We start from the raw sequence: 115343 nt of genomic DNA on the forward strand, positions 1-115343 counted from the left end.
CGGCAACATCCTCGTCCTGGCTCTGCTGATCACCCCGGCCGCAGCGGCACGGCTGCTCACCGACCGGCTCGGGCTGATGATGCTCCTCGCCCCGATCATCGGCGGGTCCTCCGCCCTCGTCGGCCTCTACGTCTCGTGGAGCTTCGATCTCCCCGTCGGCGGCATGATCGTGCTCATCGCCACAGCCGTCTTCCTTCTCGCCTGGTTCTTCGCACCCCGGCACGGACTGCTGATGAACTACCTCCGCCGCCGCGCACAACCGGTCGAGACCGCCTCACCGTCGCCGACACCGGGACCCCGCCGGGAGGCCGCAGATTCCTCTGCACCGCACGTTGAAGAGAGTGTTCTCCGATGACCATCCTGCATCCGGCCCCACGACACCGCACCCGGGCGACCGGCGTAGCCGCATTGCTCGCACTGGCACTGACCGCGCTGACTCCGCTGAGCGCCAGCGCCGCAGCAGAACTGCCCGCTGCCGGCGCGACCCTCGCCCAGATCGCCCCTGGCGCCGACGGATCGCTCGAACTGGGCATTGCCGATACCAACGGGCAACCGGTGCTCTCAGACACGATGATCACCGTCGACGGCACGGCACGGTTCACCGCCCACTTGGACACCTCCGCCATGGATGCCACCGCGGGCACCGTGCAGCTCCGGTGGAGCGAGATCGTCCTCCCGGGCGGAGTAGCCGCCGACAACTCGGGCTCGACGACGCCGCAGGCCGTGGTCACCTCGGAGGACGGCAGCGCGTGGTTGTTGGGCACGGCGACGGACGCGCCTGAGCACGCGCCACTCGATGCGGGCGCCACCACTCCTACATCGTGGTATTTCACGGCACCGGGCGACTACTCTCTGACGGCCACGGCAACGCTGGTCGATACCGAGGGGACGGTCGTGGGCGAGAGCGCGCCGACCACGATGCTGTTCCGAGTCACCGACCCGCTCCCACACGCGCCAGCACCGGCCCCCGAGCCGGAACCGCAGACGAATACCGATCCAGAAGCCGGAGCCGAGGCCGAGGTCACCCCCGACGCCGACGGCGCGGGGGAGCAGGACACCCCCGCGCTGGGAGACGCCGATGTCAAAGATGACGCGGAGGACATCCCCGAACCCGAGGGCCAGTCCGACCAACCTGCGCCGCCGAGCCAGGAGAAGACCATCGTCGGCGCCGTCCACACCGACGCGGTCTCCGCATATGTCGACAACGGCACCCTCGTGCTGCAGTCCAAGGCGGACATGGACGTCGACGGAGACGGTCAGATCGATCTCGGCAGCCGCCTCGAGACCCGGCGTCTGCTCTTCCACGTCAACGACAAGGCGAAGCAGACATTTCCCGGTGGGCCAGGATATGAGTTCCTCGGCGCACCGGGGAGCACCATTTGGATGGCGCCGCAGACGCAGGACCACGACATCATCTGGCCCGGCTTCAGCACGGAAGATCCCAGCCTGCGCGCCGCCGTCGACCCTAACGCACGCCTTACCGTGACGCTCGACACGGTCACCGGCCCCGGCGACGTCGAAGTGTTCCAGAACGGGCCATCCCGGGTGTTCAGTTCCAAGGACCAGCTGACGCCCTGGACCCTCGGTGTTCCCCAGCACACCCACATGAACTGGGTGTTCACCAAGGCCGGCACCTACACGCTGACCTTCTCGATGACCGGGAAGGTCGATGGCCGTCAGCAGACGGCGACGAACGACTACGTCTTCGTCGTCGGGGATCTCGATGCGCACACGCAGTCCTCCTCGGTCACGCTGCGCAGCTCGACGAAGGACCTCGACGCCGGCGAGGCGATCCTGCTGACCAGCGAGGTCAGCCCCGCAGATGCTGTCGGCGCCGTGCAGTTCCGAGACGAGAAGAGCAACTCGATTCTCGGGCACACCCCCGTGAAAGACGGGAAAGCAGAATTCCGGACCGATTCTCTCACCCCCGGCGGGCACAGGATCGTTGCCGAGTTCATCCCCACCTGGAAGGACGACGTCACTGCCTCGCAGTCCACACCTGTCACCCTCACCGTCGCCGGCGAGGACACGCCCAAACCGGAGCACGACGACACCATCCCCGTCGACGATACGGAACTGGCCGGGGTGAAGCCCGCGACGAGCGTGAAGGTCACCAACGCCAAGAAGGAGGTCGCGCCCGCACCCGACGGCTCCCTCGCCGTGGCAGTGGACGAGCCGCACTTCGGAGAATGGGTCTCGGCGTGGAGCCATGACCCAAAGCCGGTCTGGCTCGGGTGGGTGCAAGCCGACCTCAAAGGCGCATTCTCGATCGACGTCCCCCAACAGATCGCCCCCGGCACGCATCGGCTCGTCCTCAAGAGCGTCGATGACGAACTGATCGGCTGGGACAACTTCACCGTCGTCGCCCCCGACAGCGGCGGCAACCCCGGTGGAGGCGGCAACCCCGGAGGCGGGGGGAGCAACCCCGGGGGTGGAAGCAGCAACCCCGGCAGCGGTGGGAGCACTCCGGGCGGGGGCGGCAGCAAGCCGCCGCCCAAAGCACCGGGCCAGCAATGCGCCCCGGGCGTCACACTCGACCACGGGCACATCGACGCGTTCTACGTGTCCGCCGCCAACGGCAAGGCCGTCCTGCAACTTCTCGAGGACGTCACCGGCCACCGGGTGATCCGCGAAGCCGAGACCGTCCTACTCAAGGTCAAGGAATCCGCCTATCGCGGCAACATCCCCGGCGGGACGCCCGGGGCGCCATCGGGATACGTGCTCCCGCTGACCCAGGATCCCGCCCTCATCTGGCCCGGCTGGGAGACATTCAGCACGGCCGGAAGCGGATACACCGACGTGTCGATCAACATCACCGGCGTCAACGGCCCCGGGCGCGCGTACATGTACACGCAGGGATCGTTCGGTGACTTCAGACCGCTCCTCACCCATGGCGGATACAGCTTCCCCGGCACCATCCGAGAAGCCGAACCTGCGCACACGCACGCACAGTGGGTGTTCTCGCAAAAAGGCGTCTACAAGCTGACCGTGCACGCCGTGGCAACCAACCCGAAGACGGGCTCATCCATCCGCACGGCGGCGCACACGTACGTGTTCCAGGTCGGCGACGTGCCGCTCGGCGATGCCTTCTGCGGCCTGCGGTCCGCGGATGCCAGCACGGCGGCCGCCGTCAACGCGGCCGTGCACCAGTCGACGGCCGACGCCGTCGCCGCAGCCCAGGCCGACGCCGCAGCGCAGGCCGCTGCCGCAGAGGCTGAGGAGAAGGAAAAGCAGAAGCAGAATCAGACGCTGAGGACTAAACACACGGAGGGCGAGGACGAAGACAACGGCGTGCTCGACGCGATCTTCGGCGAGGACGTGAATCCCGCCGTCGTGGGAGGCATCGTGGGCGGAGGTGTGCTGATCATCGCAGGAATCATCGGCGTCACCCTGTGGTACGTACGTCGGCTTCGGACACAAGCAGCGCCCGTCGACACGACCGGTTCGTCATGATCTCGAGGTGCGCATGACCCCGACCTCTGCTCGCTCAGAAGGTCCGCCCGTGGAAGCGGACCCTCTGAGCGAGTTCGACGCGCTCCTGGCGAGCGCGGACGTGGATGACACCGAAGAAAATGACCTTGTGCAGACGCTGGCGTCCTCGAGAACCGGTCGGGGATGGGTCATCGGCTCGGTGCTGAGCGCGGCACTGGGTGTGGTCCTGGTCGCCGGGGCGCTGGTCGCGGCATCCCTGTCACCGCGACCGGATCCGGATCCGACGTCGTATGTCGCGGCTGAGCTGTCGGGAACCACACCGCGGCCGGATCCGAGGCAGACACCGTATGCGGCACCTTCGCAGCAGCACGAGCGTCCGCTCACAGACCTTGTCGACGAGAACTGGGTAGCTGAGCTGTCAGACAACACCAGTATCCCCGTCCGTGCCCTGATCGCGTACGCCGGCGCTTCCCTCGTCGCGGCGTCCGAGTATCCGGCGTGCGGTCTGGGCTGGAACACCCTTGCCGGCATCGGCCACGTCGAATCCGAGCACGGCACCATTCACGGTTCGCATCTCGGTGCCGACGGCGTCGCTCGCCCGGCAATCATCGGCATCCCGTTGACCGGGGAGACCACCGAGGCGATTCGCGACACCGACGCGGGCATGCTGGACGGCGACGCCGTCTGGGACCGCGCGGTCGGTCCGATGCAGTTCATCCCGACAACCTGGGCGCAATGGGGCGCCGACGGCAACGGCGACGGCATCCGCGACCCGCAGAACATCGACGACAGCGCACTCGCCGCAGCACGATACCTCTGCGACGTGGGCGGGGACCTCACGGTCGCCGACAACTGGATTGCCGCCATCCACGCATACAACCCGACGATCGAGTACAACAACCGCGTCGCCGACGCCGCTGCCTATTATGCAGAGCGGGGTTGACGGGGCGAGGTTCAGACACAGGTGCAGGGAGGGACTTCCCAGCGGTTCGTCACCGCACGATGGGCATGTTCGGCCAGGAAAGGTTGCGACGTCACCAGTGCGAACCGCTACTGCTCAGATGTGCAGATCCTGCACCGTCGATTACGTGGGTTCTGCCTGGCTGGGGGCGGGTGGTGCGGTGGCTTTCGCTCCTCATCATGGTCGGCGTCGCGCGGGTCATCGGCCCCCTGCTCCACGGCCGATTGAGTCCTGAGTTGACGCCTGCCCGGTTCTCCTTCATCCCCCGGCAGCCCGGCTCGGCCTTCGCCTACTAGCTACACGGGCGCGGCCTGGCATATATCGGTATCCGTTCCTTCCCGCGGCGTGCTACGCAGCAGCGCAGTCCGCGCAACGTCCAAAGACCTCGAGGATGTGGCGGGTCACGGTGAATCCGTGACGTGCGGCGGTGTCGCGGATCCACTCCTCGTCGGATGGTTCGATCTCCACAGCCGTTCCGCATTCCTCGCAGACCAGGTGGTGGTGATGCGCACCAGGCTCGCAGGCTCGGAACAGTTGTCCGCTGGGCACGGGGATTGTGTCGGCGTGCCCCGACTCGGCCAGCGCATTCAATTGCCGATACACGGTCGCCAGCCCGATGGGAGTGCCTTCGGTATTGATGCGCTGGTGCAGCTGAGTGGCGGAGATGAAGCCGGTTGCCTCCTCAAGGGCTTGGCGCACGGCTTCCTTCTGGACGGTCTGACGGCGTTCACGGATCGCGGCGTTCATGGTCGCCTCCTCTCTGCGGGGTGAGAAGCACTCTCAGTAGTATAGTCACATTGCAATCTGTTTATGTGTGTGATGGGATGAAAATCATGGGCGTGGAGACGGGGCTTGCCGATGCGGCGCAGCTATTCAAAGTCCTCGGTAGTGAGTCGAGGCTCGGGTTGCTGCATCTGATCGGGCAGGAGCCGCGCACAGTGAGCGCCCTCGCGGAGGCGAGTGGGCTGTCGCAGCCGCTGGTGTCGCAGCATCTGCGGACGCTGCGACAGGCGGGCCTGGCGGCCTCGACGCGCCACGGCAAGGAGATCACGTACCGCATGGCCGACTTGCATGTCAGCCATGTGATCGCCGACGCGCTCGCCCACGTCCGAGAGCCTGCCGCGACCGAAGAGGTCGCGGACGAGGAACCCACCCATCCAGAACAGGAGTCAGCATGACCATCACAGACATCCACGCGGAGCACACGACGTCCGAGCATCAGCACGGCACCGGCTGCGGGCATGAGCCGGTGCGGCACGGCGACCACGTCGACTACGTGCACGGCACTCACCGCCACGCCCTGCATGGCGACCATTACGACGAGCACGAGTCCATCGCCGAGCACACTCCGGCCGACCACGCTCACGGCGCCGACTGCGGACACGAAACCGTCGCGCATGATGGGCACGTCGACTACGTCCACGACGGCCACAGGCACGCGGTCCACGAGGACCACTATGACGAGCATTGACACCGCACCGGCGCCAGGGTGAGGGGATGCGCGACACAGCTCGCGCATCCGCTCACCCATGTCCGGCTCCCTCAGATCCTCGCCTCGAGGCGGGCGAACGAGCCCGCCGCACTGCGAAGGACCCGGGCTGTACCGGCCTCGATGACACGCCCGCGGTCGATCACGAAGACGGCGGCATCGTCGGGAACGAGGTCGGCGCGGTGCGTGATCTCGATGACCGTCAGGCCCCTGCGGGTGCGCGCGAGGCGCTTGCGGACGGTGTGCGCTGTTGCGGCGTCGAGCTGGCTGAGGGCCTCGTCGAGCACGAGCACTTCGGGACAGTGGACTAACGCTCGGGCGAGGGCGAGCCGCTGCAACTGCCCGCCGGACACGGTCACTCCGCGTTCACGCAGGCGAGTGTCCAGCCCTTTCGGGAGTAACGCGAGCCAGTCATCGAGCGCCGCGATCGTGATCGCCTCGACGATGGTTGCCTCGTTTGCGTCAGGGGCGGTCAGGTGCAGGTTGTCGGCGATGGTGCCCGACAGCAGGGTCGGGTGCTGGGAGACGAGGGCGACCCGGCGGCGCAGGTCGTCGATCCGCAGCTCGCGCACGTCTGCGCCACCCAGGTGCACTGTCCTGCTCTCGGGGTCCAGACCGCGGGCGAGGAGAGCGGCCAGCGTGGACTTCCCGCTACCGGATACTCCGGTGACGAAGGCCCAACGGCCGGGGGCGAATCGCGCGGAAAGCTCGCGGAGGGTCGGCTGATCGCTGCCCGGGTGACGGGCGGTGACGCCTCGGAGTTCGACGCCACCGTGCTGGGGTACGGGACCGGGATAGTCGCTGTCGCGTATGGTCGGTTCGGCGTCGATGATCTGCCGGATGCGGTCGGTCGCGGCGAAGGCCGTGTCGAGGCCGGAGGCGAAGCCTTCGACGCCGCGTACCGGCCCCCACAATCCCACCGCCACCGCCAGCGCCACGGCAGTCTCGGTCGGTGGAAGGCCAGCCATTGTGCCGATGGCGAGCGGCACGATGAGCGAGAACATCTGCAGCAGCACGATCGTCATGGTGCGCTGCGCCTGGATGCCAGCGGCGTGCTCGCGGGCGGAGGTCAGCGCACGGCCGGTGTCGTCGAGGTCTCGCAGCCGGGCGTGTTGGGCGCCGAAGGCGAGCACCTCGCGGGTGCCCTGGATATCGTCCCCGACCCGCGCGGCGAGAGCCCCGCGCACCGTAGCGACGTGGCGGGCAGCCCGCCACGTCGCCGGGCTTGACCAGGCGGGTAGGAGCAGCGCTATTGCGACGAACGGTGCCGTCACAGCGGCGAGGAGTCCGTCCACCGCCACCCCGAGCCAGGTGAGCGTGACAGCTGGTACGACCAGCGCGGAGGCGGCGGGCGGGAGGGCGTGGGCGAAGAACACCTCGATACGGTCGATGTCCCGGGTGGCCCGCTCAGTCAACTCGGCTCCCGCGCGTCCTGTGGTCGCCGCGGGTGCTTGCGGGACGAGACGGGTGAAGAACAGCTCCCGCAGCCGCTGGAGAGCGGTGAAGGCGACCCAGTGCCCAGCATAGTGCTCCAGATATCGCAGACCGGCTTTCGCGATGGCGAGGCCCGCGAGCCAACCGATCACGCTCGGCACGGACACCGCCCATCCGGTCGCGGCCTGGCCGAGTGCGGCTGCCGTGACGGTCAGCAGGGCGACTGCGAGGAGCTGGTTCGCGATTCTCGCCAGCACGGAGACGACCAGAGGGGGAAGCAACTGCCGGGTGTGGCCGATGAGCCAGGCGGTCAGGCGGAGCCGGGTCATGCGCTCGCTCCCTCTGTGCCGGGATGGATCAAGGTGCTGAGGTCGATCACACGGTCGGCGGCGAGGACCGCTCCGGGCCGGTGGGCGATCATGAGCACGGTGCGACCCGCCGCGAGCCGATCAAGTGCGGCGAGGATCGCGGCCTCGCCGGCCAGGTCGACCTGGGAGGTCGGCTCGTCCAGCAACAGGATCGGGGCGTCGCGCAGCCAGGCGCGGGCGATCTGCAGCCGCTGCGCCTGCCCGCCGGATAGCAGCCGGCCATGCTCTCCGACCTGAGTGTGGAGCCCGGCGGGCATGGTTTCGATCTCTCCGCGCAGTCCGGCGAGGTCCAGCGCTTCCCACAGTCTCCGGTCATCGGCGCGCGGAGCGGCCAGGCGCAGGTTGTCGGCGATGGTGCCGAGGAACAGGAAGGTGCGCTGCTCGACCACGGCCAGCCGCGATCGCACCTCATCCGCATCCGCGATCCGGGTGTCGAGAGCGTCCACGAGGACGCGGCCGGCGCGCGGGAGCAGATGGGTTTGCAGAAGTGCGGCGACGGTGGACTTGCCGATCCCGCTCGGGCCCACCAGTGCTACTTTCTCACCGGCCTCGACGCGCAGCGAGACTCCTTCGATGACCGGGGCGCCTCCGGGCCACCCCGCGGTGACCTGCTCGAGGACCACCGTTCCGGGGCCGTCGGGGTCCCGGAGGCGAGTACCGGCGGGGGCGGGCGTGGACGATGCAGCGGCGGTGAGGTGGTCGCCGATCCTGCGCTGAGCGGCACGTCCGGCGATGCCGATGTAGAAGAACTGGCCGATGACATCGACCGGGCCGATCACGAGTGTCGTCATGAGCACGATCGCCACGCCGCCGCCCAGGGTCAGTGTCTCCTCCAGAATGCGGGTGGTTGCGATACCAGCGGCGGCGACCACGATCGTGAGGGAGAATGCGGCGTCGACGACGAGGATGAGCAGCTGGTTGCCCGCCAGTAGCCGCATCAGGTGTTGGCGATGCTGCTCGCCACGACGCGCCAGCTCCGCTCCGGCGCGCTCGGCGGCGCGGGCGTAGACGAGGGTGCCCAGGGCCTGGATCGCCTCCAGGAAGGCTACGGTCAGCCGGGCCTGGGAGCGGCGGTACGCGGTGCCGATCGGTCGGACGATCCGCTGGAACCCGCCGATCAGCGGCGGGACGAGCAGCACCAGCAGCGCGAGCCATCCTGCTGTCGCTGCATCGACCGTGAGAGCCATAATCGCCAGCACGAGGGACGGAATGGTCAGCGCGCCGAAGATCGGGCCGAGGAACCCTGCACGATAGTGTGCGGTCTTCTCGGTGGCGTCGGTCGCGACCGACAGCAACTCTCCCGAGCGGCCGGTCGCGGTCATGACACCGTCGGTGAAGATACGACTGATCACGAGGTGCCGAAGATGCCGCTCTGTCTCCGAACACGCCCATTCAGAGAAAGCGGGGCCCGCTGCGGCGCACCCGGCGGCCGTCAACGCGAGGGTGACGAGTAGCAGGATCCGTCCCGTCGTCAGCGGCTCCCCGTCTAGGACGGCACCGACCCGGACGAACAGCAACGCGATAGCCGCAGCCCCCGCCCAGGCGATGCCGACCGAGATCCACAACACCCACCGCGGCGTCGCCGATCGCACATCCGCATGCACGGACGTGCGGTCGGCGGGATGCCCACTGGGATGGCCGGAACGGCTTGGGGCCCGCATGCTCATCCGACCGGCTGCCGATCATCCAGGACGGGGGCCGATGATCGAGAGGCCACCATCGCCGTCACTCCGTCCGATCCGCTACGACCGGCCAGGAGGGGAACGGGTCGGGGAATCGCACCCACGCCCGGGCGCCGGCGGCGAGCTCAGTGTCGGTGAGCGCGGCCGCATCCAACGCCTTCTTGAGCGCGTCAGTGTCGAGATCGATTCCGATGAACGCCAGATCCTGGCCCAGCGCGAGCAGATCGTCCTCATCGCCAAGGTCGTCGTCGCGTCCGAGCGAATCGAAGGAGATCACCTGGCCGACGTGATCCCACCGAGCGATGATCTGCGGGCGGGTGGCGAACCGGCAGAACCCGGCAGAGCGGATCACCGCGCCGAACTCGCCCGCTTCGATCCTCTCGTCCAGCAGATGCTTGAGACGGCCGGGATGCAGCGGGCGCACGTTCTCGTAGTGAAAAGCGCTGACGCGGAGGTCGGTCATGTGGGGGTCGTAGTCGCCGTTCAACATCCCGACCCAGCCCGGGCGCTCCTGCCCGACTGTGTATACGGTGTCGCACTCCCACCGATCGATTGCGTTCCGATGCAGGCGCAGCCGGGCTCGGGGGCTCAGGTGGCTGACCAGCGCCATCACCGTCGACAGATCCACGGTGGGCAGCGTCGCCCAGTTCACCAGGACGATCACCGAGGCATACTCGATCTGGTTCACGGCGAGCAGTGCGTGCGCGGCATGCCGGCCCATTGAGGGGTGCTCGCCCGGAGGCGCCGGGTGGCGTGTGTAGCTGTCCTGGTGAAGATCGTCCCGCAGATGCGCCGCGTCGACCAGACACACGACACCCGTCAGTCGGGTGGGAGCGTCCGGGGCGGCGAGCGTGCCGATCAGCTCGGTCACTTCGGTGTATTCGGGGAACTCGATCACCGCCCCCGCGGGAGCGTCTGACCACGGTGCAACCGCCAACGCCTCATCGATCGGATCCGGGGCAAGCGCGAGCCGGCGGGCGGGCACGAAGGTCCGCCGAGTCATCGCGGCGAGCCGCTTCGCGTAGCGCCGCCGTTCAGGGGCACAGGTGCCGATCACCGCCAGCACGTCGACCTGCTCCACACGAACCTCCATCTCTGAGACACCACTCCGACACCTACAGTCTAATGATAACGTTTCTCAATAGGAGGTGAAGGATGAAGGTTCGAGCATCGATCAAGTCGTTGAAGAATCAGCCCGGGGCGCAGGTCGTGCGTCGTCGTGGCAGGGTCTACGTGATCAACAAGCTCAACCCGCGGTTCAAGGGCCGCCAGGGGTGACTGGTGGCGGGGTGCGGGGTTCGGCTTCGCGCCCCGCCAGAACGGGACAGTTCACCGCGCGGAACAACGTGCTCGCATGTGCGCCCCCGATCGCACGCCGCAATGACGTCGTGACCGGGTTCGGCCGGATCGACCTGAGCGCCTCAGCGCGTTCACGGGCGGTTCAGGAGCCAGAAGGGGGTGTCGCCGATCTGGTCGAATGTGAACCCTGCGCGGGTGGCCTCGTCGGCGAGTATCGCCGGTGCAGGATGGCGGTACTCGTGTTCAGTGGTGTCTTCCACGAGCACGCGCTCACCGTCCAGGGTCAGATAGGTCATACGCCAGCGCATCCGTTCGGTGTCCAGCGGCCAGCCCTCGGCGATACCCCGATAGGTCAACTCGCCTACCTGTGCGGCGGTGAAATCGTACGCCTCGACGCGGCGAGGCCGTTGCGGCTGCTGCAGGTCGATAAGCGCCGCACCGGCGTCAGGGAGGCGCGCGGCGAGTTCGGCGAGGACGGCCGCTCGTTCGCCGGCGTCGAAGTGACCGATCACGCCGAGCAGAACTGCGCCGCCGACGCGTTCAGGCAGGGGAGCGGAGAAGAAATCCTCCGGTCGCACGGTGACCCGGCCGAACCATTCCGGGTGCGCGGCGATCTTCGTCAGAGCGAGTGCTCGCATCGCCGGGCTGGGCTCCAGCGCGCACACCTGCGCCTCTGGTAGCCGGTCGAGGATGGCGGCCGAGTTGAGCCCGGATCCGGCTCCGACGTCGAGGATCGGCCCCCAGTCGGGTCGCACCCAGGGCAGCAGCACCTCGAGCGCGGCGAGCTGCCCCGGCCGCGCGGAGGCGTTGAAAAGGTCGTAGCAGCCGGCTGTCGGCGCGTACGGGTCACGCGTGTTCACAGGTACAACCGCCGGTTCCGCTCGTACGTGCGCTCACGGTGATCGCGATTCTGCTCGTTGCGATAGATCCGGGCCAGCTCATCGCGGTCGGATCCCGAGGAGAGGGTGTGGTCTCCTCGGGTCCTCTCCCAGGGCCGGCGGAGGCGAGCGACCGTCAGCAGGAGTGACGCGCTCATCGCGAGTGTGCGGTCTCTCATCCGTGTTCCTTCCGGAGCGGCTGTAGTTCGGGTTTCCCCTGCTCATACCGTAGCCTATTGAGAATGATTCTCAAATGACGTGTACGCGTCTAGAAAGCGAAAGCACTCGTGACTTCCTCTCCCCCTGTCCTCGACGCACTCGTCATCGGCGCAGGCCCTGCGGGCATTGGGTCTGCCCTGGCTCTGGCTGCCGTGGATGGGCTGACCTTCGGCGTTCTGGAGCGCGGTCGGATCGGGCAGACGTTCCTGGACTGGCCGGCGCGGCAGAGCTTCCTCACTCCGTCTTTCACCGGCAACGGGTTCGGTGCGACCGATCTGAACGCGATCCACCCGGAGACCTCGCCCGCGTTCAGCCTCGGAACCGACTACCCGACGGGCTCGCAGTACGCGAAGTACCTGCGCAGCGTCGTGAAACACTTCCGTATCCCCGTGATGGATGAGGCCGAGGTCGAGGTGGTGCAGCAGCACGTCGACGGGTTCGAGGTGTTCTCCGCCCGAGGCCCGGTGCTCGCACGTTCTCTCGTGTGGGCAGGCGGCGAGTTCGCGCATCCGCTTTCCCCCCGCATCCCGGGCGCCGCGCTCACGGTCCATTCCAGCAGCACGGAGGCCTGGGAGGAGCGACCCGGTGAGCTGGTGGTCATCGGTGGGTACGAGTCCGGAATCGACATCGCCTGTCACCACGTCGCCGCCGGCGCGACCGTGACCGTCGTCGACGACGACCATCCCTGGGATGCGCAGACCGGGTCTGACCCATCGTTTCGCCTCGCCCCTCGATCCCGGATGCGCCTCAGCGACGCCATGGCAACCGGGCGGCTGCGGCTCGTGGATGCCCGGGCTGTCCGCGTCAAACCGGCCGGAGAGGGCTTCACCGTCCGGCTCAGTGATGGCCTGTCGCTGCCGAGCACCGCCCCGCCGATCGCCGCGACCGGATTCGGCCCCGGCCTCGGCCCGGTCGGGCACCTGTTCGCTGCGCGTCCCGACGGGTGGCCGGAGTTGGACGAGGACGACCAGTCCACCGTCGTGCCCGGGGTGTTCCTGTCGGGGCCGGCGATCCGGCACGGCGGGCTGAAATTCTGTTTCGTGTACAAGTTCCGCCAGCGTTTCGCCCACATCGCCGGTGTCATCGGCGAACGGGCGGGAAAAGACACCGGGGCGCTGGAGGCGTGGCGGGATGCCGGCATGCTCACCGACGACCTGTCCTGCTGCGGGGTGGAGTGCGCATGCTGACCGCCCTGCAGCGCACCGGGTTCACCGCGGTCCTGTTCCTCACCGCGATCCTCACCGGCAGCCTGCTCGGCCTGTTCGCCCCCGCGGCAGGCAGCGCGGTCGGCGGGCTTGCCGACCTGCTGATCCTGCTGCTGGTCGCCGCGTCGTTCTTCACGCTCCGTCTGGACGGCGTGCACGCCCTGCGTCGGGTGCCGCGCACAGTGCTACTGGCGGTCGGAATGAACTTCCTCGCCATCCCGCTGATCGCGCTCGTCCTCACCGCGCTGCTGCCCGGCGACGCACTGCGGCTCGGAGTGCTCGTCTACTGCCTGGCACCGTGCACCGACTGGTTCCTTGGGTTCACCCGCCTCGCTGGAGGCGACACGACCACCGGCGCCGCCCTCATCCCCGTGCAGATGATCCTGCAGCTCGCGCTGTACCCGGTGTGGCTGGCGCTTTTTGCCGGTCGCCATATCGATGCGATGTTCGGTGCCGCCGGCCCGGCCCTGCTGACCTGGTTCGTCCTGCCTGCGGCGGCGGGCCTGGGCTTGCGCTTCCTGGTAGGACTGACCGTGCCGCGGGCCAGACGCCACCGGCTCGTGGCAGCGGTGGACCAAGCGATGCCATTCGTGATCACAGCCGTCATCCTGGCGATCTTCGCCGGGAACATTGGAACGATCCTCACCGATCCCCGCTCGTTCGCCTGGGTGCTGCTAGTGGTGTTCCTGTTCTTTGCCGTGACGTTCCTCGTCGGCGAAGCCGTGGCTCGGGCGTTTCGGCTCGAGGACCCGGAGCACGCCGTGCTGACGATGACGACCTCCGCGCGCAACGCCCCGCTCATGCTCGCTGTCACCGTGGTCGCCCTCCCGGACCAGCCCGTGATCTACGCGGCGATCATCCTCGGCATGCTCATCGAGTTCCCCCACCTCACCGCCCTGACCCACCTCCTCCGCAGCCGTCAACCAACTGAGGAGCCGAGAACCGACGCTCAATCGCTCAGCCTGCGATAGCGGTGCAGCCGCCGCAGTCCGGATGCATCAGGTCGCTCGGCGGGCGCGGCGGCGATGGCGCCGAGCCACCGCTGTGCGGCATCCTGGTCGAGGTTGACGCCGATCACGACGAGCTCGCCGACAGGCGGCGGGTCCGGCAACGGGGCGATGCGAATCATGTGGCCGACGAGGTTGACGAGGTACCCGCGATCCGCCCGCGGACCGAGGACGCTCACCCGCCCCTTGACCCGGTAGGTGCCGGGCGGCGGGTCCTCGAGCAGATCGATCAGCGCCGACGGGCACACCGGTCCAGGCAAAGCCACAGACACAGCCCGAGCGTGCTCATGATCGTCGTGTCCGTGCGCGTCCTCACGGAGGAGCCGCGCCAATGGCAGCTCGTCGACCGGGTCATCGTCGACGGCGGTGTCGAACACGAGCGCGGGATCGATAGCCGCGAGGGTTCGCCGTGCCGCCGACCGTGTCGGACCGGGGCCGACCCACGGCCGGGCAGTGGGGTTCCCCAGAGTTCCGGACTGTTGTCTGTTCAGCCATCGGCTGCTGCCCGGGCGAGGTCGAAGTCCTCTTCGACGAGCGCGCCGTTGACCGCTCCACCGGCGAAGGCTCCCGCGCCGATCGCCATCGGGACGTTCGCGGCCGGGTTCACGACGTTTCCGATCGCCCAGACTCGATCGTGGCTGGTCTTCCCAGCCTGATCGACGCTGAGGAAGGACCCGAGGCCGAAGGGCGAGTCAGTGCGGGAGAGGCCGAGACCTGTGAGGAACCCGTCGTTCGGGCGCGGCGCACCCGTGGTGAACACCGCATCCACCTCGACCATCCGTCCGTCACCCGTGCGCACACCAGTGATGCGGTCGTCCTCGCCGAGAATCTCGACCACCGGCGACGCCACCACCTCCACGCCTCGAGCGCGCATCCGCTGCTCGGCGACGGGATCGAGCGTTCCGAGCCCGGCCGCGAAGACGACGACTCGATCGCTCCACTGGCGCACGAGCTGCGTCTGATGCAGCCCCATCGGCGAAGTCGCCAGCACTCCCAGGCGCTGGTCGCGGACCTCCCAGCCATGGCAATAGGGGCAGTGCAGCACAGATGTGCCCCACCGCGGCGCCAGGCCTGGGACATCGGGAAGCTCGTCGACGATCCCGCTCGCCACGACGAGCGCCCGCGCCCGCTGGGCCCGCCCGGTTGAGAGCACGATCGCAAGACCCGAGTCTGCCGCCTCCACATTCTGCACGGTGCCGTCGAGGAACTCGATGCCGTACGCGGCGACCTCGGCACGCCCCTTCCGCAACAGCTCCGCAGGCGGTGTGCCCTCGTTGCCGAGGACGCCGTGCATGTGGGCGGCGAACCGGTTGCGAGGACTGCCCGCATCGATCACCTACCCGCCCGTGCGTACCCTCCCGGAACTGCGTATACACGACGGCTACGAATGGGTCTACGTCCTCAGCGGTCGCCTTCGGCTCCGGCTCGGCGAGCAGGACCTTGTTCTCACCCGCGGCGAGGCGGCCGAGTTCGACACCCGTACGCCGCACGCCATGACCGCGGCCGGCGGGAAGCCCGCTCAGGTGCTCAGCATCTTCAACGACGCCGGTGCCCGCATCCACACCCGCATCGGCGCAGCCACCAACTGAACACCACCGGCTGATCGGCAGCCGGACGGGCTTCGGAGCCAATCGCACCGAGGGAGACTCGTTCACAATTCGGAGCGGAGTCGGGGGCGTAGCGCTCGCCTGGGCGGTTCCGGTCGTCAGATGTCTCGCCGTCGGAACGTGATGAATGCAGCGAGGGTGGTTACGAGCACGGTGAGGTAGAAGACGATGAATCCCGTGAGCGGCGGAAGCATGGCCGGGTCGGGCACGACTGTCATGATCCGGCTGCCGGCGATGCTCGGCCAGAACCTTGCGATGAAGTCCGCGAGGGTCGCCGGCAGATTCTGGGACAGGGCCGGGAACACGAGCATCGTCGCGACGATGATCCCGAGCGCACCAGCGCTGGATCGCGTCAGGATGCCGACCGCCAGGCCGAGAACGGCCGTGACCGCGAGATAGACTCCCATGCCGACGACGGCCCGGATCACGGCGGGCTCGGCGAGGCTCGCCGTCGGCGCCCCGTGGCTCGCGAGGACGGCTTGCCCGAGGAGGAAGGAGCTCAGGGCGGTGGCGACTCCGGCGACCAGGGACACGACGTAGATGACGAGCGTCTTGGCGAGGAAGAGGATCCCGCGCCGAGGGACGACGATCGCCGTGCTGGCGATCATGCCGGTGCTGTACTCCGAGGTGACGGCGAGGACGCCGAGGATTCCGACGACCATCTGCGCCATGAGGTGGCTCTGGAGACTGATCGCGGTGGGGTCGAAGGCCGCCTGCTCGGCGGCGGTGAGGGTGCCGTACGTTCGTCCGCCGCCGTCGCTGAACATCCACGAGAACAGCAGCGCAACGATCGGAAGCATCGTCAACGTCGCAGCGGTCGCTCGAACGGACCAGAACTTGCGCCACTCGTTGGCAATGGCGCGGAACAGCTGACGGAGGTCCGAAAGGCGACCTCGAACGAAGGTGGGGGTCATGCGGCGTCCTCCTGCTGCGCAGCGTGTCCGGCGGTCATCGCCATGAACACGTCTTCGAGTGATGTGCTGTGCGAGGTCAGCTGCGACAGCGTGATGCCTGCCCGAGCGGCGCAACGGCCGACGACGTCGGCATCGGCGTTCCGGATCGTCAGCTCGCTGCCGGCCTGCTCGATGCCGATCTGTCCAGAGGCGTGTCGGAGGGCGGCGACGAGGGTGCGGCGTTCCGCGTCGTCGCGGACACGGGCGACGACGTGTCGCTCCGCGTGATCGGCCATCAACTGCGCGAGCGTGGCATCGGCGAGCTTCCTTCCGCGTTCGAGGATGATGAGGTGGTCGGCGACGAGCGCCATCTCGCTCATGAGGTGGCTGGAGAAGAAGACGGTGCATCCATCGGCGGCGAGTTCTCTCATCAGCCGCCGTATCCAGAGAACGCCGTCGGGATCGAGGCCGTTGAGCGGCTCGTCGAGCATGACGATGGGCGGCTTCCCGAGAAGCGCCGCCGCAATCCCCAGCCGCTGCCCCATGCCGAGCGAGAACCCTCCGACGCGTCGGTCGGCGACGTCGGCGATCGCCGCGAGTTCCAGCACCTCGTCGACGCGCGAGCCGGGGATGTCGTTGGAATCGGCGAGTCCGCGCAGGTAGGCCCGTGCGGTGATCCCCGGGTGCACGGCCTTCGCATCGAGGAGCACACCGATCCGCGTCATGGGGCGCGCGAGCGTGCGGTAGGAGGCCCCGTCGACCCAGACCCCGCCCGACGTGGGCTCGTGCAAGCCGACGATCATCCGCATCGTGGTCGACTTTCCCGCGCCGTTGCGTCCGAGGAACCCCGTGACGACACCGGGCCGGACGGTGAAGGTCACGTCGTCGACAGCAGTCACACGACCGTATCGCTTGGTGAGCCTGGTCGCTTGAATCATGACCCCTCTTTCTGCACTCACTGCTGTTTCGCAGTCACTGCAGCATAACACCGAGTGCGGTATGCTCGGACACATGGAGGAAAGGACCACCCTGCGCGAGCGCAAGCGCCGCCAGACCCGTGCGCTGCTCATCGAAACCGGCCGGCGACTGTTCGAGGCCAACGGGTACGACCAGACGACCGTTGCCGACATCGCAGCGGCGGCTGAGATCGGAACTCGCACGTTCTTCGCCTACTTCGAGTCGAAAGAGCAGCTGCTCTTCGATGAGATAGACCCGCGAGTGATCTCGGCCATCGAGGCGATCCGAACCCGAGCCGTCGACGAGACTCCCGCCCAAACGCTTCTCCGAGGCCTGAATAGCGACGCGATCGAGGCAGAGGCGCACAATCCGGTCGCGCAGCTCCGCCTCCGACTGCTCCCTGATGTTCCCGCGATCCAGGCGCGGGCGTTACGTCTTCAACTCGATGCTCAGGATGAGATTCAGCGTGAGCTTCGGTCTGCCTACCCGGAACTGACCGCGGTCGAAGCCGCCGCTCTCGTAGGTGCGATCACCGGCGCGGTTGCGGCGGCCTACCGCGCCCTCGGAGAAGAAGGCGCCATCGACGAGCGCCAGCACGAAGTCCACGCAGTGGTGGAACGTGTCCTCCATCCCCGCTGAGCAGGTGACTTCGAGGCTCGGTTGTCGGCGCTGGGGCAGGCTGTCGCGGCCCTGATGCACGAGCGATGATTCCGGTATGGCTGTCGAGGATGCTCGGTCTGCCCGGCGCAGTGTCCTTCCGTCGCGCTGGCCGGTCAGCAGCCGACTGACGAGTTCCATCGCATCGCCCTGCGCGAGTTCCACGGCTTCTTCGACGCCGTCTATCGCGACACCGCCGATTTCGTCGAAACCCTCAGCCCGGACGACATCGGCCGCGACCCCGAAGACCTGGGCCTGCGCCGACCGTCCGCGACCTGGACCTACATGGCTACGGACAATCCCTTCGGTAGTGCCGGCAGCCGCTTCATGGGCAGGGTCGTCAAGCTCATCCGTCGCGCAGGGTGAAGGTTGCGCTCGCGGCGATGCCTGCCGCAGCGATCCATGCGAGGAGGATGAGTGTGCCGGTTCCGGCGGTGAGTACGGGGTCGGTGTCGGTGAGGTAGAGGAGGCTGCCGGCCTTGTCCGGGAGCCAGCGTGCGTGTTCGGTGAGGCTGCCGGCGAGGGGGGAGACGATGAGGACGAGGCTGAGCATCGTCACCAGGGGCGGGATGAGCGAGCGGAGCAGGACGGTCAGGGCGAACGCGAGCGCCCCGATCAGGACGAGGTAGACCGCTGCCCCGGCAGTCGGCCACATGTCCACGTCGCTCGTGGCGGCGAGCCGGCGAACGGACAGGGTGATCGCGGCCGTGACCCAGCCTGCGCCGATCGCGATGCCGCTGGCGACGATCGCGGTGACGAGGAAGGCGAGGCTCTTGCCCGCAAGGAGGCTCAGTCGACGGGGTGTCGCGGTGAGCGTGGTGCGGATCTGGCTGCCCTGGTACTCGGTGGCGACAGCGAGCACACCGAGCAGGATGACCCCGATCTGGAGGAACGGGACCGTCGCGAGAGTCACCTGCACGGCGCTGATCGGAACGGTGGAGGATGCCGCGATCGCCGCCGCGAGCACGATCGCGGCAGCGATGGTTCCCAGCACGCTGGCCGTGACGACGGGGAGGGTGCGGAGCTTGACCGCTTCCGCTGAGGTGATGCGTGCGAGCGTCATGGTGATCTCATGCGTCCCTGCGTCGGAAAACGACGCCCGCGACGATCAGCAGAGCGAGGGTCCAGCAGCCCATGACGATCGCACCGGGGATGGGTTCGAGGCCGCCGGGGACGACGGAGTCCTCGGGGAAGCCGAAGAGGTTGCGGCCGGCCATATCGGGAAGCCAATGGGCGAGCGGTGTGAGGTTGGTCAGCAGCAGTGAGAACGACACGACCGAGCTGTTGGCGATGAGGATGATGAGCGGGATGATGCCGCTCCGGGCGAGCACGGTGATCGCGAACGCGATGAGGCCCATGAGCGTCCAGTAGAGAGCACCGCCGGCCCAGCGCCGGACCGCGTGATCGATCGACACGATCTCTGTTCCGGCGTCACCGATGATCACGTTCGCGACGACGACGCTGAGCGGCACCGCGACGATCGCGATCGCCGTGACGAGCACGATCACGGACAGCGCCTTGGCGGTCAGCAGTCGCAGCCGGCCGGGGATGGCGGTGAGGGTGGTGGTGATCTGCCTGCCGCCGTCGGCATCGGTGCGGGCGGCGGTGTATTCGCTGCTCATCGCGACGACGCCGATCACGACAGCGCCGACGGTTCCCAGCGGCATCATCGCGAATGCGGTTTCGAACGGCGAGGTGTCCGCGACCCGTTCCGACTGCCCCGAGGTGACGGCGCCACGGACGGTGACCGCGTTGAGGATCGTGAGCGCAACTGACCCGAGCACCGCCACGGCCATCCCGGCCCATGCGCCGGGGAGGGTCGCGGTCTTGCGCAGCTCGGTGAGGATCGTGCGGAGGAGGCTCATCGGTCTTGCCCTGCCGCGCCGCCGGTGAGTCCGAAGAACGCGTCTTCCAGAGTCGCGTATCCGGCGGTGACCTCTGCGACCGGACCGGCTTTCACGATCCGGCCGCCGGTGATGACGACGAGGTCGTCGGCGATCTCGGCGACCTCGCTCATCAGATGGCTCGACAGCAGGACCGTACCGCCGGCATCCGCGTGGCCGCGGAGCAGTCCGCGTATCCAACGGATGCCCTCGGGGTCCAGTCCGTTGACCGGCTCGTCCAGCACCAGGGCTCTGGGTTCGCCCAGCAGTGCGGTGGCGATGCCGAGGCGTTGGCCCATGCCGAGTGAGAACTTGCCGACGCGGGTGCGTCCGGCGTCTTCGAGGCTGACCTGTTCGAGCACGGCGTTCACGCGATGCGGGGGGATGCCGTTGCTGCGCGCGACCCAGGCCAGGTGGTTGCGGGCGGTGCGGGAGGGGTGCGCGCCGGAGCCGTCGAGCATCGACCCGACCGTGCGCAGCGGGTCGCGCAGGTTCCGGTACAACTGCCCGTCGACCAGGGCGGAACCTGCGGCGGGACGGTCCAAGCCGAGCAGGACGCGCAGCGTCGAGGACTTGCCCGCCCCGTTCGGGCCGAGGAAACCGGTCACCCGGCCAGGCAGTGCTTGGAAGGTCACGTCGGAGATCACGGTACGTGAGCCGTGGCGTTTGGTGAGGCAGTCGATCGTCAGCATCCCTCCATGCCAACAGGTCCTCTCCGCATCGTCATCGGACCATGGCAGCGTCGTGCTCGGTCCCAGGTCTCTCAGACCCAGGACCGATGTCCGCGTGAGCGCCGGAATCTAGACTCGAACGATGGACACCGACCGGCCGACGTGGCGCTCCCGCGCCTGGCTCGTCGCCGTCGGGCTCCTTGCAGTGCTTGCTGCTCTCCTCTCGTTCGTGGGGGTCGATCGTCCGGCGTCGGCGTGGGCGGCGGTAGCGGTCGCCGCCGCGGTGGCTGTGTCGGTGATCGGTTGGGCGTTCGATCGCACCCGACGTCAGCGCCGACGCTATGAGGAGGATCTGGCGGCATGGGCAGGGGAGCGGGCAACGCAGGCCGAGCGACTGAGGATCGCCGCCGACCTGCACGATCTGGTCTCGCACGGCCTCGGGCTCATAACTGTCCGGGCCGCCGTCGCCCGCACCCTCGCCGGCCCGGACGGGGCGAGCGAACGCGCCGAGGCGCTCACCGACATCGAACGGGTCAGTCGCGAGACCACGACCGAGCTGCGCCGCATGCTCGCCGTGCTCCGCGACCCGGAGACAGCGCCCTTTCGCCCCGCCGACACCCTCGACGACCTCCCCTCGATCGTCGAGGAAGCCACCGCCGCCGGCATCACCAGCAGCCTCGACGTCGAGGAACTGGGTGACGTGTCACCGGGCGTGCAGCTCACGATCTGCGCCGTCGTCCGCGAGACTCTGCACAACACGATCCGGCATGCAGGCCCCACCCGCGTCCGCGTCACGGTCCGGCGCGACGGGGAAACCATCGTCGTGGACGTGCAGGATGCCGGGCCGCGCGGATCATGGCAGCCGCAGCCCGGCGCAGGGCATGGCCTCGACGGACTGCGCGAGCGCGTCACCATTCTCGGCGGGGACCTCCAAACCCAGCCCAACGAGCACGGGTACCGCGTCACCGCCCGCATCCCCGACGTGGCGCGACCATGACCTCACAGTCGGCCCCGCCCGTCGTTCGTGTGCTGATCGCGGACGACCAGGCCCTGCTCCGGCACAGCCTCGTCATCCTCATCGATGGCACCGCCGACCTGGCCGTCGTCGGCGAAGCCGGCACCGGTGAGGACGCCTCCCGCCTGGCCCGTGAACTCGTCCCCGATGTGATCCTGATGGACATTCGCATGCCCGGCGGCGATGGCATCGAGGCGACCCGTACCATCACCGCCGACCCCACTCTTTCTGGGTGCCGGGTGCTCGTGCTCAGCATGTTCGAGCTGGACGAGTACGTCTACGGTGCATTGCGTGCCGGGGCGAGCGGCTTCCTCCTGAAGGACGCCCACCCCGATCAACTCCTCGACGCGATCCGCCGCACCCACAGCGGCGAGTCGCTGTTCGCCCCGGCGATCCTGACCAGGCTCATCGAGCACTACACCAGCATCCCCGCCACGCCAGCGCGACGACTGAACGGGCTGACCGAACGGGAGACCGAGGTACTCGCCCTCGTCGCCCACGGACTGTCCAACGACGAGATCGCCACCTCGCTCACCATCTCGATCAAGACCGTCAAGACCCACATCGGCAACCTCCTCGCCAAACTCCACGCCCGCGACCGCACCCACCTCGTCATCACCGCCTACGAGACCGGACTCATCACCCCCGCCTGAACCACGAGATCATCGCCACTCTCCCGATGCGTGCAAGCGGCGGGCACGCTGGACGGATCATCTGCTGTGTCGGTGACCAACCCGCGATCACGGTGTGACACTCAGCACCGAGATCTACAGCACCACCGGGGGAATCGCCGTGCCGAAGACCCGAGGGAGCGCCGACGTCTCCAATACGCCGCGCTCACCCCGGGCCTTCGACGGTACTCAGCGTCGGATCGAACCGGCGACGACCTCTCGGCGGCGCTTGGCCGTACCGACAAGGGCCACAGCTCCCATCAGTAGCAGGATCACGGCCCCAGCAGTCAGAGGGAACACCAGGTCCCCGTCAACGCCAGTCGTGGCAAGCCACTCGCCATTCGGCCCCACCTGCGATGCGATGCCGATCTTGAGGTTGTCCCACCCGATCAGCGACCCGTTGAGATCCTGCACCGCGATCTTGTGATCGCCCAGCGCAGCATCCGCCGGGATCGTGACCCTGGTGTTGCCTCCCGCGTCGAGCGTGACGGTGCCGAGCAGCACCGGGTTCGAGTGCAACCACACCCGCACCTGCTCACCCGCATACGTGGCACCAACCCGGACAGTGATCAGCGAACCACGGCTCGCGGCCTCGGGCACCTCCACCCCGCCACGGGTTACATCCGTCAACTCCGAGTCCGGCACCGGCGACACTTGATCGTCAGGCTCCTCTCCCGGCCCGCTGCTGCCAGACCGCTGCACGGTCACCTCGTTCGACGTTGGTGACGCCTGCGAGGTGCCCTTCGCATTCACCGCCATGACCGTCGCGGTGTACGTCCCGGCAGGAGCCCGCGCGAATGTCGCCGTCGTCGTCTCGGCGCCGAGCTCCTGCACGATCGGGGCGCCCGTCGTGCCGGTCAGGGCGACCGTGTATCCGGTGATCGGAGAACCCCCATCAGCAGGTGCCATCCACGACACGGTCACGGTCGACCCATCCACGGTCGCAATTGGCGTTGCCGGGGTCTCCGGCGCTGTCGCTTCTGGACGCGGATCCGGCACCGAGGCCACGCGAACCCTGTTCGACGAGGCCGACTTCTCAGACTCACCCACTTGGTTGATCGCGACCAGAGTCGCCGTGTAGGTGCCAGGGGAGAGGTTCCCGAACCCGACCGACGTCGCCTCCGCGACAACCTCACGCACCACGGGCACGTCACCACCGGTCAGCTCAACCCGATATCCCGTGATCGGAGCGCCACCATCTTCAGGAGCGGCCCATTCGATCGTCACCGCGGTGCCATCGACGGTCGCAGTGGGCGCTGCTGGGGCATTGGGCGCGGTCGCATCAGGAACCGTGGTGTCCGTCACCGTGACCGCATCCGAGGCTATCGAGGCAGGTGACGTGCCGATCTCATTCACCGCGACCACGGTTGCCGTGTACGTGCCCGCGGGCACGCCCTCGAACTCGATCTTCGTCGCATCGGCCAGAGCCTCCTTCACGAGCGGCCGCTCGCCACCCAGTAACTGCACCGTGTATCCCGTGATCGCAGAGCCTCCATTGACGGGCGCCGTCCAGGACACGGTCACCGCATCGCCAGCGGCGCTGGCATCGGGCTTCGCGGGCGCGTCCGGCACCGTGGCCACCGGCTCGCTCGCCTCGCAGTTCGCCGGGTCTACAACGGTCGGGTCAACTTTGCCGACAGCGATTGCGAGGGTGAACGGATCGGACACTGCGGTGCCGTCCGCGAGGTTCGCGGTGCGTTCGAACGCGATGCAGTACACGCCCTCGGCGGTGAACGCCCAGTTCCCGTGTACATGGTTCCGAGCACCGATCGGTAAGACATCCTTCTCGTCGATACCGTCGGCGGTGTTGAACCACACGAGCTGCTCGCCGGTCATGCTCTCCGGGTCCGTGGTGTAGATGAAGAACTCGCCCGGGCCGTCCATCCCGGTCAGTCTCCAATCCACGCCATCCTCGAGGGTGCCGACCGGGATGTGCTCGGTCGACCATCCCGGCCACAGAATCGAGGGATCTTGCGTTTCGGGAGCCAGCCAGAACTGCTGCCCCGGCTCACCGAGGAACCCGTATGCCTCTCGAGCGGGTATCTGGCGCTCCGCTGTGGGAAGCAACTGAAATACGACATCCTCAGGCTCGTGCCACGACACCCAACCGTTCTCGCGGCCTGCTTCGGCGCCCTCTGTTGTCGTGTCCTTGATCGTCGTGTCGAGCTTGCCGTCCTCTACGAGGGAGGCGACATCGACGTGTCCGCGATTCAGGATCTTCGTGCCCGACTCGGTCTCCGACCAGTTCGGCACATCCCACGGCTCCTCGTTGTCACCAGGATCGGGCTCCGGTTCGCTGTCGCTATCACCAGGTTCGGTCGCATCCGCACCATCAGCGCACGTTTGTGTCAAGATGCCCGCTTCATGCTCGAAACCGTCGTCAACGGCCACGATCGTGATGCTCTGATCATGTGTCATTTCCCCGTGTTTCTTCGACTGCACTGTCCAGCTCATGTCGACGCAGTACCTGCCGGGTGCGGTGACCTCCCATTGCGTATCTTGCAGACCGCTCTGTGTCCACAGCATTGTTTCGGTGATGTCGGCACTCGTGTCGAAGATCACTCCTTGTCCAGACAGGTCGACGGAGAGGTCCCCTGGTCCCGCGAAATGGGCGATGCTCCAGGTGACATCCCCGTCGAAATCCTGCTGGGGCAGTCCGAAAGTGTTCCACCTTAGAATCGGTACCTCGTCTCGAGCCGAGTCCCAGTAGGAGGTCGCCCCGACGATGTAGTTTCCGTCGTGATATTGTCGGCCATTTCTCTCGATCTGCGCCCCCCGGAAGATCACGTCTTCAAGTCCGTGGCTCTCCGGGGTCTCATTGCGATAACTCGAGTTTTGGAGCAGGGTTGTGGTCAGGCCACCAGTGTCAGAGTTCAGCGAGAGGTTGCCGAAGCCCTGGTCGAAGACGTACGGGGTATCTCCCTCCGCTGGCACGCTGTCGGGCATGGAGATTTCGGGGTAGTCGGTGGATGCGCCGCACGGGGTCACGTCGGCGGGGTCGATTTGGCTGCCGATCACATGGGTCAGCAGGCCACGGTCGGTGTGCCGTGATCCGTCGTCGAGCACGGTGTCGACGGCGATGGCGACGCAGTACACTCCCGGCCGAGTGAAGTACCAGCCAAAGTGGCTGTGCTGTCCGACCTGGGCCATGAACCCGTTCGGGAGCGCCTCCCGAGTGCTGGCGAGGAGGGCAGCGCCATTGACCGTGACCTGGGGAGACCTGGTCAGGGCGAATTCGCCGGGAGCGTCACGACCGTCTGCACCGGTGACGCCTTCGATCCGGATTCCGACCAGACCGGTCGCGTGTTCGCGCATGCTCTCGTGCTCGGTGCTCAGCCCGACCCAGGGCAGTCCCTGCTCCTGACCGATCGGAGACTCCCACACAGTGGTGCCGGGCTCATTCGTGAGGAAGGACCAGTCGTTGTCACTCGTGAACTCTTCGGGCAGTGTGATCTGTGCTTTGTCGTCGGAGTACAGCACGAAATCGTCCCATTCCAACCAGCCGAAGTCATCGTGGTGGGCGCGCAGTGCGAGCGACAGATCGCCTGTCGCCTCGTCGGTGTCGACCTGCGTTCCGATCGCATCGATGTGCCCGTCATCGACCACTCGGACCGGTTCGCCCACTGTGACGCCCGCGGACCAGCTGGAGGCCTCGGAGCCGCCATTCGCGTTCGTCGCGACGACACTTGCCCGGTAGTTCCCGGCAGGAACTTCCTCGAACACGGCGGTGAGGGTATTTCCATCGACTTCGGCAGTGAAGGTCTCACGGTTGGGGTCGCGAAGCGTGACGGTGTATCCGGTGATCGGGTCGCCGCCGTCGTCGCCAGGGGCCTCCCAGCTCACTGTCACCGTGCCGTTCTCTGCTGTCGCAACCGGTGTCGAAGGGGCGTCCGGGATGATCTTTGCCGTGGGTAGCTCCGGTACTTCTCCTGTGGCCATGCCGCATTCGGCGTCGGCAGGAACCTGGTCGCCGACCGCGATGCGAACGGTGCTGGTGTCGGATACGTCCGTTCCGTCGGCAAGAGATGCGGCAGCCGTCATATCGAAGCAATACATGCCCGAAGCGCCGAACGCTGCCTCAGTCGGTGTCTGTTGTTTGGGCAGCTCAAAGGTGGTGTCGATCTCTTGCGGTGTGCCATCGCGCTGCTGGCCGGTGCCCCAGCGGAAGAGGTCCCCCGGCGCTTCGGGACCGGGTTCGCCTTCGGCGCGGGCAGGCACGTCGTAGAGCATGAAGGTTCCGGGCGCGACGACGTTCGAGAGCGTGAACTTGATCGCGGGGTCTCCCGGATCGAGCGTGGTGTCACCAAAGGACGGATCTGTGTCTATGACGAACAGCGCTTCGTCAGGCTGGGATGAGTAGCCGTTGCCCGACGTGTTCCAGCGGATCTCGCCGCTTGCCCCGAGCCATGAGAACTCTTCGGCTTCGGGTACGTTCCGTGTTGCGGCTGTGGGCACTCGGAGCTGCACGTCGTTGAGGCCCAAGACCGGCGCCGGAACAGGGTTGGCCCACCACTTGCCGTCGAGCATGCTGACCCCGGCGACCAGATAGACCTGATTGGACTCCTCTGGTGTCGCAGCGAATGCTGAAGGTGCGATCAGGCTGCTCGCGAGCACGGCCGCAAGGAAGCCAGCTCCGATTCGAAGGGCTTTCCAACTCCGACGGTTCGTACCGGGTGTTGTGCGGGCTATCGTGTCATTCTTGGTCATGCTTCCTCATCGATTGAGACATGAAGCATCGTGTGGGGTTACCCGTCTGGTGACCCCACACGATGCGGAGATGGTCGTTTAGCTGATCGTGAAGGTGAACGCCTGAGTGCCTGCGCTTCCTGCGCCTGGGATCAGGAAGTTGAGCCCGAACGAGTCGCCGCCGCAGTCCCCATCGTCAGCCGTCAGAGTCCACGTGCCGTGGACATGGGTGTTGCTCGGCAACGTTTCAAGGCCGCCCGAGGCGATGCTGAATGACGTGCTGGCGAACGAGACCGTGCCCCCTGTGGTCACCAACGCAACGCTGTAGTTGGTGCCAGTGGAATTGTCGAAGCCGACATCAGGGGAAGTGCTCGAGTTGACGTTGCTGATCGTGTACACCCCGCCCGAGCAACTGACGCCGGCATTCGCCGTGCTGAACTGGTAGACGTAATCGTCGGCCAGCGGCCAGCTATGGAACGAACCATCTGATCGTTCTGATCCAGGTACGTTACTTCCGCTGATTGTCTCGATCTTCAGGATGTCATTGTGGCCATTTGTGATGTTGATCGTCGCTGCTTGTGCGGCCGAAGCCCCGCCGATCGCGAGAGCAGCTGACGCGAAAAGCGCGCCGACGGTGAGCGCGGCGCGGCGGACGAAATTACCGACCTTGGGTGAGGGCTGCTTGACGGGAGAGTCAAGGGTGTGATGGGACATGATGCTCCTAATTGAGGATTGAAGTGTGATTTGCCAGTGCAACGATCTGTCGTGCACATGAATCGGGCTGTCAGCCCGGTGAGGTGTCAGGCGGAGGCTTCCGCAGGCGGGCCGCGTTCTCGGAGGATGGCAGCCAGGAACCGAGAGGCCAGTAATACGCGAACCCACGTCCGCTCCCCGATGATGAGGCGCTCCGACTCTTGATCGTGGCACCCGCAGGAGCATGCGATGCCCGTGGCGCAGAGGTGATCCTCCGTAGGCGAGTGTCGGCGTTTGTCGGCGACTCGGCAGACTGTGCAGAGTCTTGACGTGGACGCACTCTGCGGCACCGTGGTGCTGCTGGTGCGGTTCGCCATGTTCGCGCCCTGCCAAGGTAGAAGGATTCAATCCTTATTGAGAAGCGTTATCAAATACAAACATAGGTGAATGCTGAGAGTTCCGTCAATACGCATCCCCTCCGGGTTCTATCTGGACCAACAAGCGTGCTCGCTGTGCGGGGCCTCACAAGATGCGGACGACCGGGTAGGAGGGCCGAACCTGTTCGCGCGCCACTTACGAGGCGTTGTGTGACATGGATGTGCTCACGATGTCGCTGGCTGTCCGCAAAGATGTGCGGAGTCGCCGCAACGATGACTGCTCTGTCGGGGCGCGCCCCACCGGCTCGCCGACTTAGCGGGCGGGAGGCCCCGACTGCCGCCTGCACCAAGATGGTCCATATGATTGCTGGTGGTGGGCGCGCATCGCCGGCGCAGCCTGCTGAAGGCGGATGGATCACCGCGCACGCCGTGTCGGCGTGACCGGCAGCGCGATCGTCCAGACCGATCGCGACGGCGGCACCGATCCAGAAGAGGACCGGCGTAGCGCGCGCCCTCGCTTCGATGATGGACATGCCCGGAAGACAGCCGCTCCCTCAGCCGCGGATGGTAGCGATGTTTGAGATTCGTCGGTTAGTGATGCGCGAAGGCGGGCGGACGGCTTTCGCCACCCACCCGCCAACTTCGGTCGAGCTGCTACTGGTCGAGCAGTTCCTCGAGCGTCACGATCTCATCTTCACCGTCCTCCTCTCTCACGAATCCGGCGGCCTCGCGTCGCTTGGCAAGGCGGCGGCCGAACAGGAGCGTTCCGCCACTGGCCAGAAGGGCGAGCGCTCCGTACGCGCCAAGGCCGATCAGCCATCCGTTCGCGCCGGTCTGGGCAAGTTCGCTGGGCGGAGCTTCCGTGTCTGGATAGTTCGGCGTTATCTGGACTTCGGAAACCGTGGTGGTCTCCCCGGGGGCACCGCAGATGCCTCGGTGGATGCTCTCACCCTCCGCGTTCAGGAGTGTCTCGATCCAGTAGTAGGTGCCGATCTTTTCGAACACCACCTCCGCTGAACGGTATTCGCCTGGCCTTGTCACGGCGATCGGGTTCTCGAGGGTGTCGAAGACGCGATTCTCGGCATCGCAGACCGGTTCGTCACCGTCCTGCTGGTATGCCTCGAACACCAGGCTGGTGCCCTCGGGAATAGGGCCGGTGACGATAGCGATGTCGTGTGCCGGGTTTCCGAGTACAACGTTCGGGACTGCCTTGGTAGTCACCTTCAGCTCCTCGCCATTGGTCACGACAGTAGCCTCACCTGGCGCGCCACATTTCCCTTCTGACAGCACCTCACCGTCGACGTCGTAGAGAGTCTCCACCCAATACACGTTTCCTGCCGACTGCGCTGCAGTGTTGCCCGAGTAGTAGACGCCGGTCTGGGGAACTGGAATCTGCTGGCTGGTGAAGAACGGTTCCACATCACATACCGGGGTCTCGCCTTCGGGCTGGGGACCGTAGGCGCGGAACACGAGAGACGCTCCTTCTGGGACGGTGCCTTGGACGAGGGCGGTGTCTTGGAAGGGTTCGCCGACGAGCGCGGCAGGGGCCGCCTGCGTGATTACCGTCACCGGAAGTTCGGCTGCGGGGGTCTCGGGGACGTAGAAGCGTTCGCGAACGTCAGCGGGGGAGGACTGGAACGGCTGGACGCGGTCGTCGCCTTCGAACGTGCTGACGATCACGTAGTAACCCGGCTTCGTCGGCGTGATCCGGTCCTCATCGGTGTACCCGATCTGGTAGACGCCGTTGCGGGCTGGGGTGATGATGCTGGTCAACTCAGGCTGGTCTGTGAGGTCGAGGTCGTCGGTCAGGACGGTGTCTGTGGCGAACGGCCCGTAGACGGTGTGGGTGACCTCTTTCGCATCGGGGCCCCAGTATCCGTCGCCGGTGAAGTCGGGGTGGTTGGCGGGGAACCCCGAGGTGACGATCGTGTCGAACGCGCGGCCGCCGTCGTGGACGTTGTACTCGCGCAGCTGACTGGTGATCTCGACCGGATGGCGGACACTGGTCGACTCGACCGGGATGCCGTACTCGTCGGCCCAGTCGGAGGCGATGTAGTCGCGCACACCGTCAGGCTGGGAGGCGAGACGCATCTGCCACACCCAGGTCACGAACCCGGCGTTCGGTAACACGACCTCGGGAGAGGTATACGTGCCGGGGCCGGTTGCGGTGACCGTCACTGTCCCCACTGGTACGGCTGCAGGGTCGATGGCGGGCGCCTGCATCGGCGGCAGCGTGCCGGGCACCTGATAGGCGGTGCCTTCGAACACGACCGGCACGTACTCGCCGTCTATCTTCAACCAGACCCCGTTGCTGGAGGATACGGTGATCGTGTCGGTGACCGCGTCGCCGGGTACGACGAGACGTTGGTTCGCTTTGGAGACCGCGATGGGCTGGAAGGGAACGATGCTGGTCTCGGCGACTTGCCCGAACCGGTCGGTGAACGAGTCCGTGAGGTACTTCGCGACGTCCCCTTGTGCGCGCTTGTCGATCTGCCATACCCACGTGTAGAACCCGGACTCGGTCGCGGTGATCGTCTCCGGCGCCGCATAGCTTCCGGTGCCGGTCAACTCCAGTTCCACGACGCCGGCGATGGGTGCTCCGGTCGGCGCGGTGTCGGCTTCAGTGGGCTGCTCATCGAACGGACCATACAAGGTTCCAGTCGTTACGACTGCGATCCGCTTCCCGTCCAGGTGGATCCAGGTTCCCTTGGAGACGCCCACCGTGACCTGGTCGCGGAATGTGTCACCTTCTGCGACGAACCGGGAGGACACCTGGGTGGTGATGGTGGGCTGGAAGTCGAGCTCGATCACAGGGGACTGGGCGTGCGCGTCGAGTCCCATCGGTGACGCACCGCCCAGCAGCCGCTGCGAACCTGGCGTGTCGTACAGGTTCACACGTGCGCCCAGGCCACTGCTGGGAACGCTCGCTGCTGCCTCGATCCGGTAGGCGGGGACTCCGTCGGCGGGGGTGCCGGTGATCGGGAAACTGCCCGGACCAAGCGTCCGGCTGCTCTGCCCGTCGGCGAACACGGCGTTCGTCAGCGTGACCGTTCCCGACAGGCTCGCCGGGGAAGCAGACACCGTGAGAGTTCCCGCGTACTGATCGGTCATCGTGATCGACAGCGCAACCTGTGGGTTCACCGCATGGTTCGCGTTGGCTTCTGCTCGCATCTGAGCGAGGTTCGCGAGGATCTGGGGCCGGTTCGCTGCGGGGGCGCGGGTGATGTAGTGGTCGTCCCCGGACATGCCGTGCTGGTTGTAGTGGACAGGATCGGCAACCGACCAGACGAACAGTTGGATTGCGGCGGTCACATGCGGGTCACCAGACTGCCCCCATTTCGCCATCACATAGTTCAGCTTCGCCAGATCCGTTTCGGTGAGGCGGGAGCCGCTCTGCGACTCCAAGTCGGAAACGGTGACCGGACCGGTCGTGTTACCCCACGGGCCGGGGGCACCCAGATCCATGCAGTACACCTGTGTGCCATCGGGGCCGATGTACGAGCCCAAGATGCCCACATCGTCAACGGATCCGAACCCGGGCCCGATGGTGGCTGCGTGTGCGGCGGGGGCAGTGCCGATCCCGATCGTGAGGGCAAGGAGCAGCCCGGAGATCAGCATCGCGACCCACCGGGCGAGACCACCGAATCCGGGCGGGCTTTCACGTGGACTATTGCGTAAGGTCGCGTCTTCGAGCCGTGTGGTGCTCATCCGTTCCTCCTGTGTCTGCGCGAGACGACCTGCCCCGCATCCGTGACGGCGCAACAGCCATCAGATGGAGGTACCCCGCCTCGTCCACCGCGCGGACTCGGGGCGAGGTGCGGTGCACCTTCTCTGCGTGGACGTGCAGTGCACCTTCTCTGTGTGACGGTGTCGATGCGGGTGATGTCTGCCGGGGACGGGTACCGGTATCTGCTCAAAAGTGTCGTCGCCGGCGACGGCAACCGGGACCTCGCAGAACCGCTGACCCGCTACTACCTCGAGAAAGGAAGCCCGCCCGGGTTCTGGACCGGCTCCGCCCTCCCCGGCCTGGAAGCGGAGTCGATCAGTACGGGCGCCGAGGTGACCGAGGAACAGCTCCGGCTCCTGCTCGGACAGGGACGCCACCCCACAACAGGGGAGCATCTGGGCTCCGCATACCGCACCTTCCTCAGCTACCGGGAACGCGTGTCCCGCCGCGTCGATGCACTGCCCTCCGAGCTGACCGACGAAACCCGACACCAGGAGGTCGCCCAGATCGAGGCCGAAGAGCAGGCCCGCCCGCAGCGCCGCCCGGTCGCCGGGTACGACTACACCTTCTCCGTACCAAAATCCGTCAGCGTGTGGTGGGCGGTCGCGGATGGCGGCACCCAGGCGATGATCGTGAACGCACACCACGAGGCGATGAAAGAAGTCCTCGCCCTGTTGGAACGCGACGTGGCCATGACACGGATCGGGCACGACGGGCTCGCGCAGGTTGAGGTGACCGGGATCCTCGCCACCGCGTTCGACCACTACGATTCCCGCGCCAACGAACCGCAACTGCACACCCATGTCGTGATCGCGAACCGGGTCCAGGGCGTCCACGACGGTAAGTGGCGGGCCATCGACGGGCGCCCCATGCATGCCGCGGTGGTCGCGTTGAGCGAGCACTACAACAACGCGCTCGCCGACCGGCTCACCCGCGACTTCGGTCTCGCCTGGGAAGAACGCGACCGGGGCCCGCGACGCACGGCCGCATGGGAGATCGCCGGTGTCCCCGAGAACCTGCTGGAAGAGTTCTCGTCCCGGTCCCGCGCGATCGACCAACGGACCGAGCAGCTCATCGACGAGTACCTACAACAGCACGGGCGATACCCGTCGAGTACGACGATCATCCGCCTTCGCGCCGCAGCGACCCTCACCACCCGGCCCGAGAAGACCGTGCACTCCCTCGCTGACCTCACCGAGCAATGGCGCACCCGCGCGAGCAGAATCCTCGGACAGGACGCGACTGGGTGGGCACGATCGGTCACCGCCGGAACCCAGAACCCGGTGCTGCTGCGTGCCGATGACATTCCGCTCGCCACGGTCGATGAGATGGCCGCGCAAGTCGTCGCCACCGTGGGGCAGTCCCGGTCGACCTGGCGAAGATGGAACCTCCACGCTGAGGCATCCCGCATGCTCAAAGGCACCCGGTTCGCCACGATCACCGACCGGGAAGCGGTCACCGGGCTCATCGCCGACCGCGCCGAGCATGCCTCCGTCCAGTTGACGCCCCCCGAACTCGCCCCCTCTCCCGCAGCGTTCCAGCACCCCGACGGCAGCAGCGTGTTCCGCATCAAACACGGCACGCTCTACACCTCCACGCAGCTTCTCGCCGCCGAGGACAGACTCCTGCGACTCGCACACAGCAGCACGGCCCCGATCGTGCCGCACGACATGGTCGGACGCGTCACCCGTCGCACCGACCGCAAAGGCCGGCGACTTTCTGCCGATCAAGCCGGAGCGATCACCCTGATCGCAACATCCGGCCGGATCGTCGACGTCCTCATCGGGCCAGCGGGGACCGGAAAGACCACGACCCTCGCATCATTGCGCAGAACGTGGGAACTCGCGCACGGCAGAGGCAGCGTGATCGGGCTGGCCAGCTCCGCGGACGCCGCGCAGGTCCTCGCCGCCGACCTCGGAATCCCGACCGAGAACACCGCGAAATGGCTCCATGAGCACCACCAGGGGCGGTGGAGGCTCCACCGCGGTCAACTGATGATCGTGGACGAGGCGTCGTTGTCGGGGACGATCGCGTTGGACCGGCTTGCCGCCCACGCCGAACGCGCAGGAGCCAAACTAGTCCTCGTCGGCGACTGGGCCCAACTCGGCGCGGTCGATGCCGGGGGAGCGCTGGGCATGCTCGCCCGCGACCTCGAGCAGACCCCAGAACTGCTCGACGTGCGACGGTTTCGCAACGCCTGGGAGAAGACCGCGTCCCTGCAACTGCGCCTCGGCGACCATGACGCCATCGCCCGCTACGACGCCCACGACCGGATCGTCGGAGGCGACTACGACGACGTCCTGGAACGCGCCTACCTCGCCTGGCGAACCGACACGATCGCGGGCAGGCGCAGCATCCTCGTCGCCGAGACCGTCGAGACCGTCACCACCCTGAACGTGCGCGCCCGGGTCGACCGGATCATGTCCGGCCAGACGGACCCCGACCGGGCCGTGCCCTTGAGCGATGGCACGCAGGCCAGCGCCGGTGACCTCGTCATCACCCGCAAGAACAACCGCCATCTCGGCACCGGCGGCACCCGATGGGTGCGCAACGGCGACCGCTGGACAGTCACGACCGTGCACACGGACGGGTCCGTGACCGTCCGCCGACAAGGAGCCCGCTTCGGCGGCGCGGTCCGCCTCCCCGCGGACTACGCCGCCCAACATCTCGACCTCGGCTACGCGATCACTGTGCACCGTGCGCAAGGTGCGACCGTGGACACCGCACACGCGATCGTGCACTCGCACCAGATGACCCGTGAGAGCCTCTACGTAGCCATGACCCGTGGCCGCGAGGCGAACACCGCCTACGTCGCCATCGACCAGTTCCCCCTCGAAGAACACCAGAAAGAGCCTGAGCCTGACGTCACCGCCCGCAGTGTCCTCGCCGGCGTCCTCGCCCACGAAACCGCCGAACGCTCCGCTCACGAGATGCTCCGCACCGAACACGAGCACTGGTCCTCAATCGCGCAACTCGCCGGAGAATACGACACCATCGCCGAACACGTGCAGCACGACCGCTGGATCACCCTCCTCGAACAGACCGCACTCACCCGGGAACAGGTCGACGACGTTATCGCGTCCGAAGCGTTCGGAGCGCTCGCGGGCGAGCTGCGTCGAGCGGACGCCGAACGCTACGATCTTCCTCGCCTGCTGCCGGACCTCATCGCTGCGCGGCCTCTCACCGGGGCGGAGGATCTCGCATCCGTGATCCAGCACCGCCTCCAGGCGGCGACAACATCGCGAACCGGGAGTACCCGCACCCGGGAACCAGTCCGCCTCATCGCCGGCATCGTCTACGAGGTCACCGACACCACCGACCCGGACAGCAGGCGCGCCCTCGATGAACGCCGCACCCTGATCGAGCAACGAGCCGACGCGCTCGCCCAACGCGCCCTCGACGAGCAGGTGCCATGGCTGCGCACCCTTGGGTCGGCCTCCGCGGATCCGCAAGCCCGCGCCGAATGGGAACGGCAACTGCGGACCGTGACCGCCTACCGTGACCGCTACGGCATCACCGACGCACAACGACCGCTCGGCGACTCACCGAAGTCCAGGAACCAGAGTCTGGACGCCGCGCGCGCACAAGCAGCCATAACCACCGCAGCCCGACTCGCGCAACCCGCACCCCGCCCCGGCCCCGCACACAGCTACGACGCTCACGGACACCGGCTCTGACGTACCGCTTGCACCGAGCGGGAAAAACTGATTGATCGCGGGCAACAGGTCTATCCTGACAGGCATGGCGACGATCCTCCTGACCGTGCAGACCTCGCCTCGTGATGTGGGCGCCGCAGTCAGCGCCGCAGCCGCCCTTGGCTACGAGGCGCGCCCCGTCGGAGGCCAGAGCAGCAACCTCATCCTGATCGAGGCGATGACCATCGACGAGGACGCTGACACTCAGGACGCAGCCACCACCGCGCTGCAGGAGCAGGTGCGTCGGGCTGTCACCACCGCGCTGACGGAACACGGCATACAACACCAGCTGATCGGCATCGGGGCTGACAGCTCGAGCATCACGAAGTCAACCTTCACGATCAAGCGCACCGGTGCTGTCGACGGTGCGAACGACCTGGAGATCCGGGCCGACGGCAGGAAAGAATTCGAGCAGCGCCTGGCCGCACTGCATCACCTCCTTGGTGCTGAAGACTGGCCGCCACAAGACCTCACCGGCTACGAGGTCATCGTCGAGGGCCTCGCCGCAGCTGACCCTGACGTACAAAAGCCACCCTTCAGACCCAAGCGTCCGTAGAGCAACGGAACACAGCCATCGGCTGAATCCTCCTGTTGGGATGTCGTCGTCCGCGGTAAAGTGGGTACTGGTAGCAATCGAACTCACGTCGATGCGGCACCCTGAATCAACCCAGGATCTGCACCGATAGCCCCCACCCCTCGGGTGGGAAATCACTCTCCTAGCCGCTACCGGCCACCATGTCCATGGTTTCCGAGAGGGTGCGTGCTTCCGATGATCCGATTGCTGTGGAATGCCAGCGTCTGCATTCACGGGCTGTTGCAGTACGCGCCGACGAACCTGCTGCTCGCCGCGATCCGTACACCGCGGGGCCTCAAGTGGGGTCCGCTGGTACTGCTGCTTGCGCCCGTGTACCTCTTCGCGGCCGGAGTCTGCTACACGCTGGTTGACCGAGGTGGACCCGGGTGGCTGGCGCTGCTGGGGTTCTTGTTCCTCTGGAACATGTTCAAGTGCGTCTGGGCGAGCGTTATCACGACGATCGTGCTTCTGCGCAATGCCGTCCGTCGCCTCATCAACCGGTCGGACACGCGACGCCATGCGCGCAAACCGACAGGAACGCGGGACGAACCAACATCGGTCCCGGTGGTGCGCACCCCGTAGATCTCGGCGGCACATGCGCCCAAGTCTGTGTGTGAGGGTCTCAGGGCGTGAGTCGGCAGCGACGTCGCCCGGCCACTCGTGGACGCCCTCATCAGATGGGGTGCTGGTCACCTCGATCCCGGCGATGGTGATATTCACTGCGGACCGGTAGTACTCCCAGCGAAGCTGCTCCGCCGCGTCTCCACCTTCGGCGAAGGGTTGGATGAGTTCCCGTCCCATGGCCTTCGCAGGTGCGGAGCCGGCCGTCATCTCGGCGAACTCAGTCATCATCGTGGCGTGATCCCGGGGGCCGTCACCCTCGTGCTGGAGCCGGTCGTCCCTCATCGAGATGGTCAGCATCGCGTTATTGAGGAGCACAGCGTACGTGAAGGCCGCTCGCTCTCCGAAGCCCGAGGCCCCCAGGATGGACATCCCCGCCTCCAGCACCGGGAGTGCGGCTGGCAGCGTTGGTCCGTGCATCAGCATCCACTTCGCCACGCCTGGATACTCGGCCACGACCGGCCCCGCCTGAAACAGCAGGGTGCGGAACCACTCCTGCCACGTCAGCTGCAGGTCGGGGACCTCAATCCGTGCAAGCACACGCTCGACCACCTCGCGACACAGCGAATCCTTGCCGCCGACATGGTGATAGACCCCGGACGCGGCGATGCCGAGGCGCCCGGCCAGGTCTCGGATGGACCAGGTCATCAGGTGCGTGTCACGGGTCAGCTCCTCTGCGGCATCGACGACACGTTCCGGAGTGATCCCGACGTGGAACGGGACCGGGTCAGTCGCAGTCACCTTTCATTCCTCCTCTCGCCGTAGCCCACGCACTCACGCCCGCCCTTGAGGTAAGGCGAACCTAAGCTGTAAGCTCTCCGATGTAATTAGAACACTGTTCATATTAGAAGGAACCCGCATGATACGACCTGCCGCCACACCGACCCACGCCGTGCCGGTGGCCCGCCCTCAGATTCCGCTGCTGCTGGGCGCTGTGCTGCTTATCTACCTGGCCCAGATGACCCTGAACCCCGTGATCGCGCCGCTGTCCCGCGAAGTTGGCCTGGCAGAGTGGCAGATCGGAGTCACCATCAGCGCGGCTGCGATCATGGTCGTTCTCACCAGCCAGCTCTGGGGTCGCCGCTCTCAGTCCTGGGGACGCAAACCCGTTCTGGTCGGTGCTTTCACTCTCGCTACGGTCACCATGGCGTTGTTCGCGCTGCTGGCCTGGCTTGGCATGACCGGTCTTGTCACCGGTGTCGCACTGTTCATCATGTTCGTCCTGCTGCGAGGCGTCGGGTTCGGGACCGCGATTGCCGCCCTGCCTCCGACCGCGCAAGCCTATATCGCCGATGTCACCGTCGATGAGAAGGCGCGTGTCAAAGGCATGGCCGGGGTCGGGGCCGTGCAGGGCATCGCCATGGTCGGCGGCTCCGTCATCGGTGGGCTCCTGTCCGCCTTTGGCCTGCTCACTCCACTCATCGTCGTCCCCGTGCTCCTGCTGGCCGCGCTGCTGTTGATCGGGTTCCGGCTGCGCCGCGAGCCCCGACACGAGCTCATCGAGACCCCAGCAAGAGTCAGTCCCTTCGATACACGGGTGTGGCCGTTCCTGCTCGCCGGGTTCGGGATGTTCACCGCGCTCGGCTTCATTCAGGTCATCACCGGTTTCATCGTCCAGGACCGCCTCGGCCTCGACTCCGCCACCACCGGGCTCGTCACCGGCGGGGCGCTCCTCGCCGCCGGCGCCGGGATGATCATCGCTCAAACCGTCATCGTGCCCCGCAGCGGCTGGGCACCCGCGACCCTCCTCCGTGTCGGTGGCATCGTCGCGACCATCGGCTTCGCCGCCCTCGTCGCAGATGCCGGTGCGGTGGTGCTGTTCGCCGCAATCCTGCTCATCGGGCTGGGCCTGGGCATCGCGATGCCCGGTTACACCGCCGGGCCCACCCTGCTCGTCTCCCGCGAAGAACAGGGCGGGCTCGCCGGTCTCATCGGCGCCACCAACGGACTCACCTTCGTGATCGCCCCCACCCTCAGCACCGCTCTCTATGGAATCTGGGCGCCACTGCCGGTCATCATCGGCGGCGCCGTCATGGCGATCGTCACCGTGTTCGTGCTCATCCACCCCCGATTCCATCGCACCCTGAGCCCCGTGGAACATCGCTGAGACCACCAGCCCCGAGCGGTCTCAGGACCGGCGCAATCACCGCAGTGTCCGAAGACCTCGATCACATGCCCGGTCGCGTCCGACCTTCCGGAGCTCGACCTCAGCGGCGTCGTCCGCGAGGCCGAGGAGGACGCGGGATCATGAGCCGTTACCTCGACGATGAGTTGCGTTCCTCCGTTCGGACGCGCCAGGGTATCGCCGAGGGCGGCGGTTAGGGGAGCTGGGCGCGGTCGAACTCCTGCTGCAGTCGGGGCCGGCGCCGGTGGGTATCGCGCAGCTCGGCAATGAATGCATCCACTGTGTCCGCCTGTTCTGTCCCTGTCGCGATTCTCCGCATTCGTGCCAGGCGGTGGGCGGCGTCACGATAGTGCGCCGCGCCCGCGTGGATCAGGGTGCTCTCCACCAGCTGCCGATGGACGGGGAGCGCCGCGAGCGGATCGACCCGCTCGTAGGCTTTCACCAGCTCGCTCCAGGCGTGTAGGCTGTCCAACCCCAGGTCGTGGGCGAGCCGCCACGCGCGGGCCGGGTCCTTCAGGGTTGTCAGTGTGAAGGTCACCGCATCCGACGGGCGGGGCGCGAGTGCGTCCAGGACCTCGTCCTCATACTCCGGCCATGCAGCACCCACAGCGGTGTGCAGGCGAGACGCGGTAAGCGCTGACGGCCACCGGCGGAACACGTACACCCGTGCGTCCAGCAGTTCACCGGGGCGGTGCGTCCCCAGCAGCTTGCACCAGTACTCGGAAGCGCGCAGAGACTGGTGACCGCGGTCGAAGTCCACAGCCTGCCTGGCCCAGTCCACCGCCAGGTCGGTCTCGCCGATCTCCTCGAGCGCCTCAGCGGTCTGGTGCAGCCACGCAGCGACCTTCCGGTCTCGCGCGTGGGTGCGGATCACCTCATCGACATCGCGGTCGAGCACCGCCAGGCGACGATCGTTCCACTCCAGCACCCACCGGGCATGCCGGTCGGGGTCATGAGAGACGAGTGATCCGGGTTCCGGGGAGAGCTGTCCGCGGATCTCGTCCAGCCGTGACCGGTATCCGGCGATGCCCGTGTCTCCGAGCGCGGCGGCGTAGGCGACGGGATCGAGCTCGAAGTAGTCGACGTCGCCGTCGAACTGAAACCGGATCATCCAGGGGAGCAGCTTCGACGCAGGAACCGACGCTGCTGCCGCCAGCCGCGGGTGCAGGGCGAGCAGACGCCGACACCCGTCCCCGATGATCCCGCTGGAGTCGTCGGCACGGGCGATCACAGTGATCGCGCTCGCGAGCGCCTTGTGCGCCACCTGATATGCCTCGCCCGGGTCCGTCTCCGGGAGAGCGGACTCGAGGGTGTCGATCGCGTCGTGCATCTGCTTTCCGTGCGCGTTCGCTGCACCCCACCGGTGCAGCTCCGCACGGGTGCGGATCAACGGCAGCACAGCATCGGCAAGCGAAGTCATCGCACCATTCTTCCGCAGCGGCTCCGTCGCGCCGGAATCATTTGGCTGATTGACCCCTGCGTCCGCGTTAGCTTGGAGTCGTGGCTTTGTGGAGCCTCATATGTAAGGAGTATCCACCTGCAACCGGGCGGGAGGAGTCGTGTGGGTGCTGACTACTGGGCTCCTGCCCTCGGCTGGGGCGGGGTCGCTGCGGCCGGCGTAGGCGGTGTGCTCATCGTCGTGCTTGTCGTTGCGCCGTTCGCGTTTCTCAGCGACTACCCGGAAGATATCCGACGGGCGGCCCACGCCCCGACGCCGGGGCAGCGACGGGCGGGCGTGACCGGCGGCATCGTGTTCATGATCGTCCTGCTCGCTTCGCTCGGCGCTGTCGTCTTCAGCTGGGGGATGACTCATCCCGGAGCCGGATTCTTTGAGCTTGCGTTGATGGCGATGGTCGCGATCATTCTGTTCGTTCTCGTCGACCTGCTCGTGGTCGACTGGTTGGTCATCTGCACCTGGCGGCCTCGAGCGATCCTCGTTCCCGGTACGGAGCACTGCGCTGGCTGGCGCGACCGATCCCATCACTTCCGTGAGCAGTTCCGGCCTCGAGGGCTGATCGTCTTGCTGGCAGGAAGCGGTCTGCTCGGGCTGGCTGCCCGGTGGCTGACGTGAGCTCATCTCGCTGCGGTTCAACAGCTCCTTGTCCGATCTCTCGGGGTGTTCGGATCGTCCGACGACCGGTAACGGACTCGCGCATCATCGCGACTCGCTCGCTGACTCTCGATGGCTCACTGTGACGCTCACCCCCGTAGGTCAACGCCCCGCTTGATGAGCTGGGTGCGGACCTTGCTCGGCGTCGTGCCATGCCTTCTGGCGATGGTCGTAAGTCCGATGCCTTGGTTATAAAGCCGCAGGTAATCGTCTCCGTTCGGGTCGTCCGGGACACGGTCGCGCGGAGCGATACCGGCTCGAGTGAGGTGGGTGCGGACCGTGGCCCGGTGGATGCCGTACTTCTTCACCAGCTCGGACACTGTCGCTCCGCGCTCATAATCACGAACGAGGCGGGTTACATCCTTGCCCAAAAGGTGTGTTCCACTCGTCTCAATCGACGTCGCGATAGACCCCCGAATGTCCTCGATCGGGGACTCCGGAGCACCTTCTGGGAGAATGAGGAGTCCGTCCTTACCGCGTCTGATCAGGGATTTCAGTATCCGACGAGAGTTCCAAAGCTGTCTCGTTCCGCCTACAGAACGTCAGATCAGCCCCGGCTTACGGTCGGGGCTTTTCGCTGCCCGGCTCCCGTAGTTCCCGGCGTGACCGCAGTACCCAGTATCGGCCAGAAGATGCGGATGGGGTCGGCCGTGTCGACCCCGGCCCGGGTGCCGCGCGGGCATAGCCGCGGAGCCTTGCCTCGTGAGGGGGCGCTGACGCGCTACGAGACTGGAGCGGCGGCCCTCTCCGTCGCCGGTTCCTCGGCGAGCTCCGCCTGGGCATCCGGGACCTCCTCCTGCCGGAAGATGATCTTGAACACCGGGAAGAAGACGGCGCACGAGATGAGCGCGTTGATGAGCATCGTGATGACGTCGGCGATCGTCTCGCCCGTCGCACCCATGCCCCAGGTCGTGATGAAGAGGTCGTAGATCGGCGCCTTGTAGAGGCTCTGCAGCGCGGCCGCGCCGAGGGTGATGACGATGTAGGCGACGGCGTACCATCCGGCGGCGCGCCATGGGTCGCTGTTCGATTTGAAGGTGATCGTGCGCTGCGCGAAGAAGTTCACCACCTGCGCGATCGCGAGCGTGATCTGCACGGAGAGGAAGTATGCCAGCCCGCCTCCGCCCTCAGGGAGCGCGCCTGCGGCGTAGTCGAACACGTAGCCGGTGCCGACCGGGACGGCCTGGAAGTCCGTGCCGACGAGCGAGGTCATGCCGAACAGCAGCTTGAACACCGGCATCAGGACGAGCTGCAGAACGGTCATGCCGACGTTCAGGATGCTGAACACGATGAGCTGAGCCAGCGTGGGGCGTGCGGCGGCGAACGCCGCCCAGAGAGTGCGCATGGGGTTGAGCCTTCCGCCACCGGCATCCGTCGCACGGTGGTCTCTGCAAGCAGAACAGCTCCGGATGGGACGGCTCGGCCGCGGAGCACGACACGTCGGTTCTGGGCGCTGAACGGTCGTCGCATGGGAGTCGGGGCCCTGGTGACGATCTCGCCGGGCTCGACGGCCGGTGCTTCTGCGCTGGCCTGGGCGCCCGCGGGCACCCAGCCGCCCTGCCGGACGGCGCAGTAGCCTTTTCCCATGCGTCGTGCTGCAACTGTGGTGGCCGTTCTTCTGTCTGCCGGGCTCCTCTTCGGCTGTGCTCCGGATGAGTCGGCCGAGACCGAGACACCGGTGCCTGACCCATCGAGTCCGGAAGAGACGACGAGCCCGACCCCCACGCCCACGTCGTCGCCGGCCGAACGGGCCGTTGCCGACATGTCGGTCGAGGACCGCGCCGCGAGCGTCGTGATGGGCACCGTGGCGACGACCGATGTGACCACGCTGAACGACTACATGGCGCACGGCTACGGCGGCTTCATCCTGATGTCCGAGAATGTGCCGGCCACGGCGGACGAGCTCCGCGAGGTGACCTCATCTCTCGTCGTCGACGAGGGCATGCCGCCGCTGATCGCGATCGATCAGGAGGGCGGTGTCGTCACCCGCCTGCCGTGGGACGATGCGGCCACCGCGCAGGCGCTGCAATCGCTCCCGGCATCTGAGACGCGCGCCGCGTTCGACCGCCGCGGCGAACTCGTCGCCGACGCCGGAGCCAACGTGAACTTCGGCGTGGTCGCGGATGTTCCGGCCGATGCAGGTTCGTTTATCGCGCCGCGGGCGCTCGGCACTGATCCGGCGTCGGCCGCCGAGCGCGTCACCGCCGCTGTCGAGGGCGAGGCGGCGCATGTGTTCTCGACGCTGAAGCATTTTCCGGGCCACGGGCCGGCGCCGGGCGACTCGCATCACAGCATCCCGTCGACAGGGATGAGTCTCGAAGATTGGCATGACGCGGATGCCGTGCCGTTCGAGGCGGGCATCGACGCGGGCGCCGAACTGCTCATGTTCGGGCATCTGGCCTACACCGCTGTGGACGAAGCACCCGCGTCGCTCTCGGCCCGGTGGCACGAGATCGCGCGCGACGATCTCGGCTTCGACGGCGTCATGATCACCGACGACCTCGGCATGCTGGCCTCATCCGGAGACGCCGCCTATGCAGATCCGGTCGCGAACGCCGTCGACGCAATCACCGCAGGCAACGATATGGTGCTGATGATCGCGACCTCCACGCCCGACACAGCGGGAGACATCGCCGACGGCATCGCGCAGGCGGTGGAGGCAGGGGAGCTGCCGGCCGACAGACTCCGCGACGCTGCCGAGCACGTCGCGGCGCTGCGCCTCGAGTCGGCGGAATAGCCCGCCGTTCGCTCTGCGAACTGCGCACGTTTCCGACATCCGGGCGCTGAAACCGGCGCATCTCGGCGAGAAGTGCGCATCTCGGCAACTGAGCATCTCGCCACAGGAGTCAAGGGGCTGCGGTGTAGCGTGAGCGGGTGACGCACGAGGACACCAGAACGCCCAGAAGATACGTCGCGCTCGTGGTGATCGGGCTGATCGCCGGGTTCATGTCCGGGCTGTTCGGTGTCGGCGGGGGCGTGCTCATCGTGCCGCTGCTTGTGATGTTCGTGGAGTTCGGCCAGAAGCGGGCAGCGGGGACATCCGGCGCGCTGATCGTCGTCACCGCGGCGGTCGGCGTCGTCTCATACGCGGCGCACGGGAACGTCGACTGGTTCGTGGCCGTGCTGCTCGCCGCAGGCGGGGTGGCGGGCGCTCCGATCGGCGCGCACCTGCTGCACCGGTTCAACGAAGCCGCCGTGCGCTGGGTCTTCGTCGCGTTCCTCGCCGCGGTCATGATCAGCCTCATCTTCATCGTGCCGGATCGCGGCGCAGAGGTGCCGATCGACATCTGGCTCGGCATCGCGCTGGTGGGGCTCGGGTTCGTCACCGGCATCCTCTCCGGCCTGATCGGCGTCGGCGGCGGCATCGTCGTCGTGCCCGTGCTGATCGTCGTCTTCGGCGCCAGCGACCTCGTCGCCAAGGGCACATCGCTGCTGATGATGATCCCGACCACGCTGGTCGCCGCGTGGCGCAACTTCCGAAACGGCAACGTCGACCTCGTCTCGGCAGTGACCGTCGCCCTCGCCACCGTCGTCACAACGCCGCTCGGAGCGATCGTCGCCGGTGTTCTCGATCCGCAGATCGCCAACTGGGTGTTCATCGCGTTCCTGGCTGTGATCGCCGCGCAGATGGCCATTCGCGCGATCCGCGCGGCCCGCTGACGCGCAACATGCTTATCGACTCGTGGCGGATAGGATCGAGGGGTGGCAGTCAATCCTGATCTGACGGAGCGCGAGTTCGCGCCGACGGCACCGTATCTCGTCGGCCGGGAGAAGGTGCGCGAGTTCGCCCGAGCCGTGTCCGCTGAGGCCGATGTGCACGATGACGTCGAAGCCGCTCGCCGGGCGGGGTACACCGACGTCGTCGCACCGCCGACGTTCGCGATGGTCATCCAGGACCTCACGCTGCAGCAGCTCCTCGGCGACCCGACAGCTGGCATCGTGCTCGAGCGCACCGTGCACGCCGAGCAGAAGTTCCGCGCCACCCGACCGATCGTGGCGGGCGACGAGCTGACGGCGACGCTGTCGGTCACCGGTATCCGCACCGTCGGCGGCAACGCCATGATCACCAGCGAGGCAGAGATCGTCGACGCCGACGGGCGCCACGTCGTCACCGCCGTATCCGTACTTCTTGTGGGGGCTGAGGAATGAGTTTCGAGGTCGGCCAGATCGTCGCCGAGCGCACCGTGCACCTGACGCGCGAGTCACTCGTGCGCTACGCAGGGGCATCAGGAGACTTCAACCCCATCCATTACCGCGACGACGTCGCCGCACGCGTCGGGCTTCCCGGCGTGCTCGCGCACGGCATGCTCACCATGGGCATCGGCGCCTCGGTCGTCACCGACGCCGTCGGCGACCCGGCCCGCATCATCGACTACGGGGTGCGCTTCACCAAGCCCGTCGTGGTCGATCCGGATGACGGGGCAGAGGTCCGCTACGAGGCCAGAGTCGCCAAGATCGACGACGGCATCGCGCGCATCGACCTGACGGTCACCTTCGACGAGACGAAGGTGCTCGCCAAGGCCCAGGCGAACGTGCGGATCGACGAGGTCGCGCAGGCGTGAGTGATCCGCTTCCGCTCTCGCAGCTGACGACGCTGCAGGTCGGCGCCGCCCCCGAGCGCATGATCGACGCACACACCCGTGAGGGGATCACGGACGCCCTGCACCAGGTGTGGGCCGATGGCGATGACTGGTTCGTGCTCGGCGGCGGCTCCAATCTGCTGGTCGGAGACGAGCCGTTCGACGGCACGGTCATCCGGATCCTCACGCACGGTTTTCAGGCGGTGCCCGGTGCGGAGGCAGGACGCCGCCGCATCCGGATCGAGGCCGGTCAGAACTGGGACGAGTTCGTCGCGTGGACGGTGGGCCAGGGGCTGGCCGGCGTCGAAGCGATGAGCGGCATCCCCGGCACGGCCGGTGCGGCGCCGATTCAGAACGTCGGTGCGTACGGCCAGGAGATCGACCAGACGCTGGTCGAGGTCGAGCTGATCGACGAGGCTACGGGCGAGACGCACGTGGTGCCTGCCGGAGACCTGGGTCTCGGCCCCCGCACGTCCGACCTGAAGCGCCACTACGGCTCCGAGCCGCGGCGCAGGGCCGTGATCCTGTCGATCACGCTGGAGCTCGACGACGTCGGCACCGGAGCATTCTCGATCCGGGACCAGCGCATCGCCAAGGCGATCGGTGCGGATGTCGGTGCCGAGGTCACGCTCGCCGGTGTGCGCGAATCGGTGCTGGCGATCCGGGCGTCGAAGGGCATGGTGCTCGACCCCGCTGACGACGACACTCGCAGCGCGGGGTCGTTCTTCAACAACCCGATCCTCTCGGAGAGCGAGGCGCGCGCACTTCCGGAGGCGTGCCCGCGCTGGCCGCTGGTGCCCGACATCGAGCCCGTGCGCGTGATCCCGCTCGAGAGCTTCGACGGCTACGTGCCGCCCGCACCGGTCGAGACCGCAGGCGTGAAAGTCAGCGCTGCGTGGCTGATCGAGAACGCCGGGCTGAGCAAGGGGTTCCGGCTCGGTCGCGCGCGCGCATCGCTGTCCACGAAGCACACGCTGGCGCTGACCAACCGCGGCGGCGCGACCGCCTGGGAGGTCACACAGCTCGCCCGATTCGTGCAGACTCGTGTGTCCAGCGAGTTCGGCATCGAGCTGCAGCCCGAGCCGGTCTTCGTCGGCGTCGAGCTGTAGTCAGCGGCACGTCGCGTTCAGAGATCAAGTGAAGAGGCGCTGGAGGCGCTGGATGCCCTCCAGGAGCTGGTCGTCGCCGAGGGCGTAGGACAGGCGCAGATAGCCGCTGGGGCCGAATGCCTCGCCAGGCACGACGGCCACCTCGACCTCGTCGAGGATCAGGTCGGCCAGCTCGAGCGTGGTGTCGATGCGGCGCCCGGCCCATTCGCGGCCGAGCAGGCCAGTGACGTCCGGGTACGCGTAGAACGCGCCGAGAGGGTTCGGCACGCTCACACCGTCGATCTTCGACAGCTCCTGCACGATGAGTCGGCGCCGGCGGTCGAACGCGAGGCGCATCTGCTCCGCCTCGTCCTGAGGGCCGCTGATCGCCGCGATCGCTGCGCGCTGTGCGATGTTGTTGACGTTGCTGGTCAGGTGCGACTGCAGGTTGCCTGCGACCTTGATCGCGTCGGCGGGCCCGATCATCCAGCCCACGCGCCACCCGGTCATCGCGTACGTCTTCGCGACGCCGTTGACGAGGATCGTCTGGCCGGCGACATCCGGAACCGCCTCGACGATCGACGTCGCGACGGCACCTTCGTACGTGAGGTTCTGGTAGATCTCGTCGGTGATCACCCAGATGCCGTGCTCGAGCGCCCACTCGCCGATCGCGCGGGTCTCCTCAGGCGAGTACACGGCGCCGGTCGGGTTCGACGGAGACACGAACACGAGCACGGTCGTCTTCTCGGTGCGGGCCGCCTCGAGCTGGTCGACCGTCACCTTGTAGCCCTGATCGGCGCCGGCGAACACCTCGACGGGCGTGCCGTCGGCGAGCTGAATGGCTTCGGGGTAGGTGGTCCAGTACGGCGCGGGGAGGAGGACCTCGTCGCCGGGGTTCACCACAGTCTGGAACGCCTGGTAGACGGCCTGTTTGCCGCCGTTGGTGACGATGACCTGGTTCAGCGCCACCTCGAGCGAGGAGTCGCGCAGCGTCTTCGCGGCGATCGCCTCTTTCAGTGCGGGCAGACCGGGGGCGGGGGAGTAGCGGTAGTTCGCCGGATCGCGCAGGGCCTCGGCTGCGGCGTCGACGACGAACTGCGGCGTCGAGAAATCGGGCTCGCCTGCGGCGTAGGAGATCACCTGGCGGCCCTCAGCCTTCAGTGCCTTCGCCTTGGCGTCGACCTTGAGCGTCGCCGATTCGGCGATGGCGGACAGCTTGCGGGAGAGAGGAGCTCGTTCGGTCACGCCTCCCACGGTACAGCGACGGCGCGCGACGCGCGTGGAATTCGCGGGGCTCATTGCGCATGCCGTACACTTGAGGAACCAGTGCTTCATTGCATGCTTTCACTCTGCCCGACGGGCTGTGAGAGGATCGAGAGGCACCTCGAGACCCGCAAGGTTCTCTAGGGCGGTAGCTCAATTGGCAGAGCAGCGGTCTCCAAAACCGCAGGTTGCAGGTTCGATTCCTGTCCGCCCTGCGCGTCAGCGCCAGCTGACTCACGAAAGGTATCGAATGGTCAGGGACGCTTCCGGCGGCGACGTCGTCGCAGCGAACGGCAATGCGGAGAAGAAGCCCAACTTCTTCATGCGGATAGTCATCTTCTTCCGCCAGGTCATCGCCGAGCTTCGCAAGGTCGTCACCCCGACTCGTTCTGAGTTGCTGAAGTTCACGTCCGTCGTGCTCGGCTTCGTGGTCGTCATGATGGCTCTCGTCTACGGGCTCGACAGTCTCTTCACGTGGGTCACGACCTGGGTGTTCGGCATCCCCCGCTGATCACCTCTGGCGCACCGCAATCGAAAGTGAGCTGACGTGACTACCCACAATCACCGCGACGACGTCGACCTGTCGACGGCGGCTGAGCAGTCCAGCGAAGAGGACGAGGCGCAGGACGGCAACGTTCTGGCCGAGCAGGAGCAGGCGGCGCAGGCCCCTGAGACCGGCGCGATCCACCTCGATGGCGGAGAGCCTGCTGACGAAGACATCGACATCACCGACCCGGAGGCCGACGCGATCGTGAACGACGCACTGAACATCGACGAGACCGCCGAGGTCGAGGCAGCCGCAGACGTGCTGAGCGACGGCGAAGCTCACAACGACGCCGGCGAGACGCAGAGCGACGCGACGACGGATGCTCAGGACGAGGCGGAAGAGCCGCAGGCCGAAGCAGCAGAGCCGCAGGGCGGTGCCGAGGCCGAGGCTGAGGACGACGACCCGTACGCCGAATTCCGTGCGGAGCTGCGCACCCTCGAGGGCAAGTGGTACGTGATCCACTCCTACGCCGGCTTCGAGCGCAAGGTGAAGGCCAACATCGAGCAGCGCAAGGCGACGCTCGAGGTCGAGGACGAGATCTATCAGATCGAGGTCCCGATGGAGGACGTCGTCGAGATCAAGAACGGCCAGCGCAAGATGGTCACTCGCGTGCGCATCCCGAGCTACGTTCTCGTGCGCATGGAGCTCAACGAGGACACTTGGTCGGTCGTGCGCCACACGCCGGGCGTGACCGGCTTCGTGGGCAACGCCCACAACCCGACGCCGTTGCGGTTCGAAGAGGCGTTCAACATGCTCAAGCCGCTCGCCGAGCTGAAGGAGGCCGAGAAGGCCGCCTCCGGCGAGAAGCCGAGCGCCGGTGAGAAGAAGGCCGCACCGCGCGTCATCCCCGCCGAGATCGACTTCGAGATCGGCGAGACGATCACGATCAAGGAGGGCTCCTTCGCAGGCCTCCCCGGTTCGATCAGCGAGATCAACCCGGCCAGTGGCAAGCTCACGGTGCTCGTTTCGCTGTTCGAGCGCGAGACTCCGGTCGAGCTGGCGTTCGACCAGGTCACCAAGATGGTCTGATCAGACACCCCGTACGACGAGAGCGGCCTCCCCGAATCGGGGAGGCCGCTCTCGTCGTACCTGCGGTCACTCGTGCTGCGCTGCCCAATGCGGGCTCTGGATCAGTCCGATCAGGTTGCCGAACGGGTCGCTGACCGAGGCTGACCACCAGTCGTCGCCGCGCTGGGTCACGGGGTCGAACTCCTGCGCGCCGAGCGCGATGAGCCGGTCGAACGAGGCCCGGATGTCGTCGACGTGCATGTGCACGAGGGCGCCGCCGGGGCGAGCGAGAACGGGGCGGAACCGCGCGTCCATGAGCGCGAACTCGTCGTCGTCGTCGCCGAAGCGCCACTCCGCGTACTGGGCGGGGCCGGTCTCGGGGCGGACGAAGTACGGAGCCGAGTCGAAGACGGCGGCGTACCACTCGACGGCGGCCGTCATGTCGTCGGCGACGAGGTTCAGATTGGCAAGGCCACGGAACATGGTGTTCTCCTCTTCTGTGTGGTTGTTCTCTATGCTTGTCGATGAAGTGATCACCAACTGATCACTTTCGAAGAAAGGGTGAGACAATTCGTGCCGATCGCCTGATCCAGGCTCTTCTGCTGCTCCAGGGGCGCCCGCAGATCACCGCAGCGGAGCTCGCCGCCGAGCTGGAGGTCTCCGTGCCGACCGCTCGACGCGACCTGGAGGCGCTGGCGATGTCGGGCGTTCCGATCTACCCGACCAGGGGTCGCGGCGGCGGATGGCGTCTGATCGGCGGTGCGCGCACCGATCTGACGGGGCTCACCCAGAGTGAGGTCACGTCGCTGCTCATCGGCCTGACTCAGAGCCTGGGCGCCGAACCGGAGCGTGTGGCGGCGGTGCGCAAACTCGTCCGCGCCATGCCTGCGCCGTTTCGTGAGGGGGCCCAGCGCGTGGCCGCGGCCACCGTGCGCGACGTGCCGTGGGGTGAGAGCGACCAGGAGGGGGTCTCGCAGACGGTGGCCGAACTGCAGTCGGCGATCGCCGATGAGCGTCGAGTGCGGGTGAGCTACGACGGCTCGCGAGGCGAGCGCCAGCTCGAGCTCGTTCCGCTCGTCGTGGGCAGCCGCGGGCCGCGTTGGTATCTGCTCGGCGCACCGGTCGCCATCGGCAGCGATTCCGCGGATGCGGATGGCCTGCGCACATATCGCGTCGACCGCATTCGGGAGCTCGAGGCGCTGCCGCAGCGCGGCGTCGCGCCGGAGGGCTTCGACGGCTCTCGTGAGTGGGCGCGGATGGTCGAGCGCGTCGAGGGCATGCGCGGCGATGTGCGAGCGACCGTGCGGGTCCAGCCGTGGGCGGTGCGGGCGCTACTGGACCGATTCGGCGCGCAGGCCCGGATGATCGAAGCCGCTGAGGAGGGGGCGCAGGTCGAGCATCCGGTCGTCGAGGTGCGAGCGCATCGAGTCGAGGCGCTCGCCGAGCAGCTGGCGGCGTGGTCCAGTGTCGCCGAGGTCATCGAACCCATCCAGGTGCGCGCTCAGCTGCGGAAGCTGGGGGAGCGCATCGTGGAACAGTACCGCGACGCGTGACGCGATCAGTCGTTCGGATCGGGTAGACTTGGATGGTTTGTGCGGCGCTTCGGCGCGCACGAACGTCACCGCGGTCCGGAAGTGCCGGATCCGCGGGAGAGGGATGCCTGAGGCATCCGCTCGAGGAAAGGAAAGGTAATGGCACCGAAGAAGAAGGTCTCGGGGCTGATCAAGCTCCAGATCCAGGCCGGCCAGGCCAACCCGGCGCCGCCGATCGGCCCCGCACTGGGTCAGCACGGCGTCAACATCATGGAGTTCTGCAAGGCGTACAACGCCGCGACTGAGCAGCAGCGCGGCAATGTCGTCCCGGTGGAGATCACCGTCTACGAGGACCGCAGCTTCACGTTCGTCCTCAAGACGCCCCCGGCGGCAGAGCTCATCAAGAAGGCCGCAGGTGTGAAGAGCGGCTCCGGCACGCCGCACACCGTCAAGGTCGGCAAGATCACGAAGGCTCAGGTCGAGGAGATCGCCAAGACCAAGCAGCCGGATCTGAACGCCAACGACATCGACGCCGCGTCGAAGATCATCGCAGGCACCGCCCGTTCCATGGGCATCACGGTCGAGGACTGAGGGGGAGAGAAATCATGGCGAAGTCCAAGGCTTACGCTGCCGCCGCCTCGAAGATCGAGGCCGGCAAGTTCTACACGCCGAGCGAGGCAGTTGCTCTCGCGAAGGAGACGGGTTCGACGAAGTTCGACTCGACCGTTGAGGTCGCGCTGAAGCTCTCGGTCGACCCCCGCAAGGCAGACCAGATGGTGCGCGGCACCGTCATGCTGCCGCACGGCACGGGCAAGACCGCGAAGGTCATCGTCTTTGCGAACGGCGACGCGGCAGAGGCTGCCGCAGCGGCAGGCGCCGACGAGGTCGGCAGCACCGAGCTCATCGCGAAGGTCGCCGCCGGCTGGACCGACTTCGATGCGGCCGTCGCCGTGCCGGAGCTGATGGGCCAGGTCGGTCGTCTCGGCAAGGTCCTCGGCCCGCGCGGTCTGATGCCGAACCCGAAGACCGGCACGGTCACCCCGAACCCGGCCAAGGCCGTCGAGGACATCAAGGGCGGAAAGATCGACTTCCGCGTCGACAAGCACGCCAACGTTCACTTCATCGTGGGCAAGGCGTCCTTCGGTGCAGAGCAGCTGAACGAGAACATCCAGGCTGCCCTGGATGAGATCGTTCGCCTCAAGCCGTCGAGCTCGAAGGGTCGCTACGTGCAGAAGGGCACGGTGTCGACCACGTTCGGCCCGGGCATCCCGATGGACGTCAACGGCCTCGCCGTCTGAGGAACATCCGCAGCGCCTGAAGAATCGGGGCCCCGCACCATATGGTGCGGGGCCCCGATTCTCGTCTCATCCCTTGACAGAACCAGCCAGCAGTCCCCGCACGAAGAACCGCTGCAGAGCGAAGAAGACGACCAGCGGAAGGATGATCGAGACGAACGCCCCCGCCGTGAGCAGGTGCCAGTCCTGACCCCTGTCTCCCGTCATCGCGGCCAGCGCGGCCGTGAGCGGCTGCACCGTCCGCGATCCGCCGGAGAAGGTCAGACCCACGAGCAGGTCGTTCCACACCCAGAGGAACTGGAAGATCGCGTAGCTCGCGATCGCGGGCAGCATCAGCGGCAGCATCACCCGCAGGAACACCGAGACGTGCCCCGCGCCGTCTATCCGAGCCGCCTCGATGAGATCCCGCGGCACTTCTGACATGAAGTTGTGCAGCAGGAAGATCGCCAGCGGCAACCCGAAGATCGTGTGCGCCACCCACAGTGACAGGAACGGGAACACATCGGCGATCGCCGTGCCAGAGAAGACGCGCAGCAGCGGGATCAGCGCCATCTGCAGGGGAACGATCTGCAGGGCGAAGACCACGACGAACACGATGTCGCGGCCCTTCCACTCCAGCACCGAGAACGCGTACGACGCCATGATCGCGAGGATCAGGGGTGCCAGTGTCGCCGGCACGGCGATGACGACGGAGTTCTGGAAGTACGCAGCCAGGTTCGTCGACGTGGCGCCCCCCAGAATCTGCTCGTAGTTGTCGAGGGTGAACTGCGGATCGGTGAAGATCGTCCACCACCCGCTGCTCTTGATCTCGGCTTCGGGTCGGAACGACGAGACGAACAGGCCGAAGGTCGGCACCGTCCAGAGCACCGCGATCACGAGCGCGACGGCGCTCCCGATCCGGTTGCTGACGAGTCGTCTGAACGACCCGGCCGCGCTGCCAGGACGCTTCGTGGGGTTCACCGACGTGAGAGTCTGCGTGCTCATCCGCGCACCGCCTTGTTCTTGTTCATCTGCCGCACGTTGTAGATCACCAGCGGGATCACGAGCACGAAGATCACCACGGCCATCGCGGATCCGATGCCGTTGTCACCGAATGTGAACGACCAGTCGTACATCTCGTTCGCCAGCACCTGAGTGTTGAACTCTGCGCCGGTCATGGTGAGCGTGATGTCGAAGACCTTCAGCGTCGCGATGCAGATGGTCGTGAGCACGACGATCAGCGAGGGACGGATGCTGGGCACCGTCACCCGACTGAACAGCTGCCACGCGTTCGCACCGTCGAGCTTGGCTGCCTCGATGATGTCGCTCGGCACGGCCTTGATCGCCGCCGAGAGCACCACCATCGCGAACCCCGCCTGGATCCACACCATCACCGCGATCAGGAAGATCGTGTTCAGCGGCGAATCCTGCAGGAAGCGCACGGGCTCGAAGCCGAGCCACGTGATCATCGCGTTCAGCAGTCCGATCTGCTCCTGAGCCGATCCGCGGTACTCGTAGACGAACTTCCAGATGATGCCGGCGCCGACGAACGAGATCGCCATCGGCAGGAACAGCATCGACTTCGCGACCTTCTCGAAGCGCGACTTGTCGATCAGCACCGCGTAGACGAGACCGATCAGCGTCGAGCCGAGCGGCACCATCACCACCCACAGCATCGTGTTCCCGAACGCCGTCAGGCCGTCCTGGAACAGGTAGCCGTAGTTGTCGAGGCCGACGAAGTTCTCGGTGCGCTTGTCCATCAGCGACATCCACATCGTGCGGATCGCCGGATAGACCTGTCCGAGCAGGAGCAGCAGCAATGCGGGGCCGCCGAATACGGCGACCATCACGAACGTCTGCTTCCTGCCCTTCACATTGTCGGCGGCCCGCGCGATGAGGAGCAGAAGCGCAAGGATCGCCAGGAAGACCAGGATCGCGAGGACCAACTGGCCGTTCTTCGAATAGAGAAAGAAACCCACGTGACACCTCCAGAATGGGCGAAAGCGGGTCGGGACGGCTCACACCATCCCGACCCGCACGAGCGTCACTCGGGCCAGCTGCTCTCGATCGCGGCGAGGGCGGCTTCGCCGTCCTTCTGGCCGTCGATCCACGCCGTCATCTCCGACCAGAACGTGCCTGCACCCACTTCGGAGGGCATCAGGTCGGAGCCGTCGAAGCGTGCGACCGCGTCTTCATCCTGCATCAGCTCGAGTGTGAGCCGCAGCACGTCGGACGAGGCATTCGCGGGGTCGACGCCCTGGTTCGGGCTCACGACGCCGCCGATCGACACGCGCTCGTTCGCCCACTCGGGTGAGGCCAGGTAGGCCTGCACGGCCTGCGTGGCCTCGTTGTCGTTGAACGCGGCGACGTTGTCGCCCGCGACGAGCAGCGGCTGCTCGTCAGCGGTGTCGGCCGGCAGGTAGAACGCGAAGATGTCGCCGTCGGGGCCGACATCCGTGCCCTCAGGCAGCTGCGCCTCGAAGAACGACGCGGCGCGGAACATGTAGCAGTTGTCCTCCAGAACCGGCAGCCCGGCGTCTGACCACGGCGTCGAGGCGATGGAGCGGGTGTCGCCGATGCCGCCGTTGACGTAGTCCTCGTTCTGGAGGATGTCGCCTGCGCGGTCGAGCGATGCGACGATCTGCGGGTCGTCGAATGGGATCTCGTGGTCGACCCACTGATCGTAGACGTCGGGGCCCGCTTCGCGGAGCACCATGTCCTCGACGAAGTCGGTTGCCGGCCATCCGGTGGCACCGCCCGACTCGATGCCGAAGCACCAGGGCTTCACTGTGTCGCTGCCGTGGTCGGCGACGATCTCATCCGTGAGGCTCATCATGTCGTCCCAGGTCTCGGGAACCTCGTAGCCGCTGTCTTCGAACGCACTCGGCGAATACCAGACGAAAGACTTCACCGACCCCATGACCGGCACGCCGTACTGTTCACCGTCGATCTGGCCATAGCGCAGCCAAGTTCTCGTTCGCTGTCGCGACCACATCGTCGCCGGCCGGCACCAGATGCCCGTCGCCGTGCATGCGCTGCATCAGGCCCGGCTGCGGGAAGATCGCGAGGTCGGGCGCGTTGCCGCCCTCGACCTGCACGAAGATCTGCGATTCGAACTCGTTCGTGCCGTTGTGCTCGATCGTGATGCCAGTGCATGCGACGAAGTCGGCCCATGACTCCTCGAGCTGGTCTGCCTCCTGGTCCGAGATCGTCGACGACATCGTGACCTGGTCGCCGTCGAACGACCCGTACTGTTCGAATGCGCTGCAATCCGCGTCGGTGTCTCCGCCGCCCGTGGTGCCGCCGCCGAGATCGTCGCCGGCGCAGCCCGCCAGTGCCAGCACGGCGACGAGTCCTCCGGCGATTCCGGCACCCCATTGCCGAATGTTGCGTGTCCTCATGCTCAACGTCCTCTCTGACTATTGATGTTCGGGCGCCCACACCCGCCTAAGCCATACAAGCGCGTCGGACGGTGAAACGGTGCGCTCGTCGATAACGTCTTCGTTGCGACTGTGGGAGCGCTCCCAGCTTACGGCACGCCGCCGGCCGAGCGCGAGCATTCCGCCGCACTCACGAAGGCGCTCGCGAGCGCTCCCCGGTGAGCCGACTGAAGGAGGCGGATTCCGGATGGTGCGACGAGGCTTCCGGCTGGTGCGACGGGGCGGTTCTGCGCCGGGTCAGTCGCGGCTGACGTCCTCTTCCTCATTGAGTGCGTGCAGCAGATCAGCCAATCGCCGGATGTCGGCGACGTGCCAGCGGTCGAGCTTGCGCTTCAGGTTGCGCTCCGACGGATCGTGATGGATCTCGTCGAGTCGCGCCTTCGCCTCCGGCGTCGCCTCGAGCAGCTGGGCGCGTCGGTCGTTCGGATCTGGTGTGCGCACCACGAGGTTCCGCTCCTCGAGGGCGGCGACCATCCGGCTCATCTGCCCCTTGTCGAGCAGCAGCTGCTCGCCGACCGCCGACGCGGTGAGCGGTCCATCGAGGGCGATCGTCGTGAACACCTTGAATCCGCCAGGCAGCAGGCCGGGGGAGAGTCGGTCGGCTCGCCGTGCGATCAGGCGTCGGAACCGGCCGGCCATGCTCATGAACTCGCCCTCGACCATCCGGATCGCCTCGTCGCGCTCGTCGGCGGAGGCGGCGAGGGGGTCAGCCGTCATCGTCGTCCTTCTCCTTCTTCGAGTGCGCAGGCAGCCGGATGGCTCCGGTCGACGCGAGCGCCACATCGCGGGCTTCGCTCAGGCCGGGGTGCTCGCGGTCGGCGTTGCTCCATGCGTCTTCATCGGATGCCGTCTGCTCGACCGCTCCGTTCGCCGCGCTGGTCGTCAGCTGCTCCTGCGTGTTCTTCTGGTTGAGCTCCCGGTTCGGCAGGAAGCAGATCGCGATGAGGCTCAGCACTGCGAGCGGGACACCCACGAGGAACGCGTGCGAGATCGCGACGGCGGAGACCTGCTCGATGATCACGGCGATCGGTTCCGGCAGGTCGCGCGTCGGGGGCAGGCTGCCGCCGGAGAGTTTGTCAGCGATCTCGGCGCCCTGCGGTCCGAGCTCCGTCATGGCGGACCTGACGTCCGCCGCGCGGTCTTCGAGTCGCTGTGTCATGCTCGCTGCGAGCACCGAGCCCATCACGGCCACCCCCGTGGTGCCGCCAACGGAACGGAAGAAGTTCACACCGGACGAGGCGACGCCGATCTCACGCGGATCTGAGGCGTTCTGCACGACCAGCACGAGGTTCTGCATCGTCATTCCCGTACCGGCGCCGAGCAGGAACATGAACACGCCTGCCATCCACAGCGGAGTGTCGTACTGCAGCGTCGAAAGCAGTGACGTGCCGGCGATCATCAGCGCACCGCCGAGCACGACGTAGCGCTTCCACTTGCCCGTGCGCGAGACGAGCTGGCCGATGACCACGGACGAGCCCATCATGCCGACGGCCATCGGGATGGTCATCAGCCCGGCCTCAGTCGGACCGAATCCGCGCGAGACCTGCATGTACTGCGCGAGATAGACGGAGGTGCCGAACATCGAGACACCGATCGAGATGGACGCGAGCACTGCCAGCGTGAACGTCCTGTTGCGGAACAGGTTCATCGGGATCAGCGGTTCGGCGACCCTCATCTCGACGATGATGAACGCGGTGGTGGCGACCACGGAGATGCCGACCATGTACAGCGTCTCCCAGCTGATCCAGCCGTAGGACTGCACATTCGAGATCCACACGAGCAGGAAACCGGCGGCGACGGACAGAAGCACGATGCCGATGTAGTCGATCCGGATCTTCGCAGGCCTCGCCTGCCGGATCTTGAGCGTCTTGGTCAGCACGATGAATGCGGCGACGCCGAGCGGGATGCCGACGTAGAAGTTCCAGTGCCAGCCGACCGAATCGGTCAGCACGCCGCCCAGGAGGGGGCCGCCTACGAGGCCGATCGACATCACGCCGGCGAACAGGCCCATGTACCTGCCGCGCTCGCGCGGGCTCAGGATGTCGGCCATCAGCACCTGGCTGAGCGACTGCAGACCGCCGCCGCCGATGCCCTGCAGCGCTCGGAAGAAGATGAGCATCTCGGCTGTCTGCGATGCGCCGGCGCCGGCCGAGGCGAGCACGAAGATGACGAGCGCGACGAGCATGAGGACCTTGCGATTGACGAGGTCGGCCAGCTTTCCCCAGATCGGGGTGGAGATCGCCGTCGTCAGCAGCGTCATGGTGATGACCCAGGTGTACTGCGTCTGCGTGCCGCCGAGATCGTCGACGATGATCGGCATCGATGAGCCGACGACCGTCATCGACAGCATCGAGCAGAACATGGCCAGCAGCAGGCCGGACAGGGCCTCGAGCTTGCGTCGAGTGGCCCTCTTCTCTTCAGTCGTGGACAACTGACTCCCTTCGGGAGAGACGGGCGGCGTGGTCGCGAGAATGGCGCCGCAAAAGGTTGTAGTACGTCAACTATATGCGAATGGTTGACGTAGCGCAACTAATTGGCGCGAGGATGGGTGCAGGATCGCAGAGGACGCGCAGAATCTCGGAGCGATTCGGCGTGACACTCCCAGATTCCGTGCGATGGCCTGCGGCAGGACCGCGCGGGACCTTCGGCGGGCGCCGAGGTTCAGTCGGTGAGGGCGAGCGCCTGGTAGGCCGAGCGCGAGGCGGCGCGGTGGAGCGCTTCTTCGCGAGGGGTGAGTGCACGGTTCGTCGGCACGTCGTTGCCGGTTGTGCGGCGGTACAGTTCGTCGATCAGTGAGGTCGCGAGCCGCACGAGGCGGGCGATCTCGTCATCGTCCCGGTCGATCCACATGCACGTGGGCTCGTCGTGCAGCGGCTGGAAGTCGCGGTGCTGCTCCCACGCGAACAGCGTGCGCTCTGCGCCCAGCACGTGCTGCTGCCACCAGACCTGTCGCAGATAGGTGCGGGGCACGCTGCGGAAGGGCTTGTTCGTCGTCTTGATCTCAGAGAGCAGAATGCGTCCGCTCGAATCCTCGGCGATGCCATCCGGTGTCGCCAGGTGGCGCCGCTCCGACTCCGCATGGAAGAGCGCGGACGAGGGCTGGATGCCGTGCGTCGCGGCAACCCACGCCGCGATCTCGGGCTCGCGCCTGCGGCCGTGCTCGGTGAACGCGTTGCCGGAGAAGCGCGGTCCGCCGCCGAGCTTGGAAACCGCGGCCCGCTGGATCGACGCGTCGGTCGACAGCTGTGCCACGTCCGTTGCGGTGATGCCGGCGGCTCTGGCCCTGAGCCACCCGACCCGGTCGCGGGAGTCCGCGACGATCCGGGCCTGCAGTTCTGGTGACACGCGCTTCAGCCTACGCCCGAGGCCGGGCGGCGCCGGGGTCGACGCACCGTCGTCGGCGCGGATCAGGCGACCATGAAGACGTCGACCTTCACGCGATCGGGGTGACGGGTTCCGGTGCCGACGAAGAGACGATCGCTCAACCATGTCCATCGTCCTGATCCGGTCAGCCTCGGAAGGCAGCGGAAGTAGATGCGCTCCGATGGGACCGTTCCGCCCGCCACGAGCGTGGCGATGTCGGCCTCGGAACCGTTGCGCACACCGATGTTCTCCACCGCGATCCGGTGGCCGTCGTCCGTCTCGATCGCGTATCTGGCGAGCAGCTGAGTCGTGGTCGAAGAGCGAAGAACCTGATGGTCCGCGCCGCCTGGCAGGATCGTGCCGTCGGCATCCGGGCCGGAGAGCGTGCCGCCGGTGATCGGAATGATGCGCTGTGCGCCTCCCGGCATCTCGCCCAGTTCGATCGGAACCGCGACGTGCGCGGTGATCGTTGCGAAGTACTCCAGGTGGGGCGCGTCCGGCGCCGCGGAATGTGCGTCATTGCTCATGACAGAGAGCCTAGGAGCGCTGCGCGGGGAGTTGTTGCACACGTTCCCGACATCGCATGGCGGAAGTCGAGCGTTGTGCGGGTGCCTGCGGAGGGGGCACTGTGCATAGGCAACCCGGCAACAACGAAGGTGAACCAATGACGATTCACGATCAGACCGACAAAGCGCCTGCACAGCGGCGCGTCCGCGACCTCGTCGCCGTGAACATCGGCAACGCGCTCGAATGGTTCGACTGGAACATCTACTCGATCTTCGCGGCGTACTTCGCCGCGCGCTTCTTCGTGAGTGACGACCCCATCTCATCGCTGCTGTCGACGCTGGCCGTGTTCGCGGTCGGGTTCGTGATGCGTCCGATCGGCGGGTGGCTGTTCGGTGTCATCGCTGACAGGAAGGGACGCCGCTTCTCGTTGACGTGCGCCATTCTGCTCGCAGCGGGAGGCAGTCTGCTGATCGCCGTCGCCCCGACCGCCGACACCGTCGGGTGGTTCGCCGGCGTGGTGCTCCTGGTGGCGCGCCTCGTGCAGGGTCTCGCCCATGGCGGTGAGACCGGCAGTGCGTTCACGTACCTCGCCGAGATCGCGCCGCGCCGTCATCGCGCACTGTGGGCGAGCACACCATGGCTCGGCGTCGGAATCGGCACGATGGGAGCGACGGGCCTCGGCGTGCTGATGACCGCGGTGTTCACCACAGAGCAGCTGGAGGCCTTCGGGTGGCGCATCCCGTTCGCCGCCGGCGCCCTCATCGGCGTGTACGCGATCTGGATCAGGCTCCGGATGGCCGAGTCCGATGTGCACGAGGAGAGTCAGCGACTCGAGGCGGACCGTCCGAAGCGCCGCCTGACTGACGTGTTCCGGGAGATGCGCGAGAACTCGCGCGCGCTTCTGACGATCGTCGGGCTCACCATCAGCGGCGTCGTCGCCTTCTACACGTGGTTCATCTTCGCCCCGGGGTACGCCGTGCGCGAGTTCGGAATGGACGCGAACGCGTCACTCGTGGCGGGTCTGCTCGGCCAAGCGGTCTTCCTCATCGCGGTGCCCGTCATGGGCGCGCTCGCCGACCGGTGGGGGAGGCGACCCGTTCTGCTCATCTTCTCGATCGGGTTCGCCGTGCTCGCCTTCCCGCTCGAGTTCCTGCTCAGCGACAGTCCGTTCCGGCTCTGGCTCGCGATGGCAGCCGCGTCCGTCCTGCTCGCCGCGAACTGCGCACCGCTCGGCGCGATCTTCGCCGAGCTGGTGCCGACGCGCGTGCGCGCCACGATCATCGGCATCGGATACGCGACGGCAGGCGCCTTCCTCGGCGGCACGGCGCCCTACCTGAACACCTGGGTCTCCTCGATCGGACAGCACTGGCTGTTCGTCGGATACATCATCGTGCTCTGCCTGATCAGTACGGTCGTCGCGATCGCCATGCGAGAGTCGAAGGGCAAGGAGCTCACGGCTGACGGCTGATGCGGCAGGGTGGTGGCATGAACATCACGCTGCGTCAGCTCGCGCACTTCCGTGCAGCCGCACGTGCCGGAAGCATCAGCGGCGCCGCAGAGCGAGAGCACGTGTCGAGGTCGTCGATCGCCGCGGCCATCGACGATCTCGAGCGCGTCCTGGGGCTCACCCTGTGCATCCGGACGAAGGCCGCGGGGATCGAGCTGACTCAGCAGGGAGAAGAGGTGCTCGCGCAGGCGGCAGATGTGCTGCAGCGCGCGGGCGCCATCGAGAGCCTCGGTCGCGGCGACGGGCCGAGCGGCACGGTGACCGTCGGGTGCTTCCCCTCGCTGGCACCGACGGTGATGGCAGCAGCCTGGGCGACGATGGCGAAGCGGCACCCGGACGTCACGCTGCACGTGGTCTCGCTCGGAAAGGATCAGATCGTCGACGGTGTGCGGACGGGGCAGCTGGACTGCGGCCTGGCGTACAACCTGCAGGTCCATCCGGAGCTGCGCACGACCGCGATCTACGACACCGAGATGCACGCGATCCTGTCACCGGACCATCCGCTCGCCGCGCACAGGGTCGTCGAGGCGGGTGACCTGATCGATCAGCCGCTGATCCTGATGGACGTCTCGCCGAGCGTCGAGGACACGATGGCGTACTTCGACGCGTGCGGGCTCGTGCCGCGGGTCCTCACCCGCACGCCGAACTTCGAGTTCATCCGGTCGCTCGTCGCGCGCGGTGTCGGGTACTCGCTGTTCATCCAACGCCCCCGCAACCGGATGAGCTACGAGGGAAGGCCCATCGTGACGCGCCGTCTGACGCCGCGTCCGCACCGGGAGACGGCGACCTTCGCGTGGCGAGCCGATCGTGAGCAGTCGTCAGCGGTGCGGGCCCTCCAGCAGGTGCTGCTCGACGCGGCGCCCGAGCTGGCGCCGTTCGACAGCGAAGACGGCTGACGGCGGCACCCGTCCGGACGACGGACATGCCGGCGGGACGGTTGCGTGCGTCGTCGACACAGAGGAGAATATATCGACGTGCCGATACTCCGGTGCGCTGGGAGCGGCGCTCCCGTTCACCACCCGAGTCTCAAGGGAGACACATGGTCAAGACAGCAGATCGACGCAAGGTACTGGCCGTACTCGCCGGGGGGCTCGTGCTCGGCGTCGGCACGGCGGTGACCCTGGCGGCGTGGAACGACTCGGAGTTCGCCACGGGCGACTTCGCGGCCGGGACCTTCGTGTTCCAGGGGTCCACCGACAATGAGACCTTCGAGGATCACACATCCCAAGAGGGCGCAGCGGCACTCACCTTCGAAACGGGCGCCGACAACCTCGCACCCGGCGACACCGTGTACGAGGCGTACGCGCTGCGGGTGACAGGTTCGTACGACGCCGAGCTCGAGGCGGTCGCCCCGATCGGCAGCGGCGACTTCGCCACCGCGGGGAAGCTGAGCTTCGACGCCGTCGCGACGACGGCGTTCGGCTGCGACGAGACCGCGTTCGCCGGTGGGAGCGCGGTGCCCGATGTGATGGAACAGGGCACGGACGTCTACCTGTGCCTCCAGGTGACGGCGGAGGACGCGCTCGAACAGGGGGATGCCGGAAGCGTGCTGTGGCAGTGGAACGCGGAGTCGGTTCAGTAGAGCGTCGGCCGGGCGATCCCGGCGACGACCTCGACGTGCGGGCGGGGCCTCCCGACGAGCGCGCCGCATCATCGGCGACGCGCCGCGAGCGACGCACAGCCTCAGGCCGCGGGCCGGAACCGGCTTCTCGGCCGCCGCGTCGAGGCGCGCGCGTCGGCGGGGCGGTCGGGGAGGCGCTGCTGTGGGTCGCTGCGGCGGCCGGCCTGGTCTGCATCCTCCTCGTGATCCTCGCGGTGGCCGCGAACATCACGCTGATCATGTTCCGCACGGGGTCGATGTCACCGACGATCCCCGCCGGTTCCGTCGCCGTGGTGCAGGAGGTCGCGGCTGCCGAGATCGACGTGGGAGATGTGGTCACAGTCGATCGTCCGGATGATCTGCCCGTCACCCACAGGGTCACGTCTGTCGACGACGGTGCGAGCGATGATGCCCGCGTGATCACGATGCGCGGCGACGCGAACGATGTCGATGATCCGTATCCGTATGAGGTGACCACGGTTCGCATCGTGCTGTTCGCGGTTCCGGGCATCGCCCCGGTGATCGCGGCGATGAGCAATCCACTCATACTGGGCGGCATCACCATCGCCGCGACGCTGCTCGTGGTCTGGGCGTTCTGGCCGCGCGACCGCGGACGGGGAGAAGCAGCGTGAGGTGCGGGATCGGCGCTGCGGCCGTGGGCGGGATTCTCAGCGTGCTCGCGCTCGGAGCCCCCGCGGCGGCGGCGCCGACCACCGAAGTGCGCCAAGGGCAGTACATACGCGTGGTCTCCGTGGCTGACTGGGACCAGGCGATCGGCATGCTGCCGGGGGAGCCGATGCGGTGGGACATCGAGATCAGCGCGGATGCACCGGAGCCAGGCACTCTCACCATCGGGATGAGCGCCTCGGGTGGGACGCCGCTGGTCGTCGACGCGGCCTCATGCGGCGTTCCATGGCGCGGAGGCGAATGCCCGAGCGGAGCGGTGCATCTGCGTACGGGGTGGGAGGTGCCGCGCGACGACGAGACGGTGGTGCTGGACGAGGTGGATTCCGCCGCGGTCACGCACCTGCGCCTGCAGGTCGGCGTCGCCTCGGGCGCCGCCGCGGATGCCACACGACTGCGGGTGAAGGTGGTCGGAGCGGGAGAGGAAGTCGACGCATGGTCGGATGATCCGCTGCCGCCTACCGGGCTGCCAGCCGGTCTCCCCTGGGTGCTGGCAGGGGGAGCGGTGCTGCTCGTCGGCGGCGCCGCACTGCTGATCGGGCGGGCTCGCCGCCGCGAAGACGGAGTCGGGACATGACGGCCGCGTCGCGCATGCGTCGGCGGATTCGTCGTGTCGACGAGCTGCCGCTGCGGCTGTCGGCGGGTGTCGTCGGAATCGCGCTCCTCGCCGTCGCCGTGCTTGTGCCTTCGGCGCAGGACACCGAGGCGGGGTGGGTGGACGCAGAGGTCGGAGGTGCGGAGTTCACCGCGGATACCGTGCCGACGCCGATCGCGTCGCGAGCACCCGGATGCGTCGCATCCGGAGGACTGCTGGGGCTGAGCCCGTCGGTGACGATCTACTGGCGAATCCCTCCCGACGGCGACGGGTACACATCCGAGGATGCAGAGTTCGGACAGCTCATCACGGGAGGGGTCCTCGAGCCGCTTCTCGGCGGACTGCTCGGAAACACGACGACCTCCGGCACGCCGGAGGGCTATACCACGGTGGTGAACAGCGGACTTCTGACGGGGCTGCTCGGGGGGAGCAAGTCATTCGGCATCCGGCTGACGGGGCGGGGAGACTGGGTGTCTGAGTGGCTCGTCGCCGACGCATCGATGGGGTTGGCCGGTGTCGATCCCCGTTGCACCGTGCGAACCGTTCCGCGTTGAGCGCGCTTCCCGGCTCGGCCCGGGGACCGCGATGCGCGAACGGATTTGGACGGAGCAGGGTCGTGCCGTAGGCTTGACGAAGCCAAAGACCGCCGGTCGTCGTGGCGCGAGAAATCGTGCAACGATCGAAGCACTGCTCAGCAGAGGCCCGCGCAGGTGTCACGAACGAATCTCCTGAGTTCTCAGGTTCCGCTCCGTGCGCTTGCGCCGGAGCTTTTTTCTGTGTATGCGGCGGTCCTGGTCGGCGCTCCGTTTCCTCGGGGCGTCTCGTACAGATCTAGGAGTGGCCATGGCGCACAAGGACGCAACGGTTGCCGAGCTTCAGAAGAACTTCGAAGACTCGACCGCCGTCGTGCTTACCGAGTACCGCGGGCTGACGGTTGCCGAGCTCAAGGAGCTTCGCGACAGCATTCGTCAGGACGCGGAATACGCCGTGGTGAAGAACACGCTGACCAAGATCGCCGCGAACAACGCGGGGATCTCGGAGCTGGACGCCGACCTCATCGGTCCGTCGGCCATCGCCTTCGTCCACGGTGACCCCGTCGCCGTGGCCAAGGGTCTGCGTGCATTCGCCAAGGCACACCCTCTTCTCGTCATCAAGGGCGGCTACTTCGACGGTGCCGCTCTCAGCTCGGACGAAGTCAACAAGCTCGCCGACCTGGAGAGCCGTGAGGTTCTCCTGTCGAAGGTCGCAGGCATGATGAAGGCTTCGATGTCGAAGGCTGCCGCGGTCTTCCAGGCGCTGCCGTCCAAGACGGTGCGCACGGTCGAGGCACTGCGCGAGAAGCAGGACACCGCCGCGTAAAGCGGTCGGACAAGCATCCACACAACCCCGGATATACAGGAGATACATCATGGCGAAGCTCAGCACCGAAGAGCTGCTCAGCGCGTTCGAGGAGCTCACGCTCATCGAGCTCAGCGAGTTCGTTAAGGCGTTCGAAGAGAAGTTCGACGTCACCGCCGCGGCTCCGGCCGCCGTTGCCGTTGCCGGCGCCCCGGCTGCCGGTGGCGACGCTGAGGCCGAAGAGGAGCAGACCGATTTCGACGTCATCCTCGAGAGTGCAGGCGACAAGAAGATCCAGGTCATCAAGGCTGTCCGCGAGCTGACCTCGCTCGGCCTGGGTGACGCGAAGGCGCTCGTCGACGGCGTTCCGAAGGCAGTTCTCGAGGCTGCGCCCAAGGAGGCCGCTGAGGCCGCCAAGGCGAAGCTCGAGGAGGCCGGCGCAACGGTGGGTCTCAAGTAAGACCCGTCACAGCGACACTCTGCAACGAACCCCCGAGGCTGCGGCCTCGGGGGTTCGTTCTGCATCGGGCGGTTCGATGAGTCACGGTGGCGCGTACGGCGAGGCGGCCGGACGACGCGAGGGCGGACCGGAACGTCGGTTGCGGTCGCGTTGTTCGGTGAAGCTGCCGGGGTTCCGTGGGTTTCTGTGCGGTCGGGCTGTCGTTTTTGTTCGTTCGCACATAAAGTGTGACGTATGTCTCCATCGGACCTCGCTCCCGACCGTCGCGAACGCGTCGTGCAGGAGGTTCGTGAGCGCGGGACGGTGCGTGTGCGCGACCTCTCAGACAAACTCGGCGTCTCGTTGATGACCGTGCGGCGGGACATCGAACAGCTCGCCCGCGAGGGGCTGATCGAGCGGGTGCACGGCGGCGCGCGCGTCAGGGGCGGTCGCGTCGCAGCTGAGCCGTCGCCTGAGGAGAAGCTGCTGCGAAATGCCGGGGCGAAGCGGGAGATCGCGGCGCTCGCCGCCTCGCAGATCGAACCGGGCGAGGTCGTCGGCATCGGCGCCGGGACGACGACCCTGGCATTCGCTCGTGCGCTGATCGGCGTGCCCGATCTCACAGTGATGACGAACTCAGTGCCGGTCGCGGAGGAGTTCTGGAGGGCGTCGGACGCCCGAGTGATCCTCTCGGGTGGTGAGAGCACGCGGTCGCGCGCGCTGGTCGGTCCGATCGCCCTGGGGTCGTTGGAGCGGCTGCACCTCGATGTCGTCGTGCTGGGCGCCCACGGGGTCGACATCGATGCCGGGTGCACATCTCCCAATCTGCTCGAGGCGCAGGTGAATCAGCAGCTGTTGGAACGCGCAAGTCGATCGATGGTTCTGGCGGACGCGGAGAAATGGGGCGTCGTCGGCCTGACGACGTTCGTCGACATGGGCTCCCTCGACGCTCTGGTGAGCGATGCGGCACTGCCGGAGAGGGCGCGCAGCGCGCTGGCAGAAAGCGGCGTCGATGTGCTCGTGAGCGAGCGCTGAGCCGAAGTCTCGCACGGGCGGCATTCGGCACTGTTCGTTTAGGTATGTGTGAAAGCGATCTTTTCCGTTTGAAAGTGATCGTTTATGGTACGGTCGGGTCACGTCACTCAGACAGTCCGCCACACACTCAACGGAGAGTAAAAATGCGAAAGCTGCGCACGATGAAGCCGATGGCCGGAGCCGCATTCGCGGCGATGGTCGTCTTCGCTCTCGCCGGATGCACGAATACCGGTGAGACAGCCACCACCGGCGACGAAGGGGAAGCGGCAGAAGCCGCGAACGAACAGCCGGCGGCCGAAGGCGAGGGCTGCACGATCGACGACTACGGCGTCGATCCGGTTGAGCTCGAGGGAGCGACCGTCGGGTTCTCCCAGTCGGAACCCGACTCCGCCGCGTTCCGCGCTGCCGAGACGCAGTCGATCCGGGATGCCGCCGCCGACGCCGGTGCGGAGGTCATCGTCACCAATGCCAACGCCGAGCTTCCCAAGCAGATCAGCGACATCCAGGAGATGATCAACCAGGGCGTGGACATCCTGGTGGTCGCGCCTGTCAACTCGGACGGTCTCACCCCCGCGCTCGATGCGGCGAGCGATGCAGGCGTCCCCGTCGTCACGATCGACCGCAAGGTGACAGATACGTCGTGCGAGGACTACCTCACGTTCCTCGGGTCGGATTTCTACGTGCAGGGCCAGCGCGCGGCGGATCAGCTGGCCGCGGTCACCGACGAGGAGGCGAACGTCGCAGTGCTGCTCGGTCCGTCGGGCAACAACGTCACAGACGGGCGCCGCGACGGCTTCGTCGAGCAGGTCGAGGAGAAGTACCCCGACATCAACATCGTCGCCGAGCAGACGGCGAACGCGTCCCGTGATGAGGGACAGACGGTCACGGCGCAGCTGCTCCAGACCAACCCGGAGATCGACGCGGTCTACGCGTTCAACGACGAGTCGGGGCTCGGTGCGATGGCTGCGGTGCAGGAGGCGGGAAAGCAGGCGGGCGAAGACATCAAGATCGTCTCCGTCGACGGCACCCGCAACGCGGTGCAGGCGATCGTCGACGGAAACTACAACGCGGTGATCGAGTCGAACCCGCGGTTCGGTCCGCTGGTGTTCGAAACGCTGCAGAAGTTCTACGACGGGGAGGCCATCTCCGAGGACGTCATCATCGCCGATGGGGAATACACCGCGGAAAACGCGGAGAAGGACCTCGGGCAGGCCTTCTGACGCAGGCGCGGCTCCGAGGCGGAGAGCCTCGGAGCCGCGCACCTTCTACGGCAACTGATCGGCCGCACGCACGGACAACCTTCCGCAGGCGGTCGCGGGAGACCAGTATGAGCAATTCCGATGCGACGAGACCTCCGGCGTTCGAAGCGCGCCGAGTGTCGAAGTCCTTCGCCGGTGTCCACGCACTCCGTGAAGTGGATCTCGCAGTGCATCCGGGCTCGATCCACGCGCTGGTGGGCGAGAACGGCGCAGGCAAGTCGACGCTGATCAAGGTGCTGACGGGCGTCTACCGACCCGACGGCGGATCGATCATCTATCAGGGCGACGAGGTGACGTTCAGCCAGCCGGCTGATGCGCAGAACATCGGTATCTCCACGGTGTATCAGGAGGTCAACCTGGTGCCGAAGCTGTCGATCGCGCGGAACATCTTCCTTGGGCGGGAGCCGCGCACATGGTACGGGCTGATCGACATGCGTTCGATGAACGTGAGGGCGAAGGACCTGCTCGACGATCTCGGCATCCACGTCGACGTCACGGCAGAGCTGGAGACGCTGGGGCTCGGAGTGCAGCAGATGGTCGCACTGGGGCGAGCCGTCACCATCGACGCGAAGGTCGTCATCATGGACGAACCGACCTCATCGCTGGAACAGCGCGAGGTCGAGACCCTGTTCCGGATCGCCCGCAGGCTGCGCGACGACGGCTGTGCGCTGATCTTCGTCTCGCATCGACTGGACGAGCTCTGGCAGCTCTGTGACCGTGTGACGATCCTGCGCGACGGCGAGCTGGTGCACACGGGTGAGATGCAGCACCTCAGCCGCCGCGATCTGATCGCGCACATGCTCGGACGGGACATCGGGGAGACGAGCGGAGCCGGCGACGGCAGCGTGCAGGGCGATGACGACGCCGACGACGCGCGAGCGGCGCTCAGCGTGCGCGACTTCGACGTTCCGGGAAAACTCTCAGGGGTCAGCCTGACGGTCCGCGCCGGAGAGGTGCTCGGTCTGGGCGGTCTGCTCGGAGCTGGACGCAGCGAGACCGTGAAAGCGATCTACGGCGCTCTTCCCGCATCGCGCGGCACCGCAGAAGTCGACGGCGCGAAGGTGCGGCGCAACTCCATCCGAGCTGCCATGAGGGCGGGAATCGCACTGCTGTCCGAGGACCGCAAGGCAGAGGGAATCATCCCGGACCTCTCGGTGAGGGAGAACATCGTCCTCGCCGTCACCAAGCGAGTTTCGCAGGGCGGTATCCTCTCGCGAGCGAAGACGAACGCACTGGTCGACGAGTACGTGCGTCGGCTGAAGATCAAGGTCTCCTCGCCCGAGCAGAAGGTCGGTGAGCTCTCCGGAGGGAACCAGCAGAAGGTGCTGATCGCACGCTGGCTGGCGACTCGACCCAAGGTCTTTCTGCTGGACGAGCCCACGCGCGGCATCGACGTCGGAGCCAAGCTCGAGGTGCGTGGCCTCATCGACGAACTAGCGGCTGAGGGCCTGGCTGTGGTCATGATCTCCTCCGAGACCGAGGAGCTGGTCGACACGGCGAACCGCGTCATCGTGCTTCGCGACGGCGCGGTCGACGCCGAGCTGTCGGGCGCGTCGCTGACCAACCAGGGTCTGCTTCGCTCCCTCGTGGGGACGGAGGGCGACGCATGAGCGTGAAGGAGAGCGTGACCGAAGCGATCGCCTCCAGTGCGAGCGCGCCGTCCAGGCCCCGCGGCGCGCGCGTGCGGGAGTGGATCTCCGCGTACGGCGTGTACGCGGCGCTGCTCGTCCTGCTCGTCCTCAACGCAGGGATCACCGAACACTTCCTCACGCTGTCGAACCTGCGGCTGCAGCTGATCCAAGCGGCTCCGACGCTCATCGTCGCGCTCGGCATGGCGATCGTGATCGGCACCAAGGGAATCGATCTCTCCGTCGGCGCCGTGATGGCGCTGTCCGCTGCTGTGATGCCGCTGTACATCGGGTACGGCACCGCACCGGCCATGCTCATCGCGCTGCTCGTCGGCGTCGCCTTCGGGCTCTTGGCGGGATTCCTGGTCGCCGTGGTCGGCCTGCAGCCGATCGTCGCGACGCTGGCGATCATGGTGGGCGGACGTGGGCTCGCCAACGTGATCGGCGGCTCCATCAAGTCGATCGACGACCCGGGAATCGTGGCGCTCGGGCGTGCGTCGCTTCTCGGCATTCCGTACACGGTGCTGATCGCGGCGGTCGCCGTTGTGATCGTGCTGTTCGTCGTCCGGCGGACGACGTTCGGGCTGTTCATCGAGTCGGTCGGCGGCAACAAACGAGCCGCCGAACTGGCCGGTGTGCCGATCAGGCGTGTCATCATCACGGCGTACGTCGTCTGCGCGCTGCTGGCGGCGGTGGCTGGTGTGCTGGCGGCCGCGCGCTCTCAGGCCAGCGACCCGAAGACGCTCGGCCTGCTGATGGAGCTGAACGCGATCGCCGCCGTCGTCATCGGTGGGACCTCGCTGAACGGTGGAACGGTCCGCGTCATGGGGACCGTCGCCGGAGCGCTGCTGATGCAGCTGATCTCGGCGACACTCATCTCCCACAACGTTCCCGATTCGATGACGCAGATGATCACGGCGATGGTGATCGTCGTCGCGGTGTTCGCCCAGGTGGGAAGGAAGCGACAGTGAACGGCACCTTGTCGAGAACCGGGTCCTCGCTGACATCCGGCGCCGCGATCGCACGGATCGCGCAGCGCAACGGTGCGCTGGTCGTGCTGGGCGTTCTGGTGGTGGTGATGTTCTTCGCCTTCCCGACGTTCGGCACTGCGGGCAATCTCTTCCAGATCGCCACGCAGGCGTCGTTCTACGCGCCCCTCGCGCTCGGTCTGACCTTCGTGATCTTCACCGGCGGCATCGACCTGTCGGTCGGCTCGGTGTACGCGCTGGGCGGCGTCCTGGCAGCGTGGGGCTCGCAGTACGGCTTCGTGACCGCTCTGCTGCTCCCGCTGGCAGTGTGCGGCGCGATCGGGCTCGTCCAGGGACTGATCGTCGCGCAGACGCTGGTGCCGGCGTTCATCGTGACGCTCGGGGGCCTGCTGTTCGCTCGCGGGCTGCTGCTGTTCCTCACACAGGAGGGCGCGGTCACCTTCGCCGTGGACCCTGGCAGCGGTTTCGGAGCGTTCGCCGGAGGACAGTTGTTCGGACTCGGCCACAACGTCTGGGTCGTGATCATCCTGTTCCTCGTCGGCGTCGTCATCGCCCGCAGGACGTCCTACGGGGCAACGCTGCTCGCAGCGGGCGGACAGCTCGACGCCGCCAGTCTGATGGGGCTCCCGGTGCGGCGTTCGCTGATCATCGCCTATTCGTCTAGCGGAGCGCTCGCCGGCCTGGCCGGAGCGATGACCGCCTCGTACACCGGTTCGGGAGTGACGACGCTGGGCGTCGGCCTCGAACTCACGGCGATCTCGGCCGTGGTGCTGGGCGGCACCGTCCTCACCGGCGGCGCCGGAACGGTCTTCGGCTCGCTCGCCGGCATCACCCTGCTCCAGGTGGTGGCGAATCTGATCAACAGATTGGGCCTGACCAACTCCAACTGGCAGACGGTGGTCAACGGTGCGCTGCTGGCAGCCGTCGCGGTCGCACAGGTATATCTCTCCCGCGTGCAGGCGAAGGGCGCGCGTGCGGAGACGGCAGCCGAGGCTGCGCAGGCCCGTTCCAGCAACGTGGCAACCGACAGAGAGGAATGACAGTGGACATGATCGCGAACCCACGACGGCGTGGGGCGCGCGGCGGCATAGCAGTCGCAGCAGCCTTCGCAATAGCGTTATCCGGGGTCGCCGTCGCGGCGCCGGCGCAGGCGGCGTCGGACCGGCCGGGCCTGAAGGCCGAGTACTTCACCACGGGAGAAGATTTTGCGCTCGGGGAGCTGCAGAGCACGGTGATCGACGCGGCCGTGGACTATCAGAACCTGGTGCCCGTCTACGAGCAGCGCACCGGTCGGACCGAGCAGGTCGGCGCCCGATGGAGCGGCGATCTGCACGTTCCGGATGATGGTGAGTACGTCTTCGACGCCATCGGCGACAACGGGTTCCGGCTCTGGGTCGACGACGAGCTCCTGATCGATCACTGGGTCGACGACTGGGACGTCCGCCAGACCGCCGATCCGGTCGACCTGACCGCCGGGGCCCACGACTTCCGCTTCGAACTGTTCCAGAACGCGGGAGGCGCGTACATCGATCTCGGGTGGACCGGGCCGGGCTTCGAGCGCACGACGATTCCGGCTGATGCGTTCACGCTGCCGGACTCATACGACGGCGTCACCGCAGACATCCGACTGGACGCGGGCGGCACCGTCGCTGTCGCGGACTTCGGCGGCGCACTTTCCGGCGCGATCGATGCGACGCAGTTCGCGCTCACCTCGGACGGCTACGAGATCCCCATTGCCGATGCCGCGCTGGCAGAGGGCTCGCTGCAGGTCACTGCGGACACTCCGGTGCAGAGCGGCTCGGTGACACGGCTGGCCTACGACGGCGATGGCTCCCTCGCCCTCGACGGCGAGTCGGTCGCGCCCTTCGACCTGCCTGTGGTGAACGGCTCCGAGTACACGATGCGGACCCCGTGGGCTGAGGACGTCGACCCCGAGGCGCCGCTTCCTGAGTACCCCCGCCCGCAGCTGCAGCGCGATGAATGGCAGAACCTCAACGGCACGTGGCAGTTCGAGGCGCTCGAGGGCGATGAAGCCGCGCCGACAGGCGAGGCCTACTCGGAAGAGGTCGTCGTGCCGTATCCCATCGAGTCCGAGCTCAGCGGCATCGCCCGCCACGAGGACGACTTCGCGTACCGTCGCACGTTCGAGGTGCCGGCCGATTGGAAGATCGGCGACGGCAACCGTCTCATGCTGCAGTTCGGCGCTGTCGACTACGACTCGCAGATCCTGGTCAACGGCACGCAGATCGCCACGCACACCGGCGGGTACGACGCGTTCAGCGCCGACGCGACGGATGCGCTTCACGAGGGCGTCAACGAGCTCGTTGTGCGTGTGCACGACGACACCACGAACGTGGTGCGCGGCAAACAGGAGGTCAACCCCTCCGGCATCTTCTACACGCCGTCGTCCGGCATCTGGCAGACGGCATGGATGGAGCCGGTGCCCGAGTCCTCTGTCACAGAATTGGACGTGACGCCCGATCTCGAAGAGTCAGCTTTCGTCGTGCAGACCGAGGGCAACGACGGTGTCGCGACCACGGTCACGGTGTCGGCTGACGGCGAGACTGTGGGGCAGGCGACGGGCGAGGGCGGCGAGCCCATCGACGTAACCGTGGACGACCCGCGTCTGTGGAGTCCCGACGACCCCTTCCTCTACGACATCGACATCTCGACGGGCGCCGACACGGTGCGCAGCTACGCCGGCATGCGCTCCATCGAGATCAGCGAATCGGGTGGAACGCAGCGCATCCTGCTGAACGGGGAGCAGACCTTCCTTCTCTCCACGCTCGATCAGGGGTACTGGCCGGACGGCGTCTCCACGGCACCGACCGACGAGGCGCTGCGCTGGGACATCGAGCAGACCAAGGAACTGGGCTTCAACACGATCCGCAAGCACATCAAGGTCGAGCCTGCGCGGTGGTACCACCACGCCGATCAGCTCGGCATGCTCGTCTGGCAGGACATGCCGAGCAACAACGGTGGCAACCAGGACGACGAGTCGCGCGCGGCATTCGAGAGTCAGCTGGCGACCATGGTCGATCAGATGGACTCGTACACGTCCGTGATCGGTTGGGTGCCGTTCAACGAGGGCTGGGGCGAATGGGATCAGCAGGCCACCGGTCGCATCGCCGATGAGGTCGGCGAACTCGATCCGACCAGGATCGTGAACGCGCACAGCGGTGTGAACTGCTGCAACTCGCACGGCGACTCCGGGCGAGGCGACATCATCGACTGGCACATGTACGTCGGCCCTGCGCTCCCTCAGCCCGATGAGAACCGCGCATCGATCGACGGTGAGCACGGCGGATTCTCGCTGTCGGTTCCGGGTCACGTGTGGCCTGGCGGCTCGGTCAACCCCTACGGTGAGGTGGACTCGGTCGAGGCTCTGACCGACAGCTACGTCGCCAATACGGCGAAGCTTCTCCGTCCGTCTCGTGACTTCCTCTCCGGATCGGTGTACACACAGCTCACCGACGTGGAGGGAGAGGTCAACGGCTTCTGGACCTACGACAGGCGCGTGCCGAAGATGGACTTCGACCGGGTCGCTGAGATCAACGCTCGCGTGATCGCATACGGATCGGGATCCCCCATTCCGGATGACCCCGACGCCGATGGCGAAGGCTTCGCGCACTGGTCGATGGACGAAGGAGAAGGGAGCACCAGCGCCGACCTCACCGAGAACGGCAGCACGCTGCAACTCGGCGACGGCGTGACGTGGACCGAACAGCGCGAGTCAGCCGGCGACGGCAGCGCGATCGCCTTCGACGGCGGCCAGCAGGCCACGGCGCAGGTCGACGGCGTCGACGGCACCGACAGCTATTCGATCTCGACATGGGTGCGGCTGGACGAGATTCCGGACTCCGGGTACGTCACCTTCGCCAGCGCGGACGGCCTGGACGAATCGAGCAGCTTCTTCCTGCAGTACGGCGCAGACATCGGGGGATTCGCGATGAGCTTCCCCGATGGCCCGCGGGCGGTTGCCGAAATCGTGCCGGAGCAGGGCGTCTGGTACCACCTGGTGGGCGTGCGCGATGCGCAGGATGAGAAGCTCGCGCTCTACGTGGACGGTGAGCAGGCGAGTGCCGTCGAGGCGAAGGGCGCGACGGGTGCCACGGGAGCGATCGCGCTCGGCCGCGCCGAGTGGGAGGGCGACGATGTCGACTTCCTCACCGGCGCGCTCGACGATGTGCACGTGTTCGGGTTGCCCTTGGATGACGCGCAGGTCGCGCGGCTGTACGAGGAGGAATCCAGCGCGGATGACGATCCGGATGAGATCGTGAGCACAGAGGCGGCCGCAACGGTGGCGAAGACACCGGGACCGACGAACGAGCTCACCATCGTTGTGACCGAGACCCATGCCGACGGATCCGAGACGACGCAGGAGGCGACGCACACGATCGGCAACAACGCCACGGGCACCTACGACGTGGGCGACTACCGGGTCTACGTCGAGACGAAGGGGAACACGAAGATCCGGGACATCCAAATCGTGGAGTGATCCATCCGGGCGCCGGTGGAGCGGGCAGCGGCCCGTCCCACCGGCGCCCGGCGCTCACTCGACGAGACACCCGTGCATCCTGTGTGCGGCGCGGCCTCAGTGCGTGACGACTGCGCGCACCGCCAGATGGTCGGACGGGAACGAGTTCCCCGCGTGACTCGGGATGTAGTCGTTCCGGCCGCCGTGTTCGGTGAACCCAGCACCCTGGTCGGGATCGATCGCCGAACCGTAGTGGTCAGCGGCGACGACCGTGAGACCGCGCACCGAAATGAAGTCGATGCGGTCGCGCGGCTCGTCCTCGAGCGTGTGGATCTGTGCCCAGGTCAGGCCGGGAGCGGCAGCAGGATCGGGATGCACGGCGCGGAACGCATCGGTGTAGCCGGCCTCGAGCAGCGCCCGTGTGGCCGGCCAATCGGTCGAAGGGCGGATCCGGCCGTCCCAGTCGAGCGTGGACGGCACGTTGAAGTCGCCTGCGATGATCACGGGCATATCGCCGACCTCGGAGAGGATTCGGTCGGTTGAGGAGAGCACGGCGCCGATCTGCTGCTCGCGCTCCTGCTCGCCGGGAATGTCACGTTCTGCCGCGAACACGGCATTCCTCTCGCCCGCACTGGCTCCGTGTCGGTACGGCCCGTAGTCCCACGGAGACAGATGCACCGACCAGGCGAGCACGTCGCCGATCGGGGTCCGGATGATCGCTGCGGTTGCATACGGATCGGTGTCGGTCGGAATCAGCCGGATCGCGTGCGGGCTCAGTACGGCGTTGTCGAATCCCTGCTGCGCAACGGCCATCCGGAGTTCCGCGGCCAATGGTGCCGCCGAATGCTGCCATGCCTCCTGGAGGAAGAGCACGTCGGACGCCTGGCCGTCCAGCACTTCGATCTGCTTCCTGCCTGCGTCGTCGACTTCGCGTCCGCCGCACCAGATGTTCCACGTCATCAGACGGAGTGACCCGGCGTCGGTGTGTGCGTCAAGGGGAGTCGTCATGGTGCTTTCGTCTCCAGATTCTCCCGCTCCGGGGTAGGAACGAGCTGTGCGTCGATGTCGGTGAGGGAGGTGAAGCGCGCATCGCAGTCGAGCGAGACGGCGGGGTCGGCGTTGACGCCGATCACCGTCATCCCCGCCGCACGCGCGGCACGGGACCCGGCGGGCGAGTCCTCGAAGGCGATGGTGCGACCGGGCTCGACGCCGAGCAGATGCGCGGCGTCGAGGTAGAGATCGGGGGCCGGCTTCCCCGAAGCGACGTCGCTGAGCGTGCGCACGACATGCACTGTATCGAGCAGTCCGATGCTGTCGAGCATCATCTCCACGTCGGCGCGCAGGCCGTTGCTCGCCACGGCGACCGGCACGGCCGCTGCCAGGCGCGTGACGAGTGCGATCGCTCCAGGCATCGGGGCCACCCCGGGGGCGAGCCGAGCCGAGTAGCGACGAACGAGGTCTGCGCGCATGGCGGAGGGCTCGGTGCCGGTGAGCGCGGCGATTCCGGTGGCCGCATCGTCCACGCTGGAGCCGTGGAACTGCTCGGGGTCGGCGTCCGCGACGTCGGCGAGCACCTCCGAGATCAGCTGCAGCCAGATCGATTCCGAGTCGACCAGGATGCCGTCGCAGTCGAACACGACCGCGCGGGCGGTCATCCGGATGCCCTCGGCGGCGATGGCGAGATCAGTCACGCGGCGACCTTCTCGCTCGTGCCATGGGGCACGCGCAGCGCAGGGGAGGAGAGCACGCGGACAGCCACGCGCGTTCCGGGGGCGACTGGGCCCGCTCCTGCGGCGGACACCGACGCGGTCACGCGCAGGCCGGCCTTCGTCTCGGCGCGGACGATGGTCCGGTCTCCGAGATAGGTCTGCTCCGTGACCGTCGCATCGCCGGAGTCGTCCGGAAGCAGCTCGACGTCCTCGGGGCGGACGAAGAGCGTGTCCAGCCCGGGTGCCGGCTGCGCCAGTGGCACGGTGCCGCCGTCGAAGGTGTCGGGGACGCCGATTTCTGAGACGGTGCCGACGAAGCGGGCGACGAATTCAGTGGCGGGGCGCTGGTACACATCCTGCGGCGCGGCGATCTGTTCGATGCGTCCGCCGTTGAGCACAGCGACGCGGTCGGCGATCGCCAGCGCTTCGCCCTGGTCGTGGGTGACGAACATGGTCGTGATGCCGAGCTGCTGCTGCAGGCGTCGGATCTCGTCGCGGATCTGCGAGCGCACGATTGCGTCGAGCGCGGAGAGCGGCTCGTCGAGCAGCAGCACGGAGGGGCGGACCGCGAGCGCTCTGGCGAGGGCGACGCGCTGCTGCTGTCCTCCGGACAGCTGATGCGGGAACCGTGCGGCCAGGTGCTCCAAGCCGCACATCTCGAGCAGCTCTTCTGCGCGCTTGTGCCGTGCTGGCGGCTTCACACGACGGATGCGCAGCCCGTACTCGACGTTCTGCCGCACCGAGAGGTTGGGGAACAGGCTGTACGCCTGGAACACCATGCCGATGTCGCGCCGGTTCGGTGCGAGGGTCGTGATGTCGCTCCCGCCGACGCGGATGCTGCCCGATGTCGGCTTCTCGAAGCCGGCCAGGATGCGCAGGGCGGTCGTCTTGCCGCATCCTGATGGCCCGAGCACGCTCAGCAGCTCACCCGGCGCGATCCGGACGTCCATGTCGCGCAGTACGGTCGTGTCGCCGAAGCGCTTGGTCACCTTCTCGAGAGTGACCTCGTTGTTGTCTGTGGCGGTCATGATGCGGTCACCTTCCGGGACGGAGTGCGCGGAGTCGGAACAGAGGCGTCGTCCTCGTCGACGTGCGGGGCCGGCGCGAGTCGGCCGGCGGCGAAGGTGGCGAGGAGCATGAGCGCCCAGGTGGTCAGGTTGAGGAGCACAGCCACGGCGATGGACGCCCGGAAGTCGGTGTTCGACACGGTGAACAGCCATACCGGCACCGTCTGCTGGCTGAGCGTCGCCGCGATCGAGAACTCGCCGAAGCACAGCGCGGTTCCGAAGAACACCGAGAACTGCACGGGCCCGCGGATGTTCGGCAGCACGACGCGCCAGATGGTGCCCCACGTGGACGATCCGAGGATCGTCGACCCCTCGACGATCGCCTTGAGGGGAATCGTGCGCAGGCCCGCATCGATCGATCGGAACGTGAACGGCAGGCAGAGCACGACGTAGGTCCCCACGAGGATCAGCGGCAGATCGGGGTTCTGCAACGTCTGGCTGATCTCGTTCGGGATGCTTCCGCGGCCCTGCGATGCGCCCCAGCGCAGCATCGACACCACGCCGGCCGCGAGCGCGATCGACGGTACGACGAGGGGCAGAGTGCACAGGATCTCGAGCACAGGGCGCAGCTTCGGTGCCCACAGGTGCACGGCGACGACGGCGGGCACGAGCACTGCCAGCAGCACGACGACCGTGAGCACCGCGATCGTGAGAGTGCGCGCAGCGGCGTCGAGCAGGCTGGCGTCGCTTCCGAGCACGCTGTACGACTCGAGCGAGAACGACCCGCCGGGGAAGACGGCGAAGGCGATCGAGCACAGGATCGGGATGGCCAGGTAGGCGCCGACGAGCACAATCGGGGTCCAGCGCAGAGCGCGGGCAGGGCGGTTCAGCTGATCCATCGCGCGGACATCCTCTGCAGTCGGTTGAACAGGAACAGCACGACGACCGCGATGACCACCATCGTCACGCCGAGCGCCATCGCCGCCTCCTCGCCGCCCGACGACACGCCGGACCGCAGCTCCGAGGCGATGGTGAGTGTGACCAGGGGGAAGCCACCGGTGCCGATCAGGACTGCCGCCGACGCATGCGTGGCATACGCGGAGCCGAACAGCAGCACCCAGCCGCCGAGGAGAGCGGGGGCGGCGACGGGAAGCCCGACGCGGCGCCAGAACGTCCAGGCGGAGCCGCCGAGGCTGAGGTTCGCCTCCTGCCACTCGCGCCTCAGACCGACGAAGGTGGGGAGCGTCACCATGATCATCGTCGGCACGAGGAAGTACTGGTACATCACGACCAGGCCCTGCCAGCTGTACAACGAGAAGCCGATGGCGTCCAGCCCGAGCAGCGCGAACAGGAATCCGGTGTTGCCGAGCGTCACGATGAAGCTGAACGCGAGGGGCGCACCGCCGTCGTTCGCGAGCACAGACGAGAGCACGGCCACGATGGCGTCGAGCTTCTTCGAGCGGATCTGAGCGATGCAGAAGGAGCTGACGGAGCCGATGGCGGCGCCGACGAGGGCGCCGATGGCGGAGACCTTCACGGAGTTCGCGATGGCCTGGCCGCGGTCGGCGAGGCTCGCGAAGTTCTCCAGGCCGAGGTGCGACCCGCCGGCCCCGTCCGACACAGTGAACGCGGTGAGCGCCATGCCGACGATGGGCAGGAGGAAGAAGCAGGCCAGGAGAAGTGCCATCGGCGCGAGGGCGGCGACGGCCGGCGTCCCTGACCCGCCGAGGCGTGCTCGACGAGCCGGGGAGGTGCGCGCGGCGCTCACTGGATGGCCGACGCCCACTCGGCGTCGATCACCTGCTGGTTCGCCTGGCGCTGCTCGAGTGACGGCATCTCGCCGAGCTCAGCGCTGGGGAGGGCGTCCAGCGCGTCCTCGTCCACGGTGCCGGCCTCGATCATCGCGTCGAGCCGCACGGGGGAGACCCCGCCGGCCAGCAGGAGGTTCTGCCCCTCGTCGGAGAAGAGGAACTCGTAGAACAGGCGCGCTGTCGCGGGGTGCGGGGCGTCGTCGTTGAGTGATGCCGTGTAGAAGGACGACACGATGCCGTCGGTCGGGATGTTCACCTCGACGTCGATGCCCGACTCGTCAGCCAACCGGTCGGCGATGGGCTGCAGAGTGTAGGTCCACTCCAGCAGGATCGGCGTCTCGCCCGTCTCGATCGTGCCGGCATTGCCCTGCACCGGAAGGAAGCTGCCGCTCTGCTGCAGGTCACGGAAGAACTCGACACCCGGTTCGATGTCGTCGAACGATCCGCCGTTCGCGAGAGACGCCGCGTGCACGATCATGAATGACGACTCGGAGGTCTCCGGACTGTTGGGCAGCGCCACCTGTCCCTGGTACTGCGGATCGAGCAGATCCTGGAACGACGTCGGGCACACCTCGATGCGCGAGGTGTCGCACGCGATCGCGATGGTGCCGCCGTACTGGTTGATCCAAGTGCTGTTCTCGCCGACGTACTGCTCGGGAACGTCGTCGATCGTCGCCGGCAGGTACTCGGCGAGCAGCCCGTCAGCGTCGGCCTGTACGGCGTAGCTGAGGCCGGTGTCGAGGTAGTCGAGGGAGGTGTCTTGGCCCTGGCGGTTGACGACGGCGTTGACGAGGTCCTGGCTGGAGCCGGTCGACGTGTCGTTGTTGATCTCGATGTCGTACTTGTCGCTGAACGCGTCGAGCACGCCGCCGTAGTTGGCCCAGTCCTCGTACAGGCCCATCGCGTTGAACGCGCCCTCGGCCTGTGCGTCTTCGATGAGCTTGTCCATTCCGCCGCCGTCTTCGGCGCTGGTCGCGGTGCGCCAGGTCTCGGAGGCTTCGGAGGAGCCGCCGCCGGAGCATCCGGCGAGGGCGAACGCGGTTGCGGCGATGACGCCGATCGCGGCGAGAACTCGTGTGCGCATGATCTTCTGGACGCTGCCTTTCCTGAAGGGGGAGAGAGTACTGAATGAGAACATCGCTAGTGATGCTGACGACTTCACCATAAAGATCACTAGTGAACATGTCGAATCGATGAGCGCGGATCGAACGCCGGATGAACGCGGAGAGGCGTCCGAATGACGGGCGTGGCGACGCATAGACTGAGGGCCCGAATCGGTCGACAGCGACCGGCGCGACGCACGAAGGGAGACGCGGGGTGCAGGCATTCGCGTTCAGGACCATCGCCGATGCGCTGCGCGCGGAGATCCGCGACGGCGCGTACGGCGTCGGCGACTCGCTTCCGCCGGAGCGGGTGCTCGCCGAGCGCTTCGGCGCCTCGCTCGGCACCGTGCGCGTCGCGCTCAAGGAGCTCGTCGCCGAGGGGATCGTCGACGGCACCAGGGGGCGACCGAAGTCTGTGGTGCGCGTACCGAACCCCCGGTCGTCTTTCGACGAGTTCCACAGCTTCGCGCAGTGGGCGCGCGGTCACGGACATGAGCCCGGCGGGCACGTGATCGAGAGCGCATGGAAGATCGCCGACGCGCTCGACGAGCAGCTGCTGCTGGCCCCGCACGGTGCGCGTGTGCTGTCTGTGGTGCGCGTGCGCTCGCTCGACGGCGACGTGGTGATGCTCGAGCGCACTCGCTACACGGAGTGGGTGGGCCAATTCGTGGCGGCGCTTGCGTCCGATGTGCCGTCGGTCACCGTCGCACTCGCCGAGCACGGCGTGCGCTTCACGCATGCGGAGCACAGCTTCAGTGCTGAGGGCGCGAAGGCGCGTGACGCGCAGCTGCTCGGAGTCGGCAGGGGATCCGCCCTGCTGGCGCACCGCCGCGTGTCGCGAGACCCGCACGGGCGCATCCTGGAGTGGTCGGTCGACCGCTATATCGCGGGCAAGATCGCTGTCTCGGTCGGCAACTCGTGGAACCAGAATCCGCTCACCTGGACCACGCCGGACGAGGCATAGGTCTGCCGCTACTCGCAGCCGATCCGATCCGCGATGGCGTTCATCGCGTCGATCTCGCGCTGCTGGGTCTCTCCCATGGCGCCGGCGACCTGGTGCACGCGCGGATCGGCGCCGAGTTCGCGCACGGCCTCGACCATCTCCAGGGCTCCCGTGTGGTGGGTCACCATGAGGTCGACGAAGAGGCAGTCGCCTGCCATGGTGCCGGCCTTCGCCCGCAGCTCGGCGAGCTGGTCGTCGGTCGCCATACCCATCGCGTCGCGCAGTTCGGCATCGGTGGCGGTCGGCGTGACGGCGCCGCCGTGATCGTGCTCGGTGCCCTGCATCCACGCCATCAGCGGGTCGGTGCCGTACTGCGGCGCACCCCATTCGACGAGCCACCCGTACATCTCGCCGCCCTGCGCCGCCTGACCGGTCGCGATGTCGTACGCGGTGAAGCGCAGCTCCTCGTCGGTCGTCGCCGCATACTCGATCAGGGCCATCTCGACGGCCTGGGAATGGTGCACCTGCATGTCGCGTGCGAATCCGACGTCGGCGTCATTCGGGCCGGTCACCGCGCCGAAGGTGGTGAAGCGGCCGATCGCGAACGCGGCTCCTGCGACGAGCACGATCGCCAACGCGATCAGCGGCCACCGGCGACGGCGCGCAGATCCGGATGATCCGGCCGCACGCTCCGATGATGCGTCGGCCTCCGGGTCATCCGGTTCGATGCGCTGGGCGTCTGGCATGGTGATCCGGGAGCGTCAGAGGCGACCAGGGCCGTCGATCGCACCGGTGCAGGATGCGCCGGGCTCCGGCACATCGGGGCTGCGCCAGTAGGCCTGGAAGAACTCTTCGATGCGGCTGTCGTCGACGGAATCGAGCTTCAGCTGGGCGTTCCACGCGCTCACGGCGATGGGCGTGTCCATGCCCTCGTACGGCGACATCAGGCCGTAGCCGCCTGGCACGTACTCGCGCAGGCGCTCGACCTCCGCGTCGGTGAGGGAATCGGCGTCATACGTGATCCAGACGGCGCCGTGCTCCAGGGAGTGCACGGCGTGCTCATCCTCCTGCACCTCGGTGTAGACGCCGCAGTTCAGCCACGCCTGGTTGTGCGGGCCGCCGGCCGGCGGGTTCTGCGGGTAGTCGACCTCTCCGGTGACGTGGTCGGTGCCGTTGTCGAAGGTCTCCACGCCCTCGATCGACGACGGGTCGACCGACGCGATGTCGTATTCGTTCCACGGTGTCGTGATGAACGACCAGGCGATGAGCGCAGCGACGGCCACAGCGGCGACGGAGCCGACGGCCCACCACGCGGCGATCCCGCGGCGGCGCTTGCGCACGTTCTCCTCGTACTCGGCCTTCGCGCTGACGGTCTCAGACTTCCGCTGCTTGGCGAGGCGCTCGGCCTCCGCTGCGCGGGCGGGGTTGCCGCTGCGTCCGCGAGGGGCGCTGGAGCTGGAGCCGGATCGTTTCGAAGCCACCAGAGGAGTCTATGCGCGCGCATGTGCGCGGGCGCTGGGAACCTGCCCCAGGCCCCAGGCCCCAGGCCCCAGGCCGCCGAGACGCGCAGGTAGCGACAGCCGGAGGTCGTGAAGGTGCGCATCTCGCGGGTGGGTGCTCAGCCCCTGAGGATGCCGGGGACGATGTCCTTGAGGCTCAGGACGACGGCCGATTGAGGGTCGTCCTGGAGCATGATCGTGACAGAGTCATCCGGCGACATCCAGCACTTCTTGTCCAGTTCGACGACGGCGACTCCCTGGTCATCGGCGATCTTAACGTCCTCGACGACGCTTGTGTCCGCGAACACCTCGCACAGGATGTTGGGCTCGAGGTCCAGTGCGAGGCCAATTGGATCGTTGTCCGTGTCCTCGACGGCGAAATGCACGTTCTCACCTGGCGTCGCTGTGGCGGCGAGCTTGAAAGTGGGGCTGTTGCCCATCCAGTTGCTGCTGTCCACGTCCTCGGAGAGCTCGACCTCATCGTCGTTGCCCGGATCCTCGTCGTCGTTACCGTCGCCGCCGGTGTCGTCGTTTCCGGTGTCTTCGTTCCCGGTGTCCTCGTTCCCGGTGTCCTCGTCGCCCGGCGGTTCCGGCGTCGGCTCGGTCGTCGGTTCAGGGGTCGGCGTCTCGTCACCGCTCGGCGTCGCCTCGGGGGAGTCATCCCGTGTCGGGGACGGAGCCGGTTCGGCGGGCGGTTCCGTCGCCTTCGGCGTGGGGCTCGGCTTCTTCGGCGCGGGCTTCGGCGTCTTCGAACTCGCCGACTCGTCCGACGCGTCGGCGAGATCTGAGTCCGGCTCGATCTCCGCGCCCGTGGGCGAGGTCGATTCCTGCAACGCCGACTGGGTGCCTTCCGTCGGAGGGCTCAGATAGCCAGGCAGAACGGCTGCCGCGGCGACGACGCCCGCGATGGCGAGCGAGGCGATTCCCGCCGTCGCCACACCGGCGACCGTCATCAGCCCGCCGCTGGACGACGACCCGGCGGATGCGCCGGATGAGCCGGCTCCCGCAAGGCCGGCGGCGCCGGCCGCCACCGCGCCGATGAGCGCAGCGCCCTGCTCGACGAGGTGGCCGAAGAGCGCCGCACCGTGACCGACGAGATCCGGAGCCACGCTCTCACCTGCGATCACGCTCGCACCCTCGACGACGCCCTGCGGCATCGCCATCAGCGCAACCGCTTCGCCGCCGCGCTGCAGAGACGCGAGGTAGCCGCCGGCGCCGGCGACGCCGACCGCGAGCGGCAGCAGCACCATGACGAGCCGGCTGCCGACATCCTGTGCCTCAGAGGCGACGATGGCGCAGCGCGGGCACGAGGCGATGTGCGCATCGGCCTTGGCGCTGTCGCGGGAGCCGAGATTGCCGCGGGTGTGCGCGCCGATGCGCTCGATCGTCCACGCGCAGTCGGAGTCTTCTGGAACCGACGCGATGTGGGCCTGGATCCAGGATTCGCGCAGGCCTTCGCGCGCCCGGAGCGCGAGCTGGGAGACCGCCCCCGGCTTCACGCCGAGCAGCGGCGCAACCTCTGCGGGCTTCATGCCCTCGACTTCGGTGTACCAGAGCACCTCCTGCCACCGGCTGGGCAGCGAACGGAACGCGGTGACCGTGAGGCTCTGATCGAGCGCCGCGTCGACAGCCTCTTCGCTGGAGCCCGGATCTTCGACGTCTTCGAGCTCGCCGGCGGCGGCGGATGCGCTGGCCCTGCCCCAGCTCGAGGCGATGTTCCGGATGGCGGTGAACAGGTAGGCACGGAACGAACCGGTCGGGCCGCCCCCGCGCCTGATCGCCTGGAAGACCTTCGCGTACGCCTCCTGCACTAGGTCGTCGGCGTCGAGATCGTGGGAGATGCTCCGTGCGGCGACGATGCCGGAGCGGTAGTGCCGCTGCCACAGCTCACCGAACGCGTCGGCGTCGCCGGAGCGAGAACGCAGCACGAGATCGGCGTCAGCCGTCATCTCGTTGTCGTCGGTCTCGCGGGCACGCATCCCCCTATTGTGCGTCGATTGTTATGCAATGCGCCAGTTCACCGTCGGATTCTGCGGGGATGTCCGGGGTTCTGCGGTGCGTGCGACTGGTCGGAAGAAATTTCTCGGAAGTCGCGTGATGAATCGGCCCGGTCGCCGTCTCATGTGTGAAGGGGTTGTGCGTTCGGGTCCTGAGGGGAGGGGTCCCCAGCGTTTCCGCGAGGAGCCGAACGCCGATCGCCGGATGTGCCGGAGCGTCTCGGGGGAGGGGCTCCGCGCCCCGGCGGGGTGCACGAATCCGGAAGGGGCCCGAGTCGGGGGACTCGGGCCCGCCGGCCCCTGCTCGGCTCGCGTCAGACCTCGCGGGCGCCGGATGACCAGACCGCGCTGACGCGCAGCGCGCCGTCGAGCAGGACCGCGTCGGCCGCGGAGCCCGGGGCGAGGGATCCGAGGTCGGGGCGACCGATCGCGTGTGCAGGGACCGCGGTGAGCGCGGCGACGGCCTCGTTCAGCGGTGCGCCGAACGCGACGGCACGGCGGAGCGCCTCGTCCTGTGTCAGGGTCGAGCCGGCGATCGCGCCCGTCTCGCGCACGCGCGCGACGCCGCGAGCGACGTCGACGCCGAGCGTGCCGAGCGTATATGCCCCATCCGGCATGCCCGTCGCCGCCATCGCGTCGGTCACGAGCGCGACCCGGCCGGGGGCGGCGAGGAACAGCATGCGCATGACATCCGGCTCGACGTGCACACCGTCGGCGATCAGCTCGAGGGTCACGCGCTCATCGGAGGCGGCTGCCGGCAGCGGGCCGGGGCGTCGATGGTGCACACCAGGCATGGCGTTGAACGCGTGCGTGAGGATCGTCGCGCCGCGGTCGATCGCCTCGCGGGTCGTCGAGGCATCGGCATCGGTGTGGCCGATCGCCGCCGCGGCGCCGGCCGCGACGATGCGCGCCACCGCGTCGAGCCCGCCGCTGATCTCAGGGGCCACCGTGATCTGCCGCACCGTGCCCGCGCCCGCCTCGAGCAGCGTGTCGACGTCGCGAGGCTCAGGCGCGCGCAGCAGAGCCGGATCGTGCGCGCCGTGATGACCGGGGTCGAGGAACGGGCCCTCGAGGTGGGCGCCCAGCACATCCGGGTGCGAACGTGCGAGCTGTGCGACCGTCGCGGCCCTGCGGGCGAGCGATGCGATGTCGGCAGTGACAAGAGAGATCAGCGCGCGTGTCGTGCCGTGCGCACGGTGCGCCGCCCTGGCCGCCAGGATCGCGTCGCCGCCGTCGTCGAAGGCGTGTCCGCCGCCGCCGTGGCAATGGATGTCGATGAAACCGGGCGTCAGCGTCGCGCCGGCGGCGATGGCCGAGGCGTCGATCACCTCGTCTCCGTGCGCGATCGCCTCCGGCACCAGGGCACCCGTGCCGGACGACGCGACCGTGCGGCCCTCGAACCGCACCCATCCGGTCTCTGCCGCATCGGGGCATCCGGGGCCGACGAGACGTGCGGAGTGGATCACGATTCCCATGCCGCTAGCGTGCCACGTGCGCGCCCCTTGAGGGCGACGGGTCACGGGCGGAAACGTGCGCGGGCGCTCCGGTAGACTTGCGGCGTCGCGACTGGCGCCGGAGGTGGGACACCACCGGGGAGCGACTTGGACGGCAGTCGGCCGCGCGCCTGGGCCGATGCGATCACCTCCCACCTTTCTCTGGAGTTCGCATGACTGATCCGCTTTTCAACGCCCCGCTCACCGAGGTCGACCCCGAGATCGCGCAGGTGCTGCAGCGAGAGCTAGACCGCCAGCGCGGCTTCCTCGAGATGATCGCCTCCGAGAACTTCGTTCCGCTGTCGGTGCTGCAGTCGCAGGGCTCCGTGCTCACGAACAAGTACGCGGAGGGCTACCCCGGCCGCCGCTACTACGGCGGGTGCGAGGAAGTCGACGTCGCCGAGAGCCTCGCGATCGAGCGCGCGAAGGAGCTGTTCGGTGCGGAGCACGCCAACGTGCAGGCCCACTCGGGCGCGTCAGCGAACGCAGCCGTGCTGCACGCGATCGCGCGTCCCGGCGACACGATCCTCGGCCTGTCGCTCGACCACGGCGGGCACCTGACGCACGGCATGAAGATCAACTTCTCCGGCCGCCTCTACGACATCGTGCCGTACGAGGTCGACGCGGAGACGTCGCGCGTCGACATGGACGAGGTGCGCCGGTTGGCGCATGAGCACAAGCCGAAGGTGATCATCGCCGGTTGGTCGGCCTACCCGCGCCAGCTCGACTTCGCGGCCTTCCGCGAGATCGCCGACGAGGTCGGCGCGTACCTGTGGGTCGACATGGCGCACTTCGCCGGGCTCGTGGCCGCAGGTCTGCACCCGAACCCCGTGCCGCACGCCCACGTCGTCTCCTCGACCGTGCACAAGACGATCGGCGGCCCGCGCTCGGGCTTCATCCTCTCCAACGACGCCGACGTGGCCAAGAAGATCAACTCCGCGGTCTTCCCCGGTCAGCAGGGCGGCCCGCTGATGCACGTGATCGCCGCGAAGGCCACGGCGTTCAAGCTCGCGGGGACCGACGCGTTCCGCGACCGTCAGGAGCGCACGCTGCGCGGCGCGAAGATCCTCGCCGAACGCCTCGCACAGCAGGACGTCACCGATGCCGGCATCTCGGTGCGCTCAGGCGGCACCGACGTGCACCTCGTGCTCGTCGATCTGCGCGATGCCGCGATCGACGGCAAGGCGGCGGAGGACCTGCTGCACGAGATCCGGATCACCGTGAACCGCAACTCCGTCCCGAACGACCCGCGTCCGCCGATGGTCACGTCCGGCCTGCGCATCGGCACGCCCGCGCTGGCGACCCGCGGCTTCGACGACGCGGAGTTCACCGAGGTCGCCGACGTCATCGCGCTTGCGCTGCAGCCGAGTCCCGACATCGCCGCGCTGCGCTCCCGCGTCGAGAAGCTCGCTGCCGCGTTCCCGCTGTATCCGGATGTCGAGCACGCATCGACGGGGTACGCGGGCGCCTGAGAACGCTGAGCGCCGACGCTGGTCCGTCTGCTGACCCCGGGCGGCTCGTCCGGTGCAGCAACTGCGTCTATCAATCGAACGATCAATTCCCTATGCTGATAGGTAACCAGTGTGCCCGGAAGCGGGCTGGTGCTCGACGAGGAGGCAACATATGACCGCGAAGGTGCTCGATGGCAAGGTCGCGTCGGCGGCGATCAAGACGGAACTGGCGGAGCGCGTTGCGGCGCTGCGGGACAAGGGGATCACCCCGGGGATCGCGACGGTGCTGGTGGGCGCGGATCCGGCGTCGCAGCTGTATGTGGGGATGAAGCATCGCCAGTCTGAGGCGATCGGGATGAACTCGATCCAGCGCGAGCTTCCCGCGGATGCGACGCAGGAGCAGGTGAACGCGCTGATCGATGAGCTGAACGCCGATCCGACCTGCCATGGCTACATCGTGCAGCTGCCGCTGCCGAAGCACATCGACACCGACGCGGTGCTGGAGCGCATCGACCCGGCCAAGGACGCGGACGGACTGCACCCGACCAACCTCGGCCGGCTCGTGCTCAACGTGAACTCGCGGATCGACACCCCGCTGCCGTGCACGCCGCGCGGCGTGATCGAACTGCTGCTGCGCAACGACTACGACCTCAAGGGCAAGCACGTCGTCGTGGTCGGTCGTGGCGTGACGATCGGCCGCTCGATCGGTCTGCTGCTGACCCGTCGCGAGATCAACGCGACCGTCACGCAGGTGCACACGGGCACGGTCGACATGGGGCAGTACCTGCGCCAGGCCGACGTGATCGTGGCGTCGGCGGGTGTGAAGCACCTGATCCGTCCGGAGGATGTGAAGCCGGGAGCCGCGGTGCTCGACGTGGGCGTGACCCGCGAGGACGACCCGGAGACGGGCAAGAGCAAGGTCTACGGCGACGTGCACCCGGATGCCGCCGAGGTCGCGGGCTTCGTGTCGCCGAACCCGGGCGGGGTGGGACCCATGACGGTGGCGCTGCTGATGACCAACGTCGTCGAGGCCGCGGAGCGCGCCGCGGCATAGCGGGCGCGGGGCCGCATGTCGCAGCCGCGCGGTCAGGTTGACCGAGAGCGGCGGCACGGCAAGGCTGAGACCATGACACACATCTCCCTCGGAATCGCGGGCGCGCTCGGCGCCGAGAAGGCGGCGGCGCTCGCCCCACGGCTCGAGGCAGCGGGGTTCCGTTCCCTCTGGATCAACGAGACGCCGGGCGTCAACGCGTTGGAGGTCGCCGCGGCCGCGGTGCGCGAGACCGATTCGCTTCGTGTCGGGACGGGGGTGATTCCTGTCGACCGCCGCCCGGCATCCGCCCTGCTCGACGACATCGCACGGCTCGAACTCCCCGAGGACCGCCTCACGCTGGGCATCGGCGCGGGACAGACCCGCCGCGGTGCGCTCGACCTCGTCTCCACGGCGCTGGAGGAGCTCCGCGCGGGCACTGGTGCTCGACTCGCGGTGGGGGCGCTCGGCCCCAAGATGCGTGAACTCGCCGCATCCCGCGCCGATGGCGCCGTGCTGAGCTGGCTCACCCCCGAGGCTGCGGCGACGCAGGCGCGCGAGCTCCACGACATCGATCCGGCTGCGTCTGCGGTGCTCTACGCGCGTGCCAACGTGCATCCGGATGCCCGAGGCCGACTCGAGGCGGAAGCCGACAGATATGCGTCGTTCCCCGCCTACGAGCGGCACTTCGCCCGCCTCGGCTTCGGCGCTCGCGACACGGTTCTTCCCGTCGTGGCCGACGGCGACATCGCCCCGCGTCTCGCCGAGTACGCCGCAGCGGTCGACGAGGTCGTGCTCCGCGCGATCACCTCGTCCGACGACCTCGACGAGTACGCGGCCTTCCTTTCCCTCGCGAGCGCCTAGGAATTCCGCGAGTGCCTACGCAACTGCATAGGCACTCGCGAGGAACGTAGGCACTCGGCGGGCTCGCGGGCTACGAGCGGGCGTGGTGGTCGAGGAACTCGAACACGGTGCTGTCGTCGACGCCGGGGAAGGTTCCGCGGGGGAGCGGGGTGAAGATGTGCGCGTGCACGCGCGCGCTCGGCCATGCCTTGCCGCGCCAGCGGTCGGACAGCTCGCCGGGGGCCCTGCGGCAGCACGATTCGTCAGGACAGGTCGACACGCGGCGGTTCTGCGTCTCGCGGCCGCGCCAGAATCGCGCGTCGTCGAACGGCACTCCGACCGTGATCGAGAACGCTCCGTCGTCGCGGGTGCCCGTCTGCGTCGAGCACCAGTACGTTCCTGCAGGAGTGTCGGTGTACTGGTAGTGCTCAGTCGTGCGATTGTGGCGCTCGAACGCGTCGCGCGCCGAGAAGTTCTTGCACACGATCTGCCCCTCGACCGAACCCGTCACATCCTCGGGGAGCGGCAGGTCGTCGTTCTCATACACCCGCTCGATCTGGCCGGCCGAACCGATGCGCATGAAGTGCAGTCGCATGTCGAGGTGCGTGGTCATCAGGTTCGTCATGCGCATGGCGGCGGACTCGTGCGTCACTCCGAACGCGTCCCGGAAGTCCTCGACGGCGAGGTTACGGTCCTTCTTCGCCTCGGTCAGGAACGCCACGGCCTTGGTCTCGGGAATCAGGCAGCACGCCGCGTAGTAGTTGATCTCGAGCCGCTGCTGCAGGAAGTCGGCGTAGTCGGTGGGCGGCCTGTGGCCGAGCAGGCGGTGCGCCATCGCCTGCAGCGCCATCGAGCGCAGGCCGTGCCCGCCGGGGATCGATGCGGGCGGCAGGTAGATGCGTCCGTTCTCCAGGTCGGTGATCGACCGGGTCGACTCCGGCAGGTCGTTCACATAGATGAGGCGGAAGCCGAGCTGCTCGGCCATGATGCTCACCGTGCGGTGCGTGAGCGCGCCCGTGGAGTGTCCCGCAGCGGCCAGCTGCTTCTCCGCGAGCTTCTCGATGTCTGGCAGGTAATTGTGCTTCGCCCGCATCCGCAGGCGCAGCTCGGTGTTGGCGCGCCTCGCCTCCTCGGGGGTGGCGATGGCCTCCGCCTCGCGACGCTGCAGCTCGCGATGCAGGCCGAGCACCGACTCGATCGTGTCATCCGACATCGACTTGGTGACCTTCACCGCCGGCACCCCCAGGCGACGGAACACGGTGCTGGACTGTGCGCGCTCCAGCTCGATCTCCAGCGCCGCGCGCCTGTTCGGCGGCTCGCCTGAGATCAGGTCGCTCACACTCGTCTCCGCCGCCTCGGCGATCGCCTGCAGCAGCGACAGCTTGGGTTCGCGCTTGCCGTTCTCGATCAGGCTGAGCTGACTGCCTGCGACGCCCACCTTGGCGCCGAGCTCGTCGAGTGTGAAGCCGGTGGCGAGGCGGTAGTGCCGGATGCGGTGACCGAGGGTCTTCAGCTCGAGCCCGGATCGCGTGTCCGTGAGGGGAGTCATTCCTTCACCTTATCTAAAGAACCGCCCTTCTTATCAAGTCGAATCGCCTGAAGAGTGGCCGGATGTCCTCCAGAGTGGGTGCAACCGCTCATTCATACGGAAGGGAGCATCATGACGATGACCCAGGCGCCGCCCGCTCCGACCACCAAGCCTGCGCCCGGCTATGCGGGTCCGGGAATGAGCGAGCTCCTCGCCTGGGTGAACGAGGTCGCCGAACTGACCCAGCCCGACCGCATCCACTGGGTGTCAGGCTCCCGAGACGAGCACGACGCGCTCATGGACGAGATGGTTCAGCAGGGCACGCTCATCCGGCTGGACGATGCCAAGCGCCCGAACTCGTTCCTCGCCCGCTCCGATGCCGGTGATGTCGCCCGCCTCGAGGGGCGCACCTTCATCTGCTCCGAGCGCCGTGACGACGCAGGACCGACCAACAACTGGGTCGCGCCCGACGAGATGCACGAGACGCTGCGGCCGAAGTTCGCCGGATCCATGCGCGGTCGCACGATGTACGTCGTGCCGTTCTCGATGGGCAAGGTCGGCGGTCCGATCTCGCAGATCGGCGTGCAGCTCACCGACAGCCCGTACGCGGTCGCGTCGATCGAACTGATGACCCGTGTCGGCGACGAGGTCACCGCACTGATCGCCGACGGGCAGGAGTGGGTGCGCACGGTGCACTCGGTCGGACGCCCGCTGCACCAGGATGAGCCGGATGTCGCGTGGCCGTCGAATGATGACAAGTACATCGCGCACTTCCCCGACACACTCGAGGTCTGGTCCTTCGGCTCCGGATACGGCGGCAATGCCATCCTCGCGAAGAAGTGCTTCGCGCTGCGGATCGCCTCGGTTCTCGGCCGTGATCAGGGCTGGCTCGCCGAGCACATGCTGCTCATCCGGGTGATCGACCCCGCTGGGCGCGCCTACCATGTGGCTGCGGCATTCCCCTCCGCGTGCGGCAAGACGAACCTCGCCATGATGCGTCCGACGCTGCCTGGCTGGCGCGTCGAGACGCTCGGCGATGACATCACCTGGATCCGCCCAGGCGACGACGGCCGCCTGTACGCGATCAATCCCGAGGCCGGCTTCTTCGGCGTGGCCCCCGGCACGGGCGAATCGACGAACGTCACGGCGGTCGAGACCCTGTGGGGCAATGTCATCTTCACGAACGTCGCGCTCACCGACGACGGGGACGTCTGGTGGGAGGGTCTGACCGACGACGTGCCTGAGCACCTCATCGACTGGCAGGGAAACGACTGGACTCCGGATTCCGGGCGCCCGGCAGCGCACCCGAACTCGCGTTTCACGGTCGCCGCGTCGCAGGCGCCGACGATCTCGCCGGATTGGGAGGAGGCCGTGCCGCTCGACGCCATCCTGTTCGGCGGGCGCCGCGCGACCAACGTCCCGCTCGTCGTCGAGGCCCGCGACTGGGAGCACGGCGTGTTCCTGGGAGCGACGATCTCGTCGGAGCGCACAGCCGCGGCCGAGGGCACTGTCGGTGAGCTGCGCCGCGACCCGTTCGCCATGATGCCGTTCTGCGGCTACAACATGGCCGACTACTTCGGGCACTGGGTCGACATGGCCTCGCGCGTCTCCCACCCGCCGACGATCTTCCAGGTGAACTGGTTCCGCAAGGGCGACGACGGCCGGTTCCTCTGGCCCGGGTTCGGCGAGAACTCCAGGGTCATCGCCTGGATCGCCGAGCGACTGCGCGGCGAAGCCGCTGCGGTCGAGTCGCCGATCGGGGGGCTGCCGGAGCCGGGCGCAATCGACCTGACGGGCATCGACGTTCCCGATGACGACCTTCGGGAGCTGTTCCGAGTCGACACCGACACCTGGTCGGCCGAGGCCGACCTCACCGAGGAGTTCTTCGATACCTTCGGCGATCGAGTTCCGGCAGCGCTGCGCGAGCAGCTGGCCGGTCTCAGGCGCCGTCTTGAAGCCGCGAGGACCTGACCGCACTCCGGTCCTCGCCCGCTCACCCGGACCGCACGCCGGGGTGAGTCACCAGCGGCCCGTTCCCCCTTCCGATCCGGGGAGCGGGCCGCTTCATGTCGTCGAGCGTGCTCTGTGCGTTCGAGTGCGTCACTGGTGTTCGCCTGCAATGGGCACACTCGGCACACAGGGACACGTTCGCGTGAGCAGGCGCATCATCCGGATCTGCGACAATAATGTGGGCAGATTTCGTAGACAATCCGGATGGGCGCGGTAGCGTCGAAGGGGGAAGTCGGCGCGACGAGGCACCGGCGCGACCCGCACGCAGGGGGAAAGGACGGCGCATGTCGACGGTCGAGACGAGCACGAGACCCGAGGGTGATGCGGGTGACCTCACGCAGGTCATCCGGAGCGCGATCCTCGACGGGAGCTTCGCCCCGAACCAGCGGCTGATCGAGGCGGACCTCAGCGAGAGCTTCGACGCATCGCGCGCGGCCGTGCGGTCGGCGCTGATGAACCTCTCGGCGGAGGGGATCGTCGAGCGACTGCCCAACCGAGGGGCGCGGGTGCGCGCGATCAGCGTGGGCGAGGCGATCGAGATCGTCGAGGCCAGGATCGGGCTCGAGACGCTCGTGGCGCGCAAGGCGGCAGCGAGGATCACCGACGAGCAGGCGGACGACCTGCGGGGGCTGAGTGAGGAGATCGCCGCTGCGGTAGGGGCGGGAGACCTCGTCGGGTACGCCAGGCTGAATCAGGACCTCGACCGCAGGGTGCGCGACATCGCGGGCCATGCCACCGCTGCGCACCTGCTCGAGCGGCTGAGCGCGCAGTCGGCCAGGCATCAGTTCCGGCTCGCATACGAGCCGGGGCGGGCCGCGAGGTCGGCGCCCGAGCACATCGCGATCATCGACGCCGTGGTGGCCGGCGACGCCGACGCCGCCGAGCAGGCGACGCGCGTGCACCTCGACGGCATCATCGAGATGCTGCGCCAGCGCTCCTAGACGACTCAGCGTCGATCACCTGCCGCGAGGAACGCGCCCCGCCGCGCGGGTGCGAGAAACTGCCGCTATCAGGGCCGTTCGGGGCCTTTCACGCACCTGAGCTGCATGGCCCGGGCTCAGCTTCGGCGGCTAAAATCTTGGGTATGCGTGCCGCCGGGTCCTCACCGCACAAGCGATCGACTCTCTCCATTGCGATCGTCGAGGACGACGACCGCGATCGCGAGCGGCTGCGGACGATGCTGCGCACCTACGAGACCGACAACGAACTGACCATCCGGCTGAGCGAGTTCGAGGACGGCGCCGCGATCATCGAGGGGTACCAGCCCCAGTACGACATCATCTTCCTCGACATCCAGATGGCCGGCATCGACGGCATGCGGGCGGCGGCCGAGATCCGCAAGGTCGACACGTCGGTCATTCTGATCTTCGTCACCAAAACGGCGCAGTACGCCGTGAACGGCTACGCAGTGCAGGCGCTGAGTTACCTGCTCAAGCCGGTGTCGATGTTCGCGGTCACCAGCGAGATGGACCGCAGCATCGCCCAGCTGGGCCGGGTCGAGCAGACCTCGATCCTCGTCGGGCCGCGCTCGGCGCCGCGCCGCGTCGACATCAGCGACATCGTCTACATCGAGAGCAGTCGTCACCAGATCTGGGTGCACACGGTGAACGGCCCGCAGACGTTCAGCGCGACGCTTCAGGAATTCGACGACCTGCTCTCGCCGCGCAGCTTCTACCGCTCGCACTCGAGCTACCTGGTCAACCTGAAGCACGTCGTGCAGGTCGACGGCGACGACTGCGTGATGTCGAACGGTGATTCCATCCGGATCAGCCGATCGCGCAAGAAGGGGCTGCTCGAGGGGCTGACGAACTACATCGGCGGCCAGCTCGTATGACCGACCTGCTGCCGGACATCCCCCGGTGGTACACGGGCCTCGCCGAGTGGGGAGCGGCGCTGTGCTACATCCTGATGATGCGGCGGCGCTTCCGCCTGTGGGCGTGGATCTCTCTGATCGTGGCAGCGCTGCCGGCGCTGATCGGCGTCCAGCTGCTCGCCGACAGGCTTCCGATCGGGCTGTGGACCCTCGGCATGGTCGCCTCGATGCTGGTGATGTACGGCTTCGTGCGGTTCGCCACAGATCTGCAGGGGCGGGATGCAGGCTACCTCACGGCCCGGGCGTTCGTGCTGGCCGAGCTCGTCGCATCGCTGGAGTGGCAGCTGTGGGTGCACTGGATGCCCGAGGTGCCGAGCCCCGAGCTCGGCACGGGTCCGTTCTTCGGATCCCTGGGGCTGCTGGTGGCCTGCTACGGCGCGTGCTTCGCTCTGGCGCACATCATCGAGCGACGCAACATCCAGCCGCGCGAGCGCCTGGGCGTCAGCTACAGGGCTCTGATCTCGTCGATCGCCATCACCGGTACGACCTTCCTGGTCAGCAACCTCAGCTTCGTGCTGACGACCACCCCGTTCAGCGGCAACAGCCCTACCGACATCTTCTACATCCGCACGCTCGTCGATCTTGCGGGCTTCGTGGCGCTGTACACCCAGCAGGGGCACCGCAACGAGACGCACAAGGCGATGGCGCTGGCGGAGACCGAGCTCGTGATGCAGCTGCAGCACGAGCAGTACCTGCAGTCGAAGCGCAACATCCAAGAGCTGAACCGGATGCACCACGACCTGCGCTACTACGTCGAAGCCATCCGCGCCGAGGAGTCACCGGAGCGACGCAGCGAATACCTCACCGACCTGGAATCGAGCATCACTGGCTACGAGACCGAGATCAAGACCGGCAACCGCGTGCTCGACGTCATCCTCAGTTCGAAGATGGAGAAGTGCCTGCAGGAGCGCATCTCGATGACGAACGTCGTCGACGGCAAGGCGGTCGACTTCGTCGAGCTGCCGAAGCTCAGCGCGCTGTTCGGCAATGCGATCGACAATGCGATCGAGGCGTGTCGGCAGATCGATGACATCGACAAGCGGCTGCTGAAGGTGTCCGTGTTCACCCAGGGCGGGCTCGTGATGATCCGGATCGAGAACTACTGGGATCACGAGGTGGAGTTCGTGAGAGGGCTGCCGCGCACCACCAAGCCCGACCGCTCCCGCCACGGCTTCGGCACGCAGAGCATGCGCCGCATCGTCGAAGACCTCGACGGCTCGATCTCGTTCCGGCACGAGAACGACTGGTTCACGGTGCGAATCCTGCTGCCGCGTCCCGCCTGAGACGAACAACGGCGGGTTCCAGGCGCCGAAGCGCCGAGAACCCGCCGTGAAGCGGAGGGGGAGAGTTACTCCGCCTCGGCCATGTCGCCGTTCTGGTCCATGTTCCACTCCGTGCCGGACTCGGCCGAGGTGGCTGTGATCTGGAAGTCGGTGCCGTTCTCGATCTGAACGGTGGAGATGTACTCCTCGACGGCATCCGACGGGTAGTAGGGCATGACCCACATGCCGTACTTCTGCGTCGGGTCCTCGACGTCGGAGGCGAGCATGATCTGCTCCATCGCCCCGTCGACGGCCTCGATCTGCCCGTTGACGATGTCGACGCCCTCCTGCAGGTCGGCGACGAACGCTTCGCTCTCTTCACCGGAGCCCGCGTCCGACGACCCGCCGTCCGCCGATTCGCCGCCTGAGCCGCAGCCGGCGAGACCGACGACGCCGACCGCCGCGAGGGAGATGACCAGGCCGAAGCGCGTGAGAGTGTCCTTCATGATTTCCTACCTTTTGTGATGACGCATGAAAGGGTGCCGCGCGACGAATCGGCGGCACCCCATCACACTGTGGGGTTATTCGATGGGCTGCCCGTCGGCGCCGAGGCCGAAGCCGAACTCGTACGAGTTGCCTTCAGAGTCGACGTACGGGGTGGTGTCTGCGACGTCCTCGAGGCTCGCCTCGACGGAGTCCATGTCCTTCGGCAGCGCGATCGGCAGGCGGCCTGTCGGCTCGTTCAGTCCGAGCGCGACGTCGAGGAACGCCGCGTCGCTGACGCCGGAGCCCCAGACGATGGCGTCGGAGTCCGCTTCGAACTCCGTGGGGATGACGGCGCCGTTGGAGATCGACAGCAGCGTGACGACGGGGATGTCCTCGCCGCTGGCCTCGACGGCGTCGACCGCGCGCTCGAAGGCGTCGAGATCGGCCTCGTTCGAGATGCGGGATGTGCTGCCGTAGTAGGAGCGGTTCTCCTTGCTGCCGTCTTCGAGGGTGTCGCCGCTGATCGAGGTCTTGCGCACGCTGTCGCCGTCCGCCGTGTACGGGCGGTACTGCAGGGACAGCGGGTAGAACTCGCCCGTCTCCTGGTCGAGGCCCGCACTGTCGAAGTTGGTGCCGTTGTTCGGGTTGCTCATCCCGACGAGCACGAGGTCGACGTCTGAGAGGTCAGGGGCCGTGTACGAGACGACCTCCTCGTCATCGTTCAGCTCCGCCTCGTCGGTGACGACCGTGCCGAAGTAGTGCTCAGCGGTCTCGAGGTCGATCGACTCGCCCTCGGTGTACGTCGCCGGCCCGAACAGTCCGTCGTGGCCGGTGTCGAACGAGCGCGGGATGTACACGGTGAGGTCCTCGAGGTCCTCGGCCGTGGTGCCATCGGCGATGGTCCCGTCGTTGTTCTTCAGAACGACGAGCGAGTCGTGCTGTGCGTCGAGGCCTGCCTGCTTGAAGTCGTCGTTGCCGACGACCTCCTCCGAGACGGCGAGGTCCTGGTAGGCGCTGTCGTACACACCGACCCGGAACAGGTTGGTCAGAATGCGACGGCCGCTGTCGGCCCAGCGGTCCTCGGCGCTCTGCCCGAGGTCGCCGGCCTCGTGTGCCGCCTCCCACATCGTGTACGCCTCCTGGATCGGGGCGATGTCGTTGTTGCCGCCGAACTGGTCGACGCCGGCCTTGAGCACCTCGAAGTGGCGCTCTTCGACGGTGAGGTCGTCCGCACCCCAGCTCGTGCCGATGAGAGCATCCGGATCGGTCTCGCCGCCGGCGGTCACGCCCCAGTCGGTGACGATCACGCCGTCGTAGCCGTTCTCTTCGCGCAGGATGTCGACGCGCTCGGAGTCGTAGGCGCTTCCCATGTCGTTGCCGTAGGCGGGGTCGCCCTCGCCGTCGAGCAGGATCGAGTACGACGTCATCACGCCGCCTGCATCGATTGCGGCGAGGAACGGTGCGACGTGCTCATCCAGATTGTCGCCGGGCAGGACGCCGTACTTGCCGGCGTTCGTGTGCGCCTCGCGTCCGCCCTCGCCGACGCCGTCGCCGGGGAAGTGCTTGATCACGGTCGACACGGAATCCGTGCCCCAGCCGAGGTTCTCTCCGTCTTCGTCGAACGTGCCCTGGAATCCGTCGACGTACGCCGAAGCCATCTCGCTGGCCAGGTCGACCTCTTCGCCGAAGGTGCCGTTGACGCGCAGCCAGCGCGGCTCCGTCGCGAGATCGATCTGCGGGCTGAGTGCGTTCGCCAGCCCCATCGCGCGGTACTCGGCCGAGGCGACGCTGCCGAACTGCTCGACGACATCCGGATCGAACGTCGCGGCCATGCCGAGCGACGACGGCCACTGCGACACGCCGCCCGACGCGCCAGCGTAGCTGTCGGCCGCGTCGTTGCGCGGGTCGGAGCTGAAGTTCACGGGGATGTACGGCTCGTCGTCGGAGACGAGGGTTTCGACGTACGCCTGCATCTCGTTCGTCCACTCGACGACCGGCTCGATGTCGTTGCCGCCCGCGTACAGCACGTTGCGCAGGTAGGAATCCGAGAGGTACTCCTGCTGGGCGTCGGTGAGCCCATCGCCCGGAGCGCGCTCGTGGCTCGAGAACAGCATCAGGCCGGAGACCTGATCAGCGCTGAGCTGGGGTGCGAGGGCGGCCGCGCGCTCTTCGGGGTCGAGGCGCCAGTCCTCCCAGGCGTCGAGCTCGCCGTTGCCGTTCATGTCCTTGAACGCCAGGGTGCTGCCGCCGTCGGTCTCTTCGATCAGCTCGAAGGAGTCCTTCGCCATGGTGAGGGTCTTTCCGTCACCGGGGTTCGTCACGACGACGATGTCGGTGGTTCCGTCTGTCACCTCCTCCGTCGAGTAGGAGCCCCCGTCGGTGCTCGCGCAGCTGGTGAGCACCACTGCGAGCCCGGTCGTGAGCACAAGCCCGGATGTGACTGCTGACTTCCTCATCAATATCCCCGTATCGTCTTTGGCGCGTCGCCGTCGTCGGCGACGCTAGGGAACCAAACGCGCTCCGCCGCCGTCGCTGCCGCCTCGTCGACGAGGCGGCCCGTGTCCGCATTGCTGTGTGAACCGGCGGGCGTTGCGCACCTTCGACGCTATGAGCCGGCTGGGCGTTCCGGTCCGCCCCGTGCACGATCGGCCGTTCTGCGCGCATGATCCGTACGCAGCGGATCAGGATGCGCCTCCCGCACACAGAATCGGCGCCAGGCGGCAGAAGAGCCACCGGGCGCCGATTCCGCATCAGCCGGTCATTCCGCGAGGCGCACCTCGTCGTCGCCCGCGCGGTGCCTGCGCACGCGGCGGATCACGAGGTACACGCCGAGCAGCACCAGAACGCCGACCAGGATGGTCGCTGCGAGCTGGATCCAGCGCCACATCGGCGGCTCGTAGCTGACCGTCGAGCCGGGTGCGAAGCCGTTCATCGCGTTCGAGTTCGCGACCGCGTACAGCACGTGGTGCGTCGCCTTCCGGATATCCTGCTGCGCCGTCGCCGAGCTCGTGTCGTCGAACGACTTCGACGGGGCGAATGTGAGGGTGAGGTCCGTTCCCGCCGCGATGCTCTGGTTCGGGTTCATGTAGCGGTACAGGTTGAAGTCGCTGATGGCGAAGCCGTCGAAGCCCCACTCGCCGCGCAGCACGTCCGTCATCAGCGCCTCGGAGCCGCCGGCCCACGTGGCGCCGATGCGGTTGAACGAGCTCATCACCGCGGTCGTCCCGACTGTCGTCTCCTCGACCGTGCCGTTCTCGTCCGCGATGTACTCCACGGGCATCTCGGCGTCCTTGACGATCATCTCGAACGGCTTCAGGTACACCTCGCGGATCGTCTGCTCATTGGCCCAGACCGCGATGCCGTTGTTCACGCGATTGGCCTCCATATCGTTCAGCGCGAAGTGCTTCAGAGCCGTGTACACGCCCTTCGAGGCGGCTCCTTCCGTGGACGCGAGCCCCATGGCGCCCGACAGGAACGGGTCCTCCGAGTAGTACTCGAAGTTGCGACCGGCGAACGGGGAGCGGTGCAGGTTCACGGCCGGCGCGTACCAGCCCGACACATCCTTGAACAGCGCCTCGTTGCCCACCATGGTGCCCATGGCCCTGCTCAGCTCGACGTTCCACGTCTGTGCGATGAGGAACTCGGTCGGGTACGCCGTGCCGTTCACCGACGCGTTGATGAACGACGAGAACCCGGCAGGGCCGTCGAGGTCGGTGGTGATCGGCTTTGCGATGCTGGGCAGGGCGCCCGTCTGATACGCGCCGTTGAGCAGCATCTCGGTCATCTCGTCGATCGTCAGCGAGTCGAGCAGCTCGTCCCACTGCGGGTCGTCGATCGGCAGGCCGCGCAGGTTCACCAGTGTCAGGTCGGTGTCCTGACCGGTGGTCGGTGCTTCGGCATCCGGGTCCTGGGCCGCCTCGGCGTCGTACGGTGCGAAGCCTTCCGCGATCTCGTCGGTCGCCTGCATCAGGTCATCGCTCGGCGCCGTCGGGAAGGTGCCGGCGAAGTCGGCGCGCGACATGTTCAGGATCCTGCCCTCTTCTGGCTCATCCGTGAACATCTCCGACACGTCGTCGAACTGGTTGGTCACGCCAGCCTCGTCGGACGAGCGCTGGTTGTCCTCGCCGTAGACGACCGTCTCGTCGACCGCGTAGGGGATGGCGTCGACGCCGTCGGCCGGCGTGTGCGAATCGGTGCGCAGCGAGAGGTCGTAGTCGCCGGCCTCCAGCACGTACGCCGCCGCGTCCTCGTAGTCGTACGAAGCCATGTCCTCGACGTTCAGTGAGACGGTGACGGTCTCGCTCTCGCCTGGTGCGATCTCACCGGTCTTGGCGAACGCGCCCAGCACGACCTCGGGCTTCTCGATGCCGCCAGGGGTGTACGGCGCCGAGTAGTAGAGCTCGACGACGTCCTTGCCGGCGGTCGTGCCGTCGTTGGTCACCTCGACGTCGAGCGAGATCTCGCCGTCGACGTCGCCGAGGGATCGGTCGGTGACCTGCCAGGAGAAGTCGGTGTAGCTCAGGCCGTAGCCGAACGGGTACACGACGGCGTCGTCGTAGTCGATGAAGCCCTCGGCAGCGGCCGTCTCGTAGTAGCGGTAGCCGACGTAGATGCCCTCCTGGTAGTTGATGAACGGGGCATCGGAGGTGACGTCGGCGTTGGAGGCAGCGGCCTCCAGCACCGATGCCGGGTACTCGACGTCGAGGTTCTCGTAGACGAATTCGCCGAAGTTCGCGAAGCTCGGATCCTTGGTGAAGTCGGATGCCCAGGTGTCGACCGTGTGGCCCGACGGGTTGACGGCGCCGGAGAGCACCTCGCCGACCGCGTTGAACCCGGTGGCTCCCGGGGAGCCGATCAGCAGCACACCGTCGACATCTGCATTGTTCTGGACCGGGCCCATCTCCATCGTCGTCGAAGCGTTCACAGCCACGATCACGGTGTCGAAGCTGGCGGTGGCGAGATCGATCAGGTCCAGTTCGTCCTTGTTCAGCTCGAGCTGGTGCTGGCCGTCCTCATAGTTCTCGTCCCAACCGGACATGTCGGTGGTGAGGTCGCCGCCCTCGCCGCCGGGGCGACCGACGAAGATCACGGCGGCATCGCCGTACTCGCCGAAGGAATCGGCGACGGCGTCGTAGCCGGAGACGGGCATCTCGCCGATCGTGTAGGTCGACACATCCGGCTTGTCCATCTCGATGAAGCCGCGAGGGTTCTCCTCGGTGAAGGCCGTCAGCTCGTCGATCACGGGCTGGTTCACCGTGAAGCCGGCGTTCTCGAGGCCCTGCTGGGGCGTGACGGCGGTCGATGTGTCGACGGAGCCGGAGCCGGCGCCGCCGTAGACCGGGTTGACGGCCGCGGCGCCGAGCATCGTGACGGCGGCGCCCTCATCGATCGGCAATGCCTGCGACGAGTTCTTCGCCAGCACGATGCCCTCGCCGGCGATGTCCTGCACCACCTCGCGCGAGGCGGCGTCGACGTCCTCGATCGTGTCGAAGTCAGCCTGGTAGTAGTCGGTGTCCCAATCGGCGGCTTCCTCCGACTGGTTGACGGTGTAGGTGCCGCCTCCGAGCTGTGAGGCGACCCAGTTGAAGCCCACGTTCAGCGCGACATTGAGGACGACGGTGATCAGCGCCACGAAGGCGAGCACCGGTATCCAGATGGACAGGAACTTCTTGTTCGACATGGGGCGTCGTTTCGACTTCGCCGTCGCGTCACTCACTCTGGGACTCCTCCTGGTCATAGGCGGCTGCTTCGTCTCGCCCTTGTGTCGAACGCAGGGCATCTCTGCTGCTGCTGTGCGCTTTTCGGCGCGCCCGTGCGTCCAACGTCAACACGCTAGGCGGCGCCGACCGGACGAACGGTGACAGCGGCACGATCGGTCAAAACTCGCGCACCGCTGGTCGTCTGCTCAGCGGGAACTCAGTCGGGTGCGTGAAACTATACCGACCGGACGGTACAGCGAAACGAGGAATCATGACATCCGCACGGCGCTACCTCAGCCTCGGTGTTCTCACGGGGGCGGTGCTGCTGCTCGCGATCGACGCAACGGTGCTGCACCTCGCCGTGCCGTCGCTCGCGAGAGATCTCGACGCGAGCGCGACTGCCGTGCTGTGGATCGGCGATGTGTACTCGCTGGCGATCGCCGGCCTGCTGATCACCATGGGCAACATCGCCGATCGCGTCGGGCGCAAGCGGCTGCTGCTGATCGGCGCCACCGCGTTCGGCATCGCCTCCGTGGCGGCGGCGTTCGCGCCGAGCCCCGAGATGCTCATCGTCGCGCGAGTGCTGCTGGGGGTGGCGGGCTCGACGCTGATGCCGTCGACGCTCTCGCTCATCCGGAACATCTTCACCGATCCGGCCGAGCGCACGCGCGCGATCGCGATCTGGTCGGCGGCCGCCGCGAGCGGCATCGCACTCGGTCCCGTCGTCGGCGGCGCGCTGCTCGAGCACTTCTGGTGGGGGAGCGTGTTCCTGATCAACGTGCCGGTGATGCTCGTCATCGTCGGCCTGGGCGCGTGGGTGCTGCCGGAGTCGAAGAACCCGCACCCCGGCAGGCTCGATCTCCTCTCGAGCGCGTGGTCGATGCTGGCGATCGTGCCCTTCGTGTACGCGATCAAGCACCTCACCACGGGCGCGGTCGATGTCGCACTGGCCGTCTCGCTCGTCGCATCCGCGGCGGGGTCCATCCTGTTCGTGCGGCGCCAGCGCCGCTCGGCCGCACCGATGATCGACGTCGACCTGTTCCGCAACGGCTCGTTCTCCGGTGCCGTCGCCGTGAACTTCATCTCGGTCTTCGCGATGAGCGGTGTGCTGTTCTTCTTCTCGCAGTACCTGCAGCTCGCCCGAGGGCTGGAGCCGCTCAGCGCCGGTCTGGCGCAGCTGCCCGTCGCCGTGGCGTCGATCTTCGCCGTCGCGTGCGTCGGTTTCCTCGTCGCTCGTCTCGGTCGGGGCAGGGCGATCGCGTTCGCCCTGGCGCTCGGAGCCGCCGGCTTGGTGGCCGTTGCGGTCATGGAGGGCAGCACGCACCTGTCATGGCTGCTCGTCGCTCTGGTGCCGCTCGGGCTCGGCATCGGCATCTCCGAGACCCTCAGCGTCGACGCGGTCGTCTCGTCAGTGCCGCAGGAGAAGTCGGGGGCGGCCTCGTCGATCTCCGAGACCGCGTACGAGCTGGGCACGGCGATGGGCATCGCCGTGCTGGGCTCCGTGCTCACCGTGATGTACCGGTTCGCGCTCCCGGCCGACGTTCCGGATGCCGCGCAGGACTCGCTCGCGAGCGCCGCGGCCGAGCTGCGCGAAGGGGCTGCGCTCGATGCCGCACGGGAAGCCTTCGTGCACTCGATGCAGGTGACGACGCTCATCGCCGCCGGCGTGATGGTCGCAGGGGCCGTTGTGGCACTCCGCCTGATTCCGAACGCGCGGCCGGCAGTCGCCGTTAACGTGGGCTGACATGGGACGCACAGCGGGGCGCGATGCCGACGGAACGCGAAGGATCATCCTCGACGCGGCGACCCCCATGGTGGCCCGCCATGGGCAGGAGGTGTCGCTGGCCAGGATCGCCGCTGCCGCCGGGGTGTCGAAGGGCGGTCTGCTGTACCACTTCCCGACCAAAGAGCACCTGCTGCGCGCGAGCGCGGCCGACCTGTTCGCGCGCTTCCGCGAGGCCGTGTACGCCGAGACCGAGAGAGAGCGCGGCGACGCGCACGGACGTCTGGCCAGAGGCTATATCCGTGCGACCTTCGCCGAAGTGTCGAACGACTCCGCACGCGATCAGATCGCCGTGGCCGCCCACCTGATGGGCGAGCCGGGCATCCAGGAGATCGCGTCGGCCGACGGGCGGCGCTGGCGGGAGGAGCTGATGGCGGACGGGCTGGGGGAGCAGGCCGTCCGGATCATCGTGGCCGCGTCCGACGGCGTCGGCAGCGCCCCGCTGTGGGGCGCGATCCTGGACCCCGACGACTGCGCCGCGCTGGAGGAACAGCTGCTCGACATGACGCGGGTCGGGAAGCCGGGGGAGAGCTGATGAGGCGCCCGCCCCGAAGGACGGACGCCTCGTCACCCGACGGGTCGGATCATCCGAGCGAATCGACTGTCTCGTAGCCGTTGCCGTTGTACTCCTGCACGACCAGGCTCGACACGGCCGGCTGGCCGTCCTCCGTGGTGTCCACCGCTGTGCCGTCCAGCATCAGTGGTGCCTGCAGGTCGGAGACGCTGCGCAGCGCCTCCATGAACGACTCGCGCGTGGGCTCCTCCATGTTCTGGAACGCCTGGTCGAGGGTGGCGCCGACCATGTAGCTCCACATGCAGTGCGGGAAGTCGGGCGTCGTGGTGTAGTCGCCCGAGTAGGTCTCGAGGGATTCGAGGAAGGTGGTCACGTCCTCATCGTCCGCGTACGCGGGGGACTGCGGCGCCTTGGCGAACGACACCGAGTAGAAGCCGTCCTCGGGGTCGGCGTTCGCCGGGCCGAGGATGGCCACGGGGCTCGATGTGTTCGAGGGCAGGAACCAGCTGGGCGACCAGCCGAGCTCGCGCGTCTTCTCGATCGACGAGATCACCAGCGGCGTGATCGACATGGCGTTGAAGAACACGTCGGCTTCGGTGTCCGCCAGTTGTGTCAGCTGGGGGTCGACGGAGGGGTCGGTTGCCTCGTAGGTGAGCTCTTTCACGACCTCGACGCCCGTTCCCTCGATGGCCTCCTTGAAGCCCTCGACGTAGCCCTCGCCGTAGTCGTCGTTCTGCGACAGGATCGCCACAGTGAGATCGTCACCCGACTCCGCGAGCAGCTCGCCGAACGCCGCGCCCTCGTTCATGTACGTGGGCACGAATCCGAGCTGCCACGGGCTCTCGGCCTGGTCGGAGAAGATCGGGTCGCCGGTCTGGACCAGCACCTGCGGCACCTCCTCGTCGATCGCCGCGTCGCGGTAGGCGCGGTTGGTCGGTGTGCCGAGCCCCGAGGTGAAGGCGAATACGTCGCCCGAGTTCTGCTGGAAGTTCTGCAGCGCCTTCTGCGGGTCGTAGGCGTCGTCCCACGCCTGCACGTCGACCGTGCGGGTCTTGCCGTCGCCGAACTCGATGCCTCCCTCGTCATTGCGCTCGCCCATGTAGGCGACGAGGCCCGCAACCGTGCAGTTGCCCGGGCCAGCCGTAGCGCCGGAGAGCGGCGTCGTGACGCCGAGCGTGATCTCCTCGTCTGTGATGCCGGGGCTCGATCCGCCGTCATCGCCGCCGCCGGAGCCGCCGTCGTCGCGGCCGCAGCCGGCCAGTGCGATGGCGAGTGCGGAGCCGACGGCGACGGTGCCGAGCCACTTCGCTTTCCTGCTGTTCAGGATCATGACGGAACCTCTTTCGTTGGTGGTGTCTGAAGGGACGTTACGAACTCGGTCGATCATCCGCGCGATCATTCGGCCGATCAGCCGAGCGGCGCCCGCGGAACAGGCGTCTGATGCGGTGCGGCACGCTTGCGAGCCCGCCGGGCAGGACGATCAGGACCGCGAGCAGGATGACGCCCTGGATGAGCGCGGTCAGCGTCGGTGCGATCTCGTTGGTGATGCTCGGCACGAACACGTAGTAGATGCCGCCGAGCAGCGAGCCGAAGATGCTCGCGGCGCCGCCGACGACCATCGAGGCGAGCAGGTTGATCGAGTGGTGGAACGCGAGCGTCTCCGGGCTCGTGTACTGGATGACGACCATGTAGAGGAAGCCGGCCACACCTCCGATCATGGCGGCGATCGTGAAGGACATCACCTTGTAGCGGTAGGGCGAGATGCCCATCGACTTGGCGACGTTCTCGTTCTCCTTCACGATGGCCAGCGCGCGGCCGAACTTCCCGCGCGTGAGATTCGCCACCAGGATGAAGCAGATGCCGGCGATGAGCAGCACGGTGTAGTACTGCCACTGGTCGTCGGCGAGGCCGGTCCACTCCGGTGCATCGGAGAAGCGCGCCGAGGTGCCCTGCGACCCCCCGGTGAGGTCGGAGAGTCGCTTCGCGAGCGGCACCCCGATGACGGGCAGTGCGATCGTGACCATCGCGATGGCGAGCCCGCCGAGGCGCGCCGCGGCGAAGGCCACGAAGAGCCCGGCGATGCCCGGCAGCACGATCGCGGCGATGAAGGTGACGACGATCGGCCAGTCGTTGTTCACGCCGTACGCCGTCGCGTACGCGCCGAAGCCGACGAAGAAGATCTGACCGAGCGAGACCTGGCCGGTGTACCCCATGATCACGTTCAGGCCGAGCACGGCGACGGCGAAGACGCCGACGCGGGCCAGCTGCTGGTTCGCCTCCACCTGCAGCACGAGCGGAGCGACCAGCAGCGCGATGACGATGACCGCGGCGACGGCGTACTTCCACCATGCGCGTCGGCCGGGCGCCGGCGTGGTCAGGGGGGCGGTGAGGTCGGGGACAGAAGGTGAAGCGGACATCTCGTTCCTCACACTCGCACGACGGTCTTGCGGCCGAACAGGCCCTGCGGCCTGATCAGCAGCACGATGAACAGGAGCACGAACGGCACGGCGATCTTGAGGTCGTGCCCGATCAGCGGCACGTAGACCGCGGCGAGGTTCTCGAGCACGCCGATGATCCAGGCGGCCACGACGACGCCGATCGGGCTGGACAGCCCGCCGAGGATGACGGCGGCCAGTGCATAGACGAGCACCGTGTCGAACATGCCGGGCGTCAGCGACAGACGCGGCGCGATGAGCGCGCCCGCGATGGCGCCGAGGGCGGCAGCGAGGCCCCAGCCGATCATGAGATGGCGTCCGACGGGAATGCCGGCGAGTGCGGCGGACGACGGATTGTCGGCCACGGCGCGCAGTGCGAGGCCGAGCTTCGTGCCGCGGAAGAGGAGCTGGATCAGTCCCATCACCGCGAGAATCACCAGGAAGGTGCCGAGCGACTTCCAGCTGATCGTCGCGCCGAGGAACGAGAGCGTCGCTTCGGGGAACAGCCATGGCAGCCGCAGGTTGTTGTACGACCAGATCCAGCCCGCCAGGCCGGTGAGCAGGGTGAGCAGGCCGACTGTGACGACGATCGCCGTATCGGGGTCGCCCTTCTCGAACCTCCGGATGAGCAGACGCTCGATGAGCGCGCCCATGATGAACGCCGCGATCACCGCGAGCAGGATGCCGACGATGAGCGGCATTCCCCAGCCGACGAAGGCGTAGACGAAGTACGCGCTCAGCACGGCCATGCCGCCCTGAGCGAAGTTGATCATTCCCGTCGACTGGTTCACGAGCACGATGGCCAGGCCGAGTGCGGCGTAGATCGAGCCGGTGCCGAGTCCGTCGACGACGAGTTGGATGAAGGTTCCCATGTCAGCCCCCGAGGTACGCCTTTCTGATCTCGTCGCGGCCCTTCAGCTCCGCGGCCGTGCCGCTGAGCACGCTGCGGCCGGTCTCGAGCACGGTTGCCGCCTCGACGATGCGGAAGGCGAGGGGCGCGTTCTGCTCCACGACGAGCATCGCGATGCCCGATTCCTCGCGCAGCCGCTGGAGCGAGTCGTAGACGTCCTTCGAGGTCGAAGGTGCCAGGCCCAATGACGGCTCGTCCAGGACGAGCAAGCGGGGCTTCGCCATGAACGCGCGGGCGATGGCGAGCATCTGCTGTTCGCCGCCAGACAGCGTCGAAGCGTTCTGGCCGATGCGGCGGCCCAGGTTGGGGAACAGCTCGAGCAGGAAGTCGATGTCTCCGGAGACGCCGCCTCGGTCCTTGCGCAGGTAGGCGCCGACCAGCAGGTTCTCGCGCACGGAGAGGTTGGGCAGGGTGCCCCGCCCTTCGGGAACATGCGCGATGCCGAGCGATGCCACCTTCTCAGGGCCCGAGTGCGTGATGTCGGTGCGGTCGAAGGTGATCCGGCCTGCGACGTTCACGGTGCCGGAGATAGCACGCAGCGTCGTCGTCTTCCCCGCGCCGTTCGCGCCGAGGATGCCGACGGCGCCGCCATCCGGCACTTGGAGCGAGACGCCCTCGAGCACCTGCACCTTGCCGTACGACGCCGTGACGTCGGTGAGCTCAAGCAACGTCATCTGCGGCCTCCGTTCCGATGTACGCCTCGATCACACGAGGGTCGGCCTGTGCTTCGGCCGCTGTGCCCTGCATGAGTTTGCTGCCGTAGTTGAGAATGACGACGCTGTCCGTGAGCGCGGAGATGAGGCCCATGTTGTGCTCGACGATGACGACCGTCAGCTCGCCGTTCCGCGTCAGGTGGCGCACGGTGGCCATCAGCTGCTCCACCTCGCCGTGGGACAGGCCTGCTGCCGGCTCGTCGAGCAGCAGCAGCGACGGGTGCGACATCCGCGCACGGCAGAGCTCGATCGCCTTGTGCAGCCCGTGGGACAGCTCGTCCGCACGGGAGTGCGCTGCCCATCCGAGCCCTTGATCCTCGAGCATGGTCATCGCCTCGTCGCGCACTTCCCGCTCCCTGCGACCAGTGGGCGGAAGGCGCAGCGACCACGTCAGCGGGCCGCCGGGCAGGCGCGTGTGGCTGCCGAGCATCACGTTCTCGAGCACGGTGTGGTTCAGCTGCAGCGCCGGGTGCTGGAACGTGCGAGCGAGCCCGCGCTTGTTCAGCGTCGAAGGCGCGGATCCGGCGACCTCCTCGCCGTCGATCCGGATGGATCCGGATGTCGGCTTGTAGTGCCCGCTGATGCAGTTGAACAGCGACGTCTTGCCCGCCCCGTTCGGGCCGACGAGCCCGAACACCTGGCCGGGCTCGACCTCGAAGCCGACGTCGGTGAGCACCGTCACTCCTCCGAATCGGAGGTTGACGTCTGCAAGGGTCAATCGAGCGGCCATCGCTGAACTCTCTCTGTCGCGGCGGTGCGATCTGTGGGCTGGCTGGTGCGGACGTCGGGTCGTTCGCGCCGTCTATCGTTGCACGTTACTACGCTTCTGTGCCAAAAGTGTTTACAATCTTGGTTCAGATTTCGTTACGCTTTTGGCAGCGATCTGCTTATTCGCCCTCACGTCATTGTGCGGCATCCGGGGCCTTCATATGATGCGCTTCGTGCGTCTGTGGCCGGTTGGTTATCCCATTGATGTGAAACGCGGCGTAGGATCGGCAGCACGGGAGGTGCGATGGCGCACAGATCAGCCGGGCGTTCGGCGCTCGCCAGGCATCTGGCGGTGCTCGACGCGTTCGACCCCCTGCATCCGTTCCTGACGCTGACCGAGATCGCCAGCGCTTCGCAGCTCGCCCCGTCGACCGCGCATCGCCTCGTCGGAGAGCTCACTCGAGAGGGCCTGCTCGAGCGGCAGGCGGATCGCTCGTACCGCCTCGGAGTGCGGCTGTGGGAGTACGCCTCGCGCACGCCGGGTGCCGTCGGCCTGCGCGAGATCGCGCGGCCATGGTGCGAGGCTGTGCACCGCAGGGTCAGGCAGCACACGCAGCTCGGCATCCTGCAGGGCACGGAGGCGCTGTACATCGAACGGCTGTCGATGCCGGATGCCGTGATCAACGCGACGCTCGTCGGAGGCAGGATCCCGGCACACGCCTCGTCGGCCGGGCTCGTGCTGCTCGCGCATGCGGGCGTCGGGGCCGTCGAAGCCGTGTGCCGTGCGCCGATGCGCAGGTACACCAGCGAGACGATCAGCAGCCCCGAGCAGTTGAGGCGCGTGATCACCAGGGTCCGCGGCGACGGGTTCGTCGTCACCAACGGGCACATCCATCTCGAGGCGCGGGCGATCGGAGTGCCGGTGCGCGGGGCGGGCGGCCGCGTCATCGCCGCGCTGACAGTCGTCGTGCCGAACGATGACGCACCGGCGCAGCCGATCGCCGACCTGCTCACGGCGGCGGCTGCCGGGGCTTCGCGCGACCTGGTCCGCGCATCCGGCGAGACGGGGGAGATCGCGCCGGAGACGATCGGACTGTCGAAGCGGTCGGTCGAGTTCATCGCCGAGCTCGAGGCCGATGGCGCGTCGGCGACGCGGTGACGGCATGGCCTCGTCGTCGATGGATCTGAACCTGGTGCGCGTGTTCGTCGCCGTGCACGAGGCGCGCAGCCTCACCGTCGCCGCGTCGCGTCTGTACGTCACGCAGTCGGCTGTGAGCCAGTCGCTGGCGAGGCTGAGGGGCGAACTCGACGACCGACTGTTCGAGCGCCGCGGCCGCACGATGGAGCCGACGGCGCTGGCGCAATCGCTCTATCCCGGCTTCCGCGAGGCGCTCGCCGCCGTCGAGCGCACGGTCGAGCAGGTGCACGGCTTCGACCCGAGCACGAGCGATCGCACCTTCCGGATCGCGCTGAGCGAGCTGGGGGAGATCGGTTGGGCGTCGGCGCTGCTGAGCGCCGTGACGGCGCAGGCGCCGCACATGCCGATCGAGATCGTGCCGATCGAACCGGATGCGCTGCCGGACTGGCTTGCGAGGGGCACGGTCGACCTGGCCGTGACACCGCGCCACATCACGGGTGAGTTCCCCAGCACCGTGCTGAAGACGCAGAGCTACGGCCTCGCGATGGGCGAATCCCATCCGCTCGCCGAAGGTCGCCTCAGTCTCGACGACTACCTCGAGGCCACGCACATCTCCGTGGCGGAGGACTCGGGCGGCGGCGAGGTCGCCGCAGCGCTGCAGCGCGCGGGTGGGCAGGTGCGGCCGTTCATCCGGCTGAACCACTACGCGTCCCTTCCCCCGCTTCTGGCGCGCAGCGACCGATTCGTGGCGACGGTTCCCGACACGATCGCGCTGGGGTGGGCGAGGCACTGGTCGCTGACGGTGAGGCCGCTGCCGTTCGAGATGGCGCCGCTCGAGCTGCGGCTGTACCGCCGCGTGACGACCCAGCACGCTGCGGCGCTCGACTGGCTCTACGACACCGTCGCCCGCGCCATCCGGGGCTCGAAGGGGCAGTTCTCCGTCATCCACGGCGATGCCGTGCCGGGCGAGCGAGCTGCCGGCTGACGGGCGCGGCCGTCGGTCGCGATTCTTCATGCAGAGTCACGAAACGTCATCGGGCTCGTAACTCTGCGTCACGAGCGGTCACGGTCCGTCACGCCGGCGCATCGCACGCCGGCAGCGGCCTACGTTTGTTCCCGCGCGGCATGCCGGCCGCGGAAGAGAAGGGTGCGAAACATGAGCAGTGATGTCCTGACCAGTCGGCTCGACGCCGGCCCCGTCGTGTGTGCGGAGGGGTTCCTGTTCGAGCTCGAGCGGCGCGGGTATCTGACCGCGGGCGAGTTCGTTCCGGAGGTGGCGCTCGAGGAGCCGGATGCCCTGCGCAGCCTGCACATCGATTTCCAGCGTGCAGGCAGTGACATCGTTGAGGCGTTCACCTACAACGGGCACCGCGAGAAGATGCGGGTGATCGGCAAGGAGGATCTGCTCGAGCCGCTGAACCGTCAGGCGCTGCGGATCGCGCGCGAGGTCGCCGACCGCGTGCCTGGCAACCTCGTTGCGGGCAACATCTCGAACACGAACATCTGGGACCCGAACGACAGCCGCGCCCAGCGCGACGTGCGCGGCATGTTCGAGGAGATGGTGGGCTGGGCCGTCGAGGAGGGGGCAGACATCATCATCGCCGAGACCTTCTACTACGCGGGTGAGGCGGAGCTCGCGCTCGAGGTGGCGAAGGCGAGCGGTCTGCCCGTGGTGTCGATGCTCGCGCCGATGGCGGCGAACGAGCTGATGGACGGTGTCGGGATCGTCGAGGCCGCTCAGCGGCTCGAGCAGGGCGGAGCCGACGTGGTCGGACTGAACTGCTTCCGAGGGCCGGAGACGCTGCTGCCGTGGATCCGTCGCATCCGTGAGGCCGTCTCGGTTCACGTCGGCGCACTGCCGGTGCCGTACCGCACGACCGAGGCTGAGCCGACGTTCTTCAACCTCTCGGACGTCGCGGCGTCTGTGCCGTCACCGCACGGCCGCACCTTCCCCACGGCGCTCGACCCGCTGTACACGAACCGCTACGAGATCCGCGACTTCGCCGAGAAGGCGCTGGCCGACGACATCCGGTTCATCGGCGTGTGCTGCGGCGCATCGCCGGTGCACATCCGCGAGGTCGCTGAGGCCGCCGGCCGCACCCCCGCAGCGAGTCGGTACAGCGAGAACATGAGCAACCACTTCATGTACGGCAGCAACGAGCGTCTGCCCGAGCACATCAAGGGCCTCGGCGCGAGCGCCTGAGCCGCGCGCCTCAGCGGCGGTAGTTCTCGCGGGCGAAACGGGAGTAGGGAGCGGGCTCGACGGTGGCGCGGATCTGCACCTGGCGGTGCGGCTCGACGGCTGGCTTGGCCGAGACGGGGTCCTCGCCCCAGACGACGGTCACCTCGGTGCCCGGTGCGGCGTGCGCCGTCTCGATGCTCGCGAGGGAGACGAAGGCCTGCTCGTTGGTGATGTAGCCGGCATCGTGCGAGATGCCGACCTCGGCGCCGTCGCGCAGCACGCGATCGACCTGGTACAGGCCGTAGCGGGCCTTGGGGAAGTCGATGTACTTGGCCGGCGTTCCCTCTTCGAGCATCGACCGCTGGGCGGCGACCACGTCATCCGCGTTCCACACCAGCGTCACCTTGTGGCGGGCCGGGTTCTCGGCGATCTTCTCGAGTGCTTCGCGGCCGATGAAGTCGTGGTCGAATGCGACGCTGCGGCCGTAGTCGAGGTCGTACGGAGTGACGTAGTAGTCCTCGATGTTCTCCGACGACTGGCTGCCCGCGAGCGATCCGGCCGATCGTGCCGGCAGCCACGCACGGTACTCGTCCGTCTGCTCACCGGTGAAGATCGCGGGCAGGGGAGAGGGCACCCACGCCGACTCGAGGTTCGCCGACGAGTAGGCCTTCGAGCCGACAAGGACGAGGCCGAACTCCTCGCCCGCGGCGATGATCGCGTCGCGCACGGTGTCGCCCTCCTCCCACGGCCCGAACAGTTCGAAGCCGAGCTGCCCCGCCATCCCGTGGCGCAGCGAGCGCACTCGGTGGCCGGCGATGCTGAAATCGGCCATGTGGAAGAACCGCGTCTCGGGAACGGGCGCGCCGGTGACCTTCTCCATCAGCGCGAGGGCATTCGGTCCCTGCAGCTCGTAGCGGTACAGCTTCGGGTCGCCGGAGCGAACGATGGAGTTGCCGTCGCGTTCGAAGGAGACGTCGTATCCGCCCGTCTCGCCGTGGAACTGCACCCAGTCGATCACCATCGGGTGCCCGACCAGGTCGAACTCGCCATCATCGAGGTGGAACAGGATGGCGTCGCCGATGAGGAAGCCTTCGTGGTTGACCGCGATGAACTGCTTGGCACGGCCTGCGGAGAACTTCGCGAAGCTGTTCACGCCGACGCGGGTGAGCAGGCGCAGCGCATCGGGGCCCGAGATGAACAGATCCGTCATGTGGTGCGACTGATCGAGCAGCGCGACGGACTCGCGCCACGCGCGCTGCTCCGAACGCCAGTTGCTGAACTCCGAGCGGACGGGGAACACGGTGGGCGCGGCCTGGGCATTGCGCAGCAGCGTGACGGGGCCGCCTGCGGCGGTGATGGCGTCTGCGAGCGACTCGGTCATGGGAACTCCTTCGTTCTGCGGATGAGTTCCACGCTAGCCAGCAACGGACATCCGGTGGGGCGATCCGGATCAGCAATGCTAATGCCAGTGCGCGGATTCCTGATCCGGGTTCGGGCTCCTGATCGGGTCGCTGCGCGGCTGCGGACGGGGACGTCCGGCCGACATTCCCTCGCGCGCTTCGCGCGCTCACGACGGACCCGATGCCAGCGTCCGGACGTCCCCGTCCTCCGCCTCCTGTAGGGGCGCTGGGCCGCGGCGCACGCTCAGCCGGCGACGTAGGTGAGGGCGTTCTTGTAGTCGCTGACGGGGATGACCCCTGGCTGCTGAGGCTCGATGCTCACCCGCACGCGCAGCTGCTGGCGCACCTGCTCGGCCGCTTCGTCGAGCGCGCGCTGGGCCGCGTCGCGCGCTGTGCCGGAGCGCAGCTCCACCTCCAGCGGGATCGGGTCGTCGAAGCGCACCTGGTCCGCGGTGTCCTTGCGGATGCGCATGGTGCCGGTCAGGTGGGCGCTGGCGGCGGCGAGCACCACCTCGCGGATCGCGGAGGGGTACACGTTCATCGCTTTGAAGATCAGCATGTCGTCGGTGCGGCCGACGCAGCGCACGGTCGGCGAGGTGCGTCCGCACGCGCAGTCGACGGTCTGCACCTGCATCTGATCGCGTGAGCGGAACCGCAGAACGGGGCTGGCCTCGCGCGTCAGCGTCGTGTAGACGGCCTCGCCGGTCGCGCCGGGCTCCCACGGCAC

General features: G+C 67.4%; 102 protein-coding genes, 1 tRNA gene and 1 riboswitch (2 of these 104 running past the window's edge). Of the genes, 55 read left to right on the forward strand and 48 right to left on the reverse strand.

The window, feature by feature from the left end:
- The 3 genes in view from CIK77_RS07025 to CIK77_RS07035 are tightly spaced (at most 49 nt apart) and all read left to right on the forward strand, a layout consistent with a single transcriptional unit that may run on beyond the window.
- Positions 1–355, forward strand: the end of a protein-coding gene (locus tag CIK77_RS07025; protein WP_087054423.1) for an anchored repeat-type ABC transporter permease subunit. It extends 602 nt beyond the left edge of the window; only the last 355 of its 957 coding nucleotides appear in the window; its start codon lies beyond the left edge, outside the window; its stop codon occupies positions 353–355.
- Positions 352–3453 carry a choice-of-anchor M domain-containing protein gene (locus tag CIK77_RS07030; protein ID WP_087054422.1) on the forward strand — a complete coding sequence of 1034 codons (3102 nt, stop codon included), beginning with the start codon at positions 352–354 and terminating at the stop codon, positions 3451–3453. The genes CIK77_RS07025 and CIK77_RS07030 overlap by 4 nt, the downstream gene beginning before the upstream one ends.
- Positions 3454–3502: 49 nt before the next feature.
- Positions 3503–4375 (forward strand): lytic transglycosylase domain-containing protein, encoded by an 873-nt coding sequence (locus CIK77_RS07035; protein ID WP_249268517.1) that lies wholly within the window; start codon positions 3503–3505, stop codon positions 4373–4375.
- A gap of 366 nt (positions 4376–4741) precedes the next feature.
- On the opposite strand, the gene CIK77_RS07040 is transcribed toward CIK77_RS07035, so the two are convergent.
- Positions 4742–5140, reverse strand: coding sequence for a Fur family transcriptional regulator (locus CIK77_RS07040; RefSeq protein ID WP_087054421.1), 399 nt, complete (start codon positions 5138–5140; stop codon positions 4742–4744).
- An 86-nt stretch (positions 5141–5226) separates the two neighbouring features.
- On the opposite strand from CIK77_RS07040, the gene CIK77_RS07045 reads away from it, so the two are divergent.
- Entirely contained in the window at positions 5227–5571 is a 345-nt protein-coding gene (locus tag CIK77_RS07045; protein WP_087054420.1) for an ArsR/SmtB family transcription factor, read from the forward strand.
- Complete coding sequence (locus CIK77_RS18100) at positions 5568–5864, forward strand: hypothetical protein (RefSeq protein WP_087054419.1); 297 nt, start codon at positions 5568–5570, stop codon at positions 5862–5864. Before CIK77_RS07045 ends, CIK77_RS18100 begins: the two co-directional genes overlap by 4 nt.
- Before the next feature lie 71 nt (positions 5865–5935).
- On the opposite strand, the gene CIK77_RS07055 is transcribed toward CIK77_RS18100, so the two are convergent.
- The 3 genes from CIK77_RS07055 to CIK77_RS07065 form a co-directional block, all read right to left on the reverse strand.
- Positions 5936–7645 (reverse strand): amino acid ABC transporter ATP-binding/permease protein, encoded by a 1710-nt coding sequence (locus CIK77_RS07055; protein WP_087054418.1) that lies wholly within the window; start codon positions 7643–7645, stop codon positions 5936–5938.
- Positions 7642–9006 (reverse strand): ATP-binding cassette domain-containing protein, encoded by a 1365-nt coding sequence (locus CIK77_RS07060; protein WP_181861404.1) that lies wholly within the window; start codon positions 9004–9006, stop codon positions 7642–7644. Before CIK77_RS07060 ends, CIK77_RS07055 begins: the two co-directional genes overlap by 4 nt.
- A 403-nt stretch (positions 9007–9409) precedes the next feature.
- Positions 9410–10459 (reverse strand): GTP-binding protein, encoded by a 1050-nt coding sequence (locus tag CIK77_RS07065; RefSeq protein WP_249268516.1) that lies wholly within the window; start codon positions 10457–10459, stop codon positions 9410–9412.
- Positions 10460–10521: 62 nt separating this feature from the next.
- On the opposite strand from CIK77_RS07065, the gene ykgO reads away from it, so the two are divergent.
- Positions 10522–10644 carry a type B 50S ribosomal protein L36 gene (gene ykgO / locus CIK77_RS07070; RefSeq protein WP_023951906.1) on the forward strand — a complete coding sequence of 41 codons (123 nt, stop codon included), beginning with the start codon at positions 10522–10524 and terminating at the stop codon, positions 10642–10644.
- A 152-nt stretch (positions 10645–10796) separates the two neighbouring features.
- On the opposite strand, the gene CIK77_RS07075 is transcribed toward ykgO, so the two are convergent.
- A complete protein-coding gene (locus tag CIK77_RS07075; protein ID WP_087054416.1) occupies positions 10797–11525 on the reverse strand; it encodes a class I SAM-dependent methyltransferase in 729 nt (242 codons plus the stop codon).
- A 305-nt stretch (positions 11526–11830) separates the two neighbouring features.
- Between CIK77_RS07075 and CIK77_RS07085 the strand changes: the two genes are divergently transcribed.
- Entirely contained in the window at positions 11831–12949 is a 1119-nt protein-coding gene (locus CIK77_RS07085; protein WP_087054414.1) for an NAD(P)/FAD-dependent oxidoreductase, read from the forward strand.
- Entirely contained in the window at positions 12943–13938 is a 996-nt protein-coding gene (locus CIK77_RS07090) for an arsenic resistance protein (RefSeq protein ID WP_087054413.1), read from the forward strand. Before CIK77_RS07085 ends, CIK77_RS07090 begins: the two co-directional genes overlap by 7 nt.
- On the opposite strand, the gene CIK77_RS18105 is transcribed toward CIK77_RS07090, so the two are convergent.
- Complete coding sequence (locus CIK77_RS18105; RefSeq protein WP_249268515.1) at positions 13917–14351, reverse strand: GTP-binding protein; 435 nt, start codon at positions 14349–14351, stop codon at positions 13917–13919. The genes CIK77_RS07090 and CIK77_RS18105 overlap by 22 nt on opposite strands.
- A 110-nt stretch (positions 14352–14461) precedes the next feature.
- Entirely contained in the window at positions 14462–15268 is an 807-nt protein-coding gene (locus tag CIK77_RS18110; RefSeq protein ID WP_140403503.1) for an NAD(P)/FAD-dependent oxidoreductase, read from the reverse strand.
- Here CIK77_RS18110 and CIK77_RS07105 point away from each other — a divergent pair.
- The gene (locus tag CIK77_RS07105; protein ID WP_332841609.1) at positions 15267–15563 is read left to right on the forward strand and encodes a cupin domain-containing protein; all 297 of its coding nucleotides are present in this window, start codon (positions 15267–15269) and stop codon (positions 15561–15563) included. The genes CIK77_RS18110 and CIK77_RS07105 overlap by 2 nt on opposite strands.
- Before the next feature lie 116 nt (positions 15564–15679).
- Here the strand turns inward: CIK77_RS07105 and CIK77_RS07110 are convergent, their stop codons facing one another.
- Both CIK77_RS07110 and CIK77_RS07115 read right to left on the reverse strand, forming a co-directional pair.
- Entirely contained in the window at positions 15680–16495 is an 816-nt protein-coding gene (locus CIK77_RS07110) for an ABC transporter permease (protein WP_087054410.1), read from the reverse strand.
- The gene (locus tag CIK77_RS07115) at positions 16492–17412 is read right to left on the reverse strand and encodes an ABC transporter ATP-binding protein (RefSeq protein ID WP_087054409.1); all 921 of its coding nucleotides are present in this window, start codon (positions 17410–17412) and stop codon (positions 16492–16494) included. Before CIK77_RS07115 ends, CIK77_RS07110 begins: the two co-directional genes overlap by 4 nt.
- A gap of 73 nt (positions 17413–17485) precedes the next feature.
- On the opposite strand from CIK77_RS07115, the gene CIK77_RS07120 reads away from it, so the two are divergent.
- Positions 17486–18070: a TetR/AcrR family transcriptional regulator gene (locus CIK77_RS07120; RefSeq protein WP_212647457.1), complete on the forward strand. Its 585-nt coding sequence runs from the start codon at positions 17486–17488 to the stop codon at positions 18068–18070.
- Positions 18071–18434: 364 nt separating this feature from the next.
- Here CIK77_RS07120 and CIK77_RS07125 read toward each other — a convergent pair whose 3' ends face one another.
- The 3 genes from CIK77_RS07125 to CIK77_RS07135 are packed head-to-tail and all read right to left on the reverse strand — an operon-like array spanning position 18435 to position 20663.
- Positions 18435–19151: a hypothetical protein gene (locus tag CIK77_RS07125; RefSeq protein ID WP_087054407.1), complete on the reverse strand. Its 717-nt coding sequence runs from the start codon at positions 19149–19151 to the stop codon at positions 18435–18437.
- Between the two features lie 7 nt (positions 19152–19158).
- A complete protein-coding gene (locus CIK77_RS07130) occupies positions 19159–19953 on the reverse strand; it encodes an ABC transporter permease (RefSeq protein ID WP_087054406.1) in 795 nt (264 codons plus the stop codon).
- A complete protein-coding gene (locus tag CIK77_RS07135; protein WP_087054405.1) occupies positions 19950–20663 on the reverse strand; it encodes an ABC transporter ATP-binding protein in 714 nt (237 codons plus the stop codon). Before CIK77_RS07135 ends, CIK77_RS07130 begins: the two co-directional genes overlap by 4 nt.
- Before the next feature lie 121 nt (positions 20664–20784).
- On the opposite strand from CIK77_RS07135, the gene CIK77_RS07140 reads away from it, so the two are divergent.
- Both CIK77_RS07140 and CIK77_RS07145 read left to right on the forward strand, forming a co-directional pair.
- The gene (locus CIK77_RS07140) at positions 20785–21639 is read left to right on the forward strand and encodes a sensor histidine kinase (RefSeq protein ID WP_087054404.1); all 855 of its coding nucleotides are present in this window, start codon (positions 20785–20787) and stop codon (positions 21637–21639) included.
- On the forward strand, positions 21636–22310 hold the full coding sequence (locus CIK77_RS07145) for a response regulator (protein WP_087054403.1): 675 nt from the start codon (positions 21636–21638) through the stop codon (positions 22308–22310). The genes CIK77_RS07140 and CIK77_RS07145 overlap by 4 nt, the downstream gene beginning before the upstream one ends.
- A 207-nt stretch (positions 22311–22517) precedes the next feature.
- On the opposite strand, the gene CIK77_RS07150 is transcribed toward CIK77_RS07145, so the two are convergent.
- From CIK77_RS07150 to CIK77_RS07160, 3 genes are all read right to left on the reverse strand, one after another.
- The gene (locus tag CIK77_RS07150) at positions 22518–27035 is read right to left on the reverse strand and encodes a choice-of-anchor M domain-containing protein (protein WP_087054402.1); all 4518 of its coding nucleotides are present in this window, start codon (positions 27033–27035) and stop codon (positions 22518–22520) included.
- Between the two features lie 78 nt (positions 27036–27113).
- On the reverse strand, positions 27114–27728 hold the full coding sequence (locus tag CIK77_RS07155) for a hypothetical protein (protein WP_087054401.1): 615 nt from the start codon (positions 27726–27728) through the stop codon (positions 27114–27116).
- Between the two features lie 1010 nt (positions 27729–28738).
- Entirely contained in the window at positions 28739–31792 is a 3054-nt protein-coding gene (locus CIK77_RS07160) for a hypothetical protein (protein ID WP_140403502.1), read from the reverse strand.
- Between the two features lie 153 nt (positions 31793–31945).
- On the opposite strand from CIK77_RS07160, the gene mobF reads away from it, so the two are divergent.
- The 4 genes from mobF (at position 31946) to CIK77_RS07175 (ending at position 38808) form a co-directional block, all read left to right on the forward strand.
- A complete protein-coding gene (gene mobF, locus CIK77_RS07165; RefSeq protein WP_249268514.1) occupies positions 31946–35488 on the forward strand; it encodes a MobF family relaxase in 3543 nt (1180 codons plus the stop codon).
- A gap of 64 nt (positions 35489–35552) precedes the next feature.
- Entirely contained in the window at positions 35553–36062 is a 510-nt protein-coding gene (locus CIK77_RS17640; RefSeq protein ID WP_170934090.1) for a hypothetical protein, read from the forward strand.
- Positions 36063–36275: 213 nt separating this feature from the next.
- Positions 36276–36662 carry a hypothetical protein gene (locus CIK77_RS17645; RefSeq protein ID WP_170934089.1) on the forward strand — a complete coding sequence of 129 codons (387 nt, stop codon included), beginning with the start codon at positions 36276–36278 and terminating at the stop codon, positions 36660–36662.
- Between the two features lie 898 nt (positions 36663–37560).
- Positions 37561–38808 (forward strand): MFS transporter, encoded by a 1248-nt coding sequence (locus tag CIK77_RS07175; RefSeq protein ID WP_087054399.1) that lies wholly within the window; start codon positions 37561–37563, stop codon positions 38806–38808.
- A gap of 211 nt (positions 38809–39019) precedes the next feature.
- On the opposite strand, the gene CIK77_RS07180 is transcribed toward CIK77_RS07175, so the two are convergent.
- A complete protein-coding gene (locus CIK77_RS07180; RefSeq protein ID WP_170934088.1) occupies positions 39020–40246 on the reverse strand; it encodes a DUF6880 family protein in 1227 nt (408 codons plus the stop codon).
- A gap of 141 nt (positions 40247–40387) precedes the next feature.
- Here CIK77_RS07180 and CIK77_RS07185 point away from each other — a divergent pair, with 141 nt between their 5' ends.
- A complete protein-coding gene (locus tag CIK77_RS07185) occupies positions 40388–40897 on the forward strand; it encodes a hypothetical protein (protein WP_087054398.1) in 510 nt (169 codons plus the stop codon).
- 760 nt (positions 40898–41657) lie between these two features.
- Here CIK77_RS07185 and CIK77_RS07195 read toward each other — a convergent pair.
- Positions 41658–42281 (reverse strand): hypothetical protein, encoded by a 624-nt coding sequence (locus CIK77_RS07195; RefSeq protein WP_087054396.1) that lies wholly within the window; start codon positions 42279–42281, stop codon positions 41658–41660.
- Positions 42282–42521: 240 nt separating this feature from the next.
- Here CIK77_RS07195 and CIK77_RS07200 point away from each other — a divergent pair, with 240 nt between their 5' ends.
- The 5 genes from CIK77_RS07200 to CIK77_RS07220 all read left to right on the forward strand — a co-directional run bounded on the left by CIK77_RS07200 (position 42522) and on the right by CIK77_RS07220 (position 46625).
- Positions 42522–43673 carry a glycoside hydrolase family 3 N-terminal domain-containing protein gene (locus CIK77_RS07200; protein WP_249268513.1) on the forward strand — a complete coding sequence of 384 codons (1152 nt, stop codon included), beginning with the start codon at positions 42522–42524 and terminating at the stop codon, positions 43671–43673.
- A 137-nt stretch (positions 43674–43810) separates the two neighbouring features.
- Positions 43811–44596 (forward strand): sulfite exporter TauE/SafE family protein, encoded by a 786-nt coding sequence (locus CIK77_RS07205; RefSeq protein WP_249268512.1) that lies wholly within the window; start codon positions 43811–43813, stop codon positions 44594–44596.
- Positions 44597–44638: 42 nt separating this feature from the next.
- Positions 44639–45085: an FAS1-like dehydratase domain-containing protein gene (locus tag CIK77_RS07210; protein WP_087054395.1), complete on the forward strand. Its 447-nt coding sequence runs from the start codon at positions 44639–44641 to the stop codon at positions 45083–45085.
- Entirely contained in the window at positions 45082–45498 is a 417-nt protein-coding gene (locus tag CIK77_RS07215) for a MaoC/PaaZ C-terminal domain-containing protein (RefSeq protein ID WP_087054394.1), read from the forward strand. Before CIK77_RS07210 ends, CIK77_RS07215 begins: the two co-directional genes overlap by 4 nt.
- A complete protein-coding gene (locus CIK77_RS07220; RefSeq protein ID WP_087054393.1) occupies positions 45495–46625 on the forward strand; it encodes a UDP-N-acetylmuramate dehydrogenase in 1131 nt (376 codons plus the stop codon). The genes CIK77_RS07215 and CIK77_RS07220 overlap by 4 nt, the downstream gene beginning before the upstream one ends.
- Positions 46626–46649: 24 nt before the next feature.
- On the opposite strand, the gene CIK77_RS07225 is transcribed toward CIK77_RS07220, so the two are convergent.
- Positions 46650–47849 (reverse strand): pyridoxal phosphate-dependent aminotransferase, encoded by a 1200-nt coding sequence (locus CIK77_RS07225; protein WP_170934087.1) that lies wholly within the window; start codon positions 47847–47849, stop codon positions 46650–46652.
- Positions 47850–48009: 160 nt separating this feature from the next.
- Here CIK77_RS07225 and CIK77_RS07230 point away from each other — a divergent pair.
- From CIK77_RS07230 to nusG, 3 genes are all read left to right on the forward strand, one after another.
- Positions 48010–48082 (forward strand) — tRNA-Trp (locus CIK77_RS07230).
- Between the two features lie 35 nt (positions 48083–48117).
- Complete coding sequence (secE, locus tag CIK77_RS07235) at positions 48118–48378, forward strand: preprotein translocase subunit SecE (protein ID WP_087054391.1); 261 nt, start codon at positions 48118–48120, stop codon at positions 48376–48378.
- A gap of 36 nt (positions 48379–48414) precedes the next feature.
- Positions 48415–49443 (forward strand): transcription termination/antitermination protein NusG, encoded by a 1029-nt coding sequence (gene nusG / locus CIK77_RS07240; protein ID WP_087054390.1) that lies wholly within the window; start codon positions 48415–48417, stop codon positions 49441–49443.
- A gap of 66 nt (positions 49444–49509) precedes the next feature.
- Here the strand turns inward: nusG and CIK77_RS07245 are convergent, their stop codons facing one another.
- A complete protein-coding gene (locus CIK77_RS07245) occupies positions 49510–49905 on the reverse strand; it encodes a VOC family protein (RefSeq protein WP_212647456.1) in 396 nt (131 codons plus the stop codon).
- A 104-nt stretch (positions 49906–50009) separates the two neighbouring features.
- Between CIK77_RS07245 and CIK77_RS07250 the strand changes: the two genes are divergently transcribed.
- The 3 genes from CIK77_RS07250 to rplA all read left to right on the forward strand — a co-directional run bounded on the left by CIK77_RS07250 (position 50010) and on the right by rplA (position 52252).
- The gene (locus CIK77_RS07250) at positions 50010–50975 is read left to right on the forward strand and encodes a helix-turn-helix transcriptional regulator (protein WP_258861459.1); all 966 of its coding nucleotides are present in this window, start codon (positions 50010–50012) and stop codon (positions 50973–50975) included.
- Between the two features lie 138 nt (positions 50976–51113).
- Complete coding sequence (rplK, locus tag CIK77_RS07255) at positions 51114–51545, forward strand: 50S ribosomal protein L11 (RefSeq protein ID WP_087054388.1); 432 nt, start codon at positions 51114–51116, stop codon at positions 51543–51545.
- A gap of 11 nt (positions 51546–51556) precedes the next feature.
- The gene (rplA, locus tag CIK77_RS07260; protein ID WP_087054387.1) at positions 51557–52252 is read left to right on the forward strand and encodes a 50S ribosomal protein L1; all 696 of its coding nucleotides are present in this window, start codon (positions 51557–51559) and stop codon (positions 52250–52252) included.
- 66 nt (positions 52253–52318) lie between these two features.
- Here the strand turns inward: rplA and CIK77_RS07265 are convergent, their stop codons facing one another.
- From CIK77_RS07265 to CIK77_RS07295, 8 genes are all read right to left on the reverse strand, one after another.
- On the reverse strand, positions 52319–53233 hold the full coding sequence (locus CIK77_RS07265; RefSeq protein ID WP_087054386.1) for a carbohydrate ABC transporter permease: 915 nt from the start codon (positions 53231–53233) through the stop codon (positions 52319–52321).
- Positions 53230–54207 (reverse strand): carbohydrate ABC transporter permease, encoded by a 978-nt coding sequence (locus CIK77_RS07270; RefSeq protein WP_087054385.1) that lies wholly within the window; start codon positions 54205–54207, stop codon positions 53230–53232. Before CIK77_RS07270 ends, CIK77_RS07265 begins: the two co-directional genes overlap by 4 nt.
- Positions 54208–54272: 65 nt before the next feature.
- The gene (locus CIK77_RS18115; protein ID WP_249268511.1) at positions 54273–55139 is read right to left on the reverse strand and encodes an ABC transporter substrate-binding protein; all 867 of its coding nucleotides are present in this window, start codon (positions 55137–55139) and stop codon (positions 54273–54275) included.
- A gap of 28 nt (positions 55140–55167) precedes the next feature.
- Positions 55168–55629: a hypothetical protein gene (locus CIK77_RS18120; protein WP_249268510.1), complete on the reverse strand. Its 462-nt coding sequence runs from the start codon at positions 55627–55629 to the stop codon at positions 55168–55170.
- 276 nt (positions 55630–55905) lie between these two features.
- Positions 55906–56385: a MarR family winged helix-turn-helix transcriptional regulator gene (locus tag CIK77_RS07280; protein WP_087054384.1), complete on the reverse strand. Its 480-nt coding sequence runs from the start codon at positions 56383–56385 to the stop codon at positions 55906–55908.
- A complete protein-coding gene (locus CIK77_RS07285; protein WP_087054383.1) occupies positions 56375–58099 on the reverse strand; it encodes an MDR family MFS transporter in 1725 nt (574 codons plus the stop codon). The genes CIK77_RS07280 and CIK77_RS07285 overlap by 11 nt, the downstream gene beginning before the upstream one ends.
- Before the next feature lie 230 nt (positions 58100–58329).
- The gene (locus CIK77_RS07290) at positions 58330–59013 is read right to left on the reverse strand and encodes a YqaJ viral recombinase family protein (RefSeq protein ID WP_087054382.1); all 684 of its coding nucleotides are present in this window, start codon (positions 59011–59013) and stop codon (positions 58330–58332) included.
- Between the two features lie 62 nt (positions 59014–59075).
- Positions 59076–59558 carry a DUF3237 domain-containing protein gene (locus CIK77_RS07295; protein WP_087054381.1) on the reverse strand — a complete coding sequence of 161 codons (483 nt, stop codon included), beginning with the start codon at positions 59556–59558 and terminating at the stop codon, positions 59076–59078.
- A 137-nt stretch (positions 59559–59695) separates the two neighbouring features.
- Between CIK77_RS07295 and CIK77_RS07300 the strand changes: the two genes are divergently transcribed.
- The 14 genes from CIK77_RS07300 (at position 59696) to CIK77_RS07365 (ending at position 75110) form a co-directional block, all read left to right on the forward strand.
- A complete protein-coding gene (locus CIK77_RS07300) occupies positions 59696–61006 on the forward strand; it encodes an MFS transporter (protein ID WP_170934086.1) in 1311 nt (436 codons plus the stop codon).
- Positions 61007–61023: 17 nt separating this feature from the next.
- A complete protein-coding gene (locus CIK77_RS07305) occupies positions 61024–61941 on the forward strand; it encodes a LysR family transcriptional regulator (protein ID WP_170934085.1) in 918 nt (305 codons plus the stop codon).
- Positions 61942–62084: 143 nt separating this feature from the next.
- Entirely contained in the window at positions 62085–62627 is a 543-nt protein-coding gene (locus tag CIK77_RS07310) for a SipW-dependent-type signal peptide-containing protein (protein WP_087054378.1), read from the forward strand.
- Positions 62597–63277 (forward strand): signal peptidase I, encoded by a 681-nt coding sequence (locus CIK77_RS07315; protein ID WP_249268509.1) that lies wholly within the window; start codon positions 62597–62599, stop codon positions 63275–63277. The genes CIK77_RS07310 and CIK77_RS07315 overlap by 31 nt, the downstream gene beginning before the upstream one ends.
- The gene (locus tag CIK77_RS07320; RefSeq protein ID WP_087054377.1) at positions 63274–63906 is read left to right on the forward strand and encodes a hypothetical protein; all 633 of its coding nucleotides are present in this window, start codon (positions 63274–63276) and stop codon (positions 63904–63906) included. Before CIK77_RS07315 ends, CIK77_RS07320 begins: the two co-directional genes overlap by 4 nt.
- Positions 63903–64478, forward strand: coding sequence for a hypothetical protein (locus tag CIK77_RS07325; protein WP_087054376.1), 576 nt, complete (start codon positions 63903–63905; stop codon positions 64476–64478). The genes CIK77_RS07320 and CIK77_RS07325 overlap by 4 nt, the downstream gene beginning before the upstream one ends.
- A gap of 289 nt (positions 64479–64767) precedes the next feature.
- A complete protein-coding gene (gene rplJ, locus CIK77_RS07330) occupies positions 64768–65283 on the forward strand; it encodes a 50S ribosomal protein L10 (protein WP_087054375.1) in 516 nt (171 codons plus the stop codon).
- Positions 65284–65332: 49 nt separating this feature from the next.
- Positions 65333–65722 (forward strand): 50S ribosomal protein L7/L12, encoded by a 390-nt coding sequence (gene rplL / locus CIK77_RS07335; RefSeq protein WP_087054374.1) that lies wholly within the window; start codon positions 65333–65335, stop codon positions 65720–65722.
- 234 nt (positions 65723–65956) lie between these two features.
- Positions 65957–66736: a DeoR/GlpR family DNA-binding transcription regulator gene (locus tag CIK77_RS07340; protein WP_087054373.1), complete on the forward strand. Its 780-nt coding sequence runs from the start codon at positions 65957–65959 to the stop codon at positions 66734–66736.
- A gap of 143 nt (positions 66737–66879) precedes the next feature.
- Entirely contained in the window at positions 66880–67956 is a 1077-nt protein-coding gene (locus tag CIK77_RS07345; RefSeq protein ID WP_087054372.1) for an ABC transporter substrate-binding protein, read from the forward strand.
- Positions 67957–68063: 107 nt separating this feature from the next.
- Positions 68064–69605 (forward strand): sugar ABC transporter ATP-binding protein, encoded by a 1542-nt coding sequence (locus tag CIK77_RS07350; protein WP_087054371.1) that lies wholly within the window; start codon positions 68064–68066, stop codon positions 69603–69605.
- Positions 69602–70594, forward strand: a complete 993-nt coding sequence (locus CIK77_RS07355; RefSeq protein ID WP_087054370.1) for an ABC transporter permease — start codon at positions 69602–69604, stop codon at positions 70592–70594. Before CIK77_RS07350 ends, CIK77_RS07355 begins: the two co-directional genes overlap by 4 nt.
- Positions 70591–71652 carry an ABC transporter permease gene (locus CIK77_RS07360; protein ID WP_249268508.1) on the forward strand — a complete coding sequence of 354 codons (1062 nt, stop codon included), beginning with the start codon at positions 70591–70593 and terminating at the stop codon, positions 71650–71652. The genes CIK77_RS07355 and CIK77_RS07360 overlap by 4 nt, the downstream gene beginning before the upstream one ends.
- A gap of 8 nt (positions 71653–71660) precedes the next feature.
- Positions 71661–75110: a LamG-like jellyroll fold domain-containing protein gene (locus CIK77_RS07365; RefSeq protein WP_181861405.1), complete on the forward strand. Its 3450-nt coding sequence runs from the start codon at positions 71661–71663 to the stop codon at positions 75108–75110.
- Positions 75111–75206: 96 nt separating this feature from the next.
- Here CIK77_RS07365 and CIK77_RS07370 read toward each other — a convergent pair whose 3' ends face one another.
- From CIK77_RS07370 to CIK77_RS07395, 6 genes are all read right to left on the reverse strand, one after another.
- Positions 75207–76097 carry an endonuclease/exonuclease/phosphatase family protein gene (locus tag CIK77_RS07370; protein ID WP_087054368.1) on the reverse strand — a complete coding sequence of 297 codons (891 nt, stop codon included), beginning with the start codon at positions 76095–76097 and terminating at the stop codon, positions 75207–75209.
- A complete protein-coding gene (locus CIK77_RS07375) occupies positions 76094–76780 on the reverse strand; it encodes an HAD family hydrolase (RefSeq protein WP_087054367.1) in 687 nt (228 codons plus the stop codon). The genes CIK77_RS07370 and CIK77_RS07375 overlap by 4 nt, the downstream gene beginning before the upstream one ends.
- Positions 76777–77826 carry an ABC transporter ATP-binding protein gene (locus tag CIK77_RS07380; RefSeq protein WP_087054366.1) on the reverse strand — a complete coding sequence of 350 codons (1050 nt, stop codon included), beginning with the start codon at positions 77824–77826 and terminating at the stop codon, positions 76777–76779. Before CIK77_RS07380 ends, CIK77_RS07375 begins: the two co-directional genes overlap by 4 nt.
- Positions 77823–78704 carry an ABC transporter permease gene (locus CIK77_RS07385; protein WP_087054365.1) on the reverse strand — a complete coding sequence of 294 codons (882 nt, stop codon included), beginning with the start codon at positions 78702–78704 and terminating at the stop codon, positions 77823–77825. Before CIK77_RS07385 ends, CIK77_RS07380 begins: the two co-directional genes overlap by 4 nt.
- Positions 78692–79492, reverse strand: a complete 801-nt coding sequence (locus tag CIK77_RS07390; RefSeq protein ID WP_087054463.1) for an ABC transporter permease — start codon at positions 79490–79492, stop codon at positions 78692–78694. The genes CIK77_RS07385 and CIK77_RS07390 overlap by 13 nt, the downstream gene beginning before the upstream one ends.
- 77 nt (positions 79493–79569) lie before the next feature.
- Positions 79570–80700 (reverse strand): ABC transporter substrate-binding protein, encoded by a 1131-nt coding sequence (locus CIK77_RS07395; protein ID WP_170934083.1) that lies wholly within the window; start codon positions 80698–80700, stop codon positions 79570–79572.
- Positions 80701–80933: 233 nt separating this feature from the next.
- On the opposite strand from CIK77_RS07395, the gene CIK77_RS07400 reads away from it, so the two are divergent.
- On the forward strand, positions 80934–81683 hold the full coding sequence (locus CIK77_RS07400; RefSeq protein ID WP_087054364.1) for a GntR family transcriptional regulator: 750 nt from the start codon (positions 80934–80936) through the stop codon (positions 81681–81683).
- 8 nt (positions 81684–81691) lie between these two features.
- Here CIK77_RS07400 and CIK77_RS07405 read toward each other — a convergent pair whose 3' ends face one another.
- The 4 genes from CIK77_RS07405 to CIK77_RS07420 form a co-directional block, all read right to left on the reverse strand.
- Positions 81692–82408 carry a DUF305 domain-containing protein gene (locus CIK77_RS07405; protein ID WP_087054363.1) on the reverse strand — a complete coding sequence of 239 codons (717 nt, stop codon included), beginning with the start codon at positions 82406–82408 and terminating at the stop codon, positions 81692–81694.
- A 15-nt stretch (positions 82409–82423) separates the two neighbouring features.
- A complete protein-coding gene (locus CIK77_RS07410; protein WP_087054362.1) occupies positions 82424–83143 on the reverse strand; it encodes a DUF3105 domain-containing protein in 720 nt (239 codons plus the stop codon).
- A 137-nt stretch (positions 83144–83280) separates the two neighbouring features.
- Entirely contained in the window at positions 83281–85140 is a 1860-nt protein-coding gene (locus CIK77_RS07415; protein WP_087054361.1) for a sigma-70 family RNA polymerase sigma factor, read from the reverse strand.
- Between the two features lie 332 nt (positions 85141–85472).
- Complete coding sequence (locus tag CIK77_RS07420) at positions 85473–86633, reverse strand: N-acetylglucosamine-6-phosphate deacetylase (RefSeq protein WP_087054360.1); 1161 nt, start codon at positions 86631–86633, stop codon at positions 85473–85475.
- Positions 86634–86710: 77 nt separating this feature from the next.
- A riboswitch (ZMP/ZTP riboswitch) is annotated at positions 86711–86795 on the forward strand.
- Between the two features lie 29 nt (positions 86796–86824).
- Here CIK77_RS07420 and glyA point away from each other — a divergent pair.
- From glyA to CIK77_RS07435, 3 genes are all read left to right on the forward strand, one after another.
- Entirely contained in the window at positions 86825–88123 is a 1299-nt protein-coding gene (gene glyA / locus CIK77_RS07425; RefSeq protein ID WP_087054359.1) for a serine hydroxymethyltransferase, read from the forward strand.
- 151 nt (positions 88124–88274) lie between these two features.
- The gene (locus tag CIK77_RS07430) at positions 88275–89156 is read left to right on the forward strand and encodes a bifunctional methylenetetrahydrofolate dehydrogenase/methenyltetrahydrofolate cyclohydrolase (RefSeq protein WP_087054358.1); all 882 of its coding nucleotides are present in this window, start codon (positions 88275–88277) and stop codon (positions 89154–89156) included.
- A gap of 72 nt (positions 89157–89228) precedes the next feature.
- On the forward strand, positions 89229–89996 hold the full coding sequence (locus CIK77_RS07435) for an LLM class flavin-dependent oxidoreductase (protein WP_087054461.1): 768 nt from the start codon (positions 89229–89231) through the stop codon (positions 89994–89996).
- Positions 89997–90066: 70 nt separating this feature from the next.
- Here the strand turns inward: CIK77_RS07435 and CIK77_RS07440 are convergent, their stop codons facing one another.
- Entirely contained in the window at positions 90067–91524 is a 1458-nt protein-coding gene (locus CIK77_RS07440; protein WP_087054357.1) for an XRE family transcriptional regulator, read from the reverse strand.
- Between the two features lie 117 nt (positions 91525–91641).
- Between CIK77_RS07440 and CIK77_RS07445 the strand changes: the two genes are divergently transcribed.
- From CIK77_RS07445 to CIK77_RS07460, 4 genes are all read left to right on the forward strand, one after another.
- Entirely contained in the window at positions 91642–93474 is a 1833-nt protein-coding gene (locus CIK77_RS07445) for a phosphoenolpyruvate carboxykinase (GTP) (RefSeq protein WP_249268527.1), read from the forward strand.
- A 323-nt stretch (positions 93475–93797) separates the two neighbouring features.
- Positions 93798–94454, forward strand: a complete 657-nt coding sequence (locus CIK77_RS07450; protein ID WP_087054355.1) for a GntR family transcriptional regulator — start codon at positions 93798–93800, stop codon at positions 94452–94454.
- A 143-nt stretch (positions 94455–94597) separates the two neighbouring features.
- A complete protein-coding gene (locus CIK77_RS07455) occupies positions 94598–95347 on the forward strand; it encodes a LytR/AlgR family response regulator transcription factor (protein WP_087054354.1) in 750 nt (249 codons plus the stop codon).
- Complete coding sequence (locus CIK77_RS07460; protein ID WP_087054353.1) at positions 95344–96669, forward strand: sensor histidine kinase; 1326 nt, start codon at positions 95344–95346, stop codon at positions 96667–96669. Before CIK77_RS07455 ends, CIK77_RS07460 begins: the two co-directional genes overlap by 4 nt.
- Before the next feature lie 65 nt (positions 96670–96734).
- Here the strand turns inward: CIK77_RS07460 and CIK77_RS07465 are convergent, their stop codons facing one another.
- From CIK77_RS07465 to CIK77_RS07475, 3 genes are all read right to left on the reverse strand, one after another.
- Complete coding sequence (locus CIK77_RS07465) at positions 96735–97154, reverse strand: hypothetical protein (protein ID WP_087054352.1); 420 nt, start codon at positions 97152–97154, stop codon at positions 96735–96737.
- 75 nt (positions 97155–97229) lie between these two features.
- Positions 97230–99590 (reverse strand): glycoside hydrolase family 3 protein, encoded by a 2361-nt coding sequence (locus CIK77_RS07470; protein WP_087054351.1) that lies wholly within the window; start codon positions 99588–99590, stop codon positions 97230–97232.
- Positions 99591–99892: 302 nt separating this feature from the next.
- Positions 99893–102850 carry a glycoside hydrolase family 3 protein gene (locus tag CIK77_RS07475; RefSeq protein ID WP_249268507.1) on the reverse strand — a complete coding sequence of 986 codons (2958 nt, stop codon included), beginning with the start codon at positions 102848–102850 and terminating at the stop codon, positions 99893–99895.
- Between the two features lie 254 nt (positions 102851–103104).
- Here CIK77_RS07475 and CIK77_RS07480 point away from each other — a divergent pair, with 254 nt between their 5' ends.
- Together CIK77_RS07480 and CIK77_RS07485 are read left to right on the forward strand one after the other, a co-directional pair.
- Entirely contained in the window at positions 103105–104577 is a 1473-nt protein-coding gene (locus CIK77_RS07480) for an MFS transporter (protein WP_087054349.1), read from the forward strand.
- Position 104578: 1 nt separating this feature from the next.
- Complete coding sequence (locus CIK77_RS07485; RefSeq protein WP_087054348.1) at positions 104579–105151, forward strand: TetR/AcrR family transcriptional regulator; 573 nt, start codon at positions 104579–104581, stop codon at positions 105149–105151.
- Positions 105152–105200: 49 nt separating this feature from the next.
- Here CIK77_RS07485 and CIK77_RS07490 read toward each other — a convergent pair whose 3' ends face one another.
- The 5 genes from CIK77_RS07490 to CIK77_RS07510 are packed head-to-tail and all read right to left on the reverse strand — an operon-like array spanning position 105201 to position 109918.
- Positions 105201–106460, reverse strand: a complete 1260-nt coding sequence (locus tag CIK77_RS07490; RefSeq protein ID WP_087054347.1) for an ABC transporter substrate-binding protein — start codon at positions 106458–106460, stop codon at positions 105201–105203.
- A gap of 37 nt (positions 106461–106497) precedes the next feature.
- Positions 106498–107547, reverse strand: a complete 1050-nt coding sequence (locus CIK77_RS07495; RefSeq protein ID WP_087054346.1) for a branched-chain amino acid ABC transporter permease — start codon at positions 107545–107547, stop codon at positions 106498–106500.
- A gap of 8 nt (positions 107548–107555) precedes the next feature.
- Positions 107556–108437: a branched-chain amino acid ABC transporter permease gene (locus CIK77_RS07500; protein WP_087054345.1), complete on the reverse strand. Its 882-nt coding sequence runs from the start codon at positions 108435–108437 to the stop codon at positions 107556–107558.
- A gap of 1 nt (position 108438) precedes the next feature.
- A complete protein-coding gene (locus tag CIK77_RS07505; protein ID WP_087054344.1) occupies positions 108439–109149 on the reverse strand; it encodes an ABC transporter ATP-binding protein in 711 nt (236 codons plus the stop codon).
- On the reverse strand, positions 109136–109918 hold the full coding sequence (locus tag CIK77_RS07510; protein ID WP_087054343.1) for an ABC transporter ATP-binding protein: 783 nt from the start codon (positions 109916–109918) through the stop codon (positions 109136–109138). Before CIK77_RS07510 ends, CIK77_RS07505 begins: the two co-directional genes overlap by 14 nt.
- 282 nt (positions 109919–110200) lie before the next feature.
- Here CIK77_RS07510 and CIK77_RS07515 point away from each other — a divergent pair, with 282 nt between their 5' ends.
- The 3 genes from CIK77_RS07515 to CIK77_RS07525 all read left to right on the forward strand — a co-directional run bounded on the left by CIK77_RS07515 (position 110201) and on the right by CIK77_RS07525 (position 113237).
- Positions 110201–111055, forward strand: a complete 855-nt coding sequence (locus CIK77_RS07515; protein WP_087054342.1) for an IclR family transcriptional regulator — start codon at positions 110201–110203, stop codon at positions 111053–111055.
- 4 nt (positions 111056–111059) lie between these two features.
- Positions 111060–112019, forward strand: coding sequence for a LysR family transcriptional regulator (locus tag CIK77_RS07520; protein WP_170934082.1), 960 nt, complete (start codon positions 111060–111062; stop codon positions 112017–112019).
- A 171-nt stretch (positions 112020–112190) separates the two neighbouring features.
- Positions 112191–113237 carry a homocysteine S-methyltransferase family protein gene (locus CIK77_RS07525; RefSeq protein WP_087054340.1) on the forward strand — a complete coding sequence of 349 codons (1047 nt, stop codon included), beginning with the start codon at positions 112191–112193 and terminating at the stop codon, positions 113235–113237.
- 10 nt (positions 113238–113247) lie between these two features.
- Here CIK77_RS07525 and CIK77_RS07530 read toward each other — a convergent pair whose 3' ends face one another.
- Both CIK77_RS07530 and CIK77_RS07535 read right to left on the reverse strand, forming a co-directional pair.
- Entirely contained in the window at positions 113248–114597 is a 1350-nt protein-coding gene (locus tag CIK77_RS07530) for an aminomethyltransferase family protein (protein WP_087054339.1), read from the reverse strand.
- Between the two features lie 263 nt (positions 114598–114860).
- Positions 114861–115343: the 3' portion of a phenylacetate--CoA ligase family protein gene (locus tag CIK77_RS07535; protein ID WP_087054338.1), read on the reverse strand. It continues 852 nt past the right edge of the window; the window shows 483 of its 1335 coding nt (coding positions 853–1335); its start codon lies off the right edge, out of view; it ends in the stop codon at positions 114861–114863.

Source organism: Microbacterium sp. JB110 (genome assembly GCF_003335195.1).
GTDB lineage: Bacteria > Actinomycetota > Actinomycetes > Actinomycetales > Microbacteriaceae > Microbacterium.

Bases quoted from the DNA above. Each gene is read 5' to 3' on its own strand.
- CIK77_RS07160 (WP_140403502.1), bottom strand. From the start codon at position 31,792: ATGAGCACCACACGGCTCGAAGACGCGACCTTACGCAATAGTCCACGT.
- CIK77_RS07390 (WP_087054463.1), bottom strand. From the start codon at position 79,492: ATGGCACTTCTCCTGGCCTGCTTCTTCCTCCTGCCCATCGTCGGCATG.
- CIK77_RS07305 (WP_170934085.1), top strand. From the start codon at position 61,024: ATGAACATCACGCTGCGTCAGCTCGCGCACTTCCGTGCAGCCGCACGT.
- CIK77_RS07495 (WP_087054346.1), bottom strand. From the start codon at position 107,547: ATGTCCGCTTCACCTTCTGTCCCCGACCTCACCGCCCCCCTGACCACG.
- CIK77_RS07505 (WP_087054344.1), bottom strand. From the start codon at position 109,149: ATGACGTTGCTTGAGCTCACCGACGTCACGGCGTCGTACGGCAAGGTG.
- CIK77_RS07065 (WP_249268516.1), bottom strand. From the start codon at position 10,459: ATGGAGGTTCGTGTGGAGCAGGTCGACGTGCTGGCGGTGATCGGCACC.
- secE (WP_087054391.1), top strand. From the start codon at position 48,118: ATGGTCAGGGACGCTTCCGGCGGCGACGTCGTCGCAGCGAACGGCAAT.
- CIK77_RS07300 (WP_170934086.1), top strand. From the start codon at position 59,696: ATGACGATTCACGATCAGACCGACAAAGCGCCTGCACAGCGGCGCGTC.
- CIK77_RS07125 (WP_087054407.1), bottom strand. From the start codon at position 19,151: ATGACGCTCGCACGCATCACCTCAGCGGAAGCGGTCAAGCTCCGCACC.
- CIK77_RS07455 (WP_087054354.1), top strand. From the start codon at position 94,598: ATGCGTGCCGCCGGGTCCTCACCGCACAAGCGATCGACTCTCTCCATT.
- CIK77_RS07355 (WP_087054370.1), top strand. From the start codon at position 69,602: ATGAGCGTGAAGGAGAGCGTGACCGAAGCGATCGCCTCCAGTGCGAGC.
- rplJ (WP_087054375.1), top strand. From the start codon at position 64,768: ATGGCGCACAAGGACGCAACGGTTGCCGAGCTTCAGAAGAACTTCGAA.
- CIK77_RS07345 (WP_087054372.1), top strand. From the start codon at position 66,880: ATGCGAAAGCTGCGCACGATGAAGCCGATGGCCGGAGCCGCATTCGCG.
- CIK77_RS18120 (WP_249268510.1), bottom strand. From the start codon at position 55,629: ATGAGGACACGCAACATTCGGCAATGGGGTGCCGGAATCGCCGGAGGA.
- CIK77_RS07180 (WP_170934088.1), bottom strand. From the start codon at position 40,246: ATGACTTCGCTTGCCGATGCTGTGCTGCCGTTGATCCGCACCCGTGCG.
- CIK77_RS07435 (WP_087054461.1), top strand. From the start codon at position 89,229: ATGACACACATCTCCCTCGGAATCGCGGGCGCGCTCGGCGCCGAGAAG.
- CIK77_RS07365 (WP_181861405.1), top strand. From the start codon at position 71,661: ATGATCGCGAACCCACGACGGCGTGGGGCGCGCGGCGGCATAGCAGTC.
- CIK77_RS07395 (WP_170934083.1), bottom strand. From the start codon at position 80,700: ATGCGCACACGAGTTCTCGCCGCGATCGGCGTCATCGCCGCAACCGCG.
- CIK77_RS07310 (WP_087054378.1), top strand. From the start codon at position 62,085: ATGGTCAAGACAGCAGATCGACGCAAGGTACTGGCCGTACTCGCCGGG.
- glyA (WP_087054359.1), top strand. From the start codon at position 86,825: ATGACTGATCCGCTTTTCAACGCCCCGCTCACCGAGGTCGACCCCGAG.
- CIK77_RS07420 (WP_087054360.1), bottom strand. From the start codon at position 86,633: ATGGGAATCGTGATCCACTCCGCACGTCTCGTCGGCCCCGGATGCCCC.
- CIK77_RS07470 (WP_087054351.1), bottom strand. From the start codon at position 99,590: ATGAGGAAGTCAGCAGTCACATCCGGGCTTGTGCTCACGACCGGGCTC.
- CIK77_RS07385 (WP_087054365.1), bottom strand. From the start codon at position 78,704: ATGGATCAGCTGAACCGCCCTGCCCGCGCTCTGCGCTGGACCCCGATT.
- CIK77_RS07135 (WP_087054405.1), bottom strand. From the start codon at position 20,663: ATGCTGACGATCGACTGCCTCACCAAACGCCACGGCTCACGTACCGTG.
- CIK77_RS07370 (WP_087054368.1), bottom strand. From the start codon at position 76,097: ATGACGACTCCCCTTGACGCACACACCGACGCCGGGTCACTCCGTCTG.
- CIK77_RS07175 (WP_087054399.1), top strand. From the start codon at position 37,561: ATGATACGACCTGCCGCCACACCGACCCACGCCGTGCCGGTGGCCCGC.
- ykgO (WP_023951906.1), top strand. From the start codon at position 10,522: ATGAAGGTTCGAGCATCGATCAAGTCGTTGAAGAATCAGCCCGGGGCG.
- CIK77_RS07140 (WP_087054404.1), top strand. From the start codon at position 20,785: ATGGACACCGACCGGCCGACGTGGCGCTCCCGCGCCTGGCTCGTCGCC.
- CIK77_RS18110 (WP_140403503.1), bottom strand. From the start codon at position 15,268: ATGCACGGCGTCCTCGGCAACGAGGGCACACCGCCTGCGGAGCTGTTG.
- CIK77_RS07515 (WP_087054342.1), top strand. From the start codon at position 110,201: ATGGCGCACAGATCAGCCGGGCGTTCGGCGCTCGCCAGGCATCTGGCG.
- CIK77_RS07460 (WP_087054353.1), top strand. From the start codon at position 95,344: ATGACCGACCTGCTGCCGGACATCCCCCGGTGGTACACGGGCCTCGCC.
- CIK77_RS07280 (WP_087054384.1), bottom strand. From the start codon at position 56,385: ATGACGGCTGACCCCCTCGCCGCCTCCGCCGACGAGCGCGACGAGGCG.
- CIK77_RS18100 (WP_087054419.1), top strand. From the start codon at position 5,568: ATGACCATCACAGACATCCACGCGGAGCACACGACGTCCGAGCATCAG.
- CIK77_RS07155 (WP_087054401.1), bottom strand. From the start codon at position 27,728: ATGTCCCATCACACCCTTGACTCTCCCGTCAAGCAGCCCTCACCCAAG.
- CIK77_RS07110 (WP_087054410.1), bottom strand. From the start codon at position 16,495: ATGACCCCCACCTTCGTTCGAGGTCGCCTTTCGGACCTCCGTCAGCTG.
- CIK77_RS07350 (WP_087054371.1), top strand. From the start codon at position 68,064: ATGAGCAATTCCGATGCGACGAGACCTCCGGCGTTCGAAGCGCGCCGA.
- CIK77_RS07295 (WP_087054381.1), bottom strand. From the start codon at position 59,558: ATGAGCAATGACGCACATTCCGCGGCGCCGGACGCGCCCCACCTGGAG.
- CIK77_RS07430 (WP_087054358.1), top strand. From the start codon at position 88,275: ATGACCGCGAAGGTGCTCGATGGCAAGGTCGCGTCGGCGGCGATCAAG.
- CIK77_RS07500 (WP_087054345.1), bottom strand. From the start codon at position 108,437: ATGGGAACCTTCATCCAACTCGTCGTCGACGGACTCGGCACCGGCTCG.
- CIK77_RS07440 (WP_087054357.1), bottom strand. From the start codon at position 91,524: ATGACTCCCCTCACGGACACGCGATCCGGGCTCGAGCTGAAGACCCTC.
- CIK77_RS07415 (WP_087054361.1), bottom strand. From the start codon at position 85,140: ATGCGTGCCCGCGAGACCGACGACAACGAGATGACGGCTGACGCCGAT.
- CIK77_RS07450 (WP_087054355.1), top strand. From the start codon at position 93,798: ATGTCGACGGTCGAGACGAGCACGAGACCCGAGGGTGATGCGGGTGAC.
- CIK77_RS07055 (WP_087054418.1), bottom strand. From the start codon at position 7,645: ATGACCCGGCTCCGCCTGACCGCCTGGCTCATCGGCCACACCCGGCAG.
- CIK77_RS07130 (WP_087054406.1), bottom strand. From the start codon at position 19,953: ATGAGCCTCCTCCGCACGATCCTCACCGAGCTGCGCAAGACCGCGACC.
- CIK77_RS07060 (WP_181861404.1), bottom strand. From the start codon at position 9,006: ATGACCGCGACCGGCCGCTCGGGAGAGTTGCTGTCGGTCGCGACCGAC.
- CIK77_RS07485 (WP_087054348.1), top strand. From the start codon at position 104,579: ATGGGACGCACAGCGGGGCGCGATGCCGACGGAACGCGAAGGATCATC.
- CIK77_RS07195 (WP_087054396.1), bottom strand. From the start codon at position 42,281: ATGCGCACTCTCTGGGCGGCGTTCGCCGCCGCACGCCCCACGCTGGCT.
- CIK77_RS07380 (WP_087054366.1), bottom strand. From the start codon at position 77,826: ATGACCGCCACAGACAACAACGAGGTCACTCTCGAGAAGGTGACCAAG.
- CIK77_RS07120 (WP_212647457.1), top strand. From the start codon at position 17,486: ATGGAGGAAAGGACCACCCTGCGCGAGCGCAAGCGCCGCCAGACCCGT.
- CIK77_RS07030 (WP_087054422.1), top strand. From the start codon at position 352: ATGACCATCCTGCATCCGGCCCCACGACACCGCACCCGGGCGACCGGC.
- CIK77_RS07510 (WP_087054343.1), bottom strand. From the start codon at position 109,918: ATGGCCGCTCGATTGACCCTTGCAGACGTCAACCTCCGATTCGGAGGA.
- CIK77_RS07200 (WP_249268513.1), top strand. From the start codon at position 42,522: ATGCGTCGTGCTGCAACTGTGGTGGCCGTTCTTCTGTCTGCCGGGCTC.
- rplL (WP_087054374.1), top strand. From the start codon at position 65,333: ATGGCGAAGCTCAGCACCGAAGAGCTGCTCAGCGCGTTCGAGGAGCTC.
- CIK77_RS17645 (WP_170934089.1), top strand. From the start codon at position 36,276: ATGATCCGATTGCTGTGGAATGCCAGCGTCTGCATTCACGGGCTGTTG.
- CIK77_RS07530 (WP_087054339.1), bottom strand. From the start codon at position 114,597: ATGACCGAGTCGCTCGCAGACGCCATCACCGCCGCAGGCGGCCCCGTC.
- CIK77_RS07405 (WP_087054363.1), bottom strand. From the start codon at position 82,408: ATGCCAGACGCCCAGCGCATCGAACCGGATGACCCGGAGGCCGACGCA.
- CIK77_RS07340 (WP_087054373.1), top strand. From the start codon at position 65,957: ATGTCTCCATCGGACCTCGCTCCCGACCGTCGCGAACGCGTCGTGCAG.
- CIK77_RS07265 (WP_087054386.1), bottom strand. From the start codon at position 53,233: ATGAGCACGCAGACTCTCACGTCGGTGAACCCCACGAAGCGTCCTGGC.
- CIK77_RS07325 (WP_087054376.1), top strand. From the start codon at position 63,903: ATGACGGCCGCGTCGCGCATGCGTCGGCGGATTCGTCGTGTCGACGAG.
- CIK77_RS07145 (WP_087054403.1), top strand. From the start codon at position 21,636: ATGACCTCACAGTCGGCCCCGCCCGTCGTTCGTGTGCTGATCGCGGAC.
- CIK77_RS17640 (WP_170934090.1), top strand. From the start codon at position 35,553: ATGGCGACGATCCTCCTGACCGTGCAGACCTCGCCTCGTGATGTGGGC.
- CIK77_RS07150 (WP_087054402.1), bottom strand. From the start codon at position 27,035: ATGACCAAGAATGACACGATAGCCCGCACAACACCCGGTACGAACCGT.
- CIK77_RS07525 (WP_087054340.1), top strand. From the start codon at position 112,191: ATGAGCAGTGATGTCCTGACCAGTCGGCTCGACGCCGGCCCCGTCGTG.
- CIK77_RS07480 (WP_087054349.1), top strand. From the start codon at position 103,105: ATGACATCCGCACGGCGCTACCTCAGCCTCGGTGTTCTCACGGGGGCG.
- CIK77_RS07045 (WP_087054420.1), top strand. From the start codon at position 5,227: ATGGGCGTGGAGACGGGGCTTGCCGATGCGGCGCAGCTATTCAAAGTC.
- rplK (WP_087054388.1), top strand. From the start codon at position 51,114: ATGGCACCGAAGAAGAAGGTCTCGGGGCTGATCAAGCTCCAGATCCAG.
- CIK77_RS07215 (WP_087054394.1), top strand. From the start codon at position 45,082: ATGAGTTTCGAGGTCGGCCAGATCGTCGCCGAGCGCACCGTGCACCTG.
- CIK77_RS07105 (WP_332841609.1), top strand. From the start codon at position 15,267: ATGTGGGCGGCGAACCGGTTGCGAGGACTGCCCGCATCGATCACCTAC.
- CIK77_RS07245 (WP_212647456.1), bottom strand. From the start codon at position 49,905: ATGTTCCGTGGCCTTGCCAATCTGAACCTCGTCGCCGACGACATGACG.
- CIK77_RS07115 (WP_087054409.1), bottom strand. From the start codon at position 17,412: ATGATTCAAGCGACCAGGCTCACCAAGCGATACGGTCGTGTGACTGCT.
- CIK77_RS07445 (WP_249268527.1), top strand. From the start codon at position 91,642: ATGACCCAGGCGCCGCCCGCTCCGACCACCAAGCCTGCGCCCGGCTAT.
- CIK77_RS07090 (WP_087054413.1), top strand. From the start codon at position 12,943: ATGCTGACCGCCCTGCAGCGCACCGGGTTCACCGCGGTCCTGTTCCTC.
- CIK77_RS07520 (WP_170934082.1), top strand. From the start codon at position 111,060: ATGGCCTCGTCGTCGATGGATCTGAACCTGGTGCGCGTGTTCGTCGCC.
- CIK77_RS07465 (WP_087054352.1), bottom strand. From the start codon at position 97,154: ATGAAGGACACTCTCACGCGCTTCGGCCTGGTCATCTCCCTCGCGGCG.
- CIK77_RS07040 (WP_087054421.1), bottom strand. From the start codon at position 5,140: ATGAACGCCGCGATCCGTGAACGCCGTCAGACCGTCCAGAAGGAAGCC.
- CIK77_RS07490 (WP_087054347.1), bottom strand. From the start codon at position 106,460: ATGATCCTGAACAGCAGGAAAGCGAAGTGGCTCGGCACCGTCGCCGTC.